This is a genomic window from Mycetocola sp. BIGb0189, assembly GCF_024810155.1.
GTDB classification, from domain to species: domain Bacteria; phylum Actinomycetota; class Actinomycetes; order Actinomycetales; family Microbacteriaceae; genus Mycetocola; species Mycetocola lacteus.
The window spans coordinates 230,687-324,755 of the sequence record NZ_JANUED010000005.1; the positions used below are offsets into that span (position 1 = coordinate 230,687).

Below are 94,069 nucleotides of genomic sequence, written 5' to 3' on the forward strand. Positions count from 1 at the left end.
ACCGCCCCGCGCGGGTGCAGCGTGCACGGAGTGGTTTCGGCCCAGCCGCAGGAGCGCATCGATGAGCTCGCGGCCCGGCTGCCCGGTATCACCGAGATCCAGCGCACGAACCTGCCCCGGCGCGAGCTCACCACGGCCTGGCAGCTGGGAATCACCACCCAACTGGGTGAGGGAATGATCCATGCCCCGAGTCTGCTGGCCCCGCTGCGGCGGCACGATCCGGAGTCCGCTCAGATCGTGGTGACCCTGCGGAACACCCTCGCCTGGACCGATCCCAAGAGTCTCACCCCCACCTCGGTGGCCTGGCAGAAACAGATGCTCAAGCGTGCCCGCAAGCACGCCGATGCGCTTGTGGTGCCCACCCATGCGGTGGCCGCAAAACTGGCCGAGATCGCCGATTTTGGCGATCGGCTCCGAGTCATCCCCGAGGCGCCGGCCAGCACCCTGGCCCTGCCCTCGGATGCCTCCTGGCGCGCGAGTAACCTGGATCTCCCCGAGCGCTATCTGCTGACCCTGGGCAGCCTCGACCCGCGCCGCGGTCTGGATCCGCTGCTGCAGGCCCTCGCGCGGCCCGGTGTTCCCGATCTGCCGCTGCTGGTCATCGGACCCGACGCCTGGGGCTCCTCCTCCCTCGCCGCGGCCGCCGATGAGGCGGGCCTGGCCGAGGGACGGGTGCGCGCCCTGGGTGATCTGGGCAGCGCCGACCTGGCCACCGTGTACGCCCGGGCCGTGCTGTTTGTCTACCCGAGCGTGCGCGAGAGCACCGGACTGCCCCTGCTCGAGGCCTTCTCGCTGGGAACCCCGGTCCTGCACACCGACGATCCCGCGCTGCTGGAGATCTCCGGCGGTGCCGGCGAGGCCGTGGAGGCCGGGGACGACGGGTTTGCCGAGCGCCTGGCCGCCTCGATCATCGAGCTGATCGAGGACGATGAGCGCCGCGAACGCCTGGGCTTTGCCGGCACCGACCGTGCTCAGGTCTTTGGCTGGCGAGACTCGGCCGAGCGGGTCTGGGCGTTGCACGCCGAGCTCTAGCGCCGCCCACCGGGCCCTGTGCCCATCCGCCGAGCCAAAGATCCGCCCGTCACTCCCTCTGACCTCCGGCGATCCACACTGCCGCCCACGCACAACCGGCCCCGTCCAAGGACGGGGCCGGTTGTGTATCTCGCCCTAGTTGGTGGGCGTGGTTTTGGGGTGCAGCAGGTCGTTGATCTTGGACTTGATCTCCGGGACGTCCGGATGGTCCTGATCGATCCCGTTGGCCGGGGTGAGCTCGAGCTTTTGCACCGGGAGCTCGCGGGTTTTGGTGGCCAGGTTCACGAAGTAGCCCAGCAGATCCTGCGGGATATCCGTCTTGACCACCTGGGTTCCCGCCTCGGCGATGCCCTGGAACTTGGAGAACACGTTGGCCGGGGTGAACTGCTTGAGCACGGCCTCCTGGAGCTGACGCTGACGCTCCATTCGGTCGAAGTCGCTGGTTCCGTGGCGCGAGCGGGCAAACCACTGCGCGTGGTAGCCGTCCATGTGCTGGGTGCCGGGTTCGATCCACTCGATAACACCCTTGAGGTTCTCGTCTCCCCCGATCGGCAGACGCTTGTCCACGGTGATCTCCACGCCACCGAGGGCGTCGATCAGGTCGGCGAAGCCCTGCATGTCGACCAGGACGTAGTAGGGAATGCGCAGGCCGGTCAGGGCCTCGGCGGCATCCTTGGTGGCCTCGATGCCCGGGGAGGATCCCTCGGCCTTGGCATCGGGATAGTAGTCGGCGTGGCGCAGCTCGGCCTCGGTGTAGATCGAGTTGAGCTTGCACGCACTCACGTCACACTTATTGTAGCCATTGGGATAGCGCTTATACATCGGCGAGGACTCGTTGAACGGCACGTTCAGCATGTCCCGCGGCAGGCCGATCATCGTGGCCTGGCCGGTGTCGGCGTTGATCGAGACCACCGAGAGGCTGTCCGGGCGCATACCCGAGCGGTCGGGGCCCGCGTCGCCACCGAGCAACAGAATGTTGTAGTACCCGTCGGTGGGGTCCTCGGGCGGCGCGCTGGTCCCAAAGAGCTTGCCCAGGGTGCCGCTGGTCACATTGGCCACATAGGCACCCGCCGAGGCGGCACCGGTCGAGGCCACCAGGAAGACCAGGCCCAGGGCCAGGATCAGGACCCGGCCCAGCGGGGATGCCTTGATAATGCGCACCAGGCGCAGCGTATCGATGGTCAACACAAACCACAGCACCGCATAGGCAACGAGCACGATCTGGGCGATCAGCAGGAACCACGAGTTGGTCGCAAACGAAAACAGCTGTTCGGGATTTGTCAGGTACAGCACCAGGGCTGCGATTCCGGCGATCCACATGATCAGGGTCGAGACCAGGCCGATCCGGCCCAGCCGGCGGTTCCCGGCGAGAACCTGCGCCGAACCGGGCAGCACAAAGCCCAGCAGCACGAGCCACCACCCGCGCCGGGTCATCACCTGCGGCGACGCGGTGTTGGGGTGCCGGATGGGCGATTCGCTCTGCTCGATCATAGGCGGGCTTTGAGCGCTGCGTTCTTTTCCTCAACCAGCTCGGCGAGCTCGCGCTGGTAGGTGGCGAGGGTCTCGGCGAGCGCCGAGTCCGAGGTGGCGAGGATCCGAGCGGCCAGAATGGCCGCGTTCTTGGCACCGCCGATCGAGACGGTTGCCACCGGGATCCCCCCGGGCATCTGCACGATGGACAGCAGCGAGTCCATCCCGTCCAGGGTGGCCAGCGGAACCGGCACACCCACCACCGGAAGCGTGGTGACCGAGGCGAGCATGCCCGGCAGGTGCGCGGCACCGCCGGCACCGGCGATGATCACGCTGAGCCCGCGCTCGCGCGCCTGCTCGCCGTAGGTCACCAGCTTGTGCGGGGTACGGTGCGCGCTGACCACCTCGACCTCGTGGTCGATGCCGAACTCGCTCAGCTGTGCCGAGGCGGCGGCCATAACGCTCCAGTCGGAGTCGCTTCCCATGACGATGCCAACACGGGGATTTTCACTGGAGTGATGAGACATGGGTCAATGCTAACGGGTCAACCCTGGAAGCGGGATTCGATCGTCCGCGCTCGTTCACGTACCGACTCCAGTTCGGTGCCGGTCACATTAATGTGGCCCACCTTGCGTCCCGGACGCGGAGCCTTGTTGTAGTTGTGGATCTTGGCATCGGGGAATTCGGCCATCACCTGCGGGTAGCGATCCCCCAGGGTGCCCTCGAGCGGACCGCCGAGAATATTGGCCATCACGGTGATCGGGGCGCGCGGAGTGGTGGCCCCCAGCGGCAGGTCGGCGACCGCGCGCAGGTGCTGCTCGAACTGGCTGGTGATCGATCCGTCCTGGGTCCAGTGACCCGAGTTGTGCGGACGCATCGCCATCTCATTAACCAACACACGCCCGTCGGTGGTTTCAAACAGTTCCACGGCGAATACACCGGTGATTCCCAGTCCGTCGGCCAGGGCACGGGCGATCCGCTCGGCCTCGGCCGCCACCGCACCGTCGCTGTTCGGGGCTGGAGCGAGCACCTCGGCGCACACGCCATCACGCTGGATGGTTTCGACCACGGGCCAGTAGGCGCTTTCGCCGCCGGGACGACGCGCGCCCAGCAGCGCCAGTTCGCGGGTGAAGTCCACCAGCTCCTCGACCAGCAGGCTGCCGGTGTCTCCGGACTCGGCCACCGCGGTAAACCAGTCGGTCGCCTCGGCGGAGGAGCGCACCACGCGCACACCCTTGCCGTCATAGCCGCCACGCGGGGTCTTCAACACACCGGCACCGCCGTGGGCATCGAGGAACACCTGGAGTTCCGCGGCCGAGCGAACCTCGGCCCACTCGGGGGTCGGCAGACCCAGCTCGCTGAGCTTGGCGCGCATCAGCAGCTTGTCCTGTGCATAGAGCAGAGCCTGCGGGCCCGGGTGCACCCGCACACCGGTAGCCACCAGGGCGGCAAGCACCGGCTGGGGGACGTGCTCGTGATCAAAGGTGATCACGTCCACATCGCGCGCAAAGTTCAGCACGGTATCCAGATCGCGGTAGTCTCCCACCGCGCTGGCACCAATTTCGGCCGGGGATCCGGGGGTCTCGGCGAGCACCCGCACATCCAGGGCCAGGTTGATCGCGGCGGGCATCATCATCCGCGCCAGCTGACCGCCACCGATTACTCCGATTTTCAGCACGTGGGTCTCCGTCTCCGAGGGGTTGTGTTCTTCAGCACACTCAAAGCTAATGTTATAGAACTGCGGGTAGACTATCCGTCCGGTGCACATCTTTCCGTTTGGTGCACAGACAATTGCCGAGAACACCCACCCCGGGGAGTTTTCCGCCCGAGGGGGGTAAATGAACCTGAGTCGCGTGAAATCCGCATCCTGGTACCCGCTGTTTATGCAGCTCTTCAAGTTCGCCGTGGTTGGTGGCGCCGGTTTTGTTGTGACCGCCGTGTCCTTCAACCTTCTGCGGATGGGTCCGCTGAACCCCGAGCACGTCAAGAACGGCGTGGTCATCGCCACGGTGATCGCCACCACCCTGGCCATCATCACCAACTGGCTGGGCAATCGCTTCTGGACCTTCGCCACGCACCGCTCGAACAGCACCGTGCGTGAGGGTGTGGAGTTCTTTGCCGTGAGCTTTGCCGGCATGGGCATCAGCACCCTGTGCGTCTGGGTGTCCCACGACGTGCTCGGCTTCACCTCCGCCGCCGCCGACAATATCGCGCTGAACGGCGTGGGCCTGATCCTCGGTTCGGTCTTCCGCTTTGTGCTCTACCGGTACTGGGTGTTCTCCCCCAACCGCGACCGCGCGGCCGAGGAGATCACCGATCTCGAAGCCAGTGCGGCCGAGTTCACCGAATCGGATATCGAGATTTCCAAGGTTCCCGAGGCCAAGACCGTGGCCCGGGACGAGATCCACTAGTCTTCCCGCCGGCTTTCCGGCCACCACACACCCTCACCTCGCTCGGCCCCGGCTGACCGAAAGGTGAGGGTGTTTTGTCGTATCCGGGGGTCGTTCGGCGACCGTCCGTATCCGCCCGAGTTCGCGTCATTTCCACCGAAACGCAGAATTCACACCCTGTTAATTCACCAAACTCCGGTGAGTTGATGTTGGTACGTCTTTGTTTTAGTCCGTTTGTGTGGGACTATATTTCAAATTCCTCTACCAATGACGGGAGACGCCGTGTACGCCGCGGAACGACAGCAGCTCATCCTCACCCTGGCTCGCAGCCAGGGACGGGTCGAGGGCAGCGCACTCGCCGAACAGTTGGATGTGACGGCGGAAACCATCCGTCGCGACCTCACCGCCCTCGAACGGCGCGGACTGGTCAAGCGGGCACACGGTGGAGCGATCCCCACCGACGCCCTGAACTCCGAGTTGGATCTCAGCGAGCGCATCGGTCGCCACTCGAGCGATAAGCGCCGGATCGCGCTGCAGGCACTCGAACAGCTCCCCGAGACCGGGACCATCCTGCTGGATGCCGGCACCACCACCCTGGCCATCGCCCAGGCCCTCCCCGCCGACGCCGAACTCACGGTCGTGGCCAACAGTCCGATGATCTGCGCGGCCCTCTCCACCAAGCCCGGCATCACCCTGCTTCAGCTCGGCGGCCAGGTGCGTGCGATGACCGGGGCCGCGGTGGGCCGCTGGACCACCGATGCTCTCGCCGAACTCAACGTGGACGTGGGCTTTATCGGAACCAATGGATTCGACATGGCGCGCGGTCTCACCACCCCCGATCAGATGGAGGCCGCTACCAAGCGAGCCATGGTGGCCGCGAGCCGCACCACCGTCCTGGTCGCCGATTCCAGCAAGGCCGCCAACGTGCACCTGCACCGCTTCGCCGCCCTCGAGGAGATGGACGTGGTGATCACCGATACCGACATCGATGAGGACTTCGCCGAGGCGATCCGCGCGGCCGGGCCCAAGGTTGTGAACGCATGATTATCACCCTGACCCCCAACCCCAGCGTGGACCGCGCGGTCACCGTCGAGGCCCTGCACCGCGGCCAGGTGCTGCGCGCGGCATCCTCCCGGATCGACCCCGGAGGCAAGGGGGTGAACGTGGGCCGAGCGCTCGCCAGCATGGGTGAGCAGCCGCTCGTGGTGGTCCCCTCGGGCGGCCCCGAGGGCACCCTGCTCGAGGCGCTGCTGGCCAAGACCGCGGTGCCCACCCGGATCGTGCCGATCGCCGGCAGCGTGCGGATGAACATCAGCGTGCTGGAGCCCGATGGCACCACCACCAAGCTCAACGAGGCGGGGCCCACCCTCGGGTCCGCGGACGTCCATGCTCTCTTCGCGGCCACGCTCTCCCCGGCCACCCCGGGGTCCTGGATCACCGGCTGCGGCAGCCTGCCTCCCGGTGCCCCCGCCGACCTGTACGCGCAGCTCATCGCCGAGGCAAAACGACTCGGGGCGAACGTGGCGATCGACTCCTCGGGGCCGGCGTTTGCCACCGCCGTGGCCGCGATCCCCACGCTGATCAAGCCCAACCGCACCGAGCTCGAGGAACTCACCGGACGCTCACTCACCACGATGGGCGCGGTCATCGACACCGCCCGCGAACTGGTGGCCACCGGAATCCGGTTTGTCGCCGTGAGCCTGGGTCGAGACGGCGCGGTGCTGGTCAGTGCCGACACCGCGGTGCACGCGCGCTCGATCGTGACCGACCCGGTATCCACCGTGGGTGCCGGTGACTGCATGCTTGCCGGATTACTCTTCGGCCTGAACCGCGGAGAGGACGAGGCGGACGCACTGGTTCGCGGCGTCCGCTGGGGTGCCGCCGCCGTCCGTCTGCCCGGCACCGAGGTGCCCACGCCCGCCGATCTTGACCACATCGAGGTCGACCTGATCCGCTCCCCGCAGCGCGATCTGCCCCTGAACGACTAATCACCGATCCTCCCGCTACACAGAAAACCCTGAAAGGATTCGACATGCCACTCATCAACGTCGAACAAGTGGTGCTCGACCTCACCGGAGCCGACCGACACGAGGCCACTCGGACGCTTGCCCAGCGCCTGGTTGCCAGCGGACGCTGCACCGACATCGACCTGTTCATCGCCGATGTGCAGGAGCGTGAGTCCAAGATGGCCACGGGACTGCCCGGCGGCATCGGGATCCCGCACGCACGCAGCGCGGCGATTACCGAGCCCTCGCTGGTCTTTGGCCGCATCGCCGACGGCATCGACTGGGGTGCCAAGGACGGCCCCGCCCGCCTGGTGTTCCTGATCGCCGCTCCCGCCGACGGTGGAGACGCCCACATGCAGGTGCTCCCCCAGCTGGCCCGTGCGCTGATGCACAACGACTTCCGCGAGGCGCTGCTGAATGCGGCCACGCCCGAGGAGGTCGTGGCCATCGTCGAGGAGCACGTGCAGCTCAAGACCGAACAGCCCGCGGCACCGGCCGCACAGGCACCGGCTGCAGAGAGGCCGGCTGCCGCGGCTACCTCGGCCGTCGCCGCTCCCGCGGCACCCGCTGCCGATGTTCCCGGAGCCACCGCTTCCGAGAGCTCCCCGGCGGCCCCCGCCGCCCGCCCGCTGCGCTTTGTGGCCGTGACGTCCTGCCCCACCGGCATCGCCCACACCTACATGGCAGCCGAGGCGCTGGAAAATGCCGCCCGCGAGGCCGGCCACCAGATCCTGGTGGAAACCCAGGGTTCGGCCGGATCCACCCCGCTGAGCCCCGCGGACATTGCCGCGGCCGACGCGGTGATCTTCGCCCACGATGTGGAGGTCAAGGATCGCGCCCGCTTCGCCGGCAAGCCCACGATCGACGTCGGCGTGAAGAAGGCGATCTCCGCCGGTCCGCAGCTGCTGATCGACGCGGGAAACCTGGCCGCCGCCTGGGCCGCCGACCCGAGCCGGGCCACCGCCTCGGCGAGCGCAACCCCGGTACCCAGCGAGTCCAGCGAGCGCAAGGGCTTTGGTACCCGTCTGCAGCAGTGGCTGATGACCGGTGTCTCCTACATGATCCCGTTTGTTGCCGCCGGCGGCATCCTGATCGCGCTCTCGTTTATGCTCGCGCAGATCGCGCTGGGTCAAAACGGTGCGATCGAGATCGTGAAGTATGGCATCCACACGCAGGACGCAGCCTTCGACATCACCCAGAACTTCAACATCGCCAGCCTCACCTCCTGGGCGGGTCTGCTGTTTGTGATCGGATCGGCCTCCTTCGGGTTCCTGGTTCCGATCCTCTCCGGCTACATCGCCTTCGGGATCGCCGACCGTCCGGGCCTGGTTCCCGGCATCGTCGGTGGCGCGCTGGCCGCCTCGATGAACGCCGGATTCCTCGGTGGTATCGTGACCGGTCTGCTGGCCGGTGCCGTCGCGTACTGGATCTCCAGCTGGAAGGTCCACAAGGGTGTGCGCGGCGTGATGCCGGTGGTCGTCATCCCGCTGCTGTCCACCTTTATCACCGCGGGTCTGTTTATCGCGGTGCTGGGTCGCCCGATCGTCTGGCTGATGACCGCGATGAACGACGGCCTGAACGGTCTCACCGGTGCCGGCGTGCTGCTGCTCGGCCTGATCCTCGGCGCGATGATGGGCTTTGACCTCGGTGGCCCGGTCAACAAGGTGGCCTACGGATTCGCCACCGCGGGTCTGGCCGCCGCCGGTGCCTCGATGGATGCGCCGCAGCTGAAGATCATGGCCGCGGTCATGGCCGCCGGTATGGTCGCCCCGCTGGCGATGGCCCTGGCCACGACCCTGCGCCCCAAGCTGTTCTCCGCCCCCGAGCGCGAAAACGGTAAGGCCGCCTGGCTGCTGGGTGCCTCATTCATCTCCGAGGGCGCGATCCCGTTTGCCGCCGCCGACCCGATCCGCGTGATGATCTCCTCGACCATCGGATCCGCGGTGACCGGTGGCCTGGTGATGCTCTTCGGTGCGACCCTGCGTGCCCCGCACGGCGGCATCTGGGTGCTCCCGCTGATCGGTCAGCCGCTGCTGTTTGTGCTGGCTCTGGCCATCGGTGTGGCGATCACCGCCCTGCTGGTGATCGTGTCCAAGTCGATCGCCGCCCGGAACAAGCTGGCCGCCCAGGCGAGCGCACAGTCAAGCGCCCCGGTCGCCGTCTAGCCTCTCCCCGGTGCCCGGCGCGGACCGACACCGCCGGGCACCGTCTCACTCTCACCCCTGTACGCCCGCTCTCGAACCGACACCGCCGGGCGCCGTCTCACTCTCACCCCTGTACGCCCGCTCCCGGGCGGGCTACCGTAGTCACAGTTATCAAAGGAGTCATCATGGCAACTCGTACCGCCACCATCGCCTCGTCCATCGGCCTGCACTCGCGTCCCGCCGCCATCTTTGTGGAGGCCGTCGAGGACTCGGGCCTCGAGGTTGAGATCGGCCGCGTGGGCGAGCCCACCGTGGACGCCGGCAGCATCCTGGGCGTGATGGCCCTGGGTGCCCGCAACGGCGAGGTTGTTGAACTCACCGCCGAGGGTCCGGACGCCGAGGCCGTCCTGGACCGTCTGGTCGCGCTGCTGAACTCGGACCTGGACGCCGAGTGAGCACCATCGGCGTCGCCGACGGTTCCGCGGTAACCGAGGTGCGGCAGGGTGTGGGCGTGAGCCCGGGTTCCGCCTATGGCCCGGTGGTTCAGGTCGCGGCGCCGGTGCAGCCCCCGCAGAACGAGGAGGCTCCGGCGGATCCCGCCACGGCCTCCGAGGCGGCAATTGCCAGCTTCATGCACGTGGCCGAGGACCTCGAGGCTCGTTCGGCACGGGCCGATGACAGCGCCCGGGACGTCCTCAAGGCCACCGCGATGATCGCCCGTGACCGTGCCCTACACCGCGCGGTGACCAAGCACCTGGGCGAGGGCAACGGTCCGGCCACCGCGATCAACCTGGCCATCGACGAGTTCGCGGCCAAGTTTGAGGCCCTCGGCGGCTATTTCGCCGAGCGAGTCACCGACCTGCGCGACATCGGCTCGCGGGCGATGGCCCACGTATTGGGTGTGCCCGCTCCGGGTGTGCCGCCCTTTAGTGTGCCCAGCATCATCCTGGCCGAGGATCTCGCCCCGGCCGAAACCGCGACGCTGGATCGTTCCCTGGTCCTGGGCATCGTGACCCGCGCCGGTGGACGCACCAGCCATACGGCGATCCTCGCCGCGCAGATGGGCATCCCCGCGGTGGTTCAGCTGCCCGGTGCCACCGAGATTCCCGCCGGGACCCCGATCTCCCTGGACGGAGACACCGGCGAGGTGGTGCTGAACCCCGATCCCGAGGTCGTCACCAATCAGCGTCTGCGCCGCGAGCGTCGTGCGGCCGCCCTGGCCGAGGTGTCCGGCCCGGGTAGCACCCAGGATGGGCACCCGATCGCACTGCTGGCCAACATCGGCGGCGCAAAGGACGCCGAGCTGGCCGGTGCCGAGGACCTCGAGGGTGTGGGCCTGTTCCGCACCGAGTTTGTGTTCCTCTCGGCCGCCCACGCCCCGACCCTGGAGGAGCAGGCTGCGATCTACAGCCGCGTCTTTGCGCCCTTCGACGGGCGCCGCGTGGTTGTGCGGACCCTGGATGCCGGGGCCGATAAGCCGCTGGCCTTCGCCAACCTGGGCGAGGAGGAGAACCCGGCCCTGGGACGCCGCGGTCTGCGCCTCTCGCAGGCGAAGCCCGAGCTGCTGGAAACCCAGCTGCAGGCGCTCGCCGCCGCGGCCCGGGCCACCGGGGCGGACGTGCGGGTGATGGCTCCGATGGTGGCCACCATCGCCGAGGCCCGCTGGTTTGCCGACCGGGTGCGTGCCAACGGCCTGCCCAAGGCCGGGGTCATGATCGAGGTGCCCGCCGCGGCGCTGCGCTCGGCACAGGTGCTGGCCGAGGTCGACTTCGGCAGCCTGGGCACCAACGACCTGGCCCAGTACACGATGGCCGCCGACCGGATGGAGGGGGAGCTCTCCGAGCTGCTGGATCCCTGGCAGCCCGGTGTGCTCGACGTGATCGCCGCCGCCGCGATCGGTGCGAAGCACGCGGGTAAGCCGCTGGGTGTCTGCGGGGAATCCGCCGGAGACCCGCTGCTGGCCCTGGTGCTGGTGGGCCTCGGCGTCACCAGCCTGTCGATGGCCACCAGCAAGATTCGCGGGGTGCGCCTGGCGCTCAAGACCCACACACTGGAACACTGCGAGCGCCTGGCCGCCGCGGCGCTGGCCGCCGAGGATCCCGAGGGTGCCCGGGCGGCCGTCCGCGCCGCCGCGACCCCCGAGCTGGTCGCGCTGCTCTAGCCCGCCTCACACAAAAGCGCACGCCCGCCGGCGTGCGCTTTTGTGTTGCCCGGGGAACACTCATCGGCGCGAGAAGGCAGCGGATTCCAGCCGGGCTCGCGCCGCGGGGGAACGATCGCGAAAAGACTAGAAGGTGCCGGATTCGCGCTGCGGGGATACCGCGGGAATCACCTGGTTGACCTCGATCAGGTGGTGCAGGGTGTCCACCACCTGGCGGGAGCCGGGCACCGAAACCAGAACCAGCGGCCGGTCGGTGCCGGCGGTGAGCACGATCGTGGCCGAGCCGGAGAGCGCCTGAATCGGACCGCGACGGGTGGCGATCTCGTAGCCGCGACTGTGGAACACCTCGCGCCGCTCACGCACCAGGAAGCCGCGGTGCATGATGACCCGGCGGGTGGTGATCGTGCTGCGTCGGTTGAGCCAGACCAGGTAGGGCCAGAGCACCAGGAACACAAACACGGCGATGGCCCCGCCCACCACCATCCAGAACTCCGGTCCGGTGGGGAATCGGCTGATTCCAAACACCAGGGCACCGGGCAGCGCGACAAAAATCAGCGCCGGCAGGATCAGGAAGCGTGCGTGTCGACGCAGCCGGGCCACCACCCGCTCGGTGGGCACCACGCTGGGTGTCGGAAACACCGGGGCACCGGCGGGAGCTCCGAGGATCTGGGTGGCGTCCCCGGTCCCGGGGCCGCGGGTGAAATCGACCATGGTCCATTCCTATCAGCAAGCGCGCCCGGACGGTGGATGGCTCGGCCGAAACGGCGGGATTTTGGGCCGTTTCCCGGGCGCAGGTGGGCGGGCAGGCGCCGGCGGGTGGGGCGCTAGTCCTGCGCGCGCAGGTGGGTGATGTCCCCAGCCGAGACCGTGGTGTGTGTGCCGGTGTCGGCATCCACGATCACGATGCGTCCGTCCGAGTCCAACGCAAGCGCGCGGCCGAACTGGAACACCCCACCCGGACGCTCGACCCGCACCGAGCGGCCCAGGGTATCCAGCCGCGCCTCGACCCGTGCCCGCAGACCCGAGGCCTCGGCATCGCCCCCGGCGGCCACCAGGGCATCGTAGAGCTCGATAAACACCCCCAGGTACTCGGCCAGCAGGGCGTCGGGGTCGGGATCCGCACCGAGCACCGCGAGCGAGGTTGCGGTGTCCACCGGAAGCTGGGCGGCGCTCATCGCCGTGTTAATCCCGGTCCCGATCACCACCGATCCGTCGGCTGAGATCTCGGCCAGCACACCGCAGATCTTCTTGCCGGCCACCAGCACGTCATTGGGCCACTTGACCCGGGCATCCGGGGCGGCACCGGCCGCGCTCAGTCGGGCGTTAATCGCCTCGGCCATCGCGGTCCCGGCCAGCAGCGAGAGCCACCCGTAGCTCTCCATCGGCAGCTTCCCGGCCGGACGCACCAGCAGCGAGATCGCCAGGCCGCTGCCCGAGGGGGAGGTCCAGACCCGGTCCAGGCGTCCGCGTCCGGCCACCTGAGTGTCGGTCAGCAGCACGCTCAGGTGCGGCCAGCCCGCGGTGTCGGCGGTGGCCAGGGCCAGCAGGTCGGCGTTGGTCGATCCGGATTCTGCCAGCCAGCGCAGGCGCTGGGCGAGGGCACGGGAGCGGGTCAGCGAGGGCGCGTCTTCGGTCATTCCCCCAGAATACGGCCTCGGGATCCCCATCATCATTCGCCGTCTGAGCATTCCCACAACGAAACACGATTCACACTGTAGGAACCGATGAACCCGCCAGATGGGGGTGGTCGAGATAGAGTAAACCGTGTGACTGAATCTTTAGCCCAGCCGAACCCCGCCGACGGCGCGGACCTCTTTACCACCGCCGGTCGTATCGCCGACCTCAAGCGTCGCTATGACGAGGCCGTAACCGCGCCCAGTGCCGCGGCCGAGGCCAAGCAGCACGCCAAGGGCAAGCAGACCGCGCGCGAGCGCATCGAACAGCTGCTCGACCCGGGCAGCTTCGTGGAACTGGACGAGTTTGTGCGTCACCGCACCACCGCGTTCGGCATGGACCGTTCGCGTCCCTACGGTGACGCGGTTGTCACCGGAACCGGCACCATCCACGGTCGCCAGGTGGCCGTGTACTCGCAGGACTTCACCGTCTTTGGCGGCTCGCTCGGCGAGGTGGCCGGCGAGAAGATCATCAAGGTGATGGACCTGGCCCTGAAGACCGGCGTGCCGATCCTCGGCATCCTCGACTCGGGCGGCGCCCGCATCCAGGAGGGTGTGGTCGCCCTCGGCAAGTACGGCGAGATCTTCCGCCGCAACACCGCCGCCTCGGGTGTCATCCCGCAGATCTCGATCATCATGGGCCCGGCCGCCGGTGGCGCCGTGTACTCCCCCGCGCTGACCGACTTCGTGATCATGGTTGACAAGACCAGCCAGATGTTCGTGACCGGCCCCGACGTCATCAAGACCGTGACCGGCGAAGACGTGGGCATGGAAGAGCTCGGTGGCGCGCTGACCCACAACACCCGCTCGGGTGTCGCGCACTACCTGGCCGAGGACGAGTCCGACGCGCTGGACTACGCGCGCTCGCTGGTCTCCTACCTGCCGGACAACAACCTGGCCGAGCTGCCTGAGTACCCCACCGAGGTGGACCTGGAAACCAGCGACGCCGACCGCAAGCTCAACGTCCTGATCCCCGACTCCCCCAACCAGCCCTATGACGTCAAGACCGTCATCGAGCACGTGGTGGACGGGGGCGAGTTCCTCGAGGTGCAGCCGCTGTTCGCCCCGAACATCGTGATCGGTTTCGCCCGCGTCGAGGGACGCCCGGTGGGTATCGTTGCCAACCAGCCGCAGGCCATGGCCGGCACCCTGAACATCGAGGCCGGCGAGAAGGCCAGCCGCTTCGTGCGCTTCTGTGACGCGTTCTCGATCCCGATCCTGACCCTGGTGGATGTGCCCGGCTACCTGCCCGGCACCGACCAGGAGTGGACCGGCGTGATCCGTCGTGGTGCCAAGCTGCTCTACGCCTACGCCGAGGCCACCGTGCCGCTGGTCACCGTGATCCTGCGCAAGGCCTACGGCGGCGCATACATCGTGATGGGTTCCAAGCAGCTCGGTGCCGACATCAACCTGGCCTGGCCCACCGCCGAGATCGCCGTGATGGGTGGTCAGGGTGCGGTCAACATCCTCTACCGCGGTGAGATCAAGCGGGCCGAGGAGGCCGGCGAGGACGTCGCCGCCGTGCGCACCAAGCTGGCCAACGAGTACACGTACAACGTGGCCAGCCCGTTCCTCGCCGCCGAGCGCGGCGAGCTGGACGGCGTGATCGAGCCCGCGGCCACCCGCGTCGCGGTGATCAAGGCCCTGCGCTCGCTCAAGACCAAGCGTGCCAGCCTGCCGCCCAAGAAGCACGGAAACATCCCGCTGTGACCGAGGCGAACATGCCCGCCCCCGCGATGCGCTTCATGCGTGGCGAGCCCACCGAGGAGGAGATCGCCGCGGTATCGGCGGTGCTGACCCTGGTGCTGGCCGAGGAGGGTGCCCGCGCCGAACGCAGCGAGCCGGCAAACGTCTCGGCCTGGACGCGGTCCCAGCGCGCGATCCGCCCGGTGGTTCGGCCCGGTGCCGGACGCTGGCGCGGATTTAGTGGATAAACACCCGGTTTACCCGAACGGCGGCCCCATGCACATGCATGGGGCCGCCGTTTTGTCGCATGACACGCCCGGAAGTCCCCAAAGAATCACGGTTCGGACCAGCGCAAACGTTTGCACTTTGGCGAATACTGTCGTTTCGCTTGGACGCGCCGGGGGTTTTCGACCAGAATAGACAACGGATACACGGTGCTCGCATCGTGCATCTACCAAGACACTCGTTCTAGGGTAAGAACAACGTCTTGGGGGGAGGATGGAGAGACTATTCGGGTTAGTCTCTTCAACCGGAACGGCCGGGGTTGTTTTTACAAACAATCCCGGCCGATTTCTTTTAACCGATGTGACCCGTTTCGTGAACGGACGAGGCTCAGAGGTTGCGCGGGATCAGCGTGCGGAACTTCAGCTCGTCCTCGCCGTCGGCACCGGGCCCAATGCCCACGATGGTGACCGCGATATCCCCGGTGCCGCTGCGCACGACCACGCGCCCGCGCTCGATCTGTCCCAGCGAGAGCACGATTCGGTCCGCGATCTGCTCGCGACGGTGGGCGGGCAGCCCCAACAGGCCATCCTCGTCCAGCAGGTCCACCCGGATGCCGCGTCGCCGGGCATCCAGGGCCGCCAGACGCACCGGGTCGCTCAGCAGACCACGGCCGCGGATTTCGTCCCGCAAACCGGCCTCCAGCACCTCGGACTCGCGACGCTGGGCCATCGAGAGATCCCCCTCGGACTCCACGATCGCGCGCAGCATGGGTGCGGCCCGCAGCTGGGTCTGGCGCAGGCGGTGCAGCCGAACCTCCCGGTAGGCGTCCTGTCCGGCCCGCAGCAGCGCGGTTTCCCGGCTGGCCTGCATCAGACGGGCGTTATCGCGGCCCAGCCGGTTCATCGCGTGGGTGAGCAGGCTCGCGGCCACCATCCAGACGATCGAGCCGGGCAGGCCGATCCCCATCGCCCCCAGCGGGCCCGCCCAGGCCATCGAGATGCCGATCAGCACCAGGGTGCCCGCCCAGGCGGTAATTTCGCGGCCACGCACCAGCGTGATCACCATCAGGGTGCCGATTCCGGCGATGGGCCAGGTGGCGTACCCGTTGGGGACGGTGGGATCCAACGGTGGGATCACCAGGAGCAGCACGACCGCCGACACCACCACGTTGACGATCGCGACCGCACGCGGCAGGGGCCGGCCGCCGGGCCAGGCCAGGCTCAGCGCCGAAGCGGCCCAGTAGAGCGCGATGGCCAGCAGGACCGGATCGGCCTCGGGGTTTTGTTCCAGATGGGTCAGTCCGAGGACCCCGTGCAGCGCCGAGAAGACGGCCGCCAGGATGAGCAGTGGTACCCGACGCACTAGTTGGTTCCTCCCTGCGGTGCCCAGGAGAGAACCACCCGGGTCCCGCGATCCGGGGCCGACAGGATGCGCACCTCGCCACCCACCGATTCCACCCGGCCCCGAATCGACACCCGAACGCCCAGGCGTCCCGGCGCAATCTGGTCGGGCCGGAATCCGCGCCCGCGGTCGATGATCTCCAGCACCAGGCTGCCCGGTGCCGGGGCCCGCATGGTCAGCTGGCGCGGTACCTCGGCATCCCCGGCATGCTGCACGCTGTTGGTCAGGGCCTGAGTGGCGGCCTGGATCAGGGCGTGCGCCACATCCGCGGGCAGGGCACCCTCCATCTGACCGTAGCGCTGCACCAGGATTGGCACGTCGAGGGTGGCCACGGTATCGGTCAGGCGTTCCTGCACCACCGCAAGGGCCATCCGCTCCTCGCTCGGGGCGGCCAGGGCCACCGCGGTGGTCAGGCGCACGATCGCCTCATCGGCCATATCGCGGGCGATGTGCTGCTGCTGTTCGGTATTGGCGTGTACGGCGGCGCTCAGGCTGGCCAGCACGGTGTCGTGCACCAGCGCATCCACCTCGGCGCGCTCCAGCTCCTGGGCCGCACGCTCGACGGTGCCACTGTACTTTTCCAGGGCGAGCCGGGCGGTGGTATCCACCTGGCTCACGGCCGAGCGGAACAGGTCCACCAGGATCACCACCAGCGTGCCCAGGGTGAGGGAGAAGATCGCGTCCATCATCGGTTCGCGAGCCCCGATCACAAACCCCTCGTGTACCACCCCGCTGATTCCCACCAGCACGGCGATCAGCGCGGTGTAGCACAGCGCGATCGTGCGTCCGAAGGCCTGCGCGACACACGCGCTGGCCACGGTGCAGAGGTACCAGATCCAGGAGGGCTGGACCAGCGGGTCCGGCACAAAGCGCACCCACAGCAGGACCGCCAGCAGATAGCACACCACAAAGAGGATGCTGGCCCGCCGCTGCAGCCAGGGCCACGGGGTGGCCAGCACCACGAGCACAAGCGGCACCAGCTCTAGCGAGGCGACCGAGTAGCCGATCAGCTGCGGGCCGAGGCGTCCCATCCCATCGGAGAGAATCCCCGAGAGGGCCAGCAGGCCATAGAGCAGCCCGCTCGCGCCGATACAGATCGCGATCCAGCGCTCGACCCGGACCGCGCCGAGCGAGCTCACCGCGGCGATCGAGTTCAGCTCCCGACCGAGCCTGGTGTTCCGCTCGGCCTCCTGGGCGCTCTCCTCGGGCAGGCTTACCATGCGCGGATTTCTGCGGGAGTTTTTGTGGGGAGCGAGCGACGGGCGCTAGCCGATGGGGTCACCGGGACCTCCGGGAATGTCTTCCAAGATGCCGTCCTCCACCGCACGCCGCAGCAGCTCCAGCTTGGTGCGTGCCGGACGGCCCACCTCCACATACTTCCCGCGAATGCGGTTCAGGTATTCCTTCACGGTCGAGGGGGCGATGCCCAGCTCGACGGCCACGTCCTTGAGCGGCAGACCCGAGGCGTACAGGCTCAGCACGTCGCGCTCGCGCGGTCCAAGCTGCGCGACCGCAAACTGCCGGTCGGCCTCGATCGCGCTGGCCCACTCCAGGTTGGTCAGCGGGCCGCCGCCGGCGACGGTTTCGATCGCGGCCACCACATCGTGCGCGGGAGAGGACTTGGGGATGACCCCGGCGGCACCGGCGGCCAGGGCCTCGCGGACCAGGCCCACCCGGTCGGCGATGCTGTGAATCAGCACGGCCGCGCCGTCTCGGGAGACCGCGCGCACGTTCTCGGCCACGCTGGAGCCATCGCCCAGCGAGAGATCCAGCACCACGACATCCACCGGCACCCGGATCTCCAGGAACTCGGCAACCCCGGCGGTGCTGGACACGATGCGGTGACCGGCGGCCGCGCACACGGCCTGCAGGCCGAGCCGCACCGACTCGTGATCGTCGATGACGGCGATGCGTACGGCACTCATCAGCGTCGCCCGGTCCGTACCAGCGAGGCCACGGCCTCGACGTGGTGGGTGTGCGGGAACAGATCAAACCCGTTTACCCCGGTGAGGGTGTAACCCGAGGCGATGAGCTGGCCGAGGTCGCGGGCCAGGGCCACCGGGTCGCAGGCCACGTAGATGATCTGGGCCGGGTCGAGCTCCACGAGCTGCTCGATCACGCGCTTGCCGGCGCCCGAGCGGGGCGGGTCCAGGACCACGGTACCGGCGGCCAGGCGCGCACGCTCGGCCGATCCGGCGCTCTCGAACAGGCCGCTCAGGTAGGCGTCCACCCGGGCGGTCTGGGCGCTGGCCCCGATCCACTCGGCGAGGTTCTCCCCCGCGTGCACGGTTGCCCGCTCGCTGGATTCCACGCTGGTGATCCGGGTGCCCGCACCGAAGCGGTCACCGACGGCGGCAGCCAGCAGGCCCACGCCACCGTAGAGGTCGAGGTTGCCGGCGGCGGGATCGAAGTAGTCGGCGTCGATCGCATCCTGCACGGCGGTGGTCAGGACCTGGGCGGCACCGTGGTGCACCTGCCAGAAGCCGTTTTCGGCCAGGCGGAACTCGCGTCCCCCCACGGTCTCGATGATGGTCGGGGCATTCGCCGGGGCCACCGGGGCACGGCCGCGGCGGCGCACCTGCTCGCGCAGGTTCACCCGGGTCTCGCCACCCGAGGTGTGCAGAATGTCGATCGAGGCGGTCCCCGCGGGGACGCCGTGGCGCGGCATGGCCTCGGCGATGGCCGCATGGGCCAGCGGCAGATCATCGACCTCAATCACGGTGTGGGTGCCGGAGGCATAGGGCCCAACCCGGCCGTCGCCATCCACCTGAAGGCTGACCCGGGTACGCCAGCCCAGTCCGCCGGCCTCGTTGTCCCCGGGGACCGCGGAAACGGTGACCGGCAACTCGATGCCACCAAACCGAGCCAGAGCCTCGGTCACCACGGTTTCCTTGAGGCTGCGCTGGTGGGCAAGGTCGATGTGTCCAAACTCGGCACCACCGGCACGCTGCGCGGGGTCGCGGCTGATGCTCGCCGCCGACCATACATGCTCACGACGGTGTTCGGAGGGCTCCAGAACCTCGAGGGTATCGGCCTCCCAGAAGCTGGACTTCTGACGGCGGACCCGGGCACGCACACGCTCGCCGGGGATCGCGTCGGTGACAAAGACCACGCGGCCCTCATGTCGGGCGATAAAGACACCACCGTGGGCTACGTTGGTTACATCAAGTTCGAGGATCTGGGGGTCGGATTGCACACTCACACTCCGAGCTTCCCACGTTTTCCCCGCCGCGACCTACTTTTGTGCCAAGGAACGTCATGACCCTGTACCTCGCCTCCACCTCTCCTGCCCGCCTGATGCTGCTGCGTTCGGCGGGGATCGAGCCCGTGATTGTGCACTCTCACGTGGATGAACCGGCCACCGTCGCCGCGGCCGAGGCGGTCTCCGGTCCGCTCTCTACCCCAGATATGGTGGCGTTGCTGGGCCGGGCGAAGGCCGAGGCGGTTACCCGTGATGCCGATGGGCACCCGCTGGATGGTTTTGTCCTCGGCGGTGACAGCTCGTTTGAGCTGGACGGTGTCTCCCAGGGCAAGCCGCATACGCCCGAGCGCGCCACCGCGCGCTGGGAGGCGCAGCGCGGCCGCACCGGCACGCTGTACTCGGGACACTGGCTGATCGACTACCGCGGTGGGGTCCCGCGCGCCGCCACCGGCGGGGTGGCTCGGGCCACGGTCACCTTCGCCGACAACATCACCGATGCCGAGATCGCCGCCTATGTCGCCTCGGGCGAACCGCTGTGGGTGGCCGGCGCGTTTACCCTGGACAGTTTGGCCGGCGCGTTTATTTCCGAGATCTCCGGGCACCCCTCAACCGTTATTGGCCTTTCCCTCCCGCTCCTGCGTGATTCTTTCGCGGAATTAGGCGTGTTATGGACGGATCTGTGGAACCGTCCGGGTGCCCTCGGCACGGCGGAACTGTAGGGTTTCACGCAATCGGATTCACTTTTTTGTGAGAGTCCACCAAAGCCGGAGGCCAAAGGCATCGTAGGCTAGGGGACTGTGCCCCGTATTACTAAAGTTCTTATCGCCAATCGTGGCGAAATCGCCGTCCGTGTAATTCGTGCTGCCCGCGACTCGGGAATCGGTTCGGTTGCCGTCTATGCCGACCAGGACCGCGACGCCCTCCACGTGCGCCTCGCCGATGAGGCCTACGCCCTCGGCGGCAGCACCAGCGCCGAGACCTACCTCGTCATCGACAAGCTGCTCTCGGTCGCCCGCCGCTCCGGCGCGGACGCCGTGCACCCCGGCTACGGCTTCCTTGCCGAGAACGCCGACTTCGCCCGCGCCGTGATCGGTGCCGGCCTCACCTGGATCGGCCCGAGCCCCGACGCGATCGAGCTGCTGGGGGACAAGGTTTCCGCCCGTCACGTGGCCGAGAAGGTGGGCGCACCGCTGGCCCCCGGAACCCTCAACCCGGTCTCCGGTGCCGACGAGGTCCTGGCCTTCGTGGATGAGTTTGGCCTGCCGGTCGCGATCAAGGCCGCCTTCGGTGGCGGTGGACGCGGCCTCAAGGTGGCTCGTACCCGCGAGGAGGTGCCGGAGATGTTTGACTCGGCCACCCGCGAGGCCGTGGCCGCCTTTGGCCGTGGCGAGTGCTTCGTGGAGAAGTACCTCGACCAGCCGCGTCACGTCGAGACCCAGTGCCTCGCCGACGCCGAGGGCAACGTGGTGGTCGTCTCGACCCGCGACTGCTCGCTGCAGCGTCGCCACCAGAAGCTGGTGGAGGAGGCTCCGGCACCGTTCCTCACCGATGAGCAGAACGAGCTGCTGTATGCCGCATCCAAGGCCATCCTCACGGAGGTTGGCTACCAGGGTGCCGGTACCTGCGAGTTCCTGATCGGCAAGGATGGCACCGTGTCCTTCCTCGAGGTCAACACCCGCCTGCAGGTTGAGCACCCGGTGTCCGAAGAGGTCACCGGTATCGACCTGGTGCGCGAGCAGTTCCGCATCGCCGAGGGTGGCCTGCTGGACTATGAGGATCCCAAGCCCGAGGGTCACTCGTTCGAGTTCCGCATCAACGGCGAGGACCCGGGTCGCGGCTTCCTGCCCCAGCCCGGCCCGATCCACGTGTTCAAGACATTCGGTGGCCCCGGCGTTCGCTTGGACTCCGGTGTGACCGCCGGGGATGAGATCTCCGGTGCCTTCGACTCGCTGATCGGCAAGATCATCGTGACCGGCAAGACCCGCCAGGAGGCGCTCGAGCGTTCGCGCCGCGCCCTGGACGAGTTCGAGGTTGCCGGCCTGCCGACCGTGCTGCCCTTCCACCGCAAGATCGTCCGCGATCCGGCCTTCGTGGGGGCCGACGGCACCTTCGGGATCTACACCCGCTGGATCGAGACCGAGTTCGTGAACGACATCGAGCCCTGGGATGGCGAGCCGCAGGCACTGGGTGCTCCCGCCGGCCGCAACACCGTGGTGGTCGAGGTTTCCGGCAAGCGCCTCGAGGTCAGCCTGCCCGACTCGGTCCTGCCCGCGCAGAACTCCGGTGCCCGCAAGCTCGCAACCCCGCCCGCCCGCCGCGGCGCCGGTTCGAGCTCGGGTGCCCGCGCCACCGGCGACTCGGTGGCCTCCCCGATGCAAGCCACGATCGTCAAGGTCGCGGTTGAGGAGGGCCAGAAGGTTGTTAAGGGCGACCTGGTGCTTGTGCTCGAAGCCATGAAGATGGAGCAGCCGATCACCGCCCACAAGGACGGCATCGTCAGCGCGATCAGCGCTCCGGTTGGCGAAACCGTCTCGGCCGGTCACGTCCTGCTGAACATCCTCGACGCGTAACCACGCACACACAACGCAGCGCCCCGGCCGGGTTTCCTCGGCCGGGGCGCTGCGCTGTGTAGGGGCTGCGTCGCGTGTGCTGCGTCGCGAGTGCCCCCACCGTGAGTGGGCACAGCCTGGCGTGGCTTTCGTGCGCGTGGCTTCCGCGTGTGCGGGTGAAATCCCGCCCCGTCCGCGCGGCGACGCACCTGCACGCCGCAGTCTCGCCATACTGGTCACCGTGGAAATCAAACGGGGGCAGATTACGGCGCTGGTGCTCGGGGCAATCATCGCGATCGCGCTGGTGGTTTTGGTGGTTCTCGGGTTTGGACTGGCGAATTTGCCCGGTTCGGCGCTCGCCTGCGAGGGCGACGTCGTCTCAACAGACCTGTGTGAGCCAGCCAAGCTCGGGCGCACCATCTTTGGTGGCCTGATCGCCGCCGGCGCGCTGATCGCGCTGGCGATTGTGGCCGTGGGCGCGGGATCAGTACTGTTGCGCCGGAACGCGCGCTAGAAAGCGAGCATTCGACGGGAGGCTTCGATCGGCGGCTACGGGCGGGTCGTCCGGATGCCGTCGAAGGCGAAGCCGAGCACACGCTCGCCCTGCTCCTCGGTCTCGTAGGCGACACCGGCGACGCCGACCACCAGGCGGATCACATCGGCGATCTCCACGTCCGGACGCACGAGGCCAGCGGTCTGGGCGTTTTCCAGCAGGGGCTCCCCCGCCGCGTACATCGCGGTCCGGCAGCACAGCATGGTTTCCGAGCCGCGGTTCAGGCCGTCTAGCAGCGCACGCTTGGTGGCCAGGAACGGGATGAACTCGCGCAGCCACGCCTCGAAGGCGTCCCACTCGCTGCCGCCGTCCTCAAGGTGCTCATCGGCCTTGCGGCACAGCACCAGCACCTCGGACGCGTAGACGCGCTCGATCAGATCCTCGCGGGTGGGGAAGTTGCGGTACAGCGTCCCGATGCCCACGCCCGCGCGGCGCGCGACCTCCTCCAGGGAGGCGGTAATGCCCTCCTCGCGGAACACCACCTTCGCGGTCTCGATCAGCGCGTCGTAGTTGCGGGCCGCATCGGCGCGGTGGGGTCGGCTGGTTTCAACCAGAGTCTCGAGTTCCACCAAATTTCCTTCCAACACTTGCAAACCGGAGGAACCCTCCGGTAATCTAAGAGCATGCCTCCGGTAATCCAGGAGGACGCCTCCACTTTACTCCTCGTGCAGGCCATAATCTACCCTTCGGCACGACACTCCGACTCACCCAGCAGCCCGAGCGTTCGAGTCGTTTCTGAAAGGTTCCCACCGTGTCGACTACGATTCGACGTCCACTCACGCTCATCTTCCTGATCCTCGCCATCGCCTCCGCGGCCATGTCGATGCTTCAGTCGCTGCTGAACCCCGCGCTCCCGCTGATCCAGCAGGAGCTCCACACCACCCAGACCGCGACCACCTGGATCCTGACCGCCTGGGCCCTCTCGGCCGCGGCCAGCACCCCGCTGGTCGGCCGGATGGGTGACCTGTTTGGCAAGAAGCGCACCATCCTCTTCGCCCTCGGCGCAATCGTGGCCGGAAGCATCCTGGCCACCTTCGCCCCGAGCATCGGACTGCTGCTGGCCGGCCGCGTGCTCCAGGGCCTCGGCGGTGCGGTCTTCCCGCTGGCCTTCGGTCTGATCCGCGAAAACTTCCCCGCCGCCCGCGTGGCCGGCGCCGTCGGCATCATGTCCTCGGTGATCGCCGTGGGTGGCGGCCTGGGCAGTGTCCTCGCCGGCCCGATCGTCGACGCACTGGGCTGGCGCGCGCTGTTCTGGCTGCCCGCCGCGGTGGTGGCGATCGTGGCCATCGGTGCCGCGTTTGTCCTGCCCGAGTCCGAATCCCGTCCCGGCGGACGACTGCGCCCGCTCGGTGCGGTGCTGCTGGCCGGGTGGCTGGTCGCCCTGCTGCTGCCGCTGTCCAATGGCTCGCGCTGGGGATGGGCCTCACCGCTCACCATCGGCCTGTTTGTCCTGGCCGCGCTGCTGATGCTGGTGTGGATCCGTGTGGAGGCCACCTCCCCCACCCCGATCGTCGATATGAAGATGATGCGTCTGCCCGCCGTATGGACCACCAACCTGGTGGCCTTCCTGTTTGGCGCCGGCATGTTCGCGATGATCACCTTCGTCCCGCAGTACGTCCAGACCAGCCCCGCCCAGGGCTACGGCTTCGGGGCCTCGGTCACCCTGGCCGGCCTGGTCATCCTGCCGATGACCGTGGGTATGGCGGTCGGTGGTGCCTTCAGCGCCCCGCTGACCCGCCTACTCGGCTACCGCATCCAGCTGATGACCGCGAGCGCGATGGGCGCGATCGGTTCCGCCCTGATCGTGATTGAGCACTTCGCGCTGTGGCAGATCGCCCTGGCCTGTGGCATCTACGGCCTGGGTCTCGGGATCGCCTATGCCGCACTCACCAACGTGATCGTGAACGCGGTTCCCGCCCACCAGACCGGCGTGGCCACCGGCATGAACACCAACATTCGCACCGTGGGTGGTGCCGTGGGCACCGCGATCTTCGGGGCGATTGTCACCTCGACCGCGGGGGTGGCCGGACTGCCCACCGCCGCGGGCTACACCGGGGCGTTTGTCTTCATCACGATCACCGGGATCGCCGCCACCGCGGCCGCCGCACTGATTCCCGGCCGCCGTCCCGCACGTGAGGCATCCGATCCCAAGACCACGGTCGAAACCGCGGCACCCACCCACGCCGAGGCCCTGGAAGCCGAGGCCTCGGTGGTCATCGCCGCGGCCGGCGCCGCCCTTCCCGCCGACGAAATTCCCGCGGACATCGAATCCGACCTCGATGCCGCCCCCACACTCCGCGACGGTATCTCCGCGCGGTAACCCGGGCCGATTCTGGCCCACACTCGATTCCGAAGGGAGCATCTACACACGATGATCACAACAGCCCTCCGCCTAGGCGAGGCCGTTCGCGGCCTCTGGAACGACATGCGCGACTCGGCCTATCTGCGCCGCGCACTCCGCGAAACCGATTCCCCGCTGGAATCCGCGGACGACTCGGTACCCCTTAAACCGGGCACCCTCTGCATCGCATAACGGATCAAGCGCCCCTCCCGGCGTGACCCCGTGACACCCAAAAGGCCCGGATCCTCACGGATCCGGGCCTTCGTCGCTACTGGGTGTTCTGGGTGGACGCGGGGGTGTGCGCGTCGGGATCATCCACGTGGGTGGCCGCGCCATATTCGGTGGCACCGCCCTCGTCGGTCCAGTCGCTCCCGGTCTGATCGCTGTGTGCCGGATCCGATACGTGATCGTGTTCGGCGGGTTTTCCGTTGGTGCCCTCGGTCTGTGCGTTCATAACACTCCTCTCGCGGTTCACGGCCCCGGATCCCAAGCGGCAGGACCCGAGGTTTGTCCCGACACACTACCGCGCTCGGGCACCGATTGCGAGCCCGGGACGCTACGGATGCGGCCCGACCCCGAGCACGGTGATCTCCCCCTCCCCCGGCCCGTAGCGCCACAGCAGTCGCCAGGCCGAGGGGGTGTGGTGCTCAACATAGGATCCAAACACCCCGACCCCGTCCTCATCGTTGACCGCGACGTGCTTATGGCTGCGCAGCGAGGGATACAGCGGATCGTTGGCGAGCTTCTCCAGGGCTAGCTCGACCCGGCGACGCTTCTTGCGCATGGATGGACTGCCGCGCAGGTCCTCCAGGGCGCGCCGGCACCCCTCGGAGTATCGGAGTTCAAATTTCTGGGCCATCGGGGCCTCCTCACACTGGTGTGAGAAAAGCGTGCGCCGCCACGATGAGTAATACCGGGATGGCGAGAAAATCCGCGAAAAACAGCGGGTCTCGCCCGCGGACAACGCGGACGGGACCCCATAAAACCCGAGGCTAGCCGACGCGGTGCATCGCCTTGGCCGCGTCGGTGATCGAGCCCACCAGCGACGGATACACGGCAAAGGCCGCCGCCACCTGGTCCACCGTCAGGCGGTGCTCCACGGCCAGCGCGAGCGGGAAGACCAGCTCGGAGGCCTTGGGGGCCACGATCACGCCACCCAGCACGGCACCGGAACCGACGCTGGCAAACAGCTTCACGAAGCCATCCTTGATGCCCATCATCTTGGCGCGCGGGTTGTGGGCCAGCGGCAGCTTATAGATTTCGCCGCGGACCTTGCCGTCCTCGATCTCCTTCTGGCTCCAGCCGACGGTTGCGATCTCCGGCTGGGTAAAGACGTTGGCGGCCACGTTGCGCAGCTCGATCGGGTTCACCGCATCGCCCTGGGAGTGATAGATCGCCGTGCGCCCCTGCATCGAGGCCACCGAGGCCAGCGGCAGGAACGTGGTGCAGTCACCGGCGGCGTAGATGTTGGGGACCGAGGTGCGGGCGACCTTGTTCACGCGGATGTGACCGGACTCGGTCATCAGCACGCCGGCCTCCTCGAGGCCGATGCCCGCGGTGTTGGGGATCGAGCCCACGGCGATCAGCGCGTGCGAGCCGGACACCGTGCGGCCATCGGAGAGCGTGGCCAGCACGCCGTCACCGTCGCGCACCACCGAGTCGGCGCGGGACTTATTCAGCACGGTCATGCCGCCGCGCTTGAATACCTTCTCGATCACCGCGGCGGCATCGGCGTCCTCGCCGGGCAGCACCTGGTCGCGGCTGGAGATCAGGGTCACGGTCGAGCCCAGGGCGCGATAGGCCGAGGCGAACTCGGCACCGGTGACACCGGACCCGACCACGATCAGGTGCTCGGGCACGGTCTTGAGGTTGTAGAGCTGGGTCCAGGTCAGGATGCGTTCGCCGTCGGGCTTGGCGGTGTCCAGGATGCGGGGGCTCGCGCCCACCGAAACAACGATGGTGTCCGCTTCGATCCGGTCAAAGTCGGCACCGGTGCCGCCGGACTCGGTCGAGGCGATGACCGCGTCGCGGCCGTCCAGGCGTCCGTGCCCGTCGATGATGGTCACGCCGGCCTCAACCAGCGACTGACGCATGTCCTCGGACTGCGCGTGCGCCATGCTCAGCAGGCGCTTATTCACCGCACCCAGGTTGACGGCCACCTCGGGCTGGATCGGCTTGCCGGTGTTCTCATCCTGCGCATAAAAACGGACCCCGAGATCACTCGCGGTCCGAATGGCGGTGGTTGCCTCGGCGGTGGCAATCAGCGATTTGGAGGGGACAACATCGGAGATGACGGCGGATCCGCCGACGCCGATCCGCTCGATCAGGGTCACCTCCGCGCCGAGCTGTGCGCCGGCCAGGGCTGCCTCGTAGCCGCCCGGGCCGCCACCGATTACCGCAATCTTTTGGGTGCGTTCAAAGTCGTAGACCATGACCTCCATTCTTGCAGGCTTATCGGGGCGTTCAAAGTGAATTCGGCGCGCCTCGAAAACGGGCGCGATCCGGGGTCTTTGGCTAGAGTGGAAAGCATGTCAGACTCCACCACAAACCCCCTGCACGACCCGGCCGTTTCGCCGCGCGAGGTTGCCGCCGAAGCCGCCGCCCAGATCGCCGAGAAGACCGGCGTCGCCTCGCACGATATCGCGCTGACCCTCGGCTCCGGCTGGGGCAAGGCCGCGGACCTGCTCGGTGAGACCGTCGCCGAGTTCCCCGCCGAGGAGGTTGTCGGCTTCTCCAAGCCCGCGCTGCCCGGCCACGGCGGAACCCTGCGCTCGATCAAGCTGCCCAATGGCAAGCACGCGCTGGTCATCGGTGCCCGCACCCACTACTACGAGGGCCACGGCGTTCGCCGCACCGTCCACTCGGTGCGCACCGCCGCCGCCGCCGGTGCCAAGACCATGATCCTCACCAACGGTGCCGGTGGCATCAAAGAGCACTGGACCCCGGGCACCCCGGTGCTGATCAGCGACCACATCAACCTCACCGCGGACTCCCCGCTTGAGGGTGCCACCTTCGTGGACCTGACCGACCTGTACTCCGCGCGTCTGCGCGACCTGGCACGCACCATCGCCCCCGAGCTGGACGAGGGTGTGTACTGCCAGTTCCGCGGACCGCACTATGAGACCCCCGCCGAGGTGCAGATGGCCAAGACCATCGGTGGCCACATCGTGGGTATGTCCACCGCGCTGGAGGCCATCGCCGCCCGCGAGGCCGGCATGGAGATCCTGGGGATGTCCCTGATCACCAACCTGGCCGCCGGGATCTCCCCCACCGCGCTCAGCCACACCGAGGTCATCGAGGCCGGTCAGGCCGCCGAGGCCAAGATCAGCGCGCTGCTCGCGCAGATCGTCGCGGCGATCTAATCCGTTAGAGCACGCCAGGTGGCGGCGGCCCCGGGATTCCGGGCCGCCGCCACACCGCGTTAATCACCGCGCGCACACCCGGTTTTGTGGCCGATCCGGTTAGCATGGTGGACATGCAAACTGCAATGAACAGCCTGAGCCGACCCGGCGGAGCCCGATGAGCGGCGAGAATACCGGTTCCGTTCCGGTGTGCACCGACCTGCTTGAGCGCGCCGAGGCGTGGCTCGCCCAGGATCCCGATCCGGAGACCCGCGACGAGCTCTCCTCGATCTTTGAGGCCGTCCGCGGCGGCGACTCCGCCGCCCGCGCCGACCTGGCCGACCGCTTCGCCGGACGCCTGGAATTTGGCACCGCGGGCCTGCGCGGCCGCGTCGAGGCCGGATCCAACCGGATGAACCGCGTCCTGGTCTCCCAGGCCGCCGCCGGCATCGGCGCGTTCCTCAACGCGCGCGCCGGCGACACCACCCCGAGCGTCGTGATCGGCTATGACGGCCGCAAGAACTCCGACGTGTTCGCGCGCGACAGCGCCGAGCTGCTCTCGGGTGTGGGCATCCGGGTGACCCTGCTGCCGCGTCCGCTGCCCACCCCGGTGCTGGCCTTCGCCGTGCGTCAGCTGGGCACCAGCGCGGGCATCATGGTGACCGCGAGCCACAACCCGCCCGCCGATAACGGCTACAAGGTGTACCTCGGCGATGAGGATGCGGGCTCGCAGATTGTCGCCCCGGTGGATGCCGAGATCGCGACCCAGATCCTGCGCATCGCGACCGACGAGAGCGTGCTGGACCTGCCCCGCTCCCCCGAATACGCGATCGCCGATGAGGCCGTGATCGACGCGTATGTGCGCGCGACCGCCGCCCTGATTGACCAGACCCCGCAGCCGCTGCGTGTGGTCTACACCGCGATGCACGGTGTGGGCTGGGAAACCTTCGCCCGGGTGGTGACCGCCGCCGGGCTCCCCGAGCCCATCGCCGTGGCCGCCCAGCGCGACCCCGATGCCGCCTTCCCCACCGTCGCGTTCCCCAACCCCGAGGAGCCCGGCGCGCTGGATCTGGCCATCGAGACCGCGCGCGAGCACGGTGCCGACCTGATCATCGCCAACGACCCCGACGCCGACCGCTGCTCGGTCGCGATCCCCGATCCCGCGGCACCCGGTGGCTTCCGCCAGCTGACCGGTAACCAGATCGGCTGGTTGCTGGGATGGCGTGCCGCCGAGCGGGCGCGCGCCGCCGGTCGTCACGGAGCACTGGCCTGCACCATCGTGTCCTCCCCGGCCCTGGCCGAGGTTGCGCGTCAGTACCAGCTGGACTTTGCCGAAACCCTCACCGGGTTCAAGTGGGTCTCCCGCGTCCCGCACCTGCTGTTCGGCTACGAGGAGGCCATCGGCTACCTGGTCAACCCCGACACCGTGCACGATAAGGACGGCATCTCCGCCGGCCTTGCCGTGCTTGAGATCGCCGGTGCCGCCGCCGAGGAGGGACGCACCCTGGGCGACATGCTCGACGAGTTCGCGACCCGCTTCGGCTACTTCGGCAGCGACCAGCTCTCGATCCGCTTCACCAACCTGGCCCAGATCCCCGCGCTGATGGCGCGTCTGCGCGAGACCCCGCCGGCCCTGCTGGGCAGCCGGGAAATCGTCAAGATCGAAGACCTGTCGGTCGCCACCGCCGAGCGTCCGGGCACCAACGCCCTGCGCTGGGAGCTTTCCGACGGTGCACGGATCATGATTCGCCCGAGCGGCACCGAGCCCAAGGTCAAGTTCTACCTCGACGTGCGGGGCGAGGACGAGACCGTGCTGGAGAGCCTGGTCGAGATCCGCGCCGACCTCACCGAACTGGTTTCGGAATAGCCTCACACACACAACGAGCCGGGTGGATCTCTCCACCCGGCTCGTTCTGTGTTGTGGCTAGCTCAGGGCCTCTTCAAGCTTGTCGGCCAGCTCATCCAGGTCGAAGTAGTTGTTGATCACGATGATCTCCGCGTAGGTCTTGCCGATGGCCGGGACCAGCTCGGAGGAGGTGAGGATGATCTGGGCGTCGGCGGCGGCGGTCATCACCGAGGCCGCGTCGCTCGCGGTGACCGTGGCTTCCAGGCCCAGGCGAGCCAGCGCGCGTTCGGCGTTCACCTTGAGGATGCCGGATGTTCCCACCCCGGCCCCACAGATTGCAACGATGTGCATCACGGTTGACCCCCTCTATTCCGCGGCCGGAGCCCCGAGAATATCGCGCACACGCTCCGCGGTCGGGGCATCGGCCAGGGCCGGGATCGATCCGGCATCGTTGAAGACGTTGGCCAGCTCGGCCACCGTGGTGACGTGCTCCTCGGTGCCGGTGACGGCCAGACCGATGACCACGTTGACCGGGTCGTTGTGCGGGTGCCCAAACACCACGGGCTCGGCCAGGGTGACCACGGCGATGCCCGAGTTCAGCACGTCGGGTCCCGGGCGGGCGTGAGCGAGGGCCAGGCCCGGCGCGATCACCACGTAGGCGCCGAACTCCTCGATGACCTCGATCATCCGGTCGGAGTAGCTCTCGGCGGTGAAGCCGCCACGCTCAAGAGCGTTGCCGGCAAGCCGCACCGCGTCACGCCAGTCACCCGCACTGGCGTGCAGGTTGATTGCGGCGTCGGGAAGCGGGGGTAGCGGCATGAGATCCTCACTGAATCACGGGGGCGAACGGTTCGTTCTTCCAGGCTACCGGTTCCCGCCCCGAGAATCGGTAGAACGCTCGCTATGCGTCTGCCGCGGCGTCGAAACCTGCACGAATGCGCTCGGTCAGGTATTCCCGATCCTCGGTGGGCATAAACGCGGCGGCGGCCGCATTGAGCTGGAAAATCTCGAGGTCCTCGAGGTCGTATTCGAAGGCCGCCGAGAGCAGGGCCAGCTCACGGGTCAGCGAGGTTCCGGTGACCGTGCGGTTGTCCACGTTGACCGTGACCCGGAAGCCCAGCTGGTAGAGCAGGTCGAAGGGGTGGTCCTCGAGTTCGTCGCCCCAGGCGTCGATCGCCCCGGTCTGCAGGTTCGAGGACGGGCTGAGTTCGAGTGCGATCTCGCGATCATTCACCCAGTGCGCCAGCTCCCCCATCTCGACATAGACGTTGTCACCCTCGGTGCGACGCACCTCGATGTCCTCGGCCAGGCGGACGCCGTGGCCCAGGCGCAGGGCGCGTCCGTCAAACAGTGCACCCTGGATCGAGTCGAGACCGGCGGCCTCCCCCGCGTGCACGGTAACCGGGAAGTAGTGCTGGGCCAGATAGTCGAAGGCTAGGCGGTGCCGGGCGGGAGGGAAGCCGTCCTCGGCCCCGGCGATGTCGAAACCCACCACGCCGTGATCGCGATGGCGCACGGCCAGCTCGGCGATTTCCAGCGCGTTGTCCGCATGACGCATCGCGGTGAGCAGCTGCCCCACCTCGATCTCGCCCCCGGCTCGGCGCACATCGTCAACCCCGCGCTCGAGACCCTGCTGCACGGCCTCAACCGCGCGGTCCAGGCTCAGCCCGCCCCGCAGGTGCTGCTCGGGTGCCCAGCGAATCTCGGCGTAGATCACACCGTCGTCGGCCAGGTCATGGACAAACTCGCGGGCGACCCGGGCCAGCGCATCCGCCGTCTGCAGGACGGCGATGGCCAGGTCGAAGGTCTTCAGGTACGCGGGCAGACTGCCGGCGCTAGCCTGGTCGATAAACCATTCGGCGAGTTCCTCGGCGGTGTTGGCGGGAGCCTCCAGGCCGGCCGCGGCGGCCAGGTCCAGGATGGTCTGAGGGCGCAGTCCACCGTCAAGGTGGTCGTGCAGCGACACCTTGGGCAGGGCCCGCAGGTTGATGCCACCGGGCAGCGTGTAGTTATCCGAGGTACTCACCCGGCAAAGTCTACCCGCGACCCTCGCGAAACGACAGGGTAAATCCAATGCCGTTCATACACTCGTCATCAGGCGACAAATTTGTTGCTATATCAGCGGTTTTAGATACCACAAAGCCCGGGAATTCCGAGTGAGAATTCGCGGGCTTCGAGGGGTCTAGAGCAGGTCGTTGCGACCGGAGATCTTCAGCGCATCCACCACGGATTTCACCCGCTGGGCATGCTCGCTGGTGGTGACCAAGAGTGCGTCCGGGGTATCCACCACCACGATGTTCTTGACACCGATCAGGCTGATCACGCGGTCCGTCTCGGACACCACGATGCCGCTGGAGGCATCCGCCAGCACGCGTGCATTTTCGCCCAGGATCGCCAGATCGCCACCGGCACCGCCGGTGTTGAGCTTGGCCAGCGAGGCGAAGTCGCCCACATCGTCCCACTTAAAGGCACCGGGGATCACCGCGAGGCGACCGGCAGCGGCGGCCGGCTCGGCAACCGAGTAGTCGATCGCGATCTTCTTGAGCGTGGGCCAAATCCGGTCCACCGCGGGGCCGCGGGTTGCCGGGTCATCCCAGGCGGCGGCGAGCTCCACAATCGAGGCGCGCAGCTCGGGCTGGTTACGGCCCAGCTCCTCCAGCAGCACATCGGCACGGGTAATGAACATGCCCGCATTCCAGAGGTAACCGCCGTCGGCCAGGTAGCTCTGCGCGGTAGGCAGGTCGGGCTTCTCCACGAAGCACTCCACCGCGCGGGCGCTGTCGGCACCGGTGATGTTGAGGTCATCGGCCACCTTGATATAGCCAAAGCCCACGGCCGGCTCGGTCGGGGTGATCCCGATGGTCGCGATAAATCCGGCATCGGCCGCAAGGACGGCCTCATTCACGGCCGCGCGGAACAGGCGATCACCGCTAATCACGTGGTCGGCCGCAAACGAACCGATGATCGCATCGGGCTCGCGGCGCACCAGGATCGCGGCGGCCAGGGCGATGGCCACGGTCGAATCCCGAGGATCGGCCTCGAGGACGATGTTCTGATCCGCAAGCCCGGGCAGCTGCTCCTCCACGGCCGCGCGGTGCGCGCGCCCGGTGACCACCATGATGCGCTGGTCGCCGGCGATCGGCGCCAGCCGATCCCAGGTCGCCCGCAGCAGGGTCGAGCCGGAGCCGGTGAGGTCGTGCAGGAACTTTGGTGCATCCGCGCGGGACAGCGGCCACAGTCGTGAGCCGACACCCCCGGCCGGAATCACGCTAAAAAAGCGGTCGAGTGCGGGTTTCATGTCTCCAGGGTAGTCGGCGCAAGCTGAGAGGAGTGGGCGACCCGGCGCACAACGCCGCAATCGCGCCCGGGCGTCGGCGAGTGTCGCGTCACCCAGACAACAAATTTCACGGGATTTCCCGGTGAACGACCGGTTTCGGACAGCGAATATCTCGAGGCACTAAGGGTCGCCTAAGCGGTAACCGACTGATTGTCGACATAGGATGTGCATAGCGCCTAAAAGACGCACGACGGCTCGTGTGGCTGTCGACCGAGGCTTCGACGATTATGGGAGGGCTGTTCGTGTCAGTGCAGACTGCAGGGACTCCACCGAAGGCATCAAAAAAGAAACCGCGTCCCGCGGGTACGCTGTACCGCGGTCACGAGGGCATGTGGTCATGGGTTTTCCACCGCATAACCGGCGTCGCGATCTTCTTCTTCCTGCTGGTTCACGTCCTGGATACCGCGCTGGTGCGTGTATCCCCCGAGGCGTATGACGCGGTGATCGGCACCTATCAGACCCCGATCATGGGTATTGGCGAGGTCGGCCTGGTCGCCGCAATCGTCTTCCACGCCTTCAACGGCCTGCGAATCATCCTGGTGGACTTCTGGTCCAAGGGAACCCGCTACCAGAAGCTCATGTTCTGGATCGTGATCGCCCTCTGGGTCATCACCATGCTCGCCTTTGTGCCGCGGCACCTGACCAACGTGTTCAGCCACTAGGAGGCCCGCCATGACTACTACCGAAATCGCGGCTCCCCGCTCCCCCCGCACCCGTGGAAACGGCACCAACTGGGAAAAATGGGGCTGGCTCTACATGCGTGTCTCCGGCGTTGTGCTGGTGGTACTGATCTTTGGTCACCTGTTTGTGAACCTCTGGCAGGGCACCGGCGTCTCCGCCATCAACTTCGCCTTCGTGGCCGGCAAGTGGGCCGACCCGTTCTGGCAGTGGTGGGACGTCATCATGCTGTGGCTCGCGCTGATCCACGGCGGCAACGGCATGCGCACCATCGTCAACGACTACGCCCGCGGACGCACCACCCGCGGCATCCTGAAGATCGCCATCCTGGCGGCCGTCGCGATCCTGATCATCCTCGGCACGCTCGTGGTCTTCACGTTTGACCCCTGCATCGGAAACCCCTCCTCCGATGCCCTGATTCAGCTCTGCGCCGCGCACTAGCGACCGCGGACACCCAACGATCAACACATTGGAAAATTCTGTGACGAACAGCACCCAGGGATCCACCATCGTAGGCGGCGTCCACTACCACCAGTTCGACATCGTGATCATCGGTGCCGGCGGTGCCGGAATGCGGGCGGCCATCGAGGCCGGTCCGAATGCCAAGACCGCCGTCATCTCCAAGCTCTACCCGACCCGCTCGCACACCGGTGCGGCCCAGGGTGGCATGGCCGCCGCCCTCGCTAACGTCGAGGAAGACTCGTGGGAGTGGCACACCTTTGACACGATCAAGGGTGGCGACTACCTGGTTGACCAGGACGCCGCCGAGATCCTGGCCAAGGAGGCCATCGACGCGGTCATCGACCTCGAGAACATGGGTCTGCCCTTCAACCGCACCCCCGAGGGCAAGATCGACCAGCGTCGCTTTGGCGGTCACACCCGCGACCACGGTAAGGCACCGGTTCGCCGAGCCTGCTACGCGGCCGACCGCACCGGCCACATGATCCTGCAGACCCTGTACCAAAACTGCGTCAAGCACGGCATCAACTTCTTCAACGAGTTCTACGTCCTCGACCTCATCATGACCGAGGTGGACGGCGTCAAGCAGCCCTCGGGCGTTGTCGCCTACGACCTCTCCACCGGCGAGCTGCACGTCTTCCAGGCCAAGGCCATGATCTTCGCCACCGGTGGCTTCGGCAAGATCTACAAGACCACCTCCAACGCCCACACCCTCACCGGTGACGGCGTCGGCATCGTCTGGCGCAAGGGCTTGCCGCTGGAGGACATGGAGTTCTTCCAGTTCCACCCGACCGGCCTGGCCGGCCTCGGCATCCTCCTCACCGAGGGTGCCCGCGGTGAGGGTGCGATCCTGCGTAACGCCTCGGGTGAGCGCTTTATGGAGCGCTACGCCCCCACCATCAAGGACCTCGCCCCGCGTGACATCGTCGCCCGCTGCATGGTCCAGGAGGTGGCCGAGGGCCGCGGTGCCGGACCGCACAAGGACTACGTGTACCTCGACTGCACCCACCTGGGTGCCGAGGTCCTGGAGACCAAGCTGCCCGACATCACCGAGTTCGCCCGCACCTACCTGGGTGTCGACCCGGTGACCGAGCCCGTCCCGGTGATGCCGACCGCCCACTACGCCATGGGTGGAATCCCCACCAATGTCAAGGCCGAGGTGCTGCGCGACAACACCACCGTGGTTCCGGGCCTGTACGCCGCCGGCGAGTGCGCCTGCGTGTCCGTGCACGGCTCCAACCGACTGGGCACCAACTCGCTGCTCGACATCAACGTGTTTGGTAAGCGCGCCGGAAACAACGCCGTCGAGTACGTCAAGACCGCCGAGTTCGTGCCGCTGCCCGAGGACCCCGCCAAGGAGGTGCGCGAGCTGCTCGAGCAGGTCCGCACCGGAACCGGCACCGAGCGCGTGGCCGTCCTGCGCAAGGAGCTGCAGGACCACATGGACCGCGGCGCCCAGGTGTTCCGCACCGACGAGTCCCTCGCCGAGGTCACCGAGACCATCCACCAGCTGCGCGAGCGCTACAAGAACATCAGCGTCCAGGACAAGGGCAAGCGGTTCAACACCGACCTGCTCGAAGCCATCGAGCTGGGCTTCCTGCTCGACCTCGCCGAGGTGGTTGTCTTCTCCGCCCGGAACCGCAAGGAGAGCCGCGGCGGCCACATGCGCGACGACTATCCCAAGCGCGACGACGAAAACTACATGCAGCACACCATGGCGTACCTGAGCGGGGACCCGCACTCCGCCGACGCCGGTGACCACATCACGCTGGACTGGAAGCCCGTGGTCATTACCCGTTACCAGCCGATGGAAAGGAAGTACTAATCGTGGCTACCGCTACCGCCGAGAAGCCGCCGGCAGCCGCCGATGCGGTCCCGTCCTTCACCGTCACCCTGATCATCCGCCGGTTCGACCCGGAGGTTGACGAGGAGCCGCGCTGGCAGGACTACGACGTGGAGCTCTACGGCACCGACCGTGTGCTCGACGCCCTGCACAAGATCAAGTGGGAGCAGGACGGGTCGCTGACCTTCCGCCGCTCCTGCGCCCACGGCATCTGCGGCTCGGATGCGATGCGCATCAACGGCCGCAACCGCCTGGCCTGCAAGACCCTGATCAAGGACCTCGACATCTCGAAGCCCATCTACGTGGAGGCCATCAAGGGCCTGCCGCTGGAGAAGGACCTCGTGGTCGACATGGAGCCCTTCTTCGAGTCCTTCCGTGAGGTGCAGCCCTTCCTGCAGGCCAACAGCACCCCCGGCACCGGCAAGGAGCGTGTGCAGTCGGTGGCCGACCGCGCCCGCTTCGACGACACCACCAAGTGCATCCTGTGCGCCGCGTGTACCTCGTCCTGCCCGGTGTTCTGGACCGACGGCCAGTACTTCGGCCCGGCCGCGATCGTGAATGCCCACCGCTTCATCTTCGACTCCCGCGACGACCAGGCCAAGGTTCGCCTCGACATCCTCAACGACAAGGAGGGTGTGTGGCGCTGCCGCACCACCTTCAACTGCTCCGAGGCCTGCCCCCGTGGCATCCAGGTGACCCAGGCCATCGCCGAGGTCAAGTCGGCGATCATGCGCGGCAAGCCGTAAGAAGTACCCAAAAGGCCCCGATCCTGCGGATCGGGGCCTTTTGCGTTAGGTCTTGGTGATCGCCCCCTCACGCATGGGCACCGCCGAACATCGCTAGGCTAGGGGGAACGAAAGGGAGTCATGACCGCCGCCTCCGCGCACCGCAAGAACCTCGTTCCCCGTGTGATTGTGCTGGCACTGCTGCTGTGGGGCATCCTCTGCGTCGCGCTGCCGGGCCCGGTTCCGATTCAGTTTGGCAACGCCGACGCTCCCGCAGCCGGTGGCGTATCGAGCTGGTTTGTGGCCATTGCGATGGCGCTGATCATGCTGGTCACCGTCTGGGCGTTTCGGAGCGGACACGCAACCCGCACCCCGGATCAGCGCCGCGGGGATCTGGCGGCCCTGCTGATCGCCCAGAGCCTGTTTGGGTATTCACTAGTGGCCGCGGGGTCGATCCCCGCCGCCGATCTGCCGGTGTCCTGGCTGCCGCTGGCCGTGGCCATCGTGGCGGCCACCGCCGGGTACTTCATCACCCACCGCATCGTCGATCACAATCCGGAGATTAACCCTTTCGAGTCGGCCGAATCGGGTTCATAATCGAATCAGCGCATAACGCGCATGATCGAGAGGACCAACGATGACCGTCTCCCTGAATCCCTACATTAATTTTCGCGGCGAGGGTCGCGCGGCACTCGAGTTTTATCACGGAATCTTCGGTGGTGAGCTGACCGTCTCGACCTTCGGCGAGGCAGGTATGCCCGTGGACCCCGCCGATGCCAACCTGATCATGCACGGCATGATCGTTTCCCCCTCGGGCTTGACCCTCATGGTTTCCGATACCCCGAGCTATATGGAACTCACCGTGGGTGACAACGTCTCGGTCTCGCTCTCGGGCCCGGATGAGGCGGAGCTGCGTGGTTACTGGGAGGGTTTGCTGCCCGGTGCGAACGTGCAGGCACCGCTGGAAACCGCACCGTGGGGTGACACCTTCGGCATGCTGGTGGATTCCTTTGGCATCGGCTGGCTGGTCAACATCACCGCGCGGTAAACGCCGAGAAAAACAGAGCGGCCCATCCTCATCGAGGATGGGCCGCTCTGTTGTGCGTCCTAGAAAATCGCGACGCCGACACCGGCGTGGTTCAGGCCGGCGTTGACCAGCAGCGCACCCTGGTCGTTGTCGGGAATCTCAAGCGCGATGTTGCCGGTGACACTCTGTCCGGGGGCCAGGGTCTCTTCCAACGGCAGCTGGGGGGCCGGGCCGAAACCGAAGCTGTCCTCGAGCTCGATGACGGTTCCCGCGGAAGTTACGTAGCGAACGCCCACCTCGAACGGGGTGCCCTCGGCGGTGCCGGTGTAGGTGATGGTGTAGTTGACCACCGCATAGCTGTTACCGGCCGTGGGTTCGGCATTCTCGGCGTCCGCAGCCAGTACCTCGGCGGTCTGGTTCGGGGTGAAGGAGTTGATGACCACGGTGTAGCCGTCGCCCTCGATTGCGGTGCCCAGGGCGACCAGCGCGCCGGTACTCTCATCCACGCTGGTGTCCTCGTCAACGTCGGTCGGCTCCACGGAGGGCAGCAGCGAGGAGTTCGCCAGCGGACCCTCACCTCGCTGTCCCTGCTCGATCAGGGTGGCGGTAAAGATCAGCCCGACAACCAAGAGGATCACGCTGACGATCACGCCGACGCCACCGAGGATCAGGCCGGTCAGTGCGAGCCCCTTGGACTGGCGCTTCACCAGCGCAATGATGCCAAACACCACGGCGATGATACCCAGCAGGATGCTCAGCGGCGGGAAGAACGCAAAGACGACCGCAACGATGCCCAGGACCAGGGCGGTGATGGCCAGTCCGCGGCGCGAGGCGGGAACGGATGCGGGCGCAGTCTCGACGGGGGCCTGCGGCAGCGGGGCAACCGGCGGCTGCTCGGGCCGTCCAGGGAATTCAGAGTTAGTCATGATATGGCCAACAATAGCGCGTGCTATTTTGCCGCGCCGAATTTCCCTTTACCCCCCTTTCGGGGAGGGTTCTGGAGACAGCTAGGCCCCGGCCATCACCAGGCGCGCCTCGGCCGGGGTGGCGGCCGCGAGCGCACGGGAAGCCAGCAGACGCGCGTGCTCCAGGGTGTGCTGGCGCAGCTCGGTGCGCACGTCCGCGAGAGCCTCGGGGGCCATCGACAGCGAGGTTACCCCGAGTCCCACCAGGATGACCGCAAGCAGCGGGTCCGCCGCCGCTTCCCCGCACACCCCCACCGGCTTGCCCGACTGGCCGCCGGCATCTCCGATCATCCGGATTAGCCGCAGCACCGCCGGGTGCCAGGGATCCTGATAGTCGGCCAGTGCCCCCAGCTGCCGGTCGGCGGCCAGGGTGTACTGGGTGAGATCGTTGGTGCCGATCGAGACGAAGTCGGCGATGCCCAGGATCTGCGCCGCCAGGAGGGCCGCCGACGGAACCTCGGCCATGACCCCCGCGGTGCCGAGTCCCAGCTCGCGGGCCAGCAGGACAAATCTGGCGGTTTCGGCGGCATCGGCGATCATCGGAGCCATCACCCGCACGTCCGCACGGCAGCTGTCGGCGGCGATGGCGAGAGCCCGCAGCTGATCCCGGAGGATCGAATCATCGCCGCGGAACGCCCGCAACCCCCGCATGCCCAGGGCAGGGTTGGGTTCGGCGGCATCCACCGGGAGGAACGCGAGCGGCTTATCGGCGCCGGCGTCCAGCGTGCGTACGATCACGCGCCTTCCGGGGAACTCCTCGAAGATCCGCTGGTAGTGCTCCACCTGCTCGGCGATACTCGGAGCGTGGTCGGCATCGAGGAACAGCAGTTCGGTGCGAAGTAGTCCCACACCCTCGGCACCCAATTCGCGGGCGGCCGGGGCCTCATCGGCTCGGGTGATATTGGCCAGGAGGGGAATCGGGGTGTCATCGGCGAGGGTTCCGGGGCCCACCGGGACCTTAGAGCGGCGTCGACCCAGCCGGCGTCGGGCGGTCTGCACGTCCTCGGGGCTCGGGTTGAGTGTCACCGTCCCCTCGGCCGCATCCAGGAGAACCTCGGTGCCGTCCACGAGCGCGTCCACATCGCCCACACCCACCACGGCAACCAGGGCCTTGGCCCGCGCGAGGATCGCCGTATGCGAGGTGGGGCCGCCGCCGCTGGTGATCAGCCCGAGCACGCGCTCCAGGTCGAGGCCCACGGTGTCGGCCGGGGCAAGGTCGTGGGCAACCAAGATAAAGGGGGTATCCGAGTCGGGGATGCCCGGGACCGGAACACCGCGCAGGTGCGCGATCGTGCGCTGCGAGAGGTCGCCGAGGTCGGAGGCGCGCTCGGCCATATAGCCGCCCATCGAAAGCAACATCTGCTGGAACGTGTGGAACGCCTCAAAGATCGCGCGCTCGGCGGTTTTCTGTGCGGCGATCCGAGAGCGCACATCGGTTAGGAGCGAGGGATCCTGCGCCATCTGCGCCTGAGCCTCGAGTACCGCACGGGCCTCGCCGGTGGTGTGCTCGGCGTGCTGAGAGAGATCATGGGCGGTTTCGCGCAGCGCTGCCTCGGCCCGGGAGGACTCCCAGGCGGCCGTGTTGCTGCGCGGACGATCCGAGGGCTCGGGCAACGGTTCGGGCATACGCAGGACCGGTCCGGTAACCACACCGCGACCAACACCCACCCCCTGCACCCGCACCTGGTTCCCTTCGTCCGACCGCTATCTAGGGTTCAGCCTAGGCCAGGTCCGAGTCCGGCGCACATTCGGGGGTGAATCGGGCGGCGTTCCCGGGAAATCTCCGCACCCGCGAGCGCCCCCATTACAGTAGGGGCATGAGCAGTCGACCCCGCAGAGCCTCCCGAGGCCAACGCCTGGCCGAAAAGAATGCCCGAAAGGCGTCGTCCCAGCGCGAAGCCTCGCTGTCCGAAACAATCCGGAACAGCGATAACGCCCTGGTCCAGCGCTTCGAAAAGCCGCTGGAGAAGGCGGGATCGGCGGTGGACACGGTCACCCGCACCCGCGTGGTGCGCACGGTCATGCGCTACAACGAGGCCGACGGAAACCTACTCTCCTCGGGCATGAGTTTCCAGGCGGTGTTTGCGGTTTTCGCGGCGCTGTATGTGGGATTCGCGGTCGCAGGTCTCTGGCTGATCGGCAACGAGGAACTCTTCTCCAACCTCGTCCACATCATTAACAATGCGGTCCCCGGGCTGATCGGAACCAACGGCGATAGCGGCATCATCAAGGAGGACCAGATCCTCGCCATCGCCCGCGTCAACGTGTTCGGGTGGACCGGTGCGATCGCGCTGGTTGGTTTGCTCTTCACCGCGATCGCCTGGCTCTCCTCGACCCGGCAGGCCCTGCGCTCGATCTTCCACCTCCCCCGGGCCGAGGGAAACTTCTTCCTCCAGAAGGCCAAGGACCTGGGCCTCGCACTGGCCTTCGGGGTGCTGCTGGTGCTCTCTGCCGCGGCGAATATGCTCTCGACTCAGGCGGTGACCTGGGTGCTGTCGCTGATCGGGATCTCCGATGAGTCGTTCTGGGGGCGCGCGAGCGTCTCACTGATCGGTCTGGTTGCCGGTCTCCTGCTGAACTTCATCACGCTCTCGGCGCTTTACCGGGTGCTTGCCCGCATCCCGATTCCACTGCCCGACCTCTTTATGGGGTCCTTCTTCGGCGCGCTGGCCCTGACCGCGCTGAGCGTTGCCGGTGGTGCGGTGCTGGGTGGGGCGAGCCGAAACCCGCTGCTGGCGACCTTTGCCGTGTTTATCGGTCTGCTGATCTGGTTCAACTTTGTCTGTCGGGTGATCCTGATTGCCGGCGCCTGGATCGCCGAGGGCCTCGAGCGCAAGGGTGTGGTTCTGATCGAGCAGAGCGAGCGCGAGCGGCTCGAGGACCTGGCCGAGGCTCGCGAACTGATCGCGCGCACCACCTTCGATGAGGCGGTGGCCGCGGCCCGGGCGGCGCGGGGCCCGGCCAAGCTGGTGGCCCGGGCGCGCGCCGAACGGGCACGCAGGGAGCTACGGACCCTGCGCGCAGAGCGCCGCGGTCGCTAGTTTTTAGCGGTCGCATACAATCGGGGAAATGCGCCCCGGAGTGTCGCCGGTACCCGGTAAACTGGGGCCATGTCTGCCAACCCATTACGCGTTATCTCGGTCAACGTCAACGGCATCCGCGCCGCCTACCGCAAGGGTATGGGCGAGTGGCTGGAGAACTCCGGTGCCGACATTGTGGCCCTCCAGGAGGTCCGCGCCGGCGATGCCGACGTGCACAAACTGGTGGGCGAGGGCTGGCACATTCTGCACGATGAGGCCGCGGCCAAGGGCCGTGCCGGTGTAGCACTGCTCAGCCGCATCGCCCCCGTCGCCTCGCGCGCGGGCCTGGGCGGCGAGGAGACCGACAGCACCGGACGCTGGCTCGAGGGCGACTACGACTGGCACGGCACCCCGGTAACCGTGGTGTCCACCTACGTGCACTCGGGCGAGGTAGATACCCCGCGTCAGGTGTCCAAGTATGCCTTCCTGGAGGCGATGCTGGTGCGTCTGGCCGAGCTCTCGGCCCAGACCTCGCACGCCGTCGTGGTGGGTGACCTCAACGTGGGTCATCGCGAGCTCGACATCAAGAACTGGAAGGGCAACCAGAAAAACGCCGGCTTCCTGCCGCAGGAGCGCTCCTACTTCGACCGTTTCTTCGGGGCCGCAGGCACCGAGGTCACCGGCGTGGATGGCGTCACCGGCCCGGGCATCGGCCTGGTGGATGTCGGCCGCGCCTTCGCCGGCGAGGTCCCCGGCCCCTACACCTGGTGGTCCTACCGCGGTCAGGCCTTCGATAACGACGCCGGATGGCGCATCGACTACCACATGGCAACGCCCGCACTGGCTGCCACCGTTACCTCCTATGCGGTCGAGCGGGCCGCTGCGTACGACGAGCGATGGTCCGACCACGCACCCGTCACCGTCGTCTACGCACTCTAAATTTCGCTCGATTCTAAGGATTTCATCATGACCAACCCCCGCCTGTATTCCGGCATGCAGCCCTCCGCCGACTCGCTCCAGCTCGGCAACTATCTGGGTGCGCTCTCGCCGTGGAAGCGTCTGCAGGAAACCCACGACGCCTTCTTCTCGGTGGTCGACCTGCACGCGATCACCGTGCCGCAGGACCCGACCACGCTGCGCGAGAAGATCCGTCGCACCGCCGCACAGTACATCGCCGGTGGCATCTCCCCGGATAAGTCGACCCTGTACGTGCAGTCGCACGTGCCCGCGCACACCGAGCTGGCCTGGATCCTCAACACCATCACCGGTTTTGGTGAGGCCGGCCGGATGACCCAGTTCAAGGACAAGTCCAGCCGTTACGGTTCCGACGCAACCAGCGTGGGCCTGTTCGCCTACCCGGTCCTGATGGCCGCCGACATCCTGCTGTACCAGACCGAGGTGGTGCCGGTGGGCGATGACCAGCGCCAGCACGTCGAGCTGACCCGCAACCTCGCCGAGCGCTTCAACTCGCGCTTCGGCGAGACCTTCACCATCCCCACCGCCCACATCGGTGGCACCGAGGCCCGGATCTACGACCTGCAGAACCCCACCTCGAAGATGTCCAAGTCCGGGGAGTCCCCCGCGGGCATCATCTGGGTGCTGGATGACCCCAAGGTCAACGCCAAGAAGATCATGCGCGCGGTGACCGACGCCGATGGTGTGGTGGCCTTCGACCGCGAAAACAAGCCCGGCGTCTCCAACCTGCTGAGCATCTACTCGGGGCTCTCCGGCCGCACCGTCGAGGACATCACCGCGTCCTACGATGGCCAGGGCTATGGCGCGTTCAAGAAGGACCTCGCCGAGCTGGTGGCCGATACCCTGGGCCCGGTGCGCGAGCACGCCAACGAGCTCATGTCCGACCCCGCCGAACTCGACCGGCTACTCGCCCGCAACGCCGAGCGCGCCAGCGAGGTCGCCGAGGCCACCCTCGACACCGTGTACGACCGGATCGGGCTGCTGCGCCGCGCGCGCTAAACCCCGCACCCCACACACAGACACCCGGGCCGATCGGTCCGGGTGTTTGTGCGTCAAGGCGCGACGCATCGCTGGACCGATCGGTCCAGGCGGGCGTCTAGGTGCCCGCTCGAAGAATCGCGCGTCCCGCGGTGCGCAGCTGGGTCTCGATCTCTTCGGGGGTGTCCAGGTATCCGGCAAACATCGCACCGTCCCTGAGCATCAGGAGCTGGCGGGCAACCGGTTCGGCGGGCGCGATGCCCAGGGCGCGAACGGCGTCGGCGAGGGTGCCCAGGAGCCAGTCGCGGTGGGTCAGCACGGCCCGCCGGATCGGGTGCTCGGGTTCGGCATATTCGGCCGCGGCGTTGAGGAACACGCAGCCTCGGAAACCCGGGCGGCAACTCTCCACACCGATCACCCGGGCAAAGCCGGAGAGGAACAGTTCGGCCTGCTCGGCCGTGACGATGCGCACGGGTGGTTCTTCGGGCACCGCGTTCGCGACGCTCGCGCCGTCGGGGGCAAACAGGCGCGCCACCGATTCCTGGGCGCGCGCGGACTCGGCATCCAGGTAGGCGACGATCAGGTCGTCCTTGGTGGGGAAATGACGGTAGAAGGTGACCTTGGTGATGCCGGCGGCCGCGATGATTCGATCGGCGCTCACCGCACGGTACCCAAACGCGGGAAAGAGCGCGCCGGCGGCATCGAGGATGCGCTGACGCGCGCCGATCCGTACCGGTGCACCGGGAGTCTCGGCCTGTGCCACGGAGGACTCCGAGACAACCGTGCCTCGCGCCTGTACCTGCGTCATGTGTGCTCCCGTGCCGAACGGTTCCTGAATCGAAACCGAGAATCTGAGGTTGGACTTGCGTGTTGCCGAGTCCTGTTCCAGTATAGATCTTGTAGGTAGAGTGACTAGTTCGTCTACCTAGGAATTTTCCGAGAATCCACGTCAGAAGGACACAGATTATGAGCGAAACCCTGTACACCGCCGTAGCCACCTCGACCGGCGACGGCCGCGCCGGGGGCCACGTCGTCTCCAGCGACGGCAACCTCGACCTGGTCCTCGCGGTCCCCACCGAGATGGGTGGCCGTGGCGGCGGAACCAACCCCGAGCAGCTCTTCGCCGCCGGCTGGTCGGCCTGCTTCCACTCCGCCCTCAAGGCCGTGGCCGCCGCAGAGAAGATCACCCTGACCGACTCGGCCGTGGTGGCCGACATCTCGATCTTCCCCAACGGCCAGGGTGGATACGACCTCGGCGCAGCCCTCCACGTGGAAATCGCGGACATCGAGCAGGCCGAGGCCGAGCGCCTCGTGGGCCTCGCTCACCAGGTGTGCCCGTATTCCAACGCTACCCGCGGCAACATCAAGGTCGAGATCGAGACCGTCGTCGCCTAACGCCCTCCCCCAGGCATCACGGGCACCCGAGACTCTCTCGGGTGCCCGTTTTTTGATACCCGGGACGACATTTTTCGGTGCGCCGAAATTAACCTGCTAGTGTGAGCGCATGACCTCCGCAGCACCCGCCACCACGCGCCCGGCCCGCGCCCCCGAACGCCGACTCCTGGGCCTCCTCGGCCCGGCCTTCGTAGCCGCCATCGCCTATGTGGACCCGGGAAACGTCGCGGCCAATCTCTCCGCCGGCGCGGGCTACGGCTACCTGCTGGTCTGGGTTCTGGTACTGGCCAATGTCATGGCCGTGCTGGTGCAGTACCTCTCGGCCAAGCTTGGTCTGGTTACCGGCAAGAGCCTGCCCGAGCTGCTGGGACAGCGCATGCCGCGCGCCGGACGGCTGGCCTACTGGGTCCAGGCCGAGGTCATCGCCGCAGCCACGGACCTCGCCGAGGTGATCGGCGGTGCCATCGCCCTGAACCTGCTGTTCGGGACGCCGCTGCTGCTGGGTGGAATCATCGTCGGCGTGGTCTCGATGGTACTGCTGGCGATCCAGTCTCGCCGCGGCCAGCGTCCGTTTGAGTTTGTCATTTTGGGCATGCTGGTGATCATCACCATCGGCTTTGTGGGCGGCCTGTTCTTTTCCCCGCTGGACTGGGGTGGCGTGGCCGGCGGACTGGTTCCGCGCTTCGAGGGCACCGAGACGGTCCTGCTGGCCGCGAGTATGCTCGGCGCCACGGTCATGCCGCACGCGATCTACGTCCACTCGGCCCTCGCCCGCGACCGCCACGGCGTGAGCACCAACCCCGGCCGAATCCGCCGCCTCCTAAAGGCCACCCGGTGGGATGTGGGACTCGCGCTCGTACTGGCCGGAGGCGTGAACATCGCGATGCTCCTGCTCGCGGCCTCGGCCCTGCCCGGCGTCGCGGGCACCGACACCATCGAGGGTGCCCATGCGGCCATCACCGCGGCCCTCGGCCCGGTGGTCGGCGTGGTCTTCGCCGTGGGACTGCTCGCCTCGGGCCTCGCCTCCACCTCGGTGGGCTGCTACGCGGGGGCCACGATCATGGACGGGCTGCTGCACGTGCGCATCCCCCTCCTGATACGCCGGGTCATCACCATCATCCCCGCGCTGATCGTGCTGGGCGTGGGTTTTGACCCCACACTGGCGCTGGTGCTCAGCCAGGTTCTGCTCTCGGTGGGCATCCCCTTCGCCCTGATTCCACTGGCCTACCTGACCGCCAAGCGCTCGCTGATGGGTGAGTTTGTGAACCGACTCCCGATGCGCATCATCACCGCGATCGTGGTGGCCGCCATCGTCCTCCTCAACATCGCGCTGATCTACCTCACCCTCACGGGCGCGGCATGATTCCATATTCCGATTTTACTTAAATTACGTAATATTGATAATTTAGATGCATGACCTCCCCTCATGACACCCCCACCCCCTCCTATGAGGCCCGCCTCGCGGCGCTCGAAGCCGCGGTCTTCGGCGACGCCGAAAACCCACCCACCCACGCGCAGCCGGCCGGGCCATTGTGGGCCCTCGACTTCATGCGCGACACCCTCCCCGACGTTTCCGCGGTGTTCCTGGCCGGCCGCATCGTTCCCGAAGAGACCGACCGGGCCGCCGGCGCAAACCCGCTGGAATGGCAGTACGGTCTGGAAACCGAGCACGTCCTCGACATGCCCTGGACCGAGCCGAGCATCGCCGATTCGTTTGCCGCGCTGGCCAGCCCCATCCGCCTGCGCTTCCTGCAGGAAATCCTACTGGGCACCGACACCGTCGCCGAGCTGGCCAACCTTGAGGGTGTGGGAACCAGCGGGCAGGTGTACCACCACCTCTCCCAGCTCCAGTCGGCCGGCTGGCTCCGGCAGACGGTGCGGGGACACTACGGTGTCCCGCATGCTCGGGTGATCGCGCTCTATGCAATGATCATCGCCACCGGAGGTGTCTCGTGAATCGACCGGGAATCATCGCGCTCGGCACGGGTGTTGCCGCGCTGCTGATCGGATCACTCGCACTGCCCAACGTACTCACCCCCTCCACCGAGAAGACCGGCGATCAGGCACTCGCCACCCGCCTGTTGGAGCTGGCTGAGGCGAGCACCGAGGGGCAGTATCACCACCTTTCGGCAGCGATCATCACCCCCGAGGGCACCACCTTTGCCGGTCTCGGCGCGGATGAGAATACCGAGATGGAGATCGGCTCGGTCACCAAGACGATGACCTCGCTGCTCCTGGCACAGGCCGCGCAGTCCGGTGCCGTAGCCCTGGATGATCGGGCCGGTGACCACCTCCCACTGGGCGATCAGCCCTTCACCCTGGAGGACCTGGCGACCCACCGCTCGGGCCTGCCCCGCATTGATCTGTCCGCGGGAAACACTGCAAACCTGCTGTGGAGCCAGGTGCACGCGAGCGACCCGTACTCACTGAGCGTGGACGAGCTCGCGGCGGTGGTCCGCGAGGCACCGCTCGAGGAGCCCGGAACCGTCTCGTACTCCAACATGGGTGTGGGCGCTCTCGGTCAGGCCGTGGCCGCGGCGCAGGGCCTCTCCTACCGCGACCTTCTGCAGCGCGACGTGTTCGACCGTCTCGGCATGACCGCCAGCAGCCTCCCGGTCACCCCCGATAATCTCGGACCCGATGCCCGCGGCGGATATACCGAAACCGGACGTCCGGCCAAGCCGTGGACCGTGGGGGCCGAGGCACCCTCGGGCGGCGCACGTTCCACCGCCACCGACATGGCGCGCTATGCCCGCGCGCTGCTCACCGATGATGCGGCCCTGGGGATTCCGGCGGCCACGGTCCTGGACCCCCGCCACGAGGTGGCCGAGGGTGCGCAGATCGGACTCGCCTGGTTTGTTACCCAGGATGAGGACCGCACGATCACCTGGCACAACGGCGGAACCGGTGGACACCGCACCTTCCTTGTCCTCGACCGCGAGGCACGGAAGGCCGTCTATGTGATCGGTGACACCACCGCCTCGGTGGATGGTATCGGTCTGGCCCTGCTGCGCGAGGAGAACAACTCATGAGCCTGTTTATGCCCATCCTGGGTGCCGTCCTGCTGGTCCCGTTCCTGATCGCAGGGATCCCCAAGCGTCGCCCCTCGAAGCGGAGGGCTACCAAGCCGCCGCGAAGCCGTGATCGACTGAGCCTGATCAGTGGTGCCGTGGGCATCCTGGTGATCCTGGTTGTGGTTCGCCAGATGGGAACCTGGACTCCGGAAACCCTGTGGTCCTGGTTCGCGCTGGTCGCCCTGGCGGCCCTGGCACTCGCGGGTATGGCCTTCCGCGGATATTCCCGGCCGTGGATTCGCCCGGATCGCCCCGCGCCCGTGCGGATCGGGGTCACCAGTGTCATCGCCCTGATCGGTGCCGCGGCGGTGGGCACGCTGACCCTCTAGCGAATCGCTCCACGGGGAAATCGCTCCCCGAGGGCACACCCCGTGAGAAACCTCCCCACGCGGAGAGTACCTACGGGAAAATACCTCCGCTAGGAGAGCGCCCCCGAAGCCCGGCTTCGGGGGTTCTTGCGTACCCGGCGCACAATCCGGTCCAGGGTCCAGGCGACCAGGGTGAGCACGTGCAGAAGGACCAGCAGCACAATCCAGATGACCTTCTCCGAGGTTCGCATCTGGCGATCATTCGCGGTGACCACGATGGCGTACACCCAGTACACAAACAGCGCGAGGATTCCCAGCAGAACCGGCAGATGCCAGCCCATCAGCAGATTAGACACGGTGTTCCCCACTCCCCCTCGGCACATCCGAGTAGCTACACCCTAGCGAAAAACCGCCGCCCCCACTGGAATCCAGTGGGGGCGGCGGCAGGTGAAAACTCGCGAACTAGTTCACGTCCTCGTCAACCCAGTCGAAGGTCTTGGTGACGGCCTTCTTCCAGTTGCGGTACAGACGGTCGCGCTCGCCCTTGTCCATGCTGGGCTCCCAGCGCTTGTCTTCCTGCCAGTTCTTGGCCAGGTCGTCGGTGTCCTTCCAGAATCCGACGGCCAGACCAGCGGCGTAGGCGGCACCCAGCGCGGTGGTCTCGGCAACCACTGGGCGGACAACCGGGACACCCAGGATGTCGGCCTGGAACTGCAGCAGGAGGTCGTTGGCGGTCGCGCCACCGTCCACGCGCAGCTCGGTCAGGTCCACACCGGCGTCGGCGTTCACGGCGTCCAGCACCTCGGCGGTCTGGTAGGCGATAGCCTCCAGCGCGGCGCGGGCGATGTGACCCTTGTTCACGAAGCGGGTCAGACCCACCAGTGCACCACGGGCATCCGAACGCCAGTACGGAGCGAACAGACCCGAGAAGGCGGGGACGAAGTAGGCACCACCGTTGTCCTCCACGCCACGAGCCAGTTCCTCAACCTCGGCGGCCGAGGAGATCAGACCCAGGTTGTCGCGCAGCCACTGCACCAGCGAACCGGTCACGGCGATCGATCCCTCGAGCGCGTAGTGGGTGGGCTGGTCACCGATCTTGTATCCGATGGTGGTCAGCAGACCGTTCTCCGAGTGGATGATGTCCTCACCGGTGTTGAAGATGAGGAAGTTACCGGTGCCGTAGGTGTTCTTAGCCTCACCCTTGTCGAAGGCTGCCTGACCGAAGGTCGCGGCCTGCTGGTCACCCAGGATTCCGGCGATCGGGGTCTCGCGCAGCAGCGAGTGGCTGTCGGCGTGACCGTAGACCTCGGAGGAGGACTTCACGGTCGGCAGGAGCGACTTGGGCACATCGAAGGCGGCGAGGATCTCGTCGTCCCACTCGAGGGTCTCCAGGTTGAGGAACAGGGTACGCGAGGCGTTGGTCACGTCGGTGACGTGCACACCGCCCTCGACACCGCCGGTCAGGTTCCACAGCACCCAGGTGTCGGTGGTTCCAAAGAGCAGGTCGCCGGCCTCGGCACGCTCACGAGCGCCCTCGACGTTTTCCAGGATCCAGACGATCTTGGTACCGGAGAAGTAGGTGGCCAGGGGCAGACCCACGGTCTTCTTGAAGCGCTCCACGCCACCGTCGGCCGCCAGGCGGTCCACGATGTCCTGGGTACGGGTGTCCTGCCACACGATGGCGTTGTAGACGGGCTCACCGGTGTTCTTGTCCCAGATGACCGCGGTCTCACGCTGGTTGGTGATACCGATCGCCGCGATGTCGTGGCGGGTCAGGTTGGCCTTGGACAGTGCCTGTCCGATGGCCTCACGGGTGTTGTTCCAAATTTCGTTCGGGTCGTGCTCAACCCAACCAGCCTTGGGGAAAATCTGCTCGTGCTCAAGCTGTCCGGTCGAGACGATGCTCCCGGAGTGGTCAAAAACAATTGCACGCGACGAGGTGGTTCCCTGGTCAATCGCGATGACGTAGTCAGCCATTTGCTTAACTCCTTATTTCAAAAACTGCGGTGTCTGTGAGGGGGGAATACTACGAGGGTGGCACGGGCGGATGCATGTTTGCCGTGCATCCGCCCGAACCGAGGTGTTAAGTTAGGCTCCGACGATCGGGAGCAGGACCGGGGAGAGCACACCGGCGAGAACACCACCGATGATCGGACCCACAACGGGAACCCAGGCATAGCCCCAGTCGCTGGAACCCTTGCCCTTGATCGGCAGGATGGCGTGAGCGATACGCGGACCGAGGTCACGTGCGGGGTTGATGGCGTAGCCGGTGGGGCCACCCAGCGAGGCACCGATACCCACAACCAGGAAGGCAACGGGCAGTGCGCCCACGGCTGCCAGACCACCGGTTTCACCCTGGTGGTTGAAGCCGAGGATCACGATGACCAGCACGAAGGTCGCGATGATCTCGGTGATGAGGTTCCAGGTGTAGGAGCGGATCTCCGGGCCGGTCGAGAAGACGCCGAGCTTGACGCCCTTGTCCTCGGTGGCATCGAAGTGCTTCTTGTAGGCCAGATACATGAAGATCGAACCGATAATGGCACCGATCAACTGCCCACCAAAGTAGGTGAATGTGGCACCGACGCTGACCGGCACGTGCGGTGCATAATCAGCGGCACCGGAGGTAAGAATACCCAGCGTCACCGCGGGGTTCAGGTGTGCACCCGAGTTGAATGCGACGATCACACCGGCGAAGACCGCGAGGCCCCAACCGAAGTTGATCATCAGGGTGCCGCCGCCAAGACCCTTGGACTTGGCCAGCAACACGTTTGCAACTACACCCCCACCAAGCAGGGTGAGCATTCCCGTACCGAAAGCTTCGGAGAGAAAGACCGTTCCTAAAGATACGTCCACGTTGACCTTCCTTTTCTATTTCGTGGCGACCCCTGGTCGCCGCGTTGGTGTGTGAGTCCCGGATCGGAGCCGCCACCGACTCTCGTCGGTGGCGGCCCCTAAGCCCGGACTGAGCGAACCCTAGGCGCTCACCGGGGTCTTCCCGCCAGCGCGGGAATCGGTGATGCCGTGAGCCCAGCTCAGGTATTCTGCGGCCCGAGCGATTTCTCGTTCGGTCGCCTCGGTGTCCCAGCCCAGTGACGACGCAATGGCCTCGGCCACTTCGACGAGGACCGCGTGCGAGCTCCGACCGGTGAAGGCGAGGCTCGTGCGGCGCTGGATGACATCAAGCAGGGTGACCACGCGCTCTTCGGTGGCCAAAATGGTGAGCTCCTCGGCGCTGTAGTCCGGGGCGGTGGCGAGCATGTGCTCATCCGCCGGGAGCTGAGCGATGAGGGCGGCGGCACGGGTGCCGTAGCGCTCAAGCAGTGCGTCGGCACGCTTGTCGGAGACCAGGCCGCGGTTGGCGGATACCCAGCGGGCGCGGGCTGCGTCATCGCGGGGGTAGTCCTTACCGCCACCGATCGCCATACCGGCGGTGGAAACCTTGCGCTCGAGACCCAGGACCTTCAGCACGTCTCCGGAGAGGTGCTCGGCCAGGGCGCGGAACGTGGTCCACTTTCCACCGACGAGGCTCAGCAGCGGGGTCTTACCCACGGCGGTCTCGACGATGCGGTAGTCACGGGAAACAAAGCCGGGCTGGGTGTCACCGTGACCGGGCAGCGGGCGGATGCCACTGAAGCGGTAGATGATCTGCGAGCGGTCCACCGAGATCTTGGGGAAGACGTGCTTAACCAGGTCGAAGAAGTAGTCAACCTCTTCCTCGGTGCAGACGGCGGCCTCACGCGGGTCGGCGTTGATGTCGGTGGTGCCCACCATGACCTTGCCCTTGAGCGGGTAGATCAGCACGATGCGGCCATCGTTGTGCTCAAAGAAGATCTCGCGGCCACCGGTGGCGGCGAGCAGCTCGTCGTTTTCCAGCACGATGTGCGACCCCTTGGTGCCACCCATGTAGGTGGTCGGGGTGCCGAAGGCACCGTTGGTGAGGTCGGTCCAGGGACCGGAGGTGTTGACCACGACGTCGGCGGTGAAGTCGAACTCCTCGCCGGTGACGCGGTCGCGCAGGGTGATCGCACCGGACTCGGTGGATCCCACGGCCTCAACGTAGTTGACGGCGCGGGCGTGGTCGCCGGCGGCCAGACCATCGTGCATGACGTCGAGAGCCAGGCGCTCGGGGTCGTGCATCGAGGCGTCGAAGTAGGTGGCGGTGTACTTGAGGCCCTGGTTGAGCTGCGGCAGCTCGGCGAGGGTCTTCTTCTTGCCCAGGAAGCGGTGACGCGGAACCGAGCCGCCGTCACGGGAGAAGGAGTCATACATGATGAGCCCCATCTTGATGAGCGCGGCACCGCGCTCCTTCGGCTTGCCCTGCTTGTGGGTCAGGAAGCGCATCGGAGCGGAGACCATGCCCGAGAAGGTCGAGAAGATCGGCACGGTGGTGGGCAGCGGCTTGACGTAGTGCGGGGCGATCTTGATCAGGGAGTTGCGCTCCTGAACCGATTCCTGCACGAGTCGGAACTCGCCGTTCTCCAGGTAGCGAATACCACCGTGGATCATGTGGCTCGAGGCGGCCGAAGCGCCCGAGCAGAAGTCGTTACGCTCGATCAGGGTCACGTTGACTCCCTGAAGGGCGAGGTCGCGGAAGGTGGCAATCCCGTTGATACCGGCACCGATAATCAGTACGTTGGCTCGCGGCTCTGCGCGGACAGCCTCTACCGTGGTGCGAGCGGTGCCCGGGTTCCCTACCTGATCCTGCATGGTGTTACCCCTTTTCGAAACTTTCGATTTCCCCCGGCAGCGGCATCCCCGCCGTCGGTTCTTTCCGATTGTGACCCACCTGCACAAAACGCGCAAAGCCGATGCACGAATGTGCACGAGCCCGATAACACATGTTCTTGGATCACAACTTAGTAGCCGTCATGCGCTTTGCATAGGGGTTTTCCGCATCGTTACGCGGAGCGTCATCGACCAATCGCACCCCATTCACCCACGCACACCCCGCCCCCTGTCCCCCAAAAGTGGTTCCCGAATGCGCCACAGAAACATTTAAAAAACACACATCTACCCAATCTTGGTGCACAATTTCTCAACGACCGTTATCCAGGTGAACGGACGGTAAACGCCCCGTAGCCCGCGGAAATAAGCGGATCTTATGCAGAGCTTCGTGGCCGAGTCGCGAACCGGTCACACGGTGCTGCGTGCCCAAAACGGCCGATTTTGAGTCAAAAACCGCGCGCGGAGGTGCAAGATATACCTCTTCCCGCATTCATCACCCGCTAGTGCAATGTCCCCCATGACACGCAAAACGCCCCGGCGGGCATCCACACGAGGAGTGGATGCCCGCCGGGGCGGGTGATGAAATTGTTAGGCGTTGGGAGTGACCACCGACTTGAGTGTCTGCGGGTCGCGGGTCGAGTTCAGGGCCTCGGCCACCCGGTCCAGACCGAAGCGGCCGGTCACCAGGGCATCGAGGTCCACTCGGCCACTCGCGACCAGATCTATGGCGAGCGGCCAGGTGTTGTTGTAGCGGAAGATCCCGGTGACCACGAGCTCACGGTTCTGGATCGTACTCACCGGCAGCGGAATCTCGGTGGGACCCATGCCCACCAAAACCACGGTGCCGCCGGGGCGCACCTCGCCGAAGCCCGAGCGCACGGCCGCGGGCGCACCCGAGGCATCCACAAACGCATCCACGTCGAGGCCCAGGCTACCTACCGGCTCATTCAGCGCGTCGATCGTGCGGGTTGCCCCGAAGCGTTCAGCCTGGGCTCGGCGCTGCGGATCCACGTCGGTCACGATGATCTCGCTCGCACCGTAGGCCCGTGCGACCTGCGCGGTCACGATTCCGATCGGTCCGGCCCCGGTGATCAGCACCCGCGAGCCCGCCGTGAACCCGGCCTTGCGGGCGGTCGCGATGGCCACCGAGAGCGGCTCCAGCAGCGCGGCTGCCTCAAGCGAGACGTGGTCGGGAACCCGGTGGGCGAAGTGGGACTGAATGGTGGCGTACTGGGCAAAGGCTCCGTCCACCCCGGGCACCGCATAGAACTCCATGTTCGGGCACAGGTTATAGGAACCCGAAAGCGATTCCCGCGATGTGGGGTCCGGCCGCTGCGGCTCGATCGAGACCCGCTCGCCGATCCGCGCCGGATCCACCGCGGATCCCACGGCGACAATGACCCCGGCCGATTCGTGCCCCAGCACGAGCGGCTCGGTCACCTCCCAGTCGCCCAGCTTTCCCTCATGGAAGAAGTGCACGTCCGAGCCGCACACCCCCACCGCCTCGATTCGAATGAGTACCTGATCGGGATCGGGTACCGGAACCGCGCGCTCCTGCAGTTCCAGGGTTTCGGCTTCGAGCAGGACGCTCGCGCGCATCGTTTCGGGGAGGTGGGACATGGTTACTCCTTCATTGGATCTAACTGAGTTGGGTGGGGTGGTCCGGCACCGCCGGGGCCACCACGATGTTGATGCCCTCGGCACGCAGTGCCGAAATCTCCGCCTCGGACATGCCGGCGTCCACAATCACGACGTCGAACTCACTGAGGTCGGCCAGGGCGTGCAGGGCACGTCCCTTGAATTTGGTGTGGTCCACCAGCAGAATCTTGGTGCCGGCGGCATCCAACATCGCGCGCTTGGTGTCCACGGTTTCGGGGGCTTGGAAATACAGGGTGCCGTCGGTGATCGCCGGTGCCGACATGATCAGCACGTCGCCACGCAGCTTATGAATGGCGTCGTTAGTCATCCGGCCCATAAACGATCCGCACCAGTTGTGGAACGTGCCGCCGAGGGCGATCAGCGAGATTCGGGGCATCGTGCCCACCTCGTTGACCACAAACAGCGAGTTGGTGATGACGGTGAGTGGGGTGCGCTCACGCAGCAGCGGAACGATTTGCAGCACGGTGGTGGAATCATCCAGGAACACCGACTGCCCCGCTTCGACGTACTCCAGCGCGGTGGCCGCCATCGCCCGCTTGGTTGCCAGACGCTGACCCTGCCGATAGACGATGCTGGATTCCACCAGGGTCGAGGCGAGAGCCGTAGCTACCCCGCGAGACTTCCGCAGGATTCCCCGTTCGACCAGCTCGTCCAGGTCGCGGTGCACGGTCATCAGCGAGATATCAAAGCGTGCTGCCAGATCCTCGATGCGCAGCGCACCGTGCTCCATCACCGCCTGTGCGATCGCGTCGCGACGGTCATCACGCTTGAGGTTCCGTGCGTTTTTCGCGGTCATTCTCTTCCCCGTTCTCTGCCTCGGCTATCGATTAGCGCTCTCATCCCGCGGATCAGGGGACGCGTGCTCTCGGGAGTCGCCTTCTACCAGGATGCCGCGTAACGCCTCCGGATCGTGCGCAAACCGGCCCAAAAACACGCCGTCTGCGTCGTTACCGAGGTCCGCCAGGACGCCGGGTCCGGCACTTCCCCCATAGATTACCGTGCCGGTCCCGATCCGAGAGTCTCCGGACACCGCGGCGCGCAGAGCCCGGCATACGGCCCGCACATGGGCGGGATCGGCGGGGGTCTGCGCCCCGATTGCCCACACCGGTTCATAGGCCACGACGATCTCCTCGATCGGTGCCGAGAGCAGCGCGAGCGCCGAACCGAGTTGGCCCAGGCTCGCGGTGATCGCCTGGTCGATATCGCCGCGCTCGGTCTCTCCCACGCAGAGGATCGGTACCAGACGATTACGCCGGGCGGCCTCAACCTTTCGGGCCACGGTTTCCGCGTCCTCCCCAAAGAGTGAGCGCCGTTCGGCATGACCAATCTCCACGTACCGGCAGCCCAGCTCGTCGAGGGTTTTCCCACTCACCTCGCCGGTGAACGCGCCCCGGTCCTGCCAGTAGAGGTTCTGCGCGCCCACCTGAACCGGGGTGCCCACGGCAATTTGCAGCGCCGCCTCCAACGACACAAACGTCGGCAGAATCACCACGGTGGTGCGGCCATCGCGGACACCGGGATCGGTTCGGGCGATATCCACGACCGCCTGGGCCCACTCCCGCGTCTCCTCGTGTCCGAGATACATCTTGAGGCTCACCCCGATGAACGTCTTACCGTGCCCCACGCTCACGCCTACGACTCGGGGGTCGAGCCGGCATGGGAATGCTCGTACTCGGTGATCTCGGCCACCTTGTCCGCCGAGGCGGAGGCGACATCGAAGCGGTAGTCAAGCCATTCTCGGGCAAGCCGGCGGGCGAGTTCGAGACCGATCACGCGCTGGCCAAAGGTCAGAATTTGCGCGTTGTTGCTCAGGACCGCGCGCTCCACCGAGAAGCTGTCGTGGGCGGTCACCGCTCGAATCCCCTCGACCTTATTGGCGGCGATCGCCACCCCCAGGCCCGTGCCGCACACCAGCAGCGCGCGGTCGGCCTCGCCGCGGGCGACCATCTCGGCGGCGGCAATCGCGATGGTCGGATAGGCGCTGCCTCCGGCCGCGTCCACCCCCACATCGAACACCTCGGACACACCCTCGTGTGCCGAAAGATCCGCCTTGAGGACCTCCTTATAGTCGAAGCCGGCGTCGTCCGAGCCGACCACGATACGCAGCGTGTTGGTCATGAGTTCTCCTTGATAGCGGTGGTCTGAGGGGTTGCCGCGCGGGCAATCGCGGTGGCGATGAGTGCCAGCGAGATGGCACCGGGATCGGGGGTGCCGAGTGCCTTTTCCGCGTGCGGGCGGGCTCGGCCCATCCGCGGCAGCAGGTCGGCCGTGGCGCGGGCCACGGTGGTGGAGTGCGCCGAGGCGGCCACGGCGGCGTCCTCCAGGGATGCTCCGGAGGCCACCTCGGCGGCAAACGATTCGGCGAGGGCGACCAGGGCGTCCACCATGGTTTTGTCACCGGGCTGGGCACCGCCGACCCGCATCACCGCATCGCTGGCGGCGGTCACCGCCCGGGCAAGCCGCGCGGCATCGGGCACCTCGGTGTCGCCGAGTTCCCGGCCCACGGAGGTGAGGATCGTCCCCCAGAGCGCACCCGAGGTGCCGCCGGCGCGGTCGGCCCAGGCATCCCCGGCGGCGCTCAGCAGGGATGCGAGCCCCGCACCGTCGGCGAGCGCGGCGTCCACCGAATCGGCGGCCGCGCGAGATCCGCGCTGCATGCCGATGCCGTGGTCGCCGTCTCCGGCCACCGCGTCGAGGCGGCCCAGCTCATCGACGTGCTCATCCACGGTGTCGGCGATCACCGCGATGAGACGGCCGGCCAGCGGGGCGAGCGCCCGGGACTCGGCACTCGCCTCGGTGGTCCGGGTGACGGCGGCGAGCGCCTCCGCCTCGGTGACCCGCTCCCCCACCACGAGCGCGTGGCCCTTGCGGTAGGCGGGGGCGTGAGCCGGGGTAGCCCAGAGCGCTTCGAGTTCGGCATCCACCCAGAACACGCTGAGCGAGACCCCGGCCATCTCGAAGCTGGTGACCAGCTCGCCCACCTCGGGTTCCACGATGGTGATCGCGTCCCGTTCGGCGAGCAGTCGAATCTCCCGGTACAGCACAAACAGTTCCTCGTGCTTGACCGAGCCCAGGCCGTTGATCAGCACAACCGCCCGCGCACCCGTCCCCGCGGGGGCTTCGGCGCGCACCCGGTCCCACAGCAGCGCGGCGAGCGCATTCGCGGGCAGAAGATTGTCTTCCCCGATTCCCGGTTCGCCGTGGATTCCCATGCCCACGGCCATCCGGCCCGCGGGAATGGTGAACAGCGGCTCCTCGGCACCGGGCAGGGTGGCCCCGCCAAACGCTACGCCCAGGGTGCGTACCCGCTCATTGGCACGCTGTGCAAGCGCGACCACCTCGGCCAGGGACGCCCCGGCCGCGGCGGCCGCCGCGGCAATTCTGAAGACCGCCAGATCCCCGGCCACCCCGCGGCGACGCTCCCGTTCGGAGGCGTCGGCGCTGGAGATGTCATCGGTCACCCGCACGGTTTCGCAGGGAATCCCCTCGGCCCGCAGCCGGTCCTGAGCCTGGGTGAAGTTCAGCACGTCGCCGGCGTAGTTCCCGTAGCTCAGCAGCACTCCGCCACCGTTTTCCACGGACTTGGCGACGGTATAGATCTGCAACGCCGAGGGCGAGGCAAACACGTTACCGAGGGCCGCACCGTGGGCCAGGCCCGCCCCCACCAGGCCGCCGAAGGCCGGGTAGTGGCCCGAACCGCCGCCGATCACCACGGCGACCTGGCCGGCCGGGGTCCGGGTTGCCCGGGCCACCCCACCGGGGACCGCCCGCAGAATATCCGAATAGAGGTCAACGAATCCGGCGGTGGATTCCTCGGCAAAACTCCGTGCCGAGTTAAAGATGTAGGCCATGCCTGGCTCCTTAGGTTAGAGGGGATCGGGAAGACTTCGCGCTATCCCTTGCGCTGGAAGTCCACCCACTCGCTGGCGGTTTCCTTGGTCACCAGGAAGCAGTCAAAGCTCTGCTTTTCGTCCTTGACACCGGTCTTGCCGGTCTTCAGGAACTCGTCGATCTGCTTCACCACGGCGGTGGAGAAATCCACCACCGGCTGCACCACGGTGTAGGCGAGTTCGCCGGCGCCCACGGCGGTGACCGCATCCGGGGCACCATCAAAGCCACCCACCACCACGCGGTCGAGCATGCCCGCCTGCTTCAGGGCGGCGATCGCGCCGAGAGCCATCTGGTCGTTCCCGGAAATCACGCCCTTGATGTCGGGGTGAGCCTGCAGCATCAGCTGCATCTTGTCGAAGCCCTTCTTCTGATCCCAGTCGGCGGTTTCCTGCTGGACCAGTTCCAGCTCGGGGAACTGGCCCAGGACCGAGGCGTAGCCGGTAGAGCGCACCTCGGCGTTGGTGTCGGTCGAGAGCCCCTTGAGCTCCACGTACTTACCCGAGTTCCCCATCGCCTGGACAAACTGCTGGGCACCCAGCACCGCACCCTGGGCGTTGTTGGAAACCAGCTGGGCCTTTGCCAGACCGGAGGTGTTGATCTCGGCGTTCACCAGGAACACCGGGATGCCCGCGTCGGTGGCCCGGCGCACGTTTCCGATCGAGGAGTCGGCCCCGGCGGGATCCAGCACGATCGCCACGGACTTATTGGAGATCGCCGTGTCGATCAGGTCGCTCTCCTTCTTGGGATCCTGGGCGTGCGAGGAGATGTTGACCTTATAGCCGAGCTTCTCCCCCTCCGCCTTGACCGTGTTGGCCTCGGTGGTCCAGTAGGGGTTATCCAGGGGGGAGGTGACCAGGGAGATCAGGCCACCCTTGGTGTCTTTGCCGTCCGCGGGCTTATCCGAGCCGCCCGCCGCGCACCCGCTCAGGGTGAGTGCGGCAAGTGCTCCGATGGCCAGCGCCTTTGCTGCCTTGCTGCGAAACATGGTTAGTCCTTTCCAGGAGTAGATGCCGCGCCAACCGACGCGGGCTTGGGAGAAACGATGGGGGTCTTGGCCTTGCGGGACTTGTACTCCACCGCGTTGAGCATCACCGCGAGCACGATGACCGCACCCTTGAAGACCATCTGCCAGTACTCGGAGACGCCGATGATGACCAGGCCGTCGGAGAGGAATCCGATCACAAACGCCCCGAGCAGGGTGCCGCGAATGGTGCCCTTTCCGCCCATCAGCGAGGCCCCACCGATGACCACCGCGGCGATCGCGGTCAGCTCATAGGAGTTCCCCGCCTGCGGGGTGGCCGAGGTGAGCTCGGAGGTGAGGATCAGACCGGCGATGGCGGCGAAGGCACCGGAGATCACGTACACGCTGATCTTCACGCGCTTGACCGGGATTCCCGAGAGTTCGGCGGCCCGCTCATTGCCTCCGGAGGCGTAGAGCCAACGGCCGAAGGGGGTCTTGTTGAGGGCAAAGCTCGAGCCACCGGCGATCAGGATCATCACGATCACACCCACCGGGACAAACAGGATGGTGTTGAACCCCACCCAGTCGAACCCGGTGTTGCCCAGGGTCTCGGATCCGCCGAGCTTGGGGAAGGTCAGACCGTTGGTGATCAGCAGCGCGATACCGCGGACCACGTACATCATGCCCAGGGTTGCCACAAACGGGGCGACCCTGAATTTAGAGACCAGGATGCCGTTCACGCTGCCCACCAGCGCACCGATCACAATCGAGATGATCACCACTACCCAGACCGCGGGATAGGCGACGGCCTCCCAGAAGGGCAGGTTCACCCCCTGCAACAGGTAGCCGGCCACCACACCCGAGAGGGCCACGGTTGAGCCCACCGAGAGGTCGATACCGGCGTTCAGGATGACCATCAGCATGCCGATCGCCAGGATCGCGTTGACGGCCACGTGCCGGGTCATCACCACGAGGTTATCCATCGTGAAGAAGTTCGGCGAGAGCGAGGAGAAGATAATGATGATGACCAGCAGCGCGATAAACGCCCGGCCCTCAAGCAGCAGGTGCCCAATCGATTTGCCCTCGGGCAGGAGTCCCCGCTTGGGCGAGGCGGCGGTGCGTGTCATTTCTCGGTTCCGTTCGTTGGTACGGTGTCGATCGCCTCACCGGAGGCGGCCATAATGTCTTCCTTGGTTGCCGTGTGCGAGCTGAACTCGGCCGCGAACTCGCCGCGGCGCATGACCAGCACACGGTTGGCGACGCCCAGGCACTCGATCACCTCGGAGGTCGTGAAGACCACCGCGAGGCCGGTAGCGGCGAGCTGGGCTAGCAGCGCAAACACCTCGGTTTTGGCACCGATGTCGATGCCGCGGCTGGGCTCATCCAGGAGCACCACCCGGGGCGAGGTCTGCAGGACCTTACCGATCACAACCTTTTGCTGGTTCCCTCCAGACAGGGAGGTAATCGGCGCATCGGGTCCGGCGGTTTTGATAAACAGGTCGCGGATCGAGGCCACGTTGCGCCGCTGCTCGGCCTGTGTACCCAGCACCACCCCGCGGGTGATCGCGCCGAGACTGGCCAGCGAGAGGTTGCGACCCACCGAGAGCGCCTGAATCATGCCGTCACGCTGCCGGTCCTCGGGGACCAGGGCGATGCCGTGCTCGATCCGCTGGGCGATGCTCATGCCGTTCAGGTCCGTGCCGTCCACGGTGACGGTGCCCGCCGCGGGGTCATCGCGCCCGGCGAGCGCCTCCAGGAGTTCGGTGCGGCCGGCCCCCATCAGGCCGTAGATGCAGACGATCTCCCCGCGGCGCACATCGAGGTCCACCCCGCGCACGGCCAGGCGTTCGGGATTGGAGCGGTCGGCCACGCTGAATCCGCGCAGGCTCAGCGCCACCTCGCCGAAGCCCGCCTCGTCTGGCGGAGTTCCCAGGTCAAAGTTTGCTCCGACCATCTGCCCGACGATCCAGGGCAGGTCGATATTTGCCACCGGTTCGGTGGCCACCAGGTTGCCGTCGCGGAAAACCACCGCATAGTCAGAGACCTGCAGGGCCTCCTCGAGGTGGTGGGAGATGTAGACGATCGCAACCCCGTTGGCGGTCAGATCATCAATGACCCGGAACAGGACCTCCACCTCGGAGGCCGAGAGCGCCGAGGTCGGCTCATCCATGATCAGGATGCGGGCGTTTTGAGACAGGGCGCGTGCAATCTCCACGATCTGCTGCTGCCCGATGCGCAGTTCCGACACCGGGGTGGCCGGGTCGATGTCCTCCTCCAAGCGCGTCATCAGTTCGCGCACCACGGCCGCCTCGGCGGCGAAGTCCACGGTGCCCGCGCGGGTCAGGATTTCCCGACCCATAAAGATGTTGTCGCGCACGCTGAGGTTCGGCGCGAGGCTCAGCTCCTGATGGATGATCGAGATACCCGCGGCCGCGGCGGCCCCGGTCGAGTCGAACGCCACCGGCTCGCCGTAGAGTTCCAGGCTGCCACCGGAGGGCTGCTCAACCCCGGAGAGAATACGCATCAGCGTGGACTTGCCCGCACCGTTCTCCCCGAACAGGGTGGTCACCCGGCCCTTGTGGATCTCGAAGTTCACACCCTTGAGCGCGCGGGTACCACCGTAGTTTTTGGTGACGTTGTGAGCCCGCAGGATCACATCCCCCACCGCGAAATCCTCGGGGGCGCGGACACTCACTGGGCCACCTCGATCGCTACCGGGGTGATCAGCAGGAAGCTCGGGTTCAGCGGCTGAAAGGCACCGGTCACGGTCACGGTTTTGCCCGGCAGACCCGCCGGATCCGTCTTGTCCAGCAGCTCGGTTTTCATCTGCTGGTTCAGCTTGTCACCCACGCTCTGGAAGTCCAGCTGGTTGGTGAACATCGCAAAGCCGATCTCCCCGGTCGCGTCGCGCAGGGCGGTGCCCATGAGCGCGGGGCCGGTCTGAACCGCCACGGTGGTGCCCTCGGGCAGACCCTCGACGGTGAGCGGGAGCTGGCCGTTGGCGGCCCGCTCCCCGGCCACGCCGGTGACCGTCACCGAGTAGGTCGCCGTGGGACCCTCGCCGATCGCATACTTCTTGGCGGCGGCAACCGGATCCTCGGCCAACGCCTGGGCGACCTCGGCAAGCGTAACGGCACGCTCGGTGATTCCCTCCACCACCACGTCACGATAGTGCTCGCTGGCGTAGGTGCCCGGGTCGATGCCGTCGGCGGTGGCCGCGGCCACATCCGCGGTCGAGATGACCCGGGTACCGAGGGCCATCAGGCCGATCAGAACCACGACGGATCCGGTGAGGATCCAGGTCCCGCGGCGCGATTTTTTGGTTGAAACGTGTGACACAGAATTTCCTGACTCGTCGGTGAGTGTGGGGTGCCGAAAGCCCTAGAGGGCGAGCAGTTCGCGCGACTCGGTGTCGTTCGGGCGAATCTGGAGCTTGCGCCCGGTTCCGGCGCGGAACTTCTCGAGGGCCGCGGCGTAGTCCTCCAGGGTGAAGGTGTGGGAGATCATCGCGGCGGCATTGATCGCTCCGGCCTCAAACATTTCGACCGCACGGCCGAAGGAGTTGAGCACGGCCATCGTGCCCACGATGTTGATCTCGTCGCGGTACACACGGAACGGTGAATACTTGGCGTGAGCCTCGGCGGGGGCGACCCCGAAGTGCTGGAAGGTGCCGCCGGCCTTGACCCGGGGCAGGGCATCCTCGATAGCGGCGATGACGCCGGTGCAGTCGATCACCACGTCCCAGTTGGTCCGCTCGGCGTCGTCGGCGCGGGTCAGGGTGTGCTGCACCCCCACGTCGCGGGCCGCCTGGAGACGATCCTCGTTGAGGTCCACGATGGTGACGCTCGCCGCCCCCGCGCGAGGGGCCAGCTGAGCCATCAGGAGGCCCATCGTGCCCGCACCGTAGATGAGGTAGTGCTCGCCCATCTTGCGTGGCAGAATATCGTAGCCGCGGATCGCACAGGCGAGCGGCTCGATCAGCGCGGCCAGGTGGATGTCGGTGTCCGGACGCAGCACAAACACGTTGGCGCGCGGCACCGAGACGAATTCGGCGGAGGCACCATCGCTTGCGACAACACCCAGGCCGTTCCAGGCACGGCACAGGTTGCTGCGGCCGGTAAGGCAGTACTCGCACTCGCCGCAGGTGGTCGAGGGGTTGATGGCGACCTGGTCACCGATGGTGAGATCGTGCACGTCGCTGCCCACCTCGGTCACGACGCCGGTGGCCTCGTGCCCGGGGATCAGCGGGTAGACGGTGCCCTCGAACTCGCCATCAAACACGTGGGTGTCGGTGCCGCAGATGCCCACGGCGGCGACCTTGATAATGACGTCCTTGGGACCGGCGGTGGGGGTGGGAACCTCGGTCAGGGAGAGTTCGTGTTCCCGATCAAAAACAATTGCTCGCATCGTCGTTAGTGCCTTCCCGTCGCCGGGTCTGCTTCGACCGGCAACGCTCGCGGGGTGAAACGCCACCGACTCTGGGGACGTCTTTGACTCCAATGTGTTACATCGTTCCCACAACATAACACAGAACTCTGTTATATCTAACATTCATACTGTGATTTATATCGTGAAACGAGATATATCTCCGGTTCGGCGGGCAAATATCACATGACATTCGAAAACATCACATGGATCGTGTGATGTGCAATACGGTGCGCGCACGGCACCCGTGCACACGCACACGAAAAAATGGTTAAGCTCGGAGGTGAAGTCTTGCGACGGTGAACGCGGCGATCCCGCACCACCACGCGGGCCCGCACATCACACCCGCAATACATCCGCCACCTGACCGGCCCCGCTGGCGGCCGCACGGCGCAAGGAGTTTTACCAATGTCGGTTCCCGAATCGTTTTCCCTCAGTGGGAAAACTCGTGACGCCCTAACCGCCGCGCAGCTCTACTATCTGCAGGATCTGACCATGGATGCGATCGCCGCCGAGCTGCATACCTCGCGCTCAAGCGTCTCGCGTCTGCTGGGCCATGCCCGCGAGACCGGCCTGGTGGAAATCCAGGTTCGCTCCCCGCTGGATGCCCCGCGTCAGCTGGAAAACGACATTCGTCAGCAGTTCGGCGTGGTCGCCCACGTGGTCTCGGTCCCCGACCAGATCAGCGACGTGGATCGCCTCGACCGGGTCGCGCTCTATGCCGCCCGCATCCTCGGCGGCTTCTTCGACTCCAACATGTCGATGGGTGTGGCATGGGGTTCCACCATGAGCGCGGTCTCCCGCAACCTCTCATCCAAGCCCACCCACAACTCGCTCATCGTGCAGCTCAACGGTGCCGCCAACCCGCGCACCACGGGTATCGCCTATGCCAGCGAGATCCTGCAGCGCTTTGGTGCCGCGTTCGGGGCGGCGATCCAGCAGTTCCCGGTGCCCGCCGTGTTTGATGATCCCAACACCAAGACCGCGATGTGGCGTGAGCGCAGCGTGAGCCGCGTGGTGGAGCGCCAGAACGCGCTGGACATTGCGGTCTTCGGTCTCGGCTCGACCTACTCCGACGTCCCCAGCCACCTCTACGTCGCCGGCTACATCGACGATGCGGACCTCGCCGTGATGCGCGAGGACGGGGTTGTCGGTGACGTCGCCACCGTGTTCTATCGCGAGGATGGCAGCAGCGACAACATCGCCCTGAACTCCCGCTCGTCGGGCCCGAGCCTCGACGTGCTGCGCGGCATCTCCCGCCGCGTCGGCGTGGTCTCCGGCGCCGGCAAGCTGCGCACCCTGCGCGGCGCCCTGGCCGCCGGCCTGATCACCGACCTGATCGTGGACGCCGGCACCGCCCGCCGTCTGGTCGACCAGGGTCCACTGGACGCCTAGCCCGCCCGCAGACAGAGACGCTCCCCTCGAGTTCGAGGGGAGCGTCTCTGTCTGCGGCCACGGCGGCCCCGAGCAGCCGCCGGAAAAAAGTCTCGGTGTGTCGGAATACTTCCACCGGGCAGTGCGGTTGACCTACGATAGATAACAAATAGTGCTCCGGGGTTGGTGAGAGTCCAAACCGGCGGTGAGAGTCCGCGAGCCCGTTCTTTTTCGGAAGGAGGGGTTGAGCCGGTGAAATTCCGGCACCGACGGTTATGGGTCCTGCGGGATTCGAGTCCGGATGAGAGGTAGCACACGCGGATTTGACGACCCCTCGTCAGGTGCGCGCAAATCGGTGACGCTCGCGTCGCCATCCTCCCGGAGTGCGCTCGAGAAAAGGCAACCACTCCGATGATCACCCCAGACCGCCTAGACGCGGCCGTCCTCGACGCGGCCATGGGCCGCGCCCTGGAGATCGCCACCCGCGGGCCCGACGGTGGGCCCAACCCGCGGGTTGGCTGCGTCATCCTCAGCCCCGATGGGCACACCCTCGCCGAGGGCTGGCACCGTGGTGCCGGCACCGCCCACGCCGAGGTGGACGCACTCTCCCACCTGGCACCGGGCGAGGCCCGCGGCGCGACCGCCGTGGTCACCCTGGAACCGTGCAATCACACCGGACGCACCGGCCCCTGCGCGCAGGCGCTGATTGCAGCCGGCGTCGCCGAGGTGTACTTCGCGGTGCCCGATCCCGGAGCGGTGTCCAGCCACGGTGCGCAGACCCTGATCGACGCGGGCATCCCCGCGCGGCTGGGACCGCGCCGCGAACAGGCGGAGGAGCTGCTGGCCGGCTGGCTGCGGGATGCCCGACGCGGACGCCCGACCGTGACCGTCAAGTGGGCCACCAGCCTGGATGGCCGCGCGGCCGCCGCCGACGGGACCAGCCAGTGGATCACCGGACCCGACGCCCGTGCCGATGTGCACCTCGAACGCTCCCGCCACGACGCAATCGCCGTGGGCACCGGAACCGTCCTGGCCGATGATCCCGCACTCACCGCCCGCGGCGAGGAAAACGGTGCGCCGCTGGCCCAGCCGATCCCCGTGGTGTTTGGCCACCGCGAGGTGCCGGCGAACGCGCAGCTGCGCAGCCACCCGCGCGAGCTCATTACCCTCAGCGGCGATGATCTGGCCGCGGATCTTGATGTTCTGTGGAAACGCGGCATCCGATCGGTGTTTGTGGAGGGCGGCCCGAGCCTCGCCAGCGCCTTCATCCGTGCCGGGTTTGCCGACCGCGTCCTGGTCTATGTTGCGCCCACCCTGATCGGCGGCCCGAAGCTCGCGCTGACCGACCTCGGTGTGGACACCATCACCGACCAGCATCGCCTCGTCTTCACCGATGTTCGACACCTGGGATCGGATCTGCGCCTCACCGCCGAACCGGTCGCCCCCGAAACCCCATCCACCCACCCGACGTCTGGAGCCCACTAGTGTTTACCGGAATCATTGAGGAGCTCGGCACCATCACCGCGCTCGTTCCCAGTGCCGATGCCCTGCGCATCACCGTGGAGGGACCGCTCGTGGTCTCCGACGCCGGGCACGGCGATTCGATTGCCGTGAGCGGCGTGTGCCTGACCGTGATCGAGCAGACCGCAACCTCCTTCACCGCCGACGTCATGGCCCAGACCCTCGTTATGTCTGCCCTGGATGGGGCGACCGTGGGAACCCGGGTCAACCTCGAGCGCGCCGCCCAGGTGGGCGATCGCCTCGGTGGTCACATCGTTCAGGGCCATGTGGATGGCACCGGCACCCTGCTTCAGGTCACCCCGGGTGACGCCTGGCGGGTACTGCGCTTCTCGCTGCCGATCGAGCACGCATCCCTGGTCACCGATAAGGGGTCGATCACCGTGGACGGGGTCTCCCTCACGGTCAGCGCGATCTCCGATCCCGCCGAAACGGCCCCCTGGTTCGAGGTCTCGCTGATTCCCGAAACCCTGGTCGCTACGACCCTCGGCGAGCGCCGGATCGGCGACACCGTCAATCTTGAAACCGACATTCTGGCACGTCACGTGGAGCGTCTGCTCGCCGTGAATGCCGCAGTTACTCCCAACGAAAGCCGATAACCGATGAGTCTCTCAACCATTCCTGCCGCCCTCGCCGCCCTGCGTGCGGGCAAGGCAATCCTCGTGGCCGATGATGAGGGCCGCGAGAACGAGGGCGACGTGATTTTCGCCGCCGAGCTCGCCACCCACGACACCGTGGCCTGGGCCGTTCGGCACACCAGTGGTTACCTCTGTGCCCCGATGACTGCGGACATCGCGGACCGACTGGCCCTGCCCCCGATGGTGGAAAACAGCCAGGACCCGCGCAAGACCGCCTACACGGTGACCGTGGATGCGGCCTCGGGCGTGACCACCGGCATCAGCGCCTCCGACCGTGCCCGCACCCTGCGGGTCCTCGGCGATGCCACCAGCACCGCCGAAGACCTCATCCGCCCCGGACACATCGTGCCGCTGCGCGCGGTGGCCGGGGGCGTACGCGAGCGTGCCGGTCACACCGAGGCCGCCGTGGACCTGCTGCGCCTGGCCGGACTGAACCCGGTCGGCGTGATCGGCGAGGTTGTCAACGACGAGGGCGACATGATGCGCCTGCCGGGCCTGCTGGAACTCGGTGTGGAGCACGACATTCCGGTGATCACCATCGCCGATCTGATCGAGTACCTCAACGCCGCCGATGCCGGCACCACCGAGCAGCTGGCCGCGGTTGCCAACGACTCGGCCGTGCACTTCGAGATCGAGACCAACCTGCCCACGACCCACGGCAACTTCAAGGTGCGCGCCTACCGTGACCGCCAGACCGGTGCCGAGCACCTGGCCCTGATCCACGGTGAGCTCACCGACACCGCGATCCTGCGGGTCCACTCGGAGTGCCTGACCGGTGAGGCTCTCGGTTCGCTCAAGTGCGAGTGCGGTCCGCAGCTGGACGCCGCCCTCGAGGAGATCGCCGAGAAGGACGGCGTGGTCATCTACATGCGCGGCCAGGAGGGTCGCGGCATCGGCCTCATCAACAAGCTGCGTGCCTATGCGCTGCAGGAGCAGGGCTATGACACCCTCGACGCCAACCTGGCCCTGGGTCTGCCGGCGGATGCCCGCAGCTACCTGCCCGCCAGCGCGATCCTCGAGGACCTGGGAGTGAGCGCCGTGCGCCTGCTGACCAACAACCCCGAGAAGATCCGCCAGCTGGAAGAGGCCGGCATCCGCGTGGTTGAGCGTCTGCCCCTGGTGGTTGGCGTGGGCGAGGTCAACGAGAACTATCTCCAGACCAAGCGCGACCGTATGGGCCACCGCTTCGAGGGCGAGCCCGGCTCGTTCATCCCGCTCTCCGACTAACCCCTCCCTATCGAACGGAACACATAATGAGCAGCAACGGAATCCCCTCCCTCCAGGTTGACGGCACCGGCCTCAACGTCACCGTGATCGCCGGATCCTGGCACGAGGAGATCAGCAACGGTCTCATCGCCGGTGCCGAGAAGGCCCTGGCCGAGTCCGGCGCCACCTTCACGACCGTGCGCGTCGCCGGGAGCTTCGAGCTGCCGGTTGCCGCCGGCGCGGCGCTGGAGGCCGGGGCGGATGCGGTGGTCGCGCTCGGCGTGATCATCCGCGGCGGCACCCCGCACTTCGAGTTCGTCTCGGATGCTGCGACCTCGGGGCTGACCCAGGTGTCCGTGTTGACCGGCAAGCCGGTGGGCTTTGGCGTGCTCACGCTGGACGATGAGGCACAGGGCATCGACCGTGCGGGCCTGCCCGGCTCGCGCGAGGACAAGGGCCGTGAGGCCGCCGAGGCCGCGCTGCACACTGCGGTCCTGCTGCGCTCGCTCTAACCCTCGGGTAGAAGAACCGCCTCGTGGGCCGCGCCGAAGAGATTCAGCGCGGCCCACTGCAGCAGAATCACGGTTTTGCCATCGCGGATACGGCCGTCGGCGATGGCGGCATAGGCGTCGTCGAACCCCAGCTCCACCCGCTCGATCTCCTCGCCCTCCTCGGCCAGGCCTCCCCCGACCCCGGTTTCATCCTCGGGCGCGTATTCGGCGGCGAAGAAGTGCACCCGCTCGGTGATCGATCCCGGACTCATGTAGAGGTCAAAGAGGTACCGGGGCGCGCGGACCCGCACCCCCAGCTCCTCATGGGTCTCGCGGGCGATCGCCTCCTCGGGGGCATCCCCGTCCAGCAGGCCCGCGGCGGCCTCGATCAACACGCCGTCGGGGTGCCCGTTGACGTAGGCGGGGAAACGAAACTGTCTGGTCAGCAAGACCGTGCGGGTATCGGTGCGGTACAGCAGGATCGTCGCACCGTTTCCGCGATCGTAGGTCTCCCGGGTTTGCCGTCCCCAGTTACCGTGCCGGTCGCGGTATTCCAGGGTGGTGCGGCGCAGCACATGCCACCCGTCGGAGGTTACCTCCACATCGACGATTCGCACGTCGGGATTGCCGGTCAGGTCCCGGCCCACACGATCGAGCCCGGTTCTTCCGCGACCATCGGGGATTCCCTCCCCGGGGACGGCACGGGCGGTACGCTGCGCGGGGTTTTCACTCATTTCCCCACCCTAACCCGCGGATTTATTTCCGCCAGGATGTGTCGCCCTCACGCCGCGGAGTTTCGGGAAACCCCCGATATGGGCGTATATTGGCATTTCCGCCACAATCGGATACCCACACCAATTTAGGCTCAGCGCTCACCCCACCCCCGTGAAACCTGCACCTCACTCTTGATTTACGACGTTTTTGGACGACAGCATGTCAGCAGCAACCACGGGGGATTCGAAGGCCCCCGCAGCCCCCGCCAATCCCCGCTCGCGCGTTATTACCGCGAGCCTGATCGGCACCACCATCGAGTTCTACGACTTCTACGTCTACGCCACCGCGGCGGTTCTCGTATTCCCCACCCTCTTCTTCCCGAGCGCTAACCCGACCACCTCGCTGCTGGCCTCCTTCGCCACCTTTGGTGCGGCGATGGTCGCGCGTCCGGTGGGTGCGATGGTCTTTGGTCACTTCGGTGACCGCTACGGCCGCAAGGCCACCCTGGTCGCCTCGCTGCTGACCATGGGTATCGCCACCTTCCTGATCGGTGTGCTGCCGACCTATGACAACATCGGCTGGTGGGCCGCCCTGCTCCTGCTGATCCTGCGCCTCGGTCAGGGCTTCGCCCTGGGTGGCGAGTGGTCCGGTGCGGCACTGGTCGCGACCGAGAACGCCCCGACCGGCAAGCGTGCCTGGTACGGCACGTTCCCGCAGCTGGGTGCACCGCTGGGCTTCATCATCGCCAACGGACTGTTCCTGATCATCAACGCGATGCTCCCCCACCCGGAAAACCCGGCGCTGCAGTCCGAGGCATTTGTGGCCTGGGGCTGGCGGATCCCGTTCCTGTTCTCCGCGGTCATGGTGATCGTGGGCCTCTGGGTGCGTCTGCGCCTGGTGGAGTCCACCAGCTTCCAGAAGAATGCCGACAGCGGCAAGCTGAAGAAGTCCCCGCTGGCCGAGGTGTTCCGTTTCCACTGGAAGAACCTCATCCTGGGTACCTTCATCATGCTGGCCACCTACGTGCTGTTCTACCTGATGACCAACTTCACCCTGACCTTCGGCACCCGCGCCTCCTCGGTAGAGGTTGCGCAGAAGGCCGCCGAGGCCGCGGGCAAGCCTTTTGATCCCTCAACCTTCTACCCCGGCGGCGGCTTCGGCTACGTCGACTTTGTGCTGATGCTGATCATCGGTGTGGTGTTCTTCGGAATCTTCACGCTGGTGTCCGGCCCGCTGGCCGACCGCTTCGGTCGCCGTAAGACCCTGATCGTGATCACCATTCTGATCATCGGATTCGGCTTCCTGTTCGAGCCGATGCTCGGCACCGATAAGGGTCTGACCCAGGCGTTCCTGATCATCGGATTCACGCTGATGGGTGCCACCTTCGGCCCGATGGGCGCGCTGCTGCCCGAGCTGTTCCCGACCAACGTGCGCTACTCCGGCTCGGCGATCTCGTACAACGTCAGCTCGATCCTCGGTGCCGCCGTGGCCCCGCTGATCGCCCTGCAGCTGTGGCAGGCCGCCGATGGCAGCCCGTTCCTGGTGGGTATGTACCTGGTGGCGATGGGTGTGCTCACCCTGATTGCGCTGCTGCTCTCCCGCGAAACCAAGGACATCAACATCGACAACTAGTCGCGTCCTTCCCGCGGCCCCGTCGCCCCGCCACATTAAGTGTCCGGGCGGCGGGGCTTTGGCATGTGCCGGCCGCTCGGGACCTACTCGGAGCGATCCGCGGCCCGCGTCTGTCCCCGGCGTCCGCCGCCACGCCCATCTTGACGACAGACTGTCGGAACCGCATCGACGCAGGGTCGGGAAAATGCCCGGTCACACGCGTTACCGATGCGTTTGACCAGGCTCTCCCGGTGTTCTACGGTAAGGAAAGCACGCAGTTCCCTCTCCCACCGCATCGTCGCGTGGGAGCGCCGGGATCTGCCGCACCGTTTCATCCCAGTACCCGGCCAGAACGCAGATGCCCACGGCCGCCGAATCACCCCGCCGCGCGCCGATCCACGACCGCGTCCGGCACCAGGAAAGGCCACATGTCCTCGCCCGCACCGTCCCGCTCACCCTTCGCCCGGCGCAAGCCGCAGGAGGGTCCGCGCGCCTCGTTTAGGCAGCTGCTGCCGTTCCTGTTTGAGCACAAGCGGATGCTGTGGTTCATCATCCTGCTCTCGGTCCTGGGAGCCCTGGCTTCGCTCGCCCAGCCGCTGCTGGTCAGCCAGGTCATCGGCCAGGTACAGAAGAACGAGATGCTGGGATCGCTGGTCTGGGCGCTGGTGGCGCTGGTTGTCATCTCCGCGCTCCTCATGGGCTACCAGCACTATCTGCTCCAGCGCACCGGTGAGGGTGTGGTGCTCTCCAGCCGTAAGCGTCTGATCTCGCGGATGCTGCGCCTGCCGGTCTCCGAGTTTGATGCCCGCCGCACCGGCGACCTGGTTTCCCGCGTGGGCAGCGACACGACCCTGCTGCGCGCGGTCCTCACCCAGGGGCTGATCGAGGCCATCGGTGGCGCGGTGACCTTTGTGGGTGCGCTGATCGCGATGCTGATCCTCGATCCGGTACTGCTGGGCCTCACCGTTCTTGTGGTCGCCGTCTCGGTGCTCGTGGTGGTCGCGCTCTCGGCGCGGATTCGCCAGGCCAGCGCCGCCGCCCAGGCTCGCGTGGGTGACCTGACCTCCGCCGTGGAGCGGGCGATCAGCTCGGTCCGTACCGTGCGTGCGGCCGGTGCCACCGAGCGCGAGATCGCCGGGGTTGAGCAGCACGCGACCGCCGCCTGGAAGATGGGCATCCGCGTCGCCAAGGCCTCGGCCCTGGTGGTCCCGGTGGCCGGAATCGCGATGCAGGCCTCCCTGCTGGTGGTGCTGGGTGTCGGTGGATTCCGGGTGGCCTCGGGCGCGATCGAAATCTCCAGCCTGGTCGCGTTTGTGATGTTCCTGTTCATGATGATCATGCCGCTGGGCCAGGCCTTCGGGGCGCTCACCGCGACCAACCAGGCGCTCGGCGCCCTGGGCCGGATCCAGGAGATCATCGATCTGCCCGCCGAGGACGCCCACGACGCCGAAATCGCCGCCGCCCTGAGCGATCCCGGCACCGTCTCGGCCGAGGCCGCGGCGATCGAGTTCCGCGACGTCAAGTTTGGCTACGCGACCGCACCGGCAACCGGGGGCGTGGCCGAGGCCGATGAGATCCGTACCGTCACCACCACCGGCGAGCGCACCGAGGTGCTGCGCGGGGTGTCCTTCACCGCCGAACGCGGCACCCGGACCGCGCTGGTGGGTCCGTCCGGTGCCGGCAAGTCGACGATCCTGGCGCTGATCGAGCGCTTCTACGACCCCCAGGACGGCGCGATCCTCTTCGGTGGCCGCGACATCCGGGCCCTGGACCGCGGCGACCTGCGCGGCCAGATCGGCTATGTGGAGCAGGATGCCCCGGTCCTGGCCGGTTCCCTTCGCGACAACCTGCTGCTCGGTGCCCCCGACGCGACCGATGCGGACTGCGAGCGTGTGCTGCGCGACGTCAACCTCGGCGAGGTCCTGGCGCGTAACAGCGCCGGCCTGGACGCCGCCGTGGGTGAGGACGGCATCATGCTCTCCGGTGGTGAGCGTCAGCGCCTGGCCATCGCCCGCGCGCTGCTCGCCGCCCACCCGGTGCTGCTGCTGGACGAGTCCACCTCCTCGCTGGACGGCCAGAACGAGCAGCTGATGCGGGTGGCCCTGGACGCCGTAGCCAAGGACCGCACGCTGATCATCATCGCCCACCGACTCTCCACCGTCGTAGACTCCGACAAGATCGTGGTTCTCGAACACGGCACCGTGCTGGGCACCGGCACCCACTCCGAACTGGTGGCCTCGGTGCCGCTGTATCGGGACCTGGCCAAGCACCAGTTCCTTGTGTAGCGCGCAGGCCCAACGCCCCGGCCGGGTTTCTCGGCCGGGGCGTTGCGCTTCCCCGAAACCCGACGATGCCCCGCACCGCTGGAGGACGGTACGGGGCATCAATCACTCGGCCGGCTCGTTTCCGATGCGAGCCGCCGATGGGGTGGGCGAGCCTAGCGGCCCGCCTCGTCGCCGAGGTTTTCGGCAAGCACGTCGAGCACGCGTGAGCGCGCCCGTTCACCGGCCGCGCCGAGGCGCGTGCCGATGGTCTCCACCAGCGCCTCGAGGAATACCACGTGCGGTACCCGCGAGGTGTGTTCCAGCTCTTGGCGGAAGCTCGCAGCCGGGGCCAGCAGCAGGGTGATCGCGGCCAGGCGGGTCAGTGGGGTGTTGCGGAACGAGGTGACCGCGATCACCCGAGCCCCGGCCTCATTGGCCTGGGCGGCGGCGCGCAGGCTCGCCTCGTTGGCACCACTGCCGGAGATCACCAGGCAGACATCCTCGGCGCGCAGACCGCGGGCGGCGATCTGCTGGCCGATCGGATCGGCCAGGGTTTCCGCCGGACGGCCGGCCGCGGTCAGGCGCATCGCCAGGTCCATCGCCAGCGGCCCCGAGAGGCCACTGGCGACCACGAGTACCCGGCCCGCGGCGACAATCGAGTCCACCGCCGAGTCCACCTCGGGTTCGCTCAGCACGCTGGCAATCTGCGGCAGGACCTGGGCCAGGGCCACGATCTCGGCGCGGATCCGGCCGAGCGCACCCGCGCCCGGGTCGGCGTCCTCGGTGCGCTGGGCGATCTCCCCGGCGAGCGCGAGCTCCCCGGCCAGCGCGACCCGAAGCTGCGGATAGCCGCGGTAGCCGAGGCTCTGGCACATCCGCACCACGGTCGAGCGGGCCACACCGGCGCGGTCGGCGAGCTCCTGTGCGGTCAGCTCCACCACGCTCTCGGGATCGGCGGCGATAATCTCCGCCGCCCGACGCTCACTGCGCTGCATGCCCGGCAGGGCGGTGGCGATGCGCACGGTGGGCATCGCGGTGGGAATCTCCCCGGTGGAGACAACATCGATGCTAGGCGAGGTCACGGGCGGCGCTCCTCTCGAACGGGACACGGATGCTAGGCGAGGTCACGCGCCTTGCTCCCCTCGGTGATCCGGCGACGAATGGCACCGGAGGTCAGGTCAATGGCGATGGTCACGATGATGACCACGATCAGCAGCGCACCCACGGTGGGCCACTCCCGGTACTGGGTGTACGAGGTGAGCATATCGCCAATTCCACCCACACCGATCAGTCCCAGCACGGCGCTGGCGCGCACGTTGATCTCAAACCGGTAGAGCCAGAACGACACAAACTCCGGGGCGGCCTGCGGCCAGATTCCCCAGCGCACGGTCTGCCAGCGGCTTCCACCGGCGGCGTTCACGGCCTCGATGGGTCCGGGATGCACACCCTCAATCGCCTCGTATCCCCACTTACCCAGGGTTCCGATGCCGTTGACCGCGAGCGCGAGCGCACCGGTCAGCGGGGTGAGTCCGGTGACCGAGAGGATGACGATGGCGATCACAATCTCGGGAACCGCGCGGATCAGCGAGAACAGCCCGCGCAGCGCGAGCCGCACCGGGGCCGGGCCGATGCCGCGGGCGGCGAGGAAGCTCAGCGGGAACGAGATCACGATACCCAGCAGGCATCCCACCCACGCCATCTCGACGCTGCGCCAGGTCTGCCAGAGCGCCTCGGGGACCTTGTCCCAGGCGGGGTTGGAGAACATCAGCCACAGGTAGCGGGCGATGTCGGCGGGAAGGTTTGCGGTGCGCGCCCAGTCCACCTTGACCGACCAAAAGACCAGCACCACCAGGAGGGTGATGGCCACGGCGACGACCGTTCGCCAGGGTCGGCGCGGCTTGGCCGGCGGGGTGACCAGGCGCGCGGGGGCGGTGCGTGTGGTCCGCGGCGCGGTATTCAGGGCTGTCATTTCAAACGCTTTCTAATCGCCGCACTCGCCCAGTCAATCAGCACCACAACCACGAGAATCTCGAGGATGATCAGCGCGAGCTGGTCGTAACGGTAGAAGGTACGCACCGCATCGATCAGGAGGCCGAGGCCACCCGCACCGACGAGTCCCAGCACGGTCGAGGCGCGCACGTTGAGCTCAAACGCGTACAGCGCCTGGTTGATAAACGGTGGCCAGATATCCGGCAGCAGCGCCGCCCGGTTGATCTGAGTCTGGGTACCGCCGGCCGCACGAGCGGCCTCACCGGGACCGGGATCCCCGGACTCGATCGCCTCGGACACCAGCTTGACCACGATGCCCACGTTGAACAGCACCAGCGCGATGATACCCGGCAGTGCGCCCACCCCGACCATGGCCACCAGGACCGCGGCGTAGAGCAGATCGGGGACCGCGCGCACGATGTTGAGGACGGTGCGCACGAGTCCGCGGGTGATCCGGTTGGGATTGGTCAGGCGGGCTGCCCACATGCTCAGCGGGACCGAGACGATCGCGCCGATCACCGAGGCGATCACCGCCATCTGTAGGGTCTCGATCAGCGGTTCGATCGTGCGCGGGAAGAACGACCAGTCGGGCACCAGCAGCTGGCCGATCTTCTCGGCACCGTTGCGCCAGTTGCGCACAATGGCGTCGAGGGAGAAGTCCACGCCGATGCCGGGGGCCAGGGTCACCGCGGTAATGGCCGCGATGATCGCGATGGCCAGCCAGATCTTCCAGCGTCCGCCGGGCTTGGCCGGGAGACCGGGATACTCTGCTGCACTCACGCGGGCGTCCCGGCGGGAGCCCCGGCGTCAGATGCGGTCGTACCGCCCAGCAGATCCTGGTCGCCACCCTGGACGGAGCCTGCGGTCGTACCGCCCAGCAGATCCTGGTCACCGATCGGGCGTCCGTAGATCCGCTCGAAGTCGGCATCGGTGGCGGTGGCCGCGGGTCCGTCGTAGACGATCTCCCCGGCGCGCAGCCCGATTAGCCGCGTGCCGTAACCGCGGGCGAGGTCGAGCAGGTGCAGGTTGACCAGCACGGTGATCCCGAGCTCGCGGTTGATCCGGCGCAGGTCGCCCATGACCGCGTGGGCGGTCGGCGGGTCGAGGCTTGCGACGGGCTCATCGGCCAGCACGATGCCGGGCTCCTGAGCGAGGGCGCGGGCGATGGCCACACGCTGCTGCTGGCCGCCGGAGAGGTGTGCTGCCCGGTGATATACCCGTTCGAGCATACCGACGCGATCCAGCGCCTCGAAGGCCAGCTGTCGATCCCGCTGGCGGTATGCACCGACCAGGGTGCGCGGCACCGAGGTGTGGGCGAGGCGCCCTACCAGGACGTTGTTGAGCACCGTGGTGCGTCCGGCGAGGTTGAACCCCTGGAAGATCATGCCGATCTGTCCACGCAGGCGGCGCAGTTCGCGGCCGCGGGCGAGGTCCATCCGGTGCCCGCCAACCTCGAGGGTGCCCGAGCTAAGCGGCACCAGGCCGTTGATGGTGCGGATCAGGCTGGACTTGCCCGATCCGGAGAGACCGACGATGGAGACCATCTCGCCGGCTTCGATGTCGAGGGAAATCTTCTTGAGGCCCACCACACCGTTGGGGTAGCGAACCACCGCGTCGCGCAACCGGATGGACCAGGGGGCGGAGGCCGCGGTCGCGGCCCCCGCCGGGGTTTCCGGGGAAATCCGGGTCACTACTGCAGTCCGAGGGTCTTTGCGGCACGGGCCACAACGTCGAGGGACTTGGGGTCGGCCGGGGCGAGCTTGGTGATCGAGTAGATGCTCTGCAGCACCTTGGATCCGGCTTCGGTGTTGGAGTAGTCGGCCAGTGCCTTGGCGATCTTGTCCTGGAGCTTGGGCGAGAGGTCCTTGCTCAGGGTCACGCCGTCGTTGGGGATTTCCTGGCTCAGGGCGAAGACCACAACCTTCTGGCCCACGTCCGGGGTGTCCTTCTTGACGATGTCGCGGGCATCCCAGAACGAGAAGCCGACCTCGGCGTCACCGTTGTAGACGGCGAGTACGGAGGCGTCGTTGGCGGTGACCGGGAGCTTGTTGATGTCGGTGTCGATGTTCAGTCCGGCCTCCTTGAGTGCCAGCATCGGGTAGATGTAACCGGCCGGGGATCCCGGGCCCAGAACCGCAACCTTAGCGCCCTTGATCTTCTTGATCTCGTCGAGGCCCGCCGGGCCCTTGAGGGCGTCGGCACCGTTGCAGTACAGCTTGCCGTCGCGCTCTACCGGCTTGTCCTTGCAGTACTTATCGGGGTTGTTGGTCATGAACTGGGCGGGGTAGCTGATGTTGCCGTTGCGCTCGGTCTGCAGCACGGTCTTGGCACCGTACTTGTCACTTGCCTGCCACAGCTGCAGCGAGGGCAGGAAGCCGATCTGAGCCTGGCCTGCACCCATCGCCTCGACGGCGGCCTGGTAATCCTTGGACACGACGCCGTGGACGGTGATGCCGAGCTCCTTGGTCAGGAAGTCGGTCAGCGGGGCGGCGGTGTCGACGAGGCCGGACTGGTCCTGCGAGGGAACCAGCGCGAGGGTCAGCTCGGTGGGGTCCTTGACGGCTTCGGGTGAGGCGGATGATCCGGAGCCGGCGTTAGCCGAACAACCGGTCAGGACGATGGCCGCGGCACCGATCAGGGCCAGGGCGCTCAGGGACTTCTTCAGCATGGTTATGCCTTCCAATATGGGGGTGTGAGAGGGAGGGGGTAGAGGTTTAGTGAGCGGCGATGAATTCGCCGCGGGCCCAGGCGAGCATCTCGGGGTAGAGGCTCTCCAGGCGTTCGGCCGCGAGGTCGGGGGTGGCCTCGGCGGGACGCCGGGTGCCGACCAGGGCCGTGTGGTGGCCGCGCTCGCGAATCGGGGCGAGGTCGTTTTCCCAGATGTCGCCGATCGAGAGGACCGGTCCGCGTTCGGCCGCGGCGGCCGATTCGGTGGCGGAGGCGTTCTGGTCCCTGGCCTCGGCGGTGAATCGCTCGGGCAGCGGGCTGGCACCCAGCTCATCGAGGATGGCCGGGAACCCGGCGGGTTTGCCGGCCTGGGTGACAACCCGGTCGAACAGCGGCGCGAGGCCCAGGGTCTGCAGGACCCGGTCGATGCCCGCGGCGGGGGCGTTGGTGACCAGGACGATCTCGGCGTGGGTCCGGGCCTGTTCCAGGAATTCCCGGAATCCGCGCGGGGCGAGGATCGGTGCCTCGGCTCCGCCGAGCACGCTGCGTGAGTGCAGGTAGGCGGCGGAGAGCTGCTCTTCGCCGACCCCGAGGAGGCGGGCGGCTCGGGCGACCCGGTCGTAGCCGTCCAGGGCTTCGGGATCGGTGTGCTCATCCAGGACCCGGGTCAGGAAGTCGGCGCGCTGTTCGGCGGGGATTCCGGTGGCCGCGGCGACGGCGTAGGCTCGAACCGGACCGGTGCCGAGGGCAACGGTGCCATCAAAGTCAAAAATCAGGGTGGGGGTGGGGATCACAATTCTCCTTGTGGACGATGCGTCCAGACTAAGAAGTTAAAATGGACGAAATGACCACGAGTGGGTGAACGGGTCGTGAACGTGTGACGGCCGATCGGCGTGAGCGGGCGGTCACCCAGCATGCTCCACCTAGCATGAGTTCATGAAGCACTTCTTCGGCACCGCGGCATCGCGCACCACCGCCCTCGCGCCGTCCCCGACCGACGGGTCCGCGGCGCACTCCACGCTGCGTACGAACCCCACGGACACCGCCGCCCTGCACGCCCATCTGCAGGACCTTTCGCTCCACCTCACCGCGCTGGCCGAAGCCACCCCGCTCAGCCTCGCCGAGGACCTCTTCCGCGTCCAGCCCTGGCTTGCAGACGCCCTGGATCGCGACCGCGCCGCCGGCGTCTTTGCCCACTGGGGCCGATCCACCGCGGTCGATGAGAACGTGGCATCCGCAGTGCTCGCCGCTCCGGTCCTCAACGTTCTGAGCGCTCGCGCCGGGCTGCCCGCCACCGCGCCCGAGGCCAACGCCGGTCTCCTACACGTATACGGCTACCTGTATGCTCCGGTGCAGACCCCCTATGGCACCAAACGCGAACGGTGGATCGACGGCGAGCTCGCCGGAGCGCTCGGTCTGCCGGCGACCCATTTCCGTCCCGAGGATGGAGAATCCACGCCTCTGGCCCGTCTCACCGAGGTGCTGCTGCCGCTGTTCTCGGGCGGTCCGCGCCGGGGCGACCTGCTGCGCCTGCGCGAGCAGATCACCCCGGATTTGGCCGCCCACACCCTGCTCTATCAGGCACGCCCCGGCACGGCCGGGCCCGCGGCGCTGGCCTACGCCCTCGAGGATTCCCGCGGCATCCACCTGGTCACCGCGTTCCCCTACGCAGGCTCGGCGGGCGAGCTGTGCTCGGTGCACGTATCGGCACCGCCGCGACTGCGCTACAACGCGCTGGCATCCTAAACACCACACGCCGGGCACCCTCCCCCTGGGTACCCGGCGTGATCGTGGGTTACACGCGTGCGGCGTCGCGGGCCCGGCGGACCCCCATCGCAAACACCCGAACCACTAACGCGATCATCCGAACGCCCGGGCGATCCGAATGCGCGCCTCGGCCAGCTGGCCCGAAAGCTCCAGCGGCAGCCGGTTTCCAACCCCGCCAAAGAACTCGGCCTCGCGCTCAACCTCGTAGCGCCACTCGACCGGGTCCACCGTCAGCAGCCGGCTGAGGCGGTCCGCGTCCAGCCCGTCCGCCGCAATGTCCGCAGCGAGCGGGACCGCACCGATGGCCGTCTCGTTCGCCTCGGCCTCTCCGGTGATACGTCCGGCGATCCAGGCCAAAACCCGCGCATTCTCGGTGAATCCCGGCCACAGAAATCCACCCTCGGCGTCGCGCCGGAACCAGTTGACCCGGTACATCCGCGGGGCCAGGTCGGGATCCAGCTGCTCGCCAATGCGCAGCCAGTGCGCCCAGTGATCGGCCACGTGGTAGCCGCAGAACGGCAGCATCGCGAAGGGATCACGGCGCACGATGCCGGTGGCACCCTCGGCCGCGGCCGTGGTTTCGCTGGCAATCGTGGCACCGAGGTAGACCCCGTGCGCCCATCCCCGCGCCTCGGTGACCAGGGGCACGGTGCTGGCGCGACGGCCGCCAAACAGGATCGCGTCCACCGGCACGGCCTCACCGATGTTCTCGGCGGCGGTCGGGCAGTGCTCGGCGGCCACCGTGAAGCGGGCGTTGGGGTGTGCGGCCGGGGTCCCCGTGGACGGATCCCAGGGGTTACCCTGCCAATCGAACAGCCCCGCGGGTGGCACGTCGGTCAGGCCCTCCCACCACACATCCCCCTCGGCCGTCAGCGCAACGTTGGTGAAGATCGTGTGCGCGGCCAGCATCTCGATGGCAGCCCGGTTGGTCTTGGCATTGGTGCCCGGTGCGACCCCGAAGAACCCGGCCTCGGGGTTGATCGCCCAGAGCCGACCATCCTCACGCGGCTGGAGCCAGGCGATGTCGTCGCCGAGGGTTTCCACCCGCCAGCCGGGCAGATCCGGGCGCAGCATGGCCAGATTTGTCTTGCCACACGCGGATGGGAATGCCCCGGCGATGTGAAAGGCACGCCCCTCGGGCGAGATCAGCCGCATGAGCAGCATGTGTTCGGCCAGCCATCCCTCGTCCCGCCCCTGAACACTGGCGATCCGCAGCGCAAAACACTTCTTTGCCAGCAGCGCGTTTCCGCCGTAGCCGGAACCGAAGGACCAGATTTCGCGGGTCTCGGGGAACTGAACGATGTACTTCTCCGGGTTGCAGGGCCAGGCCACATCGGCCTCACCGGGCAGCAGCGGCGCACCCACCGAGTGGATCGCGCGCACCCAGTCGGCACCGCGTTCGATCTCGTCCAGCACCGCGGATCCGGTCCGGGTCATGATGGTCATCGAGAGCGTCGCGTAACCCGAATCGGTGAGCTGCACGCCCACCCGAGAGAGCGGACCGCCCACCGGCCCCATGCTGAACGGGACCACAAACATGGTGCGTCCCCGCATGCTGCCGGCAAAGCGCGCGCTCAGTTCGGCGCGCATCGCGGCGGGTTCATGCCAGTTGTTTGTCGGGCCGGCGTCGGCGGGGTTCTCGCTACAGATAAACGTGCGGGATTCCACCCGCGCCACATCGTCCGGGTTGCTGCGGGCAAGGAACGAGTCGGGACGCAGCTCGGGGTTCAGCCGGATCAGCTTGCCCTCGGCAACCAGTTCGTCCTGCAGCGCGGTGACCTCGGCCGGTGTTCCGGTCCACCAGACCACGCGGTCGGGGCGGGTGTGCGCGGCGATCGTGGCGACCCACTCGGCGAGCGCCGCGGGCACACCGACGGCCGCGGGATACGTCACGGCGTCTGCGGCCCCGGCCCCGTCTTGGGCGGTGCCACGGACCGGTTCGGTCCCGGTTTGGGTATCGTGTCGCTGGTCGATCATCGTCATCTCACGGTCTCCTTCGGCCGAGTGGATGCGGTGTAAGTTTCACCACTAACCCCATCCTGAGGCGATAAATCGAAGAAAACGGCTGTAATTTGGTGTTAAGAACCGTGATTCTTTCCCTATGATGAAGAGATGACCGGTATCTCCGCAGATCTTGCGACCCTTGGCAAACGGATCCGACACTTCCGCACCGCCCGCGGCCTGACCCTCGATCAGCTCGGGGAATCGGTGGGCCTGGCCGGGAGTCAGCTCTCGCTGATCGAGAACGGAAAGCGTGAGCCCAAGCTCTCCTCCCTCCAGCAGATCGCCCAGACGCTGGGCCTCAATCTGGCCGATCTCCTCACCTCGGAGGCTCCGTCTCCGCGGGCGGCGCTGGAGATTGAGCTGGAACGCTCGCAAAAGCTCGGGGTCTTCACCGAGCTGGGGCTGCCGCCCATCCGGGTGACCCGTGGCCTGGCCGACGACGCCCTGGCCTCGATCGTCGGTCTGCACCATGAGCTTCAGCGTCGCGCGACCGAGGCGGTGGCCACCCCCGAGGAGGCCCGCCGGGCCAACACCGAGCTGCGCGAGAAGATGCGGGCGGTGGATAACTACCTCCCCGAAATCGAGAAGATCGCCGAGGAACGGGTGCGCGCCAGTGGCCACGTGGCCGGCGCGATCACCCACCGCACGGTGTCGATCATGGCCCAGCAGCTGGGACTCGAGCTCATCTATGTCAACGATCTCCCCCACTCGGCACGCTCGGTGACCGACCTGGAAAACGGTCGGATCTATCTGCCCCCGGCCTCGATCCCCGGCGGGCACGGCCTGCGCTCAATGGCACTGCAGGCGATGGCCCACCGCCTGCTGGGCCACACCCGACCCACCTCCTACGCACAGTTCCTCCTGCAGAGGATGGAGATCAACTACTTCGCGGCCGCCTGCCTGATGCCACAGACCGCCGCCGTCTCCTTCCTCCAGGCCGCCAAGCGTGAGCGCAACCTGGCGGTGGAGGACTTCCGCGATGCGTTTGGTGTGACCCATGAGGCCGCGGGCATTCGCCTGACCAACCTGATGACCTCGCAGCTGGAAATGCCGCTGCACTTCCTCCGGGTGGATGAGCAGGGCGCGGTGGCCAAGGTCTTCGCCAACGACGGGCTCCCCCTCCCCTCGGACATCACCGGTGCCGTCGAGGGCCAGATCATCTGCCGACACTGGGCCGCCCGGGCCGCGTTTGAGCGCACCAACCGGACCACCGAGTTCTACCAGTACACCGATACCCCGGCGGGGACCTTCTGGTGTGCCACCCAGACCGGGTCCACGGATGCGGGTGAGTTCTCGATCTCGGTGGGCGTTCCGTTCAACCAGTCCAAGTACTTCCGCGGGCGCGAGACCTCGATCCGCGCGACCAGTACCTGCCCGGACGCCGCCTGCTGCCGCCGCCCGGCGAAGGACCTGGTGAACCGCTGGCAGGACAAGTCCTGGCCCAGCGCACGCCTGCACGCGCACATCCTTTCCCCGCTGCCCAGCGGCACCTTCCCCGGGGTGGATGATACCGAGGTGTACGAGTTCCTCGAGCGGCACGCGGGCTAGGTACGGCATGCTGATTCCCACCGAACCAAGCGTCCCGACCGAGTATGTCACCACCGCCGATGGGCTGCGCCTGGCCACCTATCGCTACGGGGATCCGAGCGATCCCACGGTGCTCGCGGTCCACGGCTTCGCCTCCCACGCCTTTTTGAACTGGGAGCTGAGTGGATGGACGCGTGAACTCACCCGCGCCGGTTTCTCGGCCCTGGCCTTCGACCTGCGTGGGCACGGATCCTCCGATGCCCCCGCCGACCCTGCCAGCTATTCCCTGGGCCTGTTTGCCTCGGATGCGCGCGCGGTCCTCGCCCACCACGGGGTTCCACGCGCCCACTATCTGGGCTATTCGATGGGCGCTCGCACCGGATGGCGACTGGGCCGAGAGAGCCCCGAACTGCTGCACGACCTGGTGCTCGGCGGCATGCCCGAGGGCGACCCGCTCACCACCTTTGATGCCTCCGCGGCCTATGCCTACCGCGACCACGGCACCCCGATCGCGGATCCGCTGACCGCCGGTTATGTCCGTATGGCCGAGGGGGTCCCGGGGGACCGTCTGGACGCGCTCATCGCCGTGGTGGAGGGGGTACGCGGCGGCGAGCACGCGGCCCTGGGTGCGGCCCCCACCCCGCCGATGCTGCTGGCCACCGGAGAGAAGGATGCGGTGGCACCGGGTAGCCGGGCCCTTGCCGCGGATGCCGGGGCGGAGTTTGTGGAAATCCCCGGCCGAGGTCACCTCAACGCCGTGGGTGCCCGCGCTTTCAAGGACGCGGCGGTCGAGTTTTTGCTGCGCCATCGCGACCAGCTTGAGGATCGCTAGCCCCGCGGAATAACCCGCGCTAGTCCTCGTCCAGCTCGCGCAGCAGCTCGTCCAGCTCGTCCCCGCCGGCCATCAGCGCGGTAATCCGCTCGATGCTGGCCTCCTCACGCGGGAAGGCACCGATGGTGCGACCGCGTCCCAGGATCAGGAATCGATCGGCCACCGGCATCGCGTGACGCGGGTTATGGGTGATGAAGATGACCCCGAGTCCGCGCTCACGCGCGTGCCGGATATGACGCAGCACGAGGGCCGACTGCTTCACCCCGAGCGCCGCGGTGGGCTCATCAAGCATGAGGATGCGCGCACCGAAGTACACGGCTCGGGCAATCGCCACGCTCTGGCGTTCCCCGCCGGAGAGGGTTCCGATGGGCTGATCAACATCACGCAGGTCGATGCCCATCCCGGCCAGCTCCCGCCGGGTGATCTCTCGCATCGTGGCAATATCCAGCCGACTCAGCGGACCCCATCCGCGGGTGAGCTCCTGGCCGAGGAAGAAGTTGCGCCAGATCGGCATCAGCGGCACCACCGCGAGGTCCTGGTAGACAGTGGCAATGCCGCGCTCCAGGGCCTGCCGGGGCGAGGTTAGCCGCGTGGGGATCCCGTCGATCTCCAGGGTTCCCGAGTCCGGGGCGTGGTTGCCGGAGATGATCCCGATCAGGGTGGACTTGCCGGCACCGTTATCGCCGAGCACACAGGTCACCGAGCCGGCGTGCACCTCGAGGTCCACATCCGTCAGGGAAATCACGTTGCCGTGGGTCTTGCCCACGCCGGTCAGCTTCAGCAGCGGGGCGTTCATCGGATCCTCCCTCGGGCCGCGCGGCGCTGCAGATAGACGTTGAACACGGTCGCGGCCAGGAGCATCGCGCCAAGGAAGAACTTCAGCCAGTCGGGGCTCCACTCGGCGTAGACCACACCCTTGAGCGCCATCCCGTAGATCAGTGCGCCGATCGCCGCGCCGATCGCCGAGCCGTAGCCGCCGGTCATCAGGCAGCCACCCACCACCGCGGCGATGATGTAGAGGAACTCGTTCCCGATGCCCTCCCCCGACTGCACGGTTTTAAACGCAAACAGCTGGTGCATGGCCAATAGCCAGGCGCAGAAGCCCACGCCGATGTACAGGCCGATCTTGGTGGCGCGCACCGGGACTCCCGAGGCACGGGCCGCCGCCGGGGCACCGCCGGATGCAAAAATCCAGTTACCCACCCGGGTGCGACGCAGAATCCAGGTGGCGATGATCACCAACGCGATCCAATAGAACACGGTGATCTTGATCGTAATTCCGAACACCGGCACGTCGGCGGCAAAGATCTCTCGGCCCAGCTCATAGCCCGGCGCGGCCTCGATCGAGGGGGTTGCGACCCCGCCGGTCAGCATCCGGGTGACACCGAGGTTCAGACCGGTGAGCATAAAGAAGGACGCCAGGGTCACGATGAAGCTCGACAGCCGGGTCCGGGTGAGGAGCCACCCGTTGAGCGCGCCCACGGCGAGCGCGGCGATCAGCGAGAACAGCACCCCCCACCAGATGTTGCCGCCAAACCAGTAGGCAATCAGCGCGGCGGTCAGGGCGCTGGTGGTCACGGCCACGCCGGCCGAGAGGTCCACCTCGCCGCCGATCATCAGCAGCGAGACCCCGACGGCCATGATGCCCACGGTCGACGCTCCGTACAGGATGGTGGCCAGCGATGCGGGCTGGGTGAAGACCGGCGATACCGCGGCGAACACCACAAACAGCACCAGGGCCGCGGCGAGCGCCCCGATTTCGGGTCGCACAAACACGCGCTCAAACAGTCCGCGTCCGCGCACCCGCTCGTCGAGAATCAGATCACCGGTACTCAAATTAGCGGGTACCGTTCTTGGCGAAGCCGGCAATCTTGTCGGCGTCGGCGGAGGTCAGGATCTGCGGTCCGGTCAGCACCGTCTTGCCGCCGCCGAGGATGTTGCCGTTGGTCTTGTACAGCCACAGGTTATCCAGCGCCTCATACCCCTGCAGGTAGGGCTGCTGGTCCACGATGAACGCGATCTTGCCCGCCTTCATCGCATCCACCGCATCGGCGCTGAGGTCGAAGGTCGCCAGTTTTGCCGAGCTACCGGCGTCGGCGATCGCGTCGATCGCGGTCATCGCGAACGGGGCACCGAGGGTGACCACATAGTCGATGTCGGGACTGGTCTGCAGCTTGGCGGTGATCGTGGAGGCCACGTTGGTCATATCCTGACCGTTGACGTAGAGGCGCTCGATGCTGCCGGTGAAGGTCTTGGCCAGGCCGTCGCAGCGGGCCTCATGACCCACGTTGCCCTGCTCATGCACCACGCACACGGCCTTTTTGGCACCGAGCTCGTCCAGCTTGGTTCCCGCAGCCTCGCCGGCGATGGTCTCATTCTGGCCGAAGTGGGCGAGCACGCCGAGGGCCTGCCAGGCATCCTCACCGGAGTTGATCGACACCACCGGAATACCCGCGGCCACGGCCGCCTTCACCGAGGAGGCGACGGCGTCGGGCTTGGCGAGGGTCACGATGATGCCATCAACCTTCTGGTCCACCGCCTGATCCACGAGCTGCGCCTGGCGGGCACCGTCGGGGTCGGAGGAGTACAGCAGTTCGGCATGGTCCTTCTTCGCCGCGGCCTCGGCACCCGAGCGCACGATGTCCCAGAACGTATCGCCGGCGCCCGAGTGGGTGATCATGGCAATTTTCAGTTCGGGTCCGGACGCGTCATCCTTCGCTGCCGCCCCGCCCACACCGGCGGGCCCCCCGCATGCCGCGAGGGTGAGAACGAGTCCGGCACCGGCAAGGGTGGTCAGGGCGCGGCGGGTCCAGGGGCGCAGGGTCACGGTGGGCATGTCCTTTAGTTAGGGGAGTCGAACGCGCGGGGCAAGACGCGTGCGGGGGCGTTTCGATCCTACCGTCGTGGGCACGACCGGCGACTCGATCCGGGATCCTCGGGTCATCCGTGCACTCCATCCGAGGCCATCCACGGCACGCCTCGATGTTCGTTTCCTGGAGGCTGACAGAAGTGGACGCTAGGATCGGGGCAATCCGAACCTATGCCGCGCGGTCGCGGCGGGAAGCGAGACCCCGTGGTGGACTCACGATACGACCCCGCATTCCAACGCGGGTATGCCGACTCGGCGGGCATCCGTGAACCCAAAAAATCCCAGGCTGAAACGGAAATCTCAGGCAACTTCGCCGCACCCGAGCCGCACCTTCCCGCACCTTCCTCGACGGCACCGGTAACGCGTACTCAGGAGCCCGCCCCGGCCGCGCGGGCCTCCGTACCCACCCCCTCGGTCCCGGCCACGCCGGCGGCCACACATGCCGGATCCCCCCAGACCTGGGGCCAGCCCCCGGAGGACTTCCTGGACGGTGCGGAATATGTGAAGCCCAAGCGGCGTCGAAATCCGTGGCTGATCACGCTCTGGACCGTGGGCATTGTTGCACTCGTCCTGGGTATCTACGGCGTTTTTGCGCAGAGCCTGATAAATCTGTCCGGCGGCTACTACCAGGAGTCCTTCCCGGACACCCCCAACCCCTGGGAACCCGTCCACGAAACGCTGCGATCGCTGTCTTATCCCTTCACCATTCTCGGCTTTCTCGGGGTCTTCGCCGCGCTAGCCGTCAATGCCCTGCGCTTTGACCGTATTCACGCTGTGCCGGTTCCGGCCCCCATCGGTCGCGTCTACCCCGAAGACCTCGGATGAACCAGCACCCCACCGGCCACGCCTACCCGGAAGATCTCACATGAACCAGCACCCCACCGCGTCACCCCCGCAGACCGCGGATGCCTTTCAGAGTTCCGCCGAGCGCATCCTGGAACGCGTAGAAACCGTCATCGATGGTAAACCCGAGGCTGCCCGGCTCGCGCTGATCGCGCTCCTCGCCGAGGGACACGTGCTCATCGAAGACGTGCCCGGGGTGGGGAAAACCGCGCTCGCCCGTGCCCTCGCCGCGAGTGTGGACTGCACCGTGGGGCGCATCCAGTTCACCCCCGATCTGTTGCCTGCCGACATCACCGGTGTGTCCATCTACGATGCCGGACGCGGGGAGTTTGAGTTCAAACCCGGGGCCGTCTTTGCCCATATTGTGATTGCCGATGAGATCAACCGAGCCTCCCCCAAAACCCAGTCGGCGCTCCTGGAAGCCATGGCCGAACGTCAGGTGACCAGCGATGGGCACACCCACGAGCTCCCCCATCCCTTTACAGTGATCGCCACCCAGAACCCGCTGGACATGGAGGGCACCTACGTGCTGCCCGAGGCTCAGCGGGACCGCTTCATGCTGCGGATCTCGATGGGATATCCGGATGCGGACGCCGAGATGAAGATGCTGCGCCAACGCGACACCAGCAACCCGCTCGACTCGATCACCTCGGTCATCAGCCGGGCCGAACTCGAACAGCTCATCTCCTGGGCCCAGCACGTCTTTGTCTCCCCGCTGATCGAGGCGTATACGGTGGCTCTGATCCGGGCCACCCGGGAACATCCGGACCTCAAGCTTGGTGCCAGCCCGCGAGCGACCCTCCAGCTGGTGCGCGCCGCGAAGGCCCGGGCGGCCCTGGATGGACGCGATTTTGTCCTCCCCGATGACATCGCCGCGCTGGCCATTCCGGTGCTGGCTCACCGTCTGATCCCGGCTCGACGGGGTACCGGCGAGCACGACGTCCACACCGGTACGGCCATCGATGAGATTCTGCGCGACATTCTTCGTGCCACCCAGGTCCCGCACTCGGGGCAGGTGATCTAGCATGGCACGCGCGCCGCGGCGGCACCCCCGACACAACGCGCGCTTCGCCCTCACGTCGCGAGGGTGGGGACTGCTCATCGTGGTAATCCTGCTCTTTGTGTCGGCCACCTCACTGGGCTCGGTGCAGCTCATGGCCGCCGGCCTGCTGCTTGCGGCACTGCTCCCCTTCGGGGTCCTCATTGCCCTGTGGCCGATCGGATCGGTGCGGGTCGAACGGGTGCACCCGATTTCTACGTTGACCGCGGATGATCGGATGCACATTCGAGTGCGTCTGGATGGCCCCGGTGCCCGTCGCGTGGCGGTCTCCGACTGGCACGATCTGCTTCCCTCGGCACTCCCCCGCGACGAGCTGGTGCCGGAGACACCCACGACCCGCGTGGTCCTGCCCGGCGGCGGATCGGCCTATACCGGTGGCACCACGGTTCGTGCCCAGCGCCGCGGTGTGCACACACTCGGTCCGGTCGAGGCACTCATCGGGGACCCGTTTGGCCTGGTCCGCGTGCGTCGGCATTTTGGCGGCACCGATCAGATCACGGTCCTGCCTCGTCCGGCCACCCATGTGCCCTTCGGAGGCCTGCGCACGCAGGGTGCGGACGGCCAGGCCGGTCGGGTCTCCAGGCGCGGCGAGTCGGGTCTGGACGATCCGATTCCGCGCGCATATCGCCCGGGGGATTCCATTCGTCGTGTCAATTGGCGCGCGAGTGCGCGTCACGGCGAGCTGATGGTTCGTCAGGAGGAGTCCACTCCGTCGCCGACGCTGTATGTGGTCCTCGATACCGATGCCGAGCACTGGTTCAGCCCGCCGGCGCGTGCTTCGTTTGAGCCCATGTATGAGTGGGCGGCCGGGGCACGCGATGGGTACGATCCGCTGTTTGAGTGGGCGGTCTCGCTTGCGGCCACCGCCTCGATTGACGCGGCCGCGCACGGTTGGCGTCCCGTGCTCTGCACCGGCGGCACCGTGGTGACCACGCGTGGCCGCGAAACCACCAGCGCCTCGGCCGAACCCGCGCTGCTGGCGTTGGCCCGTGCCGAACCCTCCGCCCACTCGGTGTCGGTGAGTGCGCTGCACTCGACACTCTCGCGACGGCATGCGGTGATCGCGGTTCTGGGTCGGGTGACTCCCGCGGTGGCGGCCGAGTATGCGGCGCTGTGCGCCAAAATTGATTCCGGTACCGCCCTGCTTGTCGCCGAACTTCCGATCGAGACGCGTTCGATCCTCGAGACGGCAGGATGGGTCTGCGTGGACATGCCCTCGCCGGAGCCCGTCCGGCTGCCGCGTGAGGGGGCGAAACGATGAGGCCCGAGTCCGTGCCCACGTCACGCCCACGAACGATGGACCGGCTCAGACCGAGTATCCAGGCCGTGGCAACCCTGCTCCTGGTGGCAACCGGTCTGGGTGGTTTCGGAAGCATCTTCCTGGGCACGACGTGGATCATGGTCCCGTTGGTCATCGCCACGCTCATGTACGGCGTCATCCTGGCCCTCAGATTCTGGATGGATCGCCCCGCCGCGCGCAGCTCTCGTGTCCTGCGCGCGGTGGTTCCGTGGGCCGCCGGCGCGCTCACCGGGCTCGCCGGGCTCACCCTGGCGTTCAGCCCCGGGAATGCTCTGCTGGGCATTCTTCCGCTACCCGGGACGCTGCTCTCATTTGGCTCGCTCACCTCGGCCGGGTTGGATGAGATGCTCTCGGGAGCTGCCCCGCTTCTCCCCGGCGACGGTTTCCGCTTTCTGATCACACTCGCCGTTCTGCTGATCGCCTTTGTCTCGGCGGCGCTGGTCCTCATCGCGGGCCTTCCGCTGTTCGCCATCCTGCTGTCGGTGGCCGTCTACGCGGCGCCTCAGCTGGTCATCACCCCCGGGCTGAATGTGGCCTCCTTCACCGCGTTTGCGCTCTCGATCCTACTTCTGCTGACGCTCACCCGCCCGGTATCCCCGTCCGCCGAACACGGTGGATGGTTCCGTCCCATCGCGATTCCGGTGGCCGCGATCGCGGTCATCACCGCGCTGACCGCCGCCCCCGCGCTCACCGCCACCGTGGGCAGCAAGCCCCTGGCGATCGGCAATCAGGCGGGGCCATTCGAGACGGGTATCAACCCGATGATCACCCTCGGCGACGACCTCCGTCGTGGTGCCAACACCGTCGCGCTGACCTATGTGACCACCTCGGAGATCCCGCTCTATCTCCGCGTCTTCACCATCGACGATTTGGATCGCACCCTCTGGCAGCCACGCCCCTTCGAGGCCGCGCCAAACTCCAGCGTCGTGGAGTTCCCCGCGCCTCCGGGCCTCGACGCGGAGACACCAACCGCCCGAGTCACCACCACAATCTCCATCGATTCCCTGTCCACAAACTGGCTTCCGCTGCCGTACGCACCGAATGCTGTAACCAACCTCATCGGCGACTGGAACTGGGAGCTGCCGGGGTTGGCTGCCTACAGCAACGAAACCAACACACGAGCCGAGCGATACACCGTCACCAGCACGCAGGTTGAGCCCAGCGCCGAGCAGCTACGCGCGGCTGCGCCGGGAAGTACCAGCGAGATCGATCCGCGGTACCGTTCGCTTCCCGATGATCTCCCGGCCTCGATCACCGCGGTCATGAACGAGGTGACCGCCGGTGCCACCACCGACTATGACCGTGCGATGGCGCTGCAGGACTACTTCCGCAACGACTTCACCTACTCCGAATCTGCCCCGGTAGAGAAGGGGTTTGATGGGTCGGCAGGCGAGGTTATCGCGAGTTTCCTCGAGCGCAAAACCGGATACTGCGTTCACTTCTCCTCCGCCATGACGGTCATGTCCCGGCTGATGGGGATCCCCGCGCGCATCGCGGTGGGCTATCTTCCCGGCACCGCCGATGGGCTGAACGATGACGGCCAACAGACATATCGTGTCACCTCACAGCAGCTTCATGCCTGGCCGGAGCTCTACTTCGAGGGTGCCGGGTGGATCTCGTTTGAACCCACCACGAGTCGCGGGGTCCCCGCGCAGTTTGCGCAGGCGGCTCCGAATCCGACAACCGCTCCCACCACGGCACCCACCGCCGCTCCTACCAGTGCCCCGAGCGCGGCCCCCGTGCCCACAGCGGCCCCGGCTCCGTCGGCCTCCAACAGCCCCACCCAGGCCCCCGGAGAGTCCTCCACGGGCACGGCGTCGACGCAGTTCGGCGTAACCGTGCTGGGTGTCCTCGTTCTACTCGCTTTGATCTTCGGTCAGGCTCTCGCCCGAATCTGGCAGCGCGAGCGACGCTATCGTCACGGTGCCCGTGCCGGTACCCCTGCGGGTGCAGCCTGGGCCGAGCTGGAGGCGACAGCTACCGACCTCGGGCTCGCCCCGATCGCGGGCGAAACAGCACGCGATTTCGCAGCCAGGCTCCAGGCCACGATGTCCACCGAGCAGTCCGGCTGTGCGGACCTCCTGCATGCGCTCGAGGGGGAAAGCTACGGCCGCGGCGCGACGCGGGCACAGGTTCAGGGTGCCGGAGGGGGAAGCTACGGCCGCGACGCAACGGGCGCACCGGTTCAGGGTGTCGGAGGTTTCCGGCCGATTGTGCGGGACATCGCCCGCACGCTGCGTGCCACCCGGCCCGTAACGGTTAGGCTCCGGGCGTTCTTCTTCCCGGCCTCCCTGCGCCGCGGATAAGTAGGGCGCGCGCACCGGGTACGCGCCCTACCCACGCCAGACACACCCTGCCCTCTCGCGGGCACACGCCTCCAAGCAGTACGTGCCGATACCGATACCGATACCGAGCCTCCCTGGCCTCCGCAACATACGTCCGCGCGGAAGCGGCCGGGCTCTCCTGACTCTGTCTGGAGCACTCGCAGGTGTTAAACACAAAACCCCACACGTCCCAGGCTTGGCAACGGTAACTCACCAACAGCCCGACCAGCACCTTAAACACCAAAGGCCTCGCCCCCGTTCAGGGCAAGGACATAGCCGCGGCAGCACACCCCACAGTCCGGGTTAAACAGTAAAAGCCTCGCCCTGTTCAGGGCAAGGCCATAGCCGCGGCAGCACACACCCCGCGAGCCGCGTTAAACAGTAAAAGCCCCACCCGCATCCAGGGCAAGGCCACAGCCGCGGCAGCACACACCACCGCCGGGTTAAACAGTAAAAGCCCCACCCCGTCCAAGGGTGAGGCCAACACTCACAACACTCAGCACCACAAATCATGCCGTTAAACAAGGAAAGCCCCGACCGTGAAACGGTCAGGGCTCTCAACCTGCAACACACAACATGTGTTGTAAAGAAGTCCGGCGGTGACTT

89 protein-coding genes and 1 riboswitch (1 of these 90 only partly in view) are annotated in these 94,069 nt (G+C 67.0%); of the genes, 44 read left to right on the plus strand and 45 right to left on the minus strand.

Annotated features, from left to right (window positions below; all coding sequences use genetic code 11):
- Positions 1-1,032 carry the 3' portion of a glycosyltransferase family 1 protein gene (locus M2390_RS09840; protein ID WP_259178375.1) on the plus strand. It extends 99 nt beyond the left edge of the window, so only the last 1,032 of its 1,131 coding nucleotides appear in the window; its start codon lies beyond the left edge, outside the window; the stop codon is at positions 1,030-1,032.
- 135 nt (positions 1,033-1,167) lie between these two features.
- On the opposite strand, the gene M2390_RS09845 is transcribed toward M2390_RS09840, so the two are convergent.
- From M2390_RS09845 to M2390_RS09855, 3 genes are read right to left on the minus strand one after another with little or no spacing between them, the layout of a single operon-like run.
- Positions 1,168-2,523: an LCP family protein gene (locus M2390_RS09845; protein WP_259178376.1), complete on the minus strand. Its 1,356-nt coding sequence runs from the start codon at positions 2,521-2,523 to the stop codon at positions 1,168-1,170.
- Complete coding sequence (purE, locus tag M2390_RS09850; protein WP_121689278.1) at positions 2,520-3,029, minus strand: 5-(carboxyamino)imidazole ribonucleotide mutase; 510 nt, start codon at positions 3,027-3,029, stop codon at positions 2,520-2,522. Before purE ends, M2390_RS09845 begins: the two co-directional genes overlap by 4 nt.
- 17 nt (positions 3,030-3,046) lie before the next feature.
- A complete protein-coding gene (locus M2390_RS09855) occupies positions 3,047-4,231 on the minus strand; it encodes a 5-(carboxyamino)imidazole ribonucleotide synthase (RefSeq protein ID WP_396822909.1) in 1,185 nt (394 codons plus the stop codon).
- A gap of 109 nt (positions 4,232-4,340) precedes the next feature.
- On the opposite strand from M2390_RS09855, the gene M2390_RS09860 reads away from it, so the two are divergent.
- From M2390_RS09860 to ptsP (M2390_RS09885), 6 genes are all read left to right on the plus strand, one after another.
- Positions 4,341-4,913 carry a GtrA family protein gene (locus tag M2390_RS09860; RefSeq protein ID WP_259178383.1) on the plus strand — a complete coding sequence of 191 codons (573 nt, stop codon included), beginning with the start codon at positions 4,341-4,343 and terminating at the stop codon, positions 4,911-4,913.
- A gap of 246 nt (positions 4,914-5,159) precedes the next feature.
- The gene (locus M2390_RS09865) at positions 5,160-5,936 is read left to right on the plus strand and encodes a DeoR/GlpR family DNA-binding transcription regulator (protein ID WP_259178384.1); all 777 of its coding nucleotides are present in this window, start codon (positions 5,160-5,162) and stop codon (positions 5,934-5,936) included.
- Complete coding sequence (gene pfkB / locus M2390_RS09870; protein WP_259178385.1) at positions 5,933-6,880, plus strand: 1-phosphofructokinase; 948 nt, start codon at positions 5,933-5,935, stop codon at positions 6,878-6,880. The genes M2390_RS09865 and pfkB overlap by 4 nt, the downstream gene beginning before the upstream one ends.
- A gap of 44 nt (positions 6,881-6,924) precedes the next feature.
- Positions 6,925-9,063 carry a fructose-specific PTS transporter subunit EIIC gene (locus M2390_RS09875; RefSeq protein ID WP_259178387.1) on the plus strand — a complete coding sequence of 713 codons (2,139 nt, stop codon included), beginning with the start codon at positions 6,925-6,927 and terminating at the stop codon, positions 9,061-9,063.
- A 164-nt stretch (positions 9,064-9,227) separates the two neighbouring features.
- On the plus strand, positions 9,228-9,497 hold the full coding sequence (locus tag M2390_RS09880) for an HPr family phosphocarrier protein (protein WP_030149016.1): 270 nt from the start codon (positions 9,228-9,230) through the stop codon (positions 9,495-9,497).
- Positions 9,494-11,203 carry a phosphoenolpyruvate--protein phosphotransferase gene (ptsP, locus tag M2390_RS09885; RefSeq protein WP_259178390.1) on the plus strand — a complete coding sequence of 570 codons (1,710 nt, stop codon included), beginning with the start codon at positions 9,494-9,496 and terminating at the stop codon, positions 11,201-11,203. The genes M2390_RS09880 and ptsP (M2390_RS09885) overlap by 4 nt, the downstream gene beginning before the upstream one ends.
- Before the next feature lie 126 nt (positions 11,204-11,329).
- On the opposite strand, the gene M2390_RS09890 is transcribed toward ptsP (M2390_RS09885), so the two are convergent.
- Positions 11,330-11,914, minus strand: coding sequence for a PH domain-containing protein (locus M2390_RS09890; RefSeq protein ID WP_259178392.1), 585 nt, complete (start codon positions 11,912-11,914; stop codon positions 11,330-11,332).
- A gap of 113 nt (positions 11,915-12,027) precedes the next feature.
- Entirely contained in the window at positions 12,028-12,840 is an 813-nt protein-coding gene (locus M2390_RS09895) for a biotin--[acetyl-CoA-carboxylase] ligase (protein ID WP_259178394.1), read from the minus strand.
- A gap of 129 nt (positions 12,841-12,969) precedes the next feature.
- On the opposite strand from M2390_RS09895, the gene M2390_RS09900 reads away from it, so the two are divergent.
- On the plus strand, positions 12,970-14,586 hold the full coding sequence (locus M2390_RS09900) for an acyl-CoA carboxylase subunit beta (RefSeq protein ID WP_396822877.1): 1,617 nt from the start codon (positions 12,970-12,972) through the stop codon (positions 14,584-14,586).
- On the plus strand, positions 14,583-14,810 hold the full coding sequence (locus tag M2390_RS09905; protein ID WP_259178397.1) for an acyl-CoA carboxylase subunit epsilon: 228 nt from the start codon (positions 14,583-14,585) through the stop codon (positions 14,808-14,810). Before M2390_RS09900 ends, M2390_RS09905 begins: the two co-directional genes overlap by 4 nt.
- A gap of 364 nt (positions 14,811-15,174) precedes the next feature.
- On the opposite strand, the gene M2390_RS09910 is transcribed toward M2390_RS09905, so the two are convergent.
- The 4 genes from M2390_RS09910 to M2390_RS09925 are packed head-to-tail and all read right to left on the minus strand — an operon-like array spanning position 15,175 to position 19,384.
- On the minus strand, positions 15,175-16,149 hold the full coding sequence (locus tag M2390_RS09910; protein ID WP_259178399.1) for a hypothetical protein: 975 nt from the start codon (positions 16,147-16,149) through the stop codon (positions 15,175-15,177).
- Positions 16,149-17,408, minus strand: coding sequence for a sensor histidine kinase (locus tag M2390_RS09915; RefSeq protein ID WP_259178400.1), 1,260 nt, complete (start codon positions 17,406-17,408; stop codon positions 16,149-16,151). Before M2390_RS09915 ends, M2390_RS09910 begins: the two co-directional genes overlap by 1 nt.
- A gap of 45 nt (positions 17,409-17,453) precedes the next feature.
- Entirely contained in the window at positions 17,454-18,113 is a 660-nt protein-coding gene (locus tag M2390_RS09920) for a response regulator transcription factor (RefSeq protein ID WP_259178402.1), read from the minus strand.
- Positions 18,113-19,384 (minus strand): class I SAM-dependent RNA methyltransferase, encoded by a 1,272-nt coding sequence (locus M2390_RS09925; RefSeq protein ID WP_396822911.1) that lies wholly within the window; start codon positions 19,382-19,384, stop codon positions 18,113-18,115. Before M2390_RS09925 ends, M2390_RS09920 begins: the two co-directional genes overlap by 1 nt.
- Before the next feature lie 62 nt (positions 19,385-19,446).
- Here M2390_RS09925 and M2390_RS09930 point away from each other — a divergent pair, with 62 nt between their 5' ends.
- The 3 genes from M2390_RS09930 to M2390_RS09940 all read left to right on the plus strand — a co-directional run bounded on the left by M2390_RS09930 (position 19,447) and on the right by M2390_RS09940 (position 22,453).
- Positions 19,447-20,109, plus strand: a complete 663-nt coding sequence (locus tag M2390_RS09930) for a nucleoside triphosphate pyrophosphatase (RefSeq protein ID WP_259178406.1) — start codon at positions 19,447-19,449, stop codon at positions 20,107-20,109.
- Positions 20,110-20,187: 78 nt separating this feature from the next.
- Positions 20,188-21,960 (plus strand): biotin carboxylase N-terminal domain-containing protein, encoded by a 1,773-nt coding sequence (locus M2390_RS09935; protein WP_259178408.1) that lies wholly within the window; start codon positions 20,188-20,190, stop codon positions 21,958-21,960.
- A gap of 220 nt (positions 21,961-22,180) precedes the next feature.
- Complete coding sequence (locus tag M2390_RS09940; RefSeq protein ID WP_259178410.1) at positions 22,181-22,453, plus strand: hypothetical protein; 273 nt, start codon at positions 22,181-22,183, stop codon at positions 22,451-22,453.
- A gap of 35 nt (positions 22,454-22,488) precedes the next feature.
- On the opposite strand, the gene M2390_RS09945 is transcribed toward M2390_RS09940, so the two are convergent.
- Positions 22,489-23,061, minus strand: coding sequence for a TetR/AcrR family transcriptional regulator (locus M2390_RS09945; protein ID WP_245992040.1), 573 nt, complete (start codon positions 23,059-23,061; stop codon positions 22,489-22,491).
- A 182-nt stretch (positions 23,062-23,243) separates the two neighbouring features.
- On the opposite strand from M2390_RS09945, the gene M2390_RS09950 reads away from it, so the two are divergent.
- Complete coding sequence (locus tag M2390_RS09950) at positions 23,244-24,812, plus strand: MFS transporter (protein WP_259178411.1); 1,569 nt, start codon at positions 23,244-23,246, stop codon at positions 24,810-24,812.
- Between the two features lie 51 nt (positions 24,813-24,863).
- Positions 24,864-25,025, plus strand: a complete 162-nt coding sequence (locus tag M2390_RS09955) for a hypothetical protein (RefSeq protein ID WP_259178415.1) — start codon at positions 24,864-24,866, stop codon at positions 25,023-25,025.
- A gap of 76 nt (positions 25,026-25,101) precedes the next feature.
- Here M2390_RS09955 and M2390_RS09960 read toward each other — a convergent pair whose 3' ends face one another.
- The 3 genes from M2390_RS09960 to M2390_RS09970 form a co-directional block, all read right to left on the minus strand.
- Complete coding sequence (locus M2390_RS09960; RefSeq protein ID WP_259178418.1) at positions 25,102-25,287, minus strand: hypothetical protein; 186 nt, start codon at positions 25,285-25,287, stop codon at positions 25,102-25,104.
- 102 nt (positions 25,288-25,389) lie between these two features.
- A complete protein-coding gene (locus M2390_RS09965) occupies positions 25,390-25,692 on the minus strand; it encodes a hypothetical protein (RefSeq protein WP_030149032.1) in 303 nt (100 codons plus the stop codon).
- A 133-nt stretch (positions 25,693-25,825) separates the two neighbouring features.
- Positions 25,826-27,265, minus strand: coding sequence for an NAD(P)H-quinone dehydrogenase (locus M2390_RS09970; protein WP_030149033.1), 1,440 nt, complete (start codon positions 27,263-27,265; stop codon positions 25,826-25,828).
- 96 nt (positions 27,266-27,361) lie between these two features.
- Between M2390_RS09970 and M2390_RS09975 the strand changes: the two genes are divergently transcribed.
- Both M2390_RS09975 and M2390_RS09980 read left to right on the plus strand, forming a co-directional pair.
- Complete coding sequence (locus M2390_RS09975) at positions 27,362-28,195, plus strand: purine-nucleoside phosphorylase (protein WP_259178423.1); 834 nt, start codon at positions 27,362-27,364, stop codon at positions 28,193-28,195.
- A gap of 157 nt (positions 28,196-28,352) precedes the next feature.
- Positions 28,353-30,041, plus strand: coding sequence for a phospho-sugar mutase (locus M2390_RS09980; protein ID WP_259178424.1), 1,689 nt, complete (start codon positions 28,353-28,355; stop codon positions 30,039-30,041).
- Positions 30,042-30,098: 57 nt separating this feature from the next.
- On the opposite strand, the gene M2390_RS09985 is transcribed toward M2390_RS09980, so the two are convergent.
- From M2390_RS09985 to M2390_RS10000, 4 genes are all read right to left on the minus strand, one after another.
- Positions 30,099-30,371, minus strand: coding sequence for a PTS sugar transporter subunit IIB (locus tag M2390_RS09985; protein WP_030149036.1), 273 nt, complete (start codon positions 30,369-30,371; stop codon positions 30,099-30,101).
- Positions 30,372-30,386: 15 nt separating this feature from the next.
- Positions 30,387-30,839, minus strand: coding sequence for a PTS sugar transporter subunit IIA (locus M2390_RS09990; RefSeq protein WP_121689298.1), 453 nt, complete (start codon positions 30,837-30,839; stop codon positions 30,387-30,389).
- An 82-nt stretch (positions 30,840-30,921) separates the two neighbouring features.
- Positions 30,922-32,046, minus strand: a complete 1,125-nt coding sequence (locus tag M2390_RS09995; RefSeq protein WP_259178425.1) for an adenosine deaminase — start codon at positions 32,044-32,046, stop codon at positions 30,922-30,924.
- Between the two features lie 156 nt (positions 32,047-32,202).
- On the minus strand, positions 32,203-33,318 hold the full coding sequence (locus M2390_RS10000) for a mannose-1-phosphate guanylyltransferase (RefSeq protein ID WP_121689300.1): 1,116 nt from the start codon (positions 33,316-33,318) through the stop codon (positions 32,203-32,205).
- 281 nt (positions 33,319-33,599) lie between these two features.
- On the opposite strand from M2390_RS10000, the gene sdhC reads away from it, so the two are divergent.
- From sdhC to M2390_RS10030, 6 genes are all read left to right on the plus strand, one after another.
- A complete protein-coding gene (sdhC, locus tag M2390_RS10005) occupies positions 33,600-34,019 on the plus strand; it encodes a succinate dehydrogenase, cytochrome b556 subunit (RefSeq protein WP_259178430.1) in 420 nt (139 codons plus the stop codon).
- Positions 34,020-34,029: 10 nt separating this feature from the next.
- Complete coding sequence (locus tag M2390_RS10010) at positions 34,030-34,476, plus strand: succinate dehydrogenase hydrophobic membrane anchor subunit (RefSeq protein ID WP_030149041.1); 447 nt, start codon at positions 34,030-34,032, stop codon at positions 34,474-34,476.
- Between the two features lie 40 nt (positions 34,477-34,516).
- On the plus strand, positions 34,517-36,319 hold the full coding sequence (sdhA, locus tag M2390_RS10015; RefSeq protein WP_259178432.1) for a succinate dehydrogenase flavoprotein subunit: 1,803 nt from the start codon (positions 34,517-34,519) through the stop codon (positions 36,317-36,319).
- A gap of 2 nt (positions 36,320-36,321) precedes the next feature.
- Positions 36,322-37,083: a succinate dehydrogenase iron-sulfur subunit gene (locus tag M2390_RS10020; protein WP_030149043.1), complete on the plus strand. Its 762-nt coding sequence runs from the start codon at positions 36,322-36,324 to the stop codon at positions 37,081-37,083.
- A 120-nt stretch (positions 37,084-37,203) separates the two neighbouring features.
- The gene (locus M2390_RS10025) at positions 37,204-37,659 is read left to right on the plus strand and encodes a hypothetical protein (RefSeq protein ID WP_259178433.1); all 456 of its coding nucleotides are present in this window, start codon (positions 37,204-37,206) and stop codon (positions 37,657-37,659) included.
- 40 nt (positions 37,660-37,699) lie between these two features.
- Positions 37,700-38,110, plus strand: a complete 411-nt coding sequence (locus tag M2390_RS10030) for a VOC family protein (protein ID WP_259178435.1) — start codon at positions 37,700-37,702, stop codon at positions 38,108-38,110.
- 59 nt (positions 38,111-38,169) lie between these two features.
- Here the strand turns inward: M2390_RS10030 and M2390_RS10035 are convergent, their stop codons facing one another.
- Together M2390_RS10035 and ptsP (M2390_RS10040) are read right to left on the minus strand one after the other, a co-directional pair.
- Complete coding sequence (locus M2390_RS10035) at positions 38,170-39,015, minus strand: DUF4190 domain-containing protein (protein ID WP_259178437.1); 846 nt, start codon at positions 39,013-39,015, stop codon at positions 38,170-38,172.
- Positions 39,016-39,096: 81 nt separating this feature from the next.
- Positions 39,097-40,737, minus strand: a complete 1,641-nt coding sequence (gene ptsP, locus M2390_RS10040) for a phosphoenolpyruvate--protein phosphotransferase (protein ID WP_259178438.1) — start codon at positions 40,735-40,737, stop codon at positions 39,097-39,099.
- A gap of 134 nt (positions 40,738-40,871) precedes the next feature.
- Here ptsP (M2390_RS10040) and M2390_RS10045 point away from each other — a divergent pair, with 134 nt between their 5' ends.
- The 3 genes from M2390_RS10045 (at position 40,872) to trpS (ending at position 44,048) form a co-directional block, all read left to right on the plus strand.
- Entirely contained in the window at positions 40,872-42,095 is a 1,224-nt protein-coding gene (locus M2390_RS10045; protein WP_259178440.1) for a YihY/virulence factor BrkB family protein, read from the plus strand.
- 69 nt (positions 42,096-42,164) lie between these two features.
- Complete coding sequence (locus M2390_RS10050) at positions 42,165-43,013, plus strand: exodeoxyribonuclease III (protein WP_030149049.1); 849 nt, start codon at positions 42,165-42,167, stop codon at positions 43,011-43,013.
- A gap of 27 nt (positions 43,014-43,040) precedes the next feature.
- Positions 43,041-44,048 (plus strand): tryptophan--tRNA ligase, encoded by a 1,008-nt coding sequence (trpS, locus tag M2390_RS10055; RefSeq protein ID WP_259178444.1) that lies wholly within the window; start codon positions 43,041-43,043, stop codon positions 44,046-44,048.
- Between the two features lie 97 nt (positions 44,049-44,145).
- Here trpS and M2390_RS10060 read toward each other — a convergent pair whose 3' ends face one another.
- Positions 44,146-44,835 (minus strand): TetR/AcrR family transcriptional regulator, encoded by a 690-nt coding sequence (locus tag M2390_RS10060; RefSeq protein WP_259178447.1) that lies wholly within the window; start codon positions 44,833-44,835, stop codon positions 44,146-44,148.
- Between the two features lie 158 nt (positions 44,836-44,993).
- Here M2390_RS10060 and M2390_RS10065 point away from each other — a divergent pair, with 158 nt between their 5' ends.
- From M2390_RS10065 to M2390_RS10085, 5 genes are all read left to right on the plus strand, one after another.
- On the plus strand, positions 44,994-45,422 hold the full coding sequence (locus tag M2390_RS10065) for an organic hydroperoxide resistance protein (protein ID WP_030149052.1): 429 nt from the start codon (positions 44,994-44,996) through the stop codon (positions 45,420-45,422).
- A gap of 109 nt (positions 45,423-45,531) precedes the next feature.
- On the plus strand, positions 45,532-46,785 hold the full coding sequence (locus M2390_RS10070) for an Nramp family divalent metal transporter (RefSeq protein WP_259178450.1): 1,254 nt from the start codon (positions 45,532-45,534) through the stop codon (positions 46,783-46,785).
- A 50-nt stretch (positions 46,786-46,835) separates the two neighbouring features.
- Positions 46,836-47,378 (plus strand): winged helix-turn-helix domain-containing protein, encoded by a 543-nt coding sequence (locus M2390_RS10075; protein WP_259178451.1) that lies wholly within the window; start codon positions 46,836-46,838, stop codon positions 47,376-47,378.
- On the plus strand, positions 47,375-48,454 hold the full coding sequence (locus M2390_RS10080; protein WP_259178452.1) for a serine hydrolase: 1,080 nt from the start codon (positions 47,375-47,377) through the stop codon (positions 48,452-48,454). Before M2390_RS10075 ends, M2390_RS10080 begins: the two co-directional genes overlap by 4 nt.
- Positions 48,451-48,825: a hypothetical protein gene (locus tag M2390_RS10085; protein WP_259178453.1), complete on the plus strand. Its 375-nt coding sequence runs from the start codon at positions 48,451-48,453 to the stop codon at positions 48,823-48,825. Before M2390_RS10080 ends, M2390_RS10085 begins: the two co-directional genes overlap by 4 nt.
- An 89-nt stretch (positions 48,826-48,914) precedes the next feature.
- On the opposite strand, the gene M2390_RS10090 is transcribed toward M2390_RS10085, so the two are convergent.
- The 14 genes from M2390_RS10090 to M2390_RS10155 all read right to left on the minus strand — a co-directional run bounded on the left by M2390_RS10090 (position 48,915) and on the right by M2390_RS10155 (position 64,447).
- The gene (locus M2390_RS10090) at positions 48,915-49,160 is read right to left on the minus strand and encodes a PLDc N-terminal domain-containing protein (protein WP_259178454.1); all 246 of its coding nucleotides are present in this window, start codon (positions 49,158-49,160) and stop codon (positions 48,915-48,917) included.
- A 106-nt stretch (positions 49,161-49,266) separates the two neighbouring features.
- The gene (gene glpK / locus M2390_RS10095; protein WP_030149055.1) at positions 49,267-50,781 is read right to left on the minus strand and encodes a glycerol kinase GlpK; all 1,515 of its coding nucleotides are present in this window, start codon (positions 50,779-50,781) and stop codon (positions 49,267-49,269) included.
- Between the two features lie 111 nt (positions 50,782-50,892).
- Complete coding sequence (locus M2390_RS10100; RefSeq protein WP_396822915.1) at positions 50,893-51,606, minus strand: MIP/aquaporin family protein; 714 nt, start codon at positions 51,604-51,606, stop codon at positions 50,893-50,895.
- A gap of 171 nt (positions 51,607-51,777) precedes the next feature.
- On the minus strand, positions 51,778-53,511 hold the full coding sequence (locus M2390_RS10105) for a glycerol-3-phosphate dehydrogenase/oxidase (RefSeq protein ID WP_259178458.1): 1,734 nt from the start codon (positions 53,509-53,511) through the stop codon (positions 51,778-51,780).
- Positions 53,512-54,117: 606 nt separating this feature from the next.
- Positions 54,118-55,149 carry an NAD(P)-dependent alcohol dehydrogenase gene (locus M2390_RS10110; RefSeq protein ID WP_259178460.1) on the minus strand — a complete coding sequence of 344 codons (1,032 nt, stop codon included), beginning with the start codon at positions 55,147-55,149 and terminating at the stop codon, positions 54,118-54,120.
- A 19-nt stretch (positions 55,150-55,168) separates the two neighbouring features.
- A complete protein-coding gene (locus tag M2390_RS10115) occupies positions 55,169-55,984 on the minus strand; it encodes a DeoR/GlpR family DNA-binding transcription regulator (RefSeq protein ID WP_259178462.1) in 816 nt (271 codons plus the stop codon).
- Between the two features lie 24 nt (positions 55,985-56,008).
- Positions 56,009-56,818: a triose-phosphate isomerase family protein gene (locus M2390_RS10120; protein WP_259178463.1), complete on the minus strand. Its 810-nt coding sequence runs from the start codon at positions 56,816-56,818 to the stop codon at positions 56,009-56,011.
- Between the two features lie 2 nt (positions 56,819-56,820).
- On the minus strand, positions 56,821-57,306 hold the full coding sequence (locus M2390_RS10125; protein ID WP_259178464.1) for a ribose-5-phosphate isomerase: 486 nt from the start codon (positions 57,304-57,306) through the stop codon (positions 56,821-56,823).
- Positions 57,303-59,039, minus strand: a complete 1,737-nt coding sequence (locus tag M2390_RS10130; RefSeq protein WP_259178465.1) for a dihydroxyacetone kinase family protein — start codon at positions 59,037-59,039, stop codon at positions 57,303-57,305. Before M2390_RS10130 ends, M2390_RS10125 begins: the two co-directional genes overlap by 4 nt.
- Positions 59,040-59,080: 41 nt before the next feature.
- Positions 59,081-60,064 carry a D-ribose ABC transporter substrate-binding protein gene (locus M2390_RS10135; RefSeq protein WP_259178466.1) on the minus strand — a complete coding sequence of 328 codons (984 nt, stop codon included), beginning with the start codon at positions 60,062-60,064 and terminating at the stop codon, positions 59,081-59,083.
- 2 nt (positions 60,065-60,066) lie between these two features.
- On the minus strand, positions 60,067-61,167 hold the full coding sequence (locus M2390_RS10140) for an ABC transporter permease (RefSeq protein WP_259178467.1): 1,101 nt from the start codon (positions 61,165-61,167) through the stop codon (positions 60,067-60,069).
- Positions 61,164-62,735, minus strand: coding sequence for a sugar ABC transporter ATP-binding protein (locus M2390_RS10145; protein ID WP_259178468.1), 1,572 nt, complete (start codon positions 62,733-62,735; stop codon positions 61,164-61,166). Before M2390_RS10145 ends, M2390_RS10140 begins: the two co-directional genes overlap by 4 nt.
- Entirely contained in the window at positions 62,732-63,379 is a 648-nt protein-coding gene (locus M2390_RS10150; protein WP_259178469.1) for a DUF2291 domain-containing protein, read from the minus strand. Before M2390_RS10150 ends, M2390_RS10145 begins: the two co-directional genes overlap by 4 nt.
- A gap of 42 nt (positions 63,380-63,421) precedes the next feature.
- The gene (locus M2390_RS10155) at positions 63,422-64,447 is read right to left on the minus strand and encodes a zinc-dependent alcohol dehydrogenase family protein (protein ID WP_259178471.1); all 1,026 of its coding nucleotides are present in this window, start codon (positions 64,445-64,447) and stop codon (positions 63,422-63,424) included.
- A gap of 426 nt (positions 64,448-64,873) precedes the next feature.
- On the opposite strand from M2390_RS10155, the gene M2390_RS10160 reads away from it, so the two are divergent.
- The 5 genes from M2390_RS10160 to ribH all read left to right on the plus strand — a co-directional run bounded on the left by M2390_RS10160 (position 64,874) and on the right by ribH (position 69,713).
- Positions 64,874-65,860, plus strand: a complete 987-nt coding sequence (locus M2390_RS10160; protein WP_030149058.1) for a sugar-binding transcriptional regulator — start codon at positions 64,874-64,876, stop codon at positions 65,858-65,860.
- Positions 65,861-66,009: 149 nt separating this feature from the next.
- Positions 66,010-66,156, plus strand: a riboswitch (FMN riboswitch).
- A gap of 94 nt (positions 66,157-66,250) precedes the next feature.
- Positions 66,251-67,324, plus strand: coding sequence for a bifunctional diaminohydroxyphosphoribosylaminopyrimidine deaminase/5-amino-6-(5-phosphoribosylamino)uracil reductase RibD (gene ribD, locus M2390_RS10165; protein ID WP_259178473.1), 1,074 nt, complete (start codon positions 66,251-66,253; stop codon positions 67,322-67,324).
- Positions 67,324-67,956, plus strand: coding sequence for a riboflavin synthase (locus M2390_RS10170; protein WP_259178474.1), 633 nt, complete (start codon positions 67,324-67,326; stop codon positions 67,954-67,956). Before ribD ends, M2390_RS10170 begins: the two co-directional genes overlap by 1 nt.
- Before the next feature lie 3 nt (positions 67,957-67,959).
- Positions 67,960-69,222 (plus strand): GTP cyclohydrolase II, encoded by a 1,263-nt coding sequence (gene ribA / locus M2390_RS10175; RefSeq protein ID WP_259178476.1) that lies wholly within the window; start codon positions 67,960-67,962, stop codon positions 69,220-69,222.
- A gap of 26 nt (positions 69,223-69,248) precedes the next feature.
- Positions 69,249-69,713: a 6,7-dimethyl-8-ribityllumazine synthase gene (gene ribH / locus M2390_RS10180; RefSeq protein WP_259178477.1), complete on the plus strand. Its 465-nt coding sequence runs from the start codon at positions 69,249-69,251 to the stop codon at positions 69,711-69,713.
- On the opposite strand, the gene M2390_RS10185 is transcribed toward ribH, so the two are convergent.
- Complete coding sequence (locus M2390_RS10185) at positions 69,710-70,426, minus strand: NUDIX domain-containing protein (RefSeq protein WP_259178480.1); 717 nt, start codon at positions 70,424-70,426, stop codon at positions 69,710-69,712. The genes ribH and M2390_RS10185 overlap by 4 nt on opposite strands.
- Positions 70,427-70,625: 199 nt before the next feature.
- Between M2390_RS10185 and M2390_RS10190 the strand changes: the two genes are divergently transcribed.
- A complete protein-coding gene (locus M2390_RS10190; RefSeq protein ID WP_259178481.1) occupies positions 70,626-72,038 on the plus strand; it encodes an MFS transporter in 1,413 nt (470 codons plus the stop codon).
- A 407-nt stretch (positions 72,039-72,445) separates the two neighbouring features.
- Positions 72,446-74,302 (plus strand): ABC transporter ATP-binding protein, encoded by a 1,857-nt coding sequence (locus M2390_RS10195; RefSeq protein ID WP_259178482.1) that lies wholly within the window; start codon positions 72,446-72,448, stop codon positions 74,300-74,302.
- A 152-nt stretch (positions 74,303-74,454) separates the two neighbouring features.
- Here M2390_RS10195 and M2390_RS10200 read toward each other — a convergent pair whose 3' ends face one another.
- The 6 genes from M2390_RS10200 to M2390_RS10225 are packed head-to-tail and all read right to left on the minus strand — an operon-like array spanning position 74,455 to position 79,731.
- Positions 74,455-75,363, minus strand: coding sequence for a MurR/RpiR family transcriptional regulator (locus M2390_RS10200; RefSeq protein ID WP_259178483.1), 909 nt, complete (start codon positions 75,361-75,363; stop codon positions 74,455-74,457).
- Between the two features lie 32 nt (positions 75,364-75,395).
- Entirely contained in the window at positions 75,396-76,250 is an 855-nt protein-coding gene (gene phnE, locus M2390_RS10205) for a phosphonate ABC transporter, permease protein PhnE (RefSeq protein WP_259178485.1), read from the minus strand.
- On the minus strand, positions 76,247-77,050 hold the full coding sequence (phnE, locus tag M2390_RS10210) for a phosphonate ABC transporter, permease protein PhnE (RefSeq protein WP_259178487.1): 804 nt from the start codon (positions 77,048-77,050) through the stop codon (positions 76,247-76,249). Before phnE (M2390_RS10210) ends, phnE (M2390_RS10205) begins: the two co-directional genes overlap by 4 nt.
- Positions 77,047-77,952, minus strand: coding sequence for a phosphonate ABC transporter ATP-binding protein (phnC, locus tag M2390_RS10215; RefSeq protein WP_396822917.1), 906 nt, complete (start codon positions 77,950-77,952; stop codon positions 77,047-77,049). The genes phnE (M2390_RS10210) and phnC overlap by 4 nt, the downstream gene beginning before the upstream one ends.
- A gap of 8 nt (positions 77,953-77,960) precedes the next feature.
- Complete coding sequence (gene phnD / locus M2390_RS10220) at positions 77,961-78,938, minus strand: phosphate/phosphite/phosphonate ABC transporter substrate-binding protein (protein WP_259178491.1); 978 nt, start codon at positions 78,936-78,938, stop codon at positions 77,961-77,963.
- A 46-nt stretch (positions 78,939-78,984) separates the two neighbouring features.
- Positions 78,985-79,731: an HAD family hydrolase gene (locus tag M2390_RS10225; RefSeq protein ID WP_259178492.1), complete on the minus strand. Its 747-nt coding sequence runs from the start codon at positions 79,729-79,731 to the stop codon at positions 78,985-78,987.
- 142 nt (positions 79,732-79,873) lie between these two features.
- Between M2390_RS10225 and M2390_RS10230 the strand changes: the two genes are divergently transcribed.
- Positions 79,874-80,683, plus strand: a complete 810-nt coding sequence (locus M2390_RS10230) for an amino acid deaminase (protein ID WP_259178494.1) — start codon at positions 79,874-79,876, stop codon at positions 80,681-80,683.
- A gap of 114 nt (positions 80,684-80,797) precedes the next feature.
- Here the strand turns inward: M2390_RS10230 and M2390_RS10235 are convergent, their stop codons facing one another.
- Positions 80,798-82,687: a phosphoenolpyruvate carboxykinase (GTP) gene (locus tag M2390_RS10235; RefSeq protein WP_259178497.1), complete on the minus strand. Its 1,890-nt coding sequence runs from the start codon at positions 82,685-82,687 to the stop codon at positions 80,798-80,800.
- 129 nt (positions 82,688-82,816) lie between these two features.
- Between M2390_RS10235 and M2390_RS10240 the strand changes: the two genes are divergently transcribed.
- On the plus strand, positions 82,817-84,256 hold the full coding sequence (locus M2390_RS10240; protein WP_121689339.1) for an XRE family transcriptional regulator: 1,440 nt from the start codon (positions 82,817-82,819) through the stop codon (positions 84,254-84,256).
- Between the two features lie 7 nt (positions 84,257-84,263).
- A complete protein-coding gene (locus M2390_RS10245) occupies positions 84,264-85,067 on the plus strand; it encodes an alpha/beta fold hydrolase (protein ID WP_259178498.1) in 804 nt (267 codons plus the stop codon).
- 19 nt (positions 85,068-85,086) lie between these two features.
- On the opposite strand, the gene M2390_RS10250 is transcribed toward M2390_RS10245, so the two are convergent.
- Genes M2390_RS10250 through M2390_RS10260 form a run of 3 tightly spaced genes read right to left on the minus strand, consistent with a single transcriptional unit; the run spans position 85,087 to position 87,903 of the window.
- Complete coding sequence (locus M2390_RS10250) at positions 85,087-85,863, minus strand: ATP-binding cassette domain-containing protein (protein WP_259178499.1); 777 nt, start codon at positions 85,861-85,863, stop codon at positions 85,087-85,089.
- Positions 85,860-86,903, minus strand: a complete 1,044-nt coding sequence (locus tag M2390_RS10255) for an ABC transporter permease (RefSeq protein WP_259178501.1) — start codon at positions 86,901-86,903, stop codon at positions 85,860-85,862. The genes M2390_RS10250 and M2390_RS10255 overlap by 4 nt, the downstream gene beginning before the upstream one ends.
- Position 86,904: 1 nt before the next feature.
- On the minus strand, positions 86,905-87,903 hold the full coding sequence (locus M2390_RS10260) for a substrate-binding domain-containing protein (RefSeq protein WP_259178503.1): 999 nt from the start codon (positions 87,901-87,903) through the stop codon (positions 86,905-86,907).
- A gap of 237 nt (positions 87,904-88,140) precedes the next feature.
- Here M2390_RS10260 and M2390_RS10265 point away from each other — a divergent pair, with 237 nt between their 5' ends.
- The 4 genes from M2390_RS10265 to M2390_RS10280 all read left to right on the plus strand — a co-directional run bounded on the left by M2390_RS10265 (position 88,141) and on the right by M2390_RS10280 (position 93,445).
- Positions 88,141-88,761 carry a hypothetical protein gene (locus M2390_RS10265; protein WP_259178505.1) on the plus strand — a complete coding sequence of 207 codons (621 nt, stop codon included), beginning with the start codon at positions 88,141-88,143 and terminating at the stop codon, positions 88,759-88,761.
- A 40-nt stretch (positions 88,762-88,801) separates the two neighbouring features.
- On the plus strand, positions 88,802-89,803 hold the full coding sequence (locus tag M2390_RS10270; protein WP_259178507.1) for a MoxR family ATPase: 1,002 nt from the start codon (positions 88,802-88,804) through the stop codon (positions 89,801-89,803).
- Positions 89,804-89,882: 79 nt separating this feature from the next.
- A complete protein-coding gene (locus tag M2390_RS10275) occupies positions 89,883-91,100 on the plus strand; it encodes a DUF58 domain-containing protein (RefSeq protein WP_259178508.1) in 1,218 nt (405 codons plus the stop codon).
- A 65-nt stretch (positions 91,101-91,165) separates the two neighbouring features.
- Complete coding sequence (locus M2390_RS10280) at positions 91,166-93,445, plus strand: DUF3488 and transglutaminase-like domain-containing protein (RefSeq protein WP_259178509.1); 2,280 nt, start codon at positions 91,166-91,168, stop codon at positions 93,443-93,445.
- The last annotated feature ends 624 nt before the right edge of the window (positions 93,446-94,069 follow it).

Coding starts and splice junctions, on each gene's coding strand:
- M2390_RS09845 (WP_259178376.1), bottom strand. CDS start 2,523: ATGATCGAGCAGAGCGAATCGCCCATCCGGCACCCCAACACCGCGTCG.
- purE (WP_121689278.1), bottom strand. CDS start 3,029: ATGTCTCATCACTCCAGTGAAAATCCCCGTGTTGGCATCGTCATGGGA.
- M2390_RS09860 (WP_259178383.1), top strand. CDS start 4,341: ATGAACCTGAGTCGCGTGAAATCCGCATCCTGGTACCCGCTGTTTATG.
- M2390_RS09865 (WP_259178384.1), top strand. CDS start 5,160: ATGACGGGAGACGCCGTGTACGCCGCGGAACGACAGCAGCTCATCCTC.
- pfkB (WP_259178385.1), top strand. CDS start 5,933: ATGATTATCACCCTGACCCCCAACCCCAGCGTGGACCGCGCGGTCACC.
- M2390_RS09875 (WP_259178387.1), top strand. CDS start 6,925: ATGCCACTCATCAACGTCGAACAAGTGGTGCTCGACCTCACCGGAGCC.
- M2390_RS09880 (WP_030149016.1), top strand. CDS start 9,228: ATGGCAACTCGTACCGCCACCATCGCCTCGTCCATCGGCCTGCACTCG.
- M2390_RS09890 (WP_259178392.1), bottom strand. CDS start 11,914: ATGGTCGATTTCACCCGCGGCCCCGGGACCGGGGACGCCACCCAGATC.
- M2390_RS09895 (WP_259178394.1), bottom strand. CDS start 12,840: ATGACCGAAGACGCGCCCTCGCTGACCCGCTCCCGTGCCCTCGCCCAG.
- M2390_RS09915 (WP_259178400.1), bottom strand. CDS start 17,408: ATGGTAAGCCTGCCCGAGGAGAGCGCCCAGGAGGCCGAGCGGAACACC.
- M2390_RS09920 (WP_259178402.1), bottom strand. CDS start 18,113: ATGAGTGCCGTACGCATCGCCGTCATCGACGATCACGAGTCGGTGCGG.
- M2390_RS09930 (WP_259178406.1), top strand. CDS start 19,447: ATGACCCTGTACCTCGCCTCCACCTCTCCTGCCCGCCTGATGCTGCTG.
- M2390_RS09955 (WP_259178415.1), top strand. CDS start 24,864: ATGATCACAACAGCCCTCCGCCTAGGCGAGGCCGTTCGCGGCCTCTGG.
- M2390_RS09960 (WP_259178418.1), bottom strand. CDS start 25,287: ATGAACGCACAGACCGAGGGCACCAACGGAAAACCCGCCGAACACGAT.
- M2390_RS09965 (WP_030149032.1), bottom strand. CDS start 25,692: ATGGCCCAGAAATTTGAACTCCGATACTCCGAGGGGTGCCGGCGCGCC.
- M2390_RS09970 (WP_030149033.1), bottom strand. CDS start 27,265: ATGGTCTACGACTTTGAACGCACCCAAAAGATTGCGGTAATCGGTGGC.
- M2390_RS09975 (WP_259178423.1), top strand. CDS start 27,362: ATGTCAGACTCCACCACAAACCCCCTGCACGACCCGGCCGTTTCGCCG.
- M2390_RS09980 (WP_259178424.1), top strand. CDS start 28,353: ATGAGCGGCGAGAATACCGGTTCCGTTCCGGTGTGCACCGACCTGCTT.
- M2390_RS09985 (WP_030149036.1), bottom strand. CDS start 30,371: ATGCACATCGTTGCAATCTGTGGGGCCGGGGTGGGAACATCCGGCATC.
- M2390_RS09990 (WP_121689298.1), bottom strand. CDS start 30,839: ATGCCGCTACCCCCGCTTCCCGACGCCGCAATCAACCTGCACGCCAGT.
- M2390_RS10000 (WP_121689300.1), bottom strand. CDS start 33,318: ATGAAACCCGCACTCGACCGCTTTTTTAGCGTGATTCCGGCCGGGGGT.
- M2390_RS10010 (WP_030149041.1), top strand. CDS start 34,030: ATGACTACTACCGAAATCGCGGCTCCCCGCTCCCCCCGCACCCGTGGA.
- M2390_RS10025 (WP_259178433.1), top strand. CDS start 37,204: ATGACCGCCGCCTCCGCGCACCGCAAGAACCTCGTTCCCCGTGTGATT.
- M2390_RS10030 (WP_259178435.1), top strand. CDS start 37,700: ATGACCGTCTCCCTGAATCCCTACATTAATTTTCGCGGCGAGGGTCGC.
- M2390_RS10035 (WP_259178437.1), bottom strand. CDS start 39,015: ATGACTAACTCTGAATTCCCTGGACGGCCCGAGCAGCCGCCGGTTGCC.
- M2390_RS10045 (WP_259178440.1), top strand. CDS start 40,872: ATGAGCAGTCGACCCCGCAGAGCCTCCCGAGGCCAACGCCTGGCCGAA.
- M2390_RS10050 (WP_030149049.1), top strand. CDS start 42,165: ATGTCTGCCAACCCATTACGCGTTATCTCGGTCAACGTCAACGGCATC.
- trpS (WP_259178444.1), top strand. CDS start 43,041: ATGACCAACCCCCGCCTGTATTCCGGCATGCAGCCCTCCGCCGACTCG.
- M2390_RS10060 (WP_259178447.1), bottom strand. CDS start 44,835: ATGACGCAGGTACAGGCGCGAGGCACGGTTGTCTCGGAGTCCTCCGTG.
- M2390_RS10065 (WP_030149052.1), top strand. CDS start 44,994: ATGAGCGAAACCCTGTACACCGCCGTAGCCACCTCGACCGGCGACGGC.
- M2390_RS10070 (WP_259178450.1), top strand. CDS start 45,532: ATGACCTCCGCAGCACCCGCCACCACGCGCCCGGCCCGCGCCCCCGAA.
- M2390_RS10075 (WP_259178451.1), top strand. CDS start 46,836: ATGACCTCCCCTCATGACACCCCCACCCCCTCCTATGAGGCCCGCCTC.
- M2390_RS10085 (WP_259178453.1), top strand. CDS start 48,451: ATGAGCCTGTTTATGCCCATCCTGGGTGCCGTCCTGCTGGTCCCGTTC.
- glpK (WP_030149055.1), bottom strand. CDS start 50,781: ATGGCTGACTACGTCATCGCGATTGACCAGGGAACCACCTCGTCGCGT.
- M2390_RS10100 (WP_396822915.1), bottom strand. CDS start 51,606: ATGCTCACCCTGCTTGGTGGGGGTGTAGTTGCAAACGTGTTGCTGGCC.
- M2390_RS10105 (WP_259178458.1), bottom strand. CDS start 53,511: ATGCAGGATCAGGTAGGGAACCCGGGCACCGCTCGCACCACGGTAGAG.
- M2390_RS10110 (WP_259178460.1), bottom strand. CDS start 55,149: ATGTCCCACCTCCCCGAAACGATGCGCGCGAGCGTCCTGCTCGAAGCC.
- M2390_RS10115 (WP_259178462.1), bottom strand. CDS start 55,984: ATGACCGCGAAAAACGCACGGAACCTCAAGCGTGATGACCGTCGCGAC.
- M2390_RS10125 (WP_259178464.1), bottom strand. CDS start 57,306: ATGACCAACACGCTGCGTATCGTGGTCGGCTCGGACGACGCCGGCTTC.
- M2390_RS10130 (WP_259178465.1), bottom strand. CDS start 59,039: ATGGCCTACATCTTTAACTCGGCACGGAGTTTTGCCGAGGAATCCACC.
- M2390_RS10135 (WP_259178466.1), bottom strand. CDS start 60,064: ATGTTTCGCAGCAAGGCAGCAAAGGCGCTGGCCATCGGAGCACTTGCC.
- M2390_RS10140 (WP_259178467.1), bottom strand. CDS start 61,167: ATGACACGCACCGCCGCCTCGCCCAAGCGGGGACTCCTGCCCGAGGGC.
- M2390_RS10155 (WP_259178471.1), bottom strand. CDS start 64,447: ATGCGAGCAATTGTTTTTGATCGGGAACACGAACTCTCCCTGACCGAG.
- M2390_RS10160 (WP_030149058.1), top strand. CDS start 64,874: ATGTCGGTTCCCGAATCGTTTTCCCTCAGTGGGAAAACTCGTGACGCC.
- ribD (WP_259178473.1), top strand. CDS start 66,251: ATGATCACCCCAGACCGCCTAGACGCGGCCGTCCTCGACGCGGCCATG.
- ribA (WP_259178476.1), top strand. CDS start 67,960: ATGAGTCTCTCAACCATTCCTGCCGCCCTCGCCGCCCTGCGTGCGGGC.
- ribH (WP_259178477.1), top strand. CDS start 69,249: ATGAGCAGCAACGGAATCCCCTCCCTCCAGGTTGACGGCACCGGCCTC.
- M2390_RS10185 (WP_259178480.1), bottom strand. CDS start 70,426: ATGAGTGAAAACCCCGCGCAGCGTACCGCCCGTGCCGTCCCCGGGGAG.
- M2390_RS10190 (WP_259178481.1), top strand. CDS start 70,626: ATGTCAGCAGCAACCACGGGGGATTCGAAGGCCCCCGCAGCCCCCGCC.
- M2390_RS10195 (WP_259178482.1), top strand. CDS start 72,446: ATGTCCTCGCCCGCACCGTCCCGCTCACCCTTCGCCCGGCGCAAGCCG.
- phnE (WP_259178485.1), bottom strand. CDS start 76,250: ATGACAGCCCTGAATACCGCGCCGCGGACCACACGCACCGCCCCCGCG.
- phnD (WP_259178491.1), bottom strand. CDS start 78,938: ATGCTGAAGAAGTCCCTGAGCGCCCTGGCCCTGATCGGTGCCGCGGCC.
- M2390_RS10230 (WP_259178494.1), top strand. CDS start 79,874: ATGAAGCACTTCTTCGGCACCGCGGCATCGCGCACCACCGCCCTCGCG.
- M2390_RS10235 (WP_259178497.1), bottom strand. CDS start 82,687: ATGACGATGATCGACCAGCGACACGATACCCAAACCGGGACCGAACCG.
- M2390_RS10240 (WP_121689339.1), top strand. CDS start 82,817: ATGACCGGTATCTCCGCAGATCTTGCGACCCTTGGCAAACGGATCCGA.
- M2390_RS10245 (WP_259178498.1), top strand. CDS start 84,264: ATGCTGATTCCCACCGAACCAAGCGTCCCGACCGAGTATGTCACCACC.
- M2390_RS10250 (WP_259178499.1), bottom strand. CDS start 85,863: ATGAACGCCCCGCTGCTGAAGCTGACCGGCGTGGGCAAGACCCACGGC.
- M2390_RS10260 (WP_259178503.1), bottom strand. CDS start 87,903: ATGCCCACCGTGACCCTGCGCCCCTGGACCCGCCGCGCCCTGACCACC.
- M2390_RS10270 (WP_259178507.1), top strand. CDS start 88,802: ATGAACCAGCACCCCACCGCGTCACCCCCGCAGACCGCGGATGCCTTT.